This window comes from Bacteroidales bacterium (genome assembly GCA_022647615.1).
Classification (GTDB): Bacteria; Bacteroidota; Bacteroidia; order Bacteroidales; family UBA932; genus Egerieousia.
Genome location: JALCKZ010000001.1, coordinates 1,499,461 through 1,614,803, shown reverse-complemented (window position 1 = coordinate 1,614,803; position 115,343 = coordinate 1,499,461). Strand labels below are relative to the sequence as shown.

The following is a 115,343-nucleotide window of genomic DNA, read 5'->3' as shown; positions in this document are numbered from 1 at the left end:
ATCCAATTCCCAATAGACAGTGTGGGAGGACTTAAGAGCCAAAGCCATCTGCTTTCCGCGGCTGTTTAATTCAGACTCGGCGTTAACAATGCGCTTTTTTAAGAGCAATGAATAGAACGCAAAAAATAGAGCAGAAAAAATCAGTATGCAAATAATGACATAGACACCGGGAGGGATATTGATATCTCTGTCATTTTGCAACCATCTGTCAGTCAATGTTTCATAGCTGCCGTCAACATTCATTCTCTCCAACATGTCTCTTATCTTGTTCATCAGCGCAGTGTCACGTCCCACAAAACAATACCGCTGTGTAGGCAGATGCATGTCAGAAATTTTTATGTTTTTAATTTTCAAAGACTTCAAAAGATATCTGGCAACTTGCCCTTCACAAACAACAGCATCATATTTTCCCTTTGACAAATCTAATATAGCAGGGCCATAATCATTTACAGATATAACCTCCTTGCCAAAGCCCATAGCCATCAGCATCTCCTCCATGCTTGTTTCAGATTCTACAAGAATTTTCTTGCCGGCAAGTTGAGAAAGAGATGTTATCTTTTTACTTCCTTTTCTATACAACACACAATGTGTCAGACTATTATGGATTGGCCCATATGCATATTTCTGACTTTTCTTTGCAGTCCAGTTCATACCAATGATAACAGAATTAGAATGCTCATCATAGTATTTAAGAACTTTTGGCCAATCCATTGATATAATACGGAATCTGCTGATTCCTAACCTCTTCATCAGAGTCCTTGTAAGGTCAATATTAAAACCTACGGACTTACCATTATTGTCCACAAACTCATAAGGAGGGTAGTACAAATCAGCAAGAAAAATTATTGAATCAGATTGGGAAATTAGCTGAACATCTGTCTCCGGACTCTCCACATCAGACTCAGCAAATGCATTGAGAGAGCAACAAGAAAAAGAAATGATTAATAGAACAGCAATAAAAAGTGTTCGCTTCATGTTTAAAGTTCAGCCTATTAGATGCGAATTTACAAAAAAACATTCACAATTACACCTATGGCAGAGACATTCTAAAGCATTAATTCGCTTTTTTTGCAAAAATGAAAAGGTCCTGACTAAGATGGCAATAACCCGTTGGATTCTTATCCAGATAATCTTGATGATACTCCTCTGCGTTATAAAAGTTTTTAAGCGGCAGTACCTCAAGAGCAATTGGCTTAGTATAAAGTTTTGTCAAGGTCCCGACAGCTTCATCTATAATTTTTTTATCTTCTGCGTCTACATAATAAATACCTGTACGGTACTGAGTGCCAATATCATGTCCTTGCTTATTCAAACTTGTAGGATCTATTGCCTTAAAGAAAATATCAAGCAACTTGCTCAGCGGCAGCACGTTCTGGTCATATTCAACTTTAACAGTCTCAGCAAAACCGGTCTTATCCGTACACACTTCCTTATAAGACGGATTATCCGTATGCCCGTTTGCAAATCCAACCTCAGTATTCGCAACTCCGTTCACCATCTTAAGATAATGCTCTGTTCCCCAGAAACATCCGCCTGCCAAATATATTGTCTTTGTCATATAGTTTATTTTTGCAAAAGTAAAAAATTACGGCCATCTATAACCTGCTGACCATTAATAAATTCTGGATAGACCCTTCGCTAATGGAGAGTCTGTTTATTAGTTACTGATATACAGCATATTGCACAGAGAGATACCTAATGCACATTTCCATAAGTCCCGGCATCGTCATCGGAATTGTTTAATTTTCTGTTAATATTATATTTGGACCCCCTATGGAAATTCCATGAGAAAGTAAATCCAATGGTCCCTTCTTTGCTCTTCAAACGGGCATCAGTGTTGTGAATTATAGCACTCTGAGGTGTTGTTTTATTATAATAATTATCCTTGCCAAATGGAAAATAATAAGCAATACCAAAATCAAAATTTTTGTAAGTATAGTCTAGTGTAAAGTATGCAACTTTTTCTACACCAAGCACATATATATTTTCAAGATAATTACTCTTAAACTTTTGATAATAACTAAAAGTAAAAGATTTAAATGTGTAGTTTATAGATAAACACATTGGAAAATACCACTTATTGTATGCTTTAGCTGTTTGATTAGGTTTAAATGAATGGTAAATGCTTTTGATGGAATAAGTAATATTCAATGATTCTAGTGGATGCAGAGAGAAATCTCCTTCAACTCCAAATTCGTTGTCTAGCACCGCATTTTCAGGGCGCATAACAATGACTGGTTTGTTATTTATGCTGTCAATAAGGAAGTTGCTGAAAATACTTCGTTTAGCCTTGTTAACAAATACATTCATACCAAGATTAAAGTATGTGTTTTCATAATCCGCAATAAATGACAAATAATTCTCTTTGGCGCTTCTTAATTTTGTATTCCCCGTACTAACCATGTTGCTCATCAGATAAATTGTATTATTGGATATTTGTGAAGATGAGGGATTTATAGGTTTTGAGGCGTATTTTAACCTGATTTGAAGAGATTGACTTATTTTGCGGCCGATTAGGATTGTAGGGGAAAAGATATTTTGGCGTTCTTTGTTGCTGTCATTTTTGTTCCAAATGAAATTGTCATTAAGACTTATTCTGTAATTAAACCCGTATACTGCTCCTTTGATCTCAGCAAATAATGAATGGGTCTGATTGATATACTGCGTTTTATTATCATTTTTTATAGAGTTACTTACATTGTAGTCCATCCATGCCACATTTGCCTTATACCCAATTGAATAACTTAAATTAGCATTTCCATTATGCTCGCAAATTACCTCGCCAATAATTGATTTTTTTTCATTGTGCAAGTTCAGGCTATCATTAAAGACAGTCATGCTTGATTCCCCTGATATGATTTTTTGAATATTGTGGTAAAGGGTACCAACCAAGTTAGCGGACAAAACAGTTTTTCTGTTAATATTTTTTGAATAATAAATATCTGCTTTGGGAGACATGCTATATATATGGCTGTTTCTAAATCCGTTAAAACTTTCCATAGTACTACTTACAGATGTGCTAATATTTCTTTTATCATCATAGTTATCTGTAGCATAACTAAGATTAATTTTTACTTGAAAGACATGAGAATTTTTTATTGAATTTGTATAGCCGGCATATACCGCATTTTGCGTTCCCCAGTTTTTTTCCTCCTGAAAAAGAGTGTACATGTATTTGTCTGATTTTAAATCATAGCTATAACAATCTTGATATGAGTCTTGTATGCCGCTCAAGACTCTATTTAAGTGAAAATTGTATCCCAATGTAAACTGACTATGGCCATGGATATATGAGAAATACGGGGTAAACTCGGAGAAAAAGCCAGTTACATTTAAGTAAATATTGCCTGATATACCAGAATCTAAATTGCTGGTTGTTATGTTAATAACCCTTTTTGAATCTGTATATTTTGCTGGCGGAACATCGTAATAATCAGCCTTGATTATTTTTTGTGGAGGAATAATCAATAAGTCCTGATCACTCGCCTTAACGCCGTTAATCAGTATCAGTACATTCTTCCCATCTACCGATGAAAGCGTATTTGAAATTTTATTCACAATTAAAAAAGGGACATTTAGCATTAAATCTCTTGCCGTTTTTGATTTGCTTATTTGCGCTGGAGAGAACAAAATACTTAAATGGTCTATTTTTGAGTTATATCTATTTGCCTGTACAATAAGTGTTTTTAAAAGAATATTATCGTCTTCCAGAATTTTTGTCGTCAAATTCAGAGTATCTGAAGACCTATCTTTTACTTCTAAAGTTACGCTGGACGTTTTATAGCCAAGACTTGAATATTTCAATTCCCATTGTCCTATGGGAACGTTAAATGTAAATGCCCCCGTATTGTCTGATACTGTGTGTCCAATAATCTTAGTTGTATCAGTAAGTTTTGACAGATACACTACAACGTCTGTAATAGGCACATTGTTTTTATCTGCAACTATTTGCTTAACAATACGCTGAGCAAAGACTGACTGAGGTGCAATTGTAATCAACAACAAAAGGGAGTTAAATAACAACTTAAATATGCTATTATTCATCACCGTGTGTTTTTAATAACCTTGCAGAACTACGCCATTTGCTAATAATTTAAACTATATCCTTGGCTTTTGAATAATACGAATAACCAAGGAAATTGCATAAACTACAATACCGTAGATTACGGGGATAAGAGACACCTTAATGCCGCCGGCCATAACACCAGCGGGCGGCATTGCGGCAACTTGGATAGCCGCACATAACTGAAAGGCCCCTAACATACTGTACACAACGCCAACCAACATGGCCAAAATTCCAAACTCTTTTACCCAAGCCGGAGCCTTCCATGCAGAAAGGCAAATTGCTACGAATAAAATAGTTATTATTGACATTCCTACTGGTCCACCAGCATAAAATAATTGAAACATAGTTGTAATTTTAGGTTAATAATTAATTATTATACAAGTATTTATTCTTTTGGAAAGAAAGCATTTCATATTTTTCAAGTACAAAAATATGTGCAAATAGGAAAAATGATATTTTTAAAACCCGCTATCTATGTGTCAAATCCACCTATCTCTCCTTTTGGAGCCACGACAGCTGTTTATTTATAAATAAATTTGCCATTTTTGTAAGAGCGAACCTAAAGATAATGTCAATTCATCAGCACATAAAACAAAGTATTCCGCAACAAGTGAATGTAATAGTTATAAAATAATGTAACAAGCATAATATGAATAAATTACAATATCACATATTATATTGGGGAGTAGCTATGCTCTTGCTTAGTTTAATGTTGATAAGTGCCCACTACAAATTCTCCGAAGCTATCTTTATTTCTTGCTCAATGCTTCCGGGTGTACTTTTGGCACAATACCTTAAAAAAGATATTTCCTTTAAAAATAAAAAAGAGGGAATTAAAAATTCAATAATACTTACCATCACAGTCTTTATTGTAATATATCTAGGCATATTTTCCGCTCAATGGTATCTCCGCAATATGCAACAACCTGATGCGATTCTATTAAACCCTGTATTTATTTTATTGACTGCTGCGGCATTCATTATTCTTAATAATTATTTAGAAATAAAGATATTCCCTATATCATCACGGGAAACATACCAAAGTGATAAAACATTTGATTTTATTTCAGATAGAAAGAAAATAACGATAAAAATAAATGATATAACCTATATTGAATCAAATGATGATGAGGTTTGGGTACACACAATTGGAGATACATCATACAGAACTAAAATGAAAATTTCCAGGTGGAGTGAAGTTATGGATAAGCAATTTGAAAGGATACATCGCTCATATTTGGTTAACACCAATCATATAACAGAAAGAACGGCAACATACGTCATAGTAGATGGGAAAAAACTGGAAATTTCAAGGAAATATAGGCAGATGTAAATTACGGCCATCTATAACCTGCTGACCATTAATAAATTCCGGATAGACCCTTCGCTAATGAAGAGTCTGTTTATTAATTGCTTATATACAGCATATTGCAAAGCTAGGTAACTTTCAACCCGCGCCACGTGGCGCGGTGCCTCTCCGTGGCGAAGCCACGTAAAAGCAGGTGTCAACTCCACACAAAAGGCAGGCCTTAAAAGCCTGCCTTTTGTGTGGAGTTGACGGGAATCGAACCCGCGACCTCAGCGTTGCGAACGCTGCGCTCTAGCCAACTGAGCTACAACCCCTTAAGTACATCAAATACTCTTTAAACATCTTTTCTATCCAGCATTGTCCTATTGGAGACAATTGGTTTTGCCCAAAATCCAATGGAGGTCATGTAAAAAATGAATGCAAAGATAAGAAACATTCCTATCCTTAAACTTCCGGTCCAGTCAGATAAAAGCCCTACTAAAAGCGGACCTACGGCGCCGCCTACAATAGCAGAACAAAGAATTCCGGCAAATGAGCCATGATGTTCCGCTGCGGAATTAAGTGCTAATGAGAATATTATGGAATACATCATTGATATGCTGAATCCAATTGCGGGGAAGCAGAAAAGTGCTGTCTGTCGGGAGCCAAACAATGCAATAGCCAAAAGTGTAGCAGCTAAATAACCGCTGCAGCGCAAAAGTTTTTTGCTGTCAAACAGTTTTAATAATACAAGTCCAAGCACGCAGCCCACCAGCATAGAGCCCCAGAAATAGGCAACCGTATGTGCTCCAAGTACCTGAGGATTAACACCGTGATACTTCTCCAAAAATGTGCTCATATAGATAGAAGTTCCTTGCTCGGTACTTACGTAGCAAAAAATACCTAGCGCGAACAGCCATACATATCTCTTCCTAAACAGCTCAAAATAAGAGGATTTGCTTCCGCTTTTTTCATCTTCATTAAGCTCAATTTTGGGAAACTTGCACACAAGGACAGCGCAAAGCATTACAACCAATATTATTGCAAACAGGTAATACAGAGAGACCCACGGCAATTCCGGAGGTGCAATTGACATTGGATTTTTTACATAATACGTGTATACAAGCGGACTGATAAAAGATGCGCAGCTGAAAACCAGCTGGCCCAGTTCACCAACAAAGGCATAGTTTTCCTCTCCTCCAACGGTTCTTTGCAGCGGATTCAGAACTGTCTGAAGCATAGCCATTCCCAGCCCTATTATAAAACAAGAGCAAAGAAGAATAGGATAAGTATGCAAAAAAGCAAACAGCAAAGAACCAATGAACGGCATTAAAAAACCGACGAATAAAACACGCTTCTCCCCCCACTTTTCAATCATCAACCCTGCGGGTATTGACATAACTGCATAGGCTACAAAAAATGAGGTTGGAATGAAACCTGCAAGAGCAAGATTCTTAAGGGAAAAATTATTGATGATATCCGGAATAAGCGGCCCTAATATGTTGGTTATAAATGAAATAACAAACCAAAAGGACATTATAAGAGCCAGCTGCCAGACTCTCTTTGAAAAAATTTTTCCCATTAATCAAATTATTAATGCAGGAACTTGCCCGCATGAAATCATTTACACAATATTTATTTCTGCAAAAATTCTTTATCAAGCAAAGCCTTCTTTTTAGCAGCCTCTTCCGCTCTCTTTGCAGCGAGTCTCAAAATAAAATTTAATCTTTGGCTCAGTACCGGAAGGTCTTAAAGAGACCATGGTTCCATCCTTTGCAATATATTGAAGCACATTGGATTTAGCCAGCTTAACCTCAGGCGCGTAATTGTTTCCCTTATCAAAATCTTTATAAACAACTATAGGAGAACCTGCCAATTTCTTTGGAGGATTGCTTCTGAATTTCTCCATTATTCCGGCAATTTTTTTTGCTCCCTCTATACCTTTGAAAGTGTATTGGCGCAGCCAGTTATCATACTGTCCAAACTCCTTATAGATTAGTTGAAGCAATCCCCACATTGTCATCTTATTGTCTGCGCACCATGCAGCGCATTCACATATAATTGAGCAAGTTATAGGCGCATCCTTATCTCTTACAAACTCACCCAGGCTAAAGCCAAAACTCTCCTCTCCGCCGCAAACAAATATTCCCTTCCCCTCATTATGCTTTACAACCTCCGCAATGTTTTTGAAACCTGTAAGAACATTATAACACTTAACTCCAAATTTTTCCGCAATGTCTGAAATCAAATTTGTAGTCACGATAGTTTTTATTGTGTAAGGGAATTTTTTGCTTCTCTTTAGTTTTCCCGTCTCGCTCCAGCGTCTTAGTACATAATAAGTTAGAATGGCATTAGTCTGATTTCCGTTAAGCAGCACAATTTCTCCTTTGTCATTTCTTATTCCCATCCCTACTCTGTCCGCATCCGGATCAGAAGCCAAAACCAAATCTGCTTTTATCTTATTTGCAAGATCAACAGCCATCTTCATAGCTGAAGGATTCTCGGGATTTGGAGATTCTACCGTAGGAAAATTGCCATCATTAATTGCCTGAGCCTTAACGACATTAACATTTGCAAAGCCCATCTCCTTTAAAGCGCGCGGAATAATTTTGATGCCTGTTCCATGCAGAGGTGTGTACACAACTTTCATGTTCTTGTGATGCTTTACAGCAAGAGGAGAGAGATGAAGAGTGGACAAATCCTTTAAATAAGCTTTGTCAATTTCCGCACCAATCATTTTGATGCTTCCTTTACAACTCTTTTCGGCTGAGCATTTTGCAGAAGTTTTCTTACCTCCCCATTTAACCTGTGAAAGATTTTTTATTTTGTTCACTTCCTTTATAATGCCTGTATCATGAGGAGCAATTACCTGAGCGCCATCATCCCAATAGGCTTTGTAACCGTTGTACTCCTTTGGATTATGAGATGCGGTAACCATCACGCCACCCTGGCAATGCAGGTGACGAATAGTGTAGCTCAGCTCCGGAGTAGGACGCAAATCTCTGAACAGGAATACTTTAAAGCCGTTAGCGGCAAATATATCCGCTACAAGCCGTGAATATTCTTTACTGTGATTTCTGCAGTCAAATGAAATTGCAACTTTTATCTGCTTAAGCGGATTTTTTGAATCCGGTCCAAAGGCCTTAATCAAATAATTTGCAAAGCCTTGCGTTGCCATCCCCACGGTGTATTTATTCATTCTGTTTGTACCGGCACCCATAATTCCTCTAAGTCCGCCGGTCCCGAATTCCAAAGTTTTATAAAATGCATCTTCCAGAACCTTTGGGTCCCCGTCAATCATTTTTTTAACTTCCGCTTTTGTTGCGGCATCGTAACCCTCTCCGAGCCACTGCTTTGCCGTTGTCAAAATTTTGCTATCCATAATGTTATATTTATTTTTTATTCAAATAAAAAAAGATTAACCGCTTTGCTAAAAACATTTAAACAATTCAAACGGCTAATTGTTGATTTCTATATATTAATAGTCCTCAAATTTATGAATTTTTAGGTACATTTGCACACGTTCAGAAGCCATCAGTTAACCTTCATCCAAAACATTTTAACATGAGCGAGCAAATTAAACACGAGTGCGGTATTGTTCTTATCCGCCTACTTAAACCATTATCTTACTACAAGAAAAAATATGGGACATATTCGTACGGTCTTAATAAACTGTACCTTATGATGGAAAAACAGCACAACCGCGGCCAGGAAGGAGCCGGACTTGCATGCATTAAAATTAATGCCGAACCTGGCAATGAATACATATTCAGAGAGCGCGCGCTTGGCAATACTGCAATTGCGGAATGCTTTGATAATGTGCATAAAGCAATTGATGAGGCAAAGAAGAGCACATTGGAAACGGAAGATCTTCCATACCTTGGAGAAGTTTATATAGGTCACCTAAGATACAGTACCACAGGGAGAAGCGGTATGTCTTACGTTCATCCGTTTTTAAGAAGGAACAACTGGCGCACCCGCAATCTTTGTCTTGCCGGGAACTTCAACCTGACAAATGAAGAGGAATTATTTGACATGGTCATAGGACAAGGCCAGCATCCGCGCAGCGACGCAGATACATTTTTAATTCTGGAACAGATGGGCTGTCTGCTTGACGAGCATCATAATGATTTGTACAAAAAGTTTAAGGCTCAAGGTTTTAGAGGCGCGGAGCTAAATCAGAAAATTGAAGAAAGCATAGATATGGAGGGAGTAATTGCGGAGGCTTCTAAAACATGGGACGGAGGATTTTGCATTGTAGGCGCAACCGGCAGCGGAGAAAGTTTTGTATTCAAAGACAGATGGGGAATTAGACCTTGCTATTATTATAGTGATAATGAGGTTGTTGTAGCAGCATCAGAGCGTGCCGCCATACAAACCGCAATGGATGTAAAATTTGAAGATATCAAAGAACTTACTGCAGGTGAGGCAATTACTATTCATCGCGACGGGCGCATGAATATCAGCTGCATTGTAAAGCCCAGCAATCCAAAGCCTTGCTCATTTGAGAGAATTTATTTTTCCCGCGGTTCAGATGCTGAAATCTACAGGGAGAGAAAAATGCTTGGCAAACTTTTGGCTCCGCAAATTCTTTCAGCCTCTGCCGGCGGTTTTGACCATACTGTTTTCTCCTTTATTCCAAATACCGCAGAAGTTGCGTATTATGGTATGATTGAGGGACTTAATGACAAACTTAATGAAGCAAAATTCCTGGCCATAGAAGAGATTCAAAACAAATCTGTCGGGAGCAAAGAGAATAAAAATAAAGAACTTCTTAACAAAGAAAATGAGGCTATCAAAGAGATTCTTGCGCGCAAGGTAAGGACGGAAAAGCTTGCTATTAAGGATATTAAGATGAGAACCTTTATTGCGGAAGGAAGCACAAGAAATGATTTGGCCGCTCACGTTTATGATATAACTTACAATAGCATTATTCCTAAAAAGGATACAATTGCAGTAATAGATGACAGCATAGTAAGAGGCACAACGCTAAAGCAGAGTATTATAAAGATACTCAGCAGGTTAGATCCAAAGGAGATAATAATAATATCCTCTTCTCCGCAAATCAGATACCCTGATTGCTATGGAATTGACATGAGCAGAATGGGAGAATTTATCGCTTTTAATGCGGCGGTTTCATTAATCAAAGAGAGAGGAATGGAAAAATTGCTAAGTGAAGTTTACAGAAAATGCAAGGCGGCTGATAACAAACCGCTCTCAGAATTTATAAGTTCAAGTACTACTTCCAGCAAAGATTCATCTGCGGCAAAGCCTCATATTCAGAACTTTGTAAAGGAGATATATGCTCCATTCACAGAGGAGGAAATTTCTGCAAAGATTGCAGAGCTTGTTACTCCCGACGGTTTAAAATGCAATGTAAAAGTTGTGTATCAAAGCATTGAGAATTTGCATAAAGCATGTCCTAAAAATAGCGGCGATTGGTACTTCAGCGGAAACTATCCAACCCCCGGAGGTACAAGGACGGCAATACGTGCGTACATAAATTATTATGAAGGAAACCCCTATAAACGCGGTTATAGTAGATAATTTGCAAATTCAGTTAAAAATTGTTAGATTTGTTACAACAAAACAAAACAACTTTTACAATGAACATTTTTGTATCTAGCCTAAGTTTTAAAGCAAGAAGAGAAGACTTAGAGCAGTTATTCGCTCCCTACGGGGAAGTTTCTTCAGCTAGGATTATTATTAACAGGGACACTCACAGATCTAGAGGATATGGATTTGTTGAGATGCCGGATGATGCTGCAGCTGAAAAAGCAATTGCAGCTCTTAACGGTTCCGAACATATGGGAAGAACCATTAATGTTGCAGTAGCAACGTCCAAGGCTAATCACCCTCAGGAATCAGCTCCGCAAAACCCTGCAGGTGAGAACCCTCAGCAGTAGCAATACCGCGGAGAGCAAAGTTCTTTAATTAACCTAAAACAAAAAAAACGCATCGGAATCCGATGCGTTTTTTTTGTATGTTTTAATCTAAACTTTACTTGGAAGCTTCATCCAAGAACTTATTATATTTATCATATCCGGCCTTGTAAGTTTCATTCTTATCACGGAAACGGAAATAGATATTCTTTAGATATTCAGCGCAATATTTCTGAACTTCTTTATCCTTTGCAATAGAGAATGCTTTCTCAAAAGGAACGATAGCTTTCTCAAGGCACTGGTTAAGTTGCTCATTCAAAGCATTGTACTTAGCATCATCAGTCTCCATTGCAGCTTTCTCCTGCAACTCAAGACCCATTGAATAATAAGCATCACCCTCAGCAAATGGAGCGTAAACGTAAGTAGGATCTACCTGCAAAGCTTTCTGATAGCAAGCAATTGCCTGGTCATACTTTTTCAAAGTCTTATAAATATTCCCTTCTGTGTAAATCAAAGAGGCATTTGTAGGCTCATTTTTCTGTGCAGTATGAATGTACTCAAGAATCTTATTAGGATCATCCTTTGTGCTTAGGTAAGTGTTAATCAGCTCAATTAGAATGCTCTGGCTGGTAGGATATTTTGCAAAGCCCAATGCAAGAACTTCCTTTGCCTTTGCAGTATCTCTCTTCTGTTTGTAAGCGGAAGATAGGTATGCGTAAGCCTCGCCGTTTGAATCATAATTCATTTCCATGCACTTGTGCAGCAATGAAATAGCTCTGTCATCATCCTTAGACATAGAAGCTGTAACACCGGCATTGTACAATGCCATTGTATCAACCATTCCTACAGAAGGATCAGAAGTAGCCTCAAATGATTTCTCAAAACATACGGAAGCTGTCTTATTGTCTCCAACTCTGGAAGCGCTAATTGCTGATTGCCAATATCTTTGGCCAAGTGTCTTAAAGGCGGCGGTCAAATCGCTCTTGGAAGCCTTAAGCTCCTCCCCTTTCTTAAATGCATTATATGCGCAACTTAGTGCGTCTTCATCAGTCAGCGTAGGCTGCTTGATAACCCATGCGGCAAGTTTGCCGGATGCATCATAATAAAGGTCTTTGTCAGCGTAACTGTCAACGGTATAAACCTGTCCGTTAACTTCTTTCTTTTGTGAACCTGTTACGGTTTGGTCTTTTAGCAAAAGTTTAACCTGCATCTGAGGTGCATCAATCCAAAGTCCGTTGATTGGAGCATCATAGCATGCAGCGTATGCATTTCCCAATTTCATCCAGGTGTCAGCCCTATCAGCTTTTTTAGGATTTTGAGAAGTTTCCTTAGCTTTTGCAAGTCCTTTTAAAGCAGACTCGGCTTCTTTTGACTGTGCGTTAACTTGCGCAACGCAAAGCAGCACAAGAGCCAATGAGATAAATAACTTTTTCATTATAAATAAATTAAAATTTGTAATTCTATAAATCTTTTAAAAATTCAGGTTTCAAAAATTTAGGCAAATCTACTACTTTTTATTAATAATACTCCCGACAGACTAATTTTCCTCCCCTTCTGCGCCATTTCCACTCTCTCCGTCCTTGGCACTCTGTTCCGCCTCTTCATCAGCAGGAGCTTTTTCATCACTTTTTGGAACAATGCAAACTGCTGCAATACTGTCCTTTGCCCTAATATTAATAAGTTTAACTCCCTGAGTAGCACGTCCGGCAACTCTAATGTCAGATGCCGCAACTCTGATGGTAATGCCTGATTTATTAATAATCATCAGGTCATTTTCATCACTTACCACCTTAAGAGCAATAAGTTTGCCAGTCTTTTCAGTAATGTTAATTGTCTTTACGCCTTTGCCTCCTCTGTGGGTAATTCTGTAGTCATCCAAATCACTTCTCTTGCCATATCCGTTCTCGCTGACAACCAGAATTGTCTCATTATTATTCTTAACAGATTCGGGGTCAACAGCAATAAGCCCAATGACCTCATTACCTTCCTCTATATTAATGCCTCTTACTCCGGTGCCGGTTCTTCCAATAGCTCTCACTCCGCTCTCCTCAAATCTTACGCACTTGCCCTCTTTTGCCGCAACCATAATTTGGCTGCTGCCGTTAGTAAGAATTGCATCCAGAAGTTCATCTCCCTCCCTGATATTCACCGCATTAACTCCTGTAGTTCTTGGGTGTGAATACTCCTCCAGCATTGTCTTCTTTACAACACCGTTCTTTGTTCCAAGAACAACGTAATTATTCTTAATGTAATCAGCATCTTCCAATGTCTTCACATTAATGTATGCGCGAACGCTATCTCCATTCTCTATGCTAAGTACATTCTGAATAGCTCTTCCCTTATTGGTCTTGTTTCCTTCAGGAATGTTGTAAACCTTTAGCCAGAAGCATCTTCCGTTCTTTGTGAAGAACAGCATCGTACTGTGCATATTGGCAACATAGATGTGCTCAATGAAATCCTCATCCCTGGTAGAACTTCCTTTTGAGCCTATGCCGCCTCTGTTCTGAAGCTTGTAGTCTGCAAGCGGCGTTCTCTTAATATAGCCAAGATGAGATATCGTAATTACCACATCCTCATCGGCATAGAAGTCTTCCGGATTAAATTCGCCCTCCATCGGGACTATATCTGTACGTCTTGCATCTCCAAAACGTTTCTTCAAATCCAGCAGTTCATCTTTAATTATGCCCATCTGCAAATTGATGTCTGCAAGGATATCTTTTAATCTCTTGATAGTAGCTTCCAGCTCTTTTCTCTCATCCTCCAGCTTACCTCTCTCCAGTCCGGTCAGCTGTCTCAATCTCATCTCAACAATTGCAGATGCCTGGATATCTGATAATTTGAACTTCTCTATCAATCTGGCCTTAGCTTCATCAACTGTCTTAGATGAACGGATAATATTTATAACTTCATCAATATTATCCAGCGCAATTAGCAAACCAACAACAATATGGTCTCTATCCTCGGCCTTCTTAAGTTCAAATTTTGAGCGCCTTACAACAACATCATGTCTGTGGCGGACAAAGTATTTAATAAGCTGCTTTAAATTCAGAAGTCTTGGACGCCCGTCTGCAAGAGCAACATTATTAACAGGGAAACTGCTCTGCAACTCGGTCATTTTGAACAAGTTGTTCAAAACAACGCTGGACATGGCGCCAACTTTCAGCTTCACGACAAGCCTCATTCCAGTCTTGCGGTCGCTCTCATCATTGACATAAACTATATCATCTATCTTCTTCTCCTCCACAAGATTAGCAATCTGCTGAAGAAGTTCCGCCTTATTGACCAGGTAAGGAATCTCTTTTATCACGATAGTTTCTCTTCCGCTCTTCTCATTGATTTCCACCTCTGTCTTGCCGCGTAGAATAACTCTTCCTCTGCCGGTCTCATAAGCCTCCTTAATTCCTTGAAGGCCAAGGATTGTACCTCCTGTCGGGAAATCCGGTCCTTTAATATATTGCATCAGCTCATCTGTGGTGATATCATTGTTATCTATGTATGCAATGATACCGTCGCAAACTTCATTAAGATTGTGAGGCGGCATATTGGTTGCCATTCCAACAGCAATTCCGCTTGCTCCGTTAAGCAGCAAAAGCGGCGCCTTTGCAGGCAATACCAGCGGCTCCTGAAACTCGCCGTCAAAATTTGGAATAAAATCTACGGTGTTCTTATCCAGGTCTTTAAGAATTTCTTCTCCCATTGGAGTAAGCTTGGCCTCCGTATAACGCTGAGCCGCAGGAGGATCTCCTCCGACGGAACCAAAGTTTCCTTGTCCGAAGACAAGCATATATCTCATGCTCCAGCTCTGAGCTAATCTTACCATTGCATCATAAACGCTGGCATCTCCATGAGGATGGTATTTACCTAGTACATCTCCGACAATACGTGCAGATTTCTTAGTCTGACCGCCGGCAGTAATGCCAAGTTCGCCCATATCAAATAAGATTCTGCGGTGAACCGGCTTAAGACCGTCTCTAACATCGGGTAGCGCTCTGGCAACAATAACGGACATAGAGTAATCTATGTACGCCGTTTTCATCTGATCCTCAATGTTAATTTTCTGAATTTTCCCCTGCTCCCGGCTATCCAGATTCTCGTTCTCCTGGTTCTCCCCTTCTCCCTGGGCTCCAGTGTTTTTCTGATCCTTGTTCTCGTCCATTCTTTTACTATTTTTTATAGGCCTCCTTGGGCCCGTTTTAGAAGTTTCAAAATTACTCATTTTTTTGCAAAAAAAGAAGCTCCGGAAGGGCCAAATTCGGGACAAGTTATCAACATTTAAACCGTAGTCCGCTCTTTATTCTTAACTTAGCGGAAATTTACATATACCCATGCATATAGAGATACCTGACAATCTAAACGCCATCATTGCTTATGCAAAAGAGGAAGCAATGCGTTTGGGCAGTTATGTACTTACTACTGACCACCTTATACTTGGCATGATACGCCACGGGGACAACAGCGCTTTAAGAAGATTATCTGAGCTTGGAGTCAAAATTCCAGAACTAAAAGAGACCATAGAAAATGTAATAAGAAGGGATCAGCCTATTCCTCCCGACAGCGATGCCAACATAGCTCTCTCCGCAGCAAGCAGCAATGCTCTTAAAGTTATGTTTTTAGAGGCAAGAAGCTTGCATGCGCCGGAACCTGATGCACTGCATCTTTTGCTTGCCATCATGCGCGGACAAGAGAGTGCGGCAATAGACTATCTTCAGACTAAAGGAATTGACTACGATATTGTAAAATCCAAATACTTAGGTCCTTCCGACCAGCATCAAAACAACGGATTTTTTGATGCCATACCCGGTGATAATTTTGACGCAAAGAGCTTTATTGACAATGTGGCGAACAGCGCGGCTGATGCAGTGGGAAATTTATTTAATATGCTTAACAAACAAGAAGGAAATGATCCTGATAATGAGGATAATATGAATAACGGACAGGGAGAAAACGGAGGCGGGAAAAAACCTGTCGGGAATAAAAATGGTTCATCCGGAACCCCTGTGCTTGACAGCTTTGGCTACAATTTGACAAAAGCTGCGGCAGAGGGAAAGCTTGACCCTGTCGTAGGGCGTGAAAAAGAGATTGAGAGAGTTGCCCAAATTCTGGGGAGGAGAAAGAAGAATAATCCTATCCTGATTGGCGAGCCCGGAGTTGGCAAAAGTGCTATTGCAGAGGGACTTGCATTAAGAATTGCAAATAAGGAGGTTTCTTTTTCTCTGCTGGATAAAAAGATTTTTTCACTTGATATAGGGAGCATTGTTGCCGGGACAAAATACCGCGGTCAATTTGAGGAGAGGATGAAGTCTATTCTTAATGAGATTAGAAAAACTGACAATATTATTCTCTTCATTGATGAAATGCACACGCTGGTTGGAGCGGGCGGCGCAGCAGGTTCACTTGATGCTGCCAATATGCTTAAGCCGGCCCTGGCAAGAGGTGAGATTCAATGCATTGGAGCAACTACGCTGGATGAGTTCAGAGAAGTCATAGAGAAAGACGGAGCGTTGGAAAGAAGATTTCAGAAGGTAATGATTGAACCGACGGATTTTAAGCAAACTCTTAATATTCTGGAGCATATAAAAGTACGCTATGAGGAGCACCACAACGTGGTGTATACTGAGGATGCTCTTAAAAGCTGTATATCTTTAAGTCAGAGATACATATCAGACAGATTCCTGCCTGATAAAGCCATTGATATATTGGATGAGGCTGGGAGCCGCGCCCATATTAAAAATCTAAAAGTGCCAAAGAATGTGGCAGATATGGAAGATGCTATATCCGTAATAGAGAAGGAAAAGACGGAAGCAGTTACGGCACAGGACTTTAAGAAGGCCGCACTATATCGCGACATGCTTAAGGAGAAGGCAGATGATTTGAAAAAAGCAAAGGAAAAATGGTGCGCAAAGCAAGATAAAAAGCCGGCTGTTGTGGATAAGGGTGATATAGAGGCTGTTTTGAGCATGACCACCAAGATTCCCATCCAGCGTCTTGCGCAGAGCGAGAGCATGCGTCTTGCAAGCATGAGCAAAGTTCTTAAAGAGAGCATTATTGGACAAGATGATGCTGTTGAGAAAGTTACACGTGCAATTCAAAGAAACAGAGCGGGACTTAAAGACCCAAATAAACCTATCGGGACCTTTATATTCTTAGGCCCTACCGGAGTTGGCAAGACTCAGCTGGCAAAAGTGCTGGCTCGCTACCTGTTTGATACAGAGGATGCTCTGATAAGAGTGGATATGAGCGAATTTATGGAGAAATTCTCCGTAAGCCGTTTAATTGGAGCGCCTCCGGGATATGTAGGATACAATGAGGGGGGAGAACTTTCTGAGAAAGTGCGCCGCAAACCGTACAGCGTTGTGCTGCTGGATGAAATAGAGAAAGCGCATCCCGATATTTTCAATTTGCTGTTGCAGGTTTTGGATGAAGGAAGGCTTACAGACAGTAACGGAAGAAGCATAGACTTTAAGAATACGATTCTCATAATGACCTCAAACATAGGGAGCAAGGAGCTTAAGGATTTTGGAGCGGGAGTTGGATATGCAACGGCCACCAAGAGAGATGTTGCCGGTAAAAACAGAGAGATTATTGATAAGGCTATAAAGAAAACTTTCTCGCCTGAATTTCTTAACAGGCTGGATGAGCAGATTCTTTTCAACCCTCTGACAAAGGCTGATTTAGAGAAGATTATAGATATAGAGCTTAAAGGAGTTTATGCACGCGTAGAGGAGATTGGGTATAAGCTTAAAATTTCTCCTGCTGCAAAGAAATTTGTGGCTGGCGCAGGATATGATCCTCAATATGGAGCGCGCCCTCTAAAGAGAGCTATTCAGAAATTGATAGAAGACCCTGTTTCAGAGGCCATTATCTCCATGCAAATAAAAATAGGCGGAACAATTGAGCTTGTGCTTGACAAGAACAATGTTGTTGTAAAAAAGTAATATCACTAGCAAGAGTTACTTAAAACACTCATAATAAACTGCGTGTAATTTTGTTATACGCAGTTTGTTTTATTTTGGTAATTACTTTATTACAAGAAATTTTGAAGAGGGTTCTCCGCAGATTTCGCACTCTTTTGGAGGTCTGGAAGTGTACACTCCGCCGCATGTCGGACATAAATAGTAAACAGATGCAAGTTTCTCCGGATGAGATATTTGCGCAAGAGCTTGCGCATAAAGTTTTGCATGAGTTTCTTCTGCGCTCCTTGCATATCTGAAACTGTTTACAGCTTTCTCCGCACTGCAAACCATTGCATCATATTTAAATTTTGGGTACATCTTGGATGACTCATATTTTTCAGCCGCAATAACTTCCTTTAGATTGGCTGCAGTCTTTTTAACAGTGTATTTCTGGACCTTTGGTTTGTACGCCGGAGCGCCCAAATCCGCAAGGGCCTTTCTATGGTTCTCCAAATGAATGCCTTCCGCGCGCGACGTTGCTCTAAACAAAGCTGCAATAGAAGAGAGTTTCTCCTTATCAGCCTGCTTAGCATAATCTGCATATTTAACGCTGGCTGTCAGCTCCCCATTCATTGCCTCATGCAAATCTGCAATACATTTCTGCTCCTCTTTTGTAAATTTTTTACTCTGCGCATTAGCAGCAGATGAAAAGCTAAAAACTAAAAGTACGGACAAGGCCGCTGATATTAAGACATTTCTGTTCATAGTAATTTTTTTTTTGCGACAAAAATACTATCGCGATACAAGGTGCAATTTATAACTTTTCTTTGTAGTTTTGTATAGTAAACCTAAACTTGACATAATTACACGATTTATTTTTATGACAGGCATTAAAAAAATTGCAGTGCTGGTGCTTTTGTGCTTAACTTCTTACCCTTTATCTTTTGCACAAACAAATGAGAAACAGCGGTTTGAGAAGTGGCCTCCCTATATGGCAAAGATGAGGGAGGAGTGCATTAAGCGCTCAACAGAATGCAACCTTTATGATGTCAATACGTACTTTGCAGCAGCCAGAAAGAGCAAGGTAAAAGACTGCATATCATGGGGATACTACTTTAAAATTTATTATTTTACCACACTTTCTCCGCAAATAGATTCTGCAGAACATGCACTTTCCATAATGGAGCGGGAGAAAATGAATGAAACTGATATTATTGGTGCTAAGTTCAACATAATAAGCTATTACCAATTTGTTGGCAATCCTGTCAAAGCAGTTGCGCTATGCCGCTCAATTTTAAACACCTCCAAAGATAAACCGGTTATAGTTGAGGCAAACTATAATATTCTATTGCTTTATTACTCTCTTGGAATGTACAAACAAGCTGCCGTCAAGGCTATTGAACTGTGCGATTTTTGCAAACAAATCACTAAAAAGGAGAGCTATCACTATAATCTTGCCAACATTTACTCATGCGCCGCAGAATATCTTGTATGCGACGGCAAGTTTAAAGAGGCGCTGCCCTATCTGAAAAAATGTGATTCCACTCTAGCTCATGACGGAATGTATTCGCCAGCTGTCGGGAATAATGATATGCGCTTTGCCACAATAACGTGGTGCAAATACTACTTGGGTATCAACGACTTAACAAATGCAAAACTGCAAATTGAAAAATTAAAGAGCTACAAATCTGCACCTCTTTTGGCATATTCTTATCAAATGGAAGCAGAGTACTATTTTAAACTTAAAGAATATTCCAAGGCAAATGAGGCCAGGAACAAAATGGCAAAAGCGTTTAATGACATAGGGCAGAGTTCTGAGGATGTGAGGAATACATTAATGGGCGCTAAAATATCCATGGGATTGGGAGACTATAAAACAGCGTGCGCCTTTTATGAAAAGAGTATTTCAAAAAATGACTCCCTGCAACGCCAGGCAGATGAATTTAAGACTAGCGAATATGCGGTAAAACTAAACCTAAATAAAGCTGAAATTGAAAAGAGCGAACTTGGAGCAAAGGCGGAACACTATAGATTTCAGATGCTTACGCTAATAACTATTTTTATCCTTATTGTATTTGCGGCTGCAATAATTTTTATTATTTACTTGCGAAGGATGAACAGGAAGCTGCATCAATCTAATGTTGAGCTGCAAAAAGCGTACAGGCATGTGGATAAATTAAACAGCATTAAGAATGATTTCATTCACAATATATCTCATGAAGTTAGAACTCCTCTTAACAGCATTGTCGGATTTTCTCAAATGATTGAGCCTAATAATGAGGAGCAAAAACAGTATGCGGACATTATAAAAGAGAACAGTTCACGTCTTCTTCACATAGTAGATAATATGCTGAATGTCTCAGATTTGGAGAGTTGCTCTATAGAAGAATCTCCGGTGAAGATTAATGATTGCTGCCTTTCAGCTATTAAAAATGCTTCCGGAAATATTTCAAAAAATGTAGAGATGATTTATAAGCCCAGAGACAGAGAATTGAGTATCAACAGCAACAATGAACGCATCACACAAGTTATTACACATTTGCTGGAGAATGCTGCAAAATTCACAAAGAGCGGCAATATTACATTAGGCTATGACACAGAGGCTTCCCGCCTGCACGTTTATGTCAAAGATACAGGACCCGGAATTCCGGCAGATAAAACCGAGTGGGTGTTTGAGCGCTTTACAAAGATTAACACTTTTGTATGGGGTAATGGTCTTGGGCTCTCAATTTGCAAAACAATTGTTGAGAAATTAGGTGGCAAAATATCTATAGATTCCTCATATAAAGAGGGTTGTAAAATTGATATATTTTTGCCCAAGTAGAAAATCAAAACCCAAAACATAACAGGAATAAAAAATTTTAATATGGAAATTAAAGAATACATAAACGCAAATAAAGAACGCTTTCTTAATGAGCTGTTCTCATTACTTAGAATACCATCCGTGAGCCCTGTAAAAGAGCATCATGAGGATATGTTAAAGTGTGCCCAAAGGTGGACGGAGCTTCTGCTTTCTTCCGGAGCGGACAAAGCGGAGATTATGCCAACTGCCGGAAATCCAATTGTTTACGCAGAGAAAAAATTAGATTCCTCACTGCCTACCGTTCTGGTTTACGCTCATTATGATGTCATGCCTGCGGAGCCGCTGGAGCTGTGGAAGACAAAACCGTTTGAGCCGGAGATTAAAGATGGCAGAATTTGGGGCAGAGGCGCTGATGATGATAAAGGCCAGTCAATGATGCAAGTAAAGGGATTTGAGATAGCTCTTAAAGAAGGATTGCTGCATTGCAATGTGAAATTTATTTTTGAAGGAGAAGAAGAAATTGGCTCTCCAAACCTGGAGCAATTTTGCAAAACGCATAAAGATTTGCTGAAAGCTGATATCATTCTTGTATCAGATACCACAATGGTTGGAGCAGACACTCCTTCTCTCACGACGGGTCTTAGAGGCCTGGCTTACTGGAATGTAGAGGTTACAGGGCCGAACAGAGATTTGCACTCGGGACATTTTGGAGGCGCTGTTGCAAACCCTATTAATGAACTTTGCAAACTAATGGCGGGGATGATTGATGCAAACGGGAGAATAACAATTCCGGGGTTTTATGATGATGTCCAGGACCTTTCAGCCGAGGAGAGAAAAATGATTGCGCAAATTCCATTTGATGAGAAAAAATATAAAGCCGCAATTGGAGTTGATGAACTGTCGGGAGAAAAAGGGTATTCTACATTAGAGCGCAACAGCTGCCGCCCATCTTTTGACATCTGCGGAATATGGGGAGGGTATACAGGCGAGGGCAGCAAAACTGTCTTGCCTTCAAAGGCTTACGCAAAAGTTTCCACACGCCTGGTTGCACATCAGAACCCGGAAAAAATTTCCAAAATGTTCGCAGATTATCTTACAAGCATAGCACCTAAAACCGTCAAGGTCAAAGTTACTCCTTCACATGGAGGCAACGGCTACTTGTGCCCTATTGATTTGCCCGCTTACAAAGTTGCGGAAAAAGCCATGGGCATTGCATTTGGAAAGAAGCCTCTTGCAGCTCGCCGCGGAGGGAGCATCCCTATCATCTCCACATTTGAGCAAGTGCTGGGTGCAAAAACAATTCTAATGGGCTTTGGATTAGAGCAAAATGCAATCCACTCACCTAATGAGAGTTGCATGCTTGATTTCTTCTTCAAGGGAATAGAGACCGTTGCGGAATTTTATCGCAACTACTAAAACCAGAAGACCCATTCTCCAATTAAGCATAGACTGAAATGAAAAAGTTTACACTGTTTTTAACAATCATTAGTTTGGCAAGCTTGCCATGCAAGGCGCAAACAAAAAAAGAAAAAACTTTTGTGGGCAGACAAATTGAATGGGCTAAGGACTACCTGGATAAAAGTTGTATTGAAGGATGCGACACAGCCTATGTAGGTCTTCCAAAGAATGGCTTTTTTGGAAGTTTATCAGCAAACTTTGCCGGAATCAATACTAAAGTGACTGGCAGGGGACTTCTTAATTTTGGAGATATGGACATTAAAATGAATTCACTCCTCCAAGGACAGGCTACGGTGAAACTTGGCTATCGCGGACTTTTGCTTAGTTATACAAAGGATTTACATAAAGCATACAACTCTGACATTTCATTCTCGTATTTTGATAGAGCATGGGGCGCTGAATTCAGAAATCATTCTACTAATGCCATGCACGGCACAGTAGAATTGCCAGTATTAGATGAGCCAATCAAGGTAGCAAAGGGTAACATAAATGTCAAAACAACTTTTTTGGATTTTTATGTAATACTTAATTCCCGCAAGTTCTCTTTTTCAGCGACTAAATCTCCTACTGTTATCCAGAAACACAGCGCAGGCTCATTATTAATTGTGGGCAGTTACATGCATTCAAAGCTCCAGAATGTATCACCCAGCTTTGTCGACAATCTTGATGATGTAACTGAAATTTACGTGGTTCAGGCTGCCGTAGGATTTGGCTACGGATATAATTATTCCATCAAAGGAGGAAAAATTCTGCTCCATTTATCTGCTATGCCAACAGTTATTATCCACAATAATAATTTAGTAGGATGGGATTATACAACTAAAGACGAGAATGGTGAAGAAGACACAATTCATATCCTGGAAAAAGTAAATTCAAAACATGACATTTCTTTTGCGAGTATTTTTAGATGTTCTGTTAATTATAATATCAACGACCGCTTTGTTGTACGTGCAGACGGCAAAGTAAATAATTTACGTTTCCATTCTAATTCCGGCTTAAAAATTACAACGGCAGACTGGTATTGCTCAGTGATGTTTGGTGTCAGATTTTAACGAATTCATCGGGTAAGAATCTATATTCGGGCAGCATAAAAATGGAAAAACTATGGAATAGGAATTATATCAAGGTGATGATAGCCAACTTCTCGCTATTCTTTGCTTTCTATATCTTAACTCCCCTATTGCCATTGTATATGAGCGAGCGCTTTGGGACATCAAAGAGCATGATAGGGATTGTACTGTCGGGATATACCGTAGCAGCACTTATAATACGTCCTTTTAGCGGATACGTCGTTGACAGTTTTTCTCGCAAAAAAGTGCTGATGATTTGCATGTCTGTCTTCTTTGTTTTTTTCTTTGGGTATTTGGCAGCCGGGACTCTTTTAATGTTCGCGATAGTTCGTACCCTGCACGGTGCTCCTTTTGGCGCTGTTACTGTTGCAAACAGCACAGTCGCCATTGATGTGCTGCCGGCAAGCAGGAGGAATGAGGGCATTGGTTATTACGGACTCAGCAATAACGTAGCCATGGCAATCGCCCCATCTATAGGCGTTTACATCTATAAGTTCACAAACAACTTCACGGTTTTGTTTTGGATTGCTCTGATTGTGGCGGGACTAGGAGTATTGGCAGATACTTCTGTCAAACTGCCTGTAAAAGAGATTGTTAAGAATAAATCCAAGCTGTCGCTGGACCGTTTCTTTCTCACAAAAGCCTGGATGTTAGCCATCAACATAGCATTCTTTGGTTTGTGCTGGGGTGTGCTAAGCAATTTTCTCGCTCTTTATAGCAAGGAGGAACTTGGAATAACAACGGGTACCGGCACTTATTTTATGCTCCTTTCAATTGGGCTTTTTGCATCAAGGTTGCAGGGCGCTAAAGCATTGAGGGAAGGCAGATTAACACAGAATGCCGCAATGGGCATGGTCATATCGCTGGTTGGCTACACGCTCTTTGTTGCGGCGCCAAATGAAATTGGCTATTATCTCTCTGCCATTTTGATTGGCCTGGGCAACGGACACATGTATCCTGCTTTCTTAAATATGTTTATCAGCATAGCCAATCATAATGAACGTGGCACTGCTAATTCCTCCATACTCATCTCTTGGGATAGCGGATTTGGCATAGGAGTATTGCTTGGAGGCATAATCTCCCAATATTTTGGTTTCATTGCAACGTTCTGGGTTGTAGCATTTTTCAATGCCATCGGTGTGCTAATGTTCTTCACATTGACCCGCCGGTTCTTTACCCGGCGGATGAGTTCTCATAGCCTATAAAAAACTCATATCGTTTATTTCCAGATATTTACAAGGCCGCGTTTGCCATTTTAACTGGTAACGTAGCATTGTATTCATTTAATTATCAAGCACATAACATTTTTATAGGCTATGAATCCGTAAAAATGGTAAAACAATCAGTAATTCATTTACTTTTTAGAATGAGGACCGGAATATCTTTGCATAAATAAAACGTGCAACGCACGTTAATATTTAATTATCATGAAAACAATTAAATTACTCACAGCGGCAATGAGCCTAATGCTTTTATTCTCATTAAGTTCTGCAGCCCAAACCACAAACAGCATGAAAGGAAGTTCTATACAACCTCAGCAACTGCAGCTTACGCAGGAATGGGACAAAACGTTCCCTCAGTCAAATAAAGTGAATCACCGCAAAGTTACATTTGTCAACCGCTACGGAATTACCTTGGCAGCAGACCTTTATGAGCCAAAGAGCTATAAAGGCAAACTTGCGGCTATTGCGGTAAGCGGACCTTTTGGTGCAGTTAAGGAACAGTGCAGCGGCCTGTACGCGCAAACAATGGCAGAAAGAGGATTTCTCACAATTGCCTTTGATCCCTCATTTACAGGAGAAAGCGGAGGCCAGCCAAGAAGAATTGCATCTCCTGATATCAACACGGAAGACTTTCAGGCAGCGGTAGATTTTCTCTCTGTTCAGCCCAATGTAAATCCCGACAGAATTGGAATTATTGGTATTTGCGGCTGGGGTGGAATGGCACTGAATGCCGCAGCAATTGATACAAGAATCAAAGCAACTGTAACTTCCACCATGTACAACATGAGCCGCATAGGAGCCAACGGATATTTTGACGCAAACAACAACCCTGATGCACGAAACAAAATGCGTGAACAGCTTAATGCTCAGCGCACTAAAGAATATGCGCAGGGATATTACGAGCAAGGCGGCGGAGTTATTGACCCTCTCCCTGCAGATGCTCCGCAATTTGTAAAAGATTATTATGATTACTATAAAACACCGCGCGGATATCACAAACGCTCAGGGAATTCCAATGACGGTTGGACAGTTACAGGTACTATGTCATTTATTAATCAGCCAATCCTGGCCTACACCAAAGAAATTCGCTCAGCCATTCTTATGATACACGGAGAGAAAGCTCACTCACGCTATATGAGTGAAGACGCCTATCGTGATATGACATCTTACACAAACTATCGTGATAACAAAGAATTGCTCATTATTCCAGGAGCCTCACATACAGACCTTTATGACGGCGGTGGAAAAAATTTGATTCCGTTTGACAAAATTGAGCAGTTCTTCAATAAGTATCTTTGCAAATCAAATAACAAATAATACTCTATTATATTTAAAATGAAAAAATTAGTAATATATTATTCCTATACTGGAAACACAAAATCAGTAGCAAAAAAGATAGCTGCAGCGCTTAAAGCAGACTTAGAAGAGCTGATAATGGCAGAGCCATATTCAAAAGATTATCAGAAAGTTGTAGAAGACACTCAAGATGAAGTTAAACGCGGTTATAAACCATTTTTAAAGTCAATGCAGCATCAAGTAAAAGATTATGATTGCATTATCATTGGCACGCCAACATTCTGGTATAAAATGGCGCCGGCAGTTCTGACTTTTCTATCAGAAAATAATTTTTCCGATAAAACAGTTATACCATTTATGACTGACGCAGGATGGGCCGGAACAGTTATAAAAGACATGACAAAGGTTGCACAGAAAAACGGCGCCGTTGTCAAAAATGCCAAGGAAATCAAATTCAATACAAATAATGACGGCATCACGACAGCTATGGAAACGCCTGAAAAAGAGCTTGAAATTTGGATTGAATCTTGTAAAAATCTGTAAAAGTGAATCTATAAGACAAGCGGCAGTTTGCCGCTTAGCTGTTTAAATAAGCCGCATATTTTGCGGCTTATTTTGAAATTTTAGCCGCAAATAGCTTGTTTTATAAATTTTTTTATCCAATAATGTAAAAACTCCGACGCATTATGTGGATGGCATTGTAGAAATGATGCTTGATGCCACAGTTAATTACCGCCACCCCCTATCTGAAAAAAGACTTTTCTCATGGCACGGAGCATTATTTCCTACAGGCAGAAGTGGACTTGCAGAAATCTATAAGAATTGCTTAGCAGTCTGTTAACAGGCTGCTCACCATACAGTTACAACATCTCCATTGTAATCTTTGCAAGTTAAATTTGTTTGAAATCAATAATGTTCGTAGTTTTGCGAACTACGAACAAAAATGTAAAATTTCTAAAATAAAAGAACGTATGAGTAAATTATGGTACCCAATGATTGACCAAAGCAAGTGCGTTGGTTGTTTGTCTTGTTATAATCTCTGCAGACACGGCGTGTTTGCAATTGAAAAAGATAGACCCAAAGTTATTTACAGAGATGGATGCGTGGAAGGTTGTCACGGTTGCGGTAATCTATGTCCCCACGGAGCTATTGTATATTCAGGCGATTTTAAAAAGGTTATCAAATGCTCTTGCAATGATGAATAATAAAAACATAAAATGAAAAAGTTGGCTTTTTTAGACAAATATTTGACGCTGTGGATATTCCTTGCCATGTTTGCAGGTGTGTGCATAGGATATGTGTATCCTGACATTGTAAATTTTTGGAAACGTTTCGAGGTTGGTTCTACAAATATTCCATTGGCTATCGGACTTATACTTATGATGTTCCCTCCTTTAGCGAAAGTGAAATATGAAGAACTGGGGCAAGTATTTGCAAATAAAAAAGTTCTACTCATATCTCTGATACTCAACTGGATAATTGGGCCAGTGCTTATGTTCACACTCTCTGCATTGTTTCTGTCATCTCATCCGGAGTACATGTATGGACTAATCATGATAGGCTTGGCACGTTGCATAGCTATGGTGCTTGTTTGGAATGATCTGGCTAAAGGCAACGGTGAATATGCGGCTGGACTTGTGGCTCTTAATAGTATTTTTCAGGTATTGTTTTATTCCGTTTATGCATATTTTTTCATTGCCATATTCCCAGATTGGCTCGGATTGCCGTCTACAGATGCCGTGAGAAACATCACAATGGGTATGATTGCTAAAAGTGTTTTTATATATCTAGGAATTCCTTTCGCTGTCGGATATTTTATCAGGAAACTCCTGCGCAGTATAAAAGGTAATGAATGGTATTATAAACGATTCGTTCCAAAAATCAGCCCTATAACACTAATTGCACTACTCTTCACTATTATCGTAATGTTTTCGTACAAAGGTGAATACATCATAAAACTCCCTATGGATGTAGTGCTTGTTGCAATTCCTTTGATGATATATTTCGCATTCATGTTTTTTACATCATTCTGGTTTACAAAGCGTATTGGTGTGTCATACGACAAGTCCGCATCAATTGCTTTTACCGCAACAGGTAATAATTTTGAGTTAGCCATTGCTGTATCTATAGCAGTCTTTGGTATTAGTTCAGGAGAGGCCTTTGCAGCAGTTATCGGTCCGTTGATAGAAGTACCTGTATTAATTTTACTGGTGAAATACGCTGTGAAAAATAGGAAATAACATCTCATATGTTCTTAAATACATTGCGCCAAAACTATAATTTTTTCAAATATTATTTGTATGTACAACTTTAATATTAACTTTGCGATAAAATATACATTATGGATTCAATCAGTCATTCATATCTAAATTGCTGTTTATATTTTACTGCAAATTCCCTATCCCGTAACATAACGGAAATGGCTAAAGAAGAGTTTGCCATAACTGGATTGGATCCATCCTACGCTCATCTGCTGTTACTACTATGTGACAAAACCGGATCATCTCAGAATGAACTCGCCAAAATGATGAATCTGAAGCCTTCAACTATCACTCGTTTTATAGACAAATTGCAGTCTAAAGGTCTCATCCAAAGAGTGCAAAAAGGCCGAAGCTCACTAATCTATCCTTCAGAAGAAGGCAAGAAAAAGTGCAAATTAATGAGGAAGGCTCTTAATAATTTATATAAAAGATACTGCAATTTACTAGGAAGTGATTTTGCGGTGAAGCTTACTTCCCTAATTAATGATGCTAATAATATAATGGAAAAATAATTTTTTTTGATTTAATATTTGTATGTACAACTATTATAATTATTATGAAAAAAGTAACAATAATATTTGCTCACCCATTTTTTGAGCAGTCAGTAGCTAACAGAGAAATACTGTCTTATCTGAAGAAAAAACATAAAGATTATGAGATAAGGAATCTCAACAAGATGTACCCAGATTTTCATATTAATGTAAAAAAAGAACAACAGGTTCTGTTGCATTCAGACATTATAGTCATGCAATTTCCTTTCTTCTGGTATAGTGTACCAGCTATTATGAAAGAATGGATGGACACAGTATTAGAACATGGATTCGCCTTTGGAACAAACGGAGACAAACTACATGGTAAACAATTCATACTGAGTTTTACAGTTGGCGGCACTCAATCTTCCTACAACCCCCTAGGTTATAATCATTTCCGTATTGAAGAGTTCCTACGTATGTTTGAACAAACAGCCTATTTAAGCGGTATGATTTATAATGGACCTATATACGATACCGGAATGCGTACTATCGGAGGTGGTGCTGACATAGACGAAGTAAAGCAGCGTGCTATCAATCAGGCTAAAAGGCTGATTAAATGTATTGATAAAATATAAATTAAATTAAATTTAAAGAAAGATAAGTATATGACAAAGAAAAAAGTTATTGTGGTAGGTTCCACAGGAATTATAGGGAAAAAAGTAGTACAGCTATTGAGCGGTAATTATCAGATAATTACAGTCAATCGCAGTAGTGGCAACTATTGCTTAGATATGCAAGATACGAATGCCGTAGAAAACATGTTTAAAGCTGTCGGCTCTTTTGATGCACTTATCGCCACAAGCGGTTATGGAAAGTGGGGAAGCATGGAAGATCATACAATTCAAGACTATCACGATGGGCTTAACAGCAAATTAATGGGACAAGTGAACCTAGTAACTATCGGTCGCAGATATGCCAATAAAGGAGCATGTTTTGTACTCACAAGTGGAATCTTAGCGCATACGCCGACAATTGGGGGCATTTCACTAAGTATGATCAACTCTGCCGTAGAAGCATTCGTTAAGGGAGCTGCTCTAGAAATGACTAATGCACGTGTAAACTGTGTCAGTCCTAGTTTCGCTAAAGAAACGATGGATTTGATGGGCATGGATTCTTCAACAGGCGTGCCAGCCATAGAATTTGCAAAATTGTATATAAAAGCAATAGAAGAAAAAGAAACCGGAATGATATACGAATTGTCAAAATAATGTAAATAAAATGGAAAAACTTTTCAAGATTGATAATAATCTTTGTATAGCTTGCGGAGCTTGCGCAAATGATTGCCTAGTGGGAATCATAGAAATGAATCCCAAACCTGTTATCCCTGCCGATAAAGAAGCGATGTGCATGGAATGCCAGCATTGTCTTGCGGTATGTCCTAAAGGGGCCTTATCTATTTTTGGCAAAGACCCATCTAAAAGCTTGCCCAATACAAATGATAAACCTTCCCCAGAGCAAATGACGAATCTTATTATGAATCGCCGCTCTATCCGCCGTTATATGAAAGAAGCAATAGATAAGGTGTTGATTAAAAAATTACTTAGCATTGCCTCTTATGCACCTACAGGTGAAAATGGTAACAGTGTACGTTTTACGGTAGTAGAAGATATGAAAACAATGGACAAATTACGGACAATAACATACAATGCAATTATAAAAGCAGGTGCGGAAGGAAAAGTACCAAAAAATCTCTCTTTCCTGTACGACAGCGCCAAACTATGGGAGAGTGATAAGGTGGACACTATATTCCGCGGTGCCCCTCATATCGTTATAGCCTCAGCCCCAAATGACTGTCCATCACCCAAAGAAGACACAATGATAGCACTAAGTTACTTTGAACTACTGGCTATATCCAATGGTATGGGTACCCTATGGGATGGCATGTTCAAACTCACATTGGAGTTTGTGGCTCCAGAACTACGAAAGACGATTGGCATTCCCGACAATTATATGGTAGGATATGCCATGATATTCGGCAAACCAGCTGTGAAATATTCTAGAGCCATACAGTCAGAAGGCATAGATATACAAAACATACAACTTTAATATCAAGCATGAAATATAAATCATGCAATACTAAACAATGGTGTACAGGTGGTTTATATCCTCAATGCAAGAATAACATTATGTAAATATTATAACAAGATGAACGAAAACAGTATTTTTAATAAAATCACGAATGAAGGTGGTGTACTAGCTATCATTCAGGTAAAAGTAAACAATCGTGAACGCTTTATGGAATACGTTCATGGACATATTCCCTCTGTATTAAAATACGGCGGAAAGATTGTTTATGAGGGCATCAATCAAAAGAATATCCTTGGTGAGCAAAAACTGGGCGATATGGTTGTCATCCAACTGTGGGAGAATGAAAAAGCATTCATGGATTGGTGGAACAGTGAGGACTACCGCCCATGGAAGGAGATGAGAGGCGAAGGTGCCGAAGTAACATTGAGCATTTCACAACAAAGGCCCTGATTATTTACTAAACCCGAGCAAAGCTTTTTTGCCTTGTTATCACTACTACAAACATTATACATGTAAGAATCTATACGCGAGCAGCGTAGCTGCGAAGCCGCGCCGGAGGCGCGTGCGAGAGCAAAAAAAAGAGGTTGATAAAATCAACCTCTTTTTTTTCGCGTGACCCGCTCGGGGCTCGAACCCGAGACCCCAACATTAAAAGTGTTGTGCTCTACCAACTGAGCTAGCGGATCTCTCACATTCACGCAAAGCGCAAACGTTTAGGGCTGCAAAAGTATAATTTTTAGTTTTCTTATGCAAATTTAATTTCCCGACAGATTCACTTACTTTTCACTATCTTTACAACTGCAAAGGCGGGACTCTTTTCCCGTACCTAGAGAGCACTTTTTGTGAGAGCGTTATGGAACATCCTTTAAAAATAAGTTTTAGAAGATTTTTAGATGGAAAGGGTGTCCCCTACGTAGAAAAAGGCGGCTCTTTTATTTTCCCCGATTACAATTTTGAAGTTGTACCTGTTTATATTACAGGTAAATCCAAAGCGGTACCTAGCGGCGAGTTTGAGGATGTACTCTATCTTTATGAAGACAGATGGAGATACAAAAGAGAATTTTTTGAGCAGAGAATACTGTCGAGATTAGGAAAATTCACCAGCATTTTTGCAAGGAAATGCAGGGTGCTGTCGGGCAAAGAATGTGGAGAAGAAATTAAAGATTTTTTAAACAAGTATCACACATACGGTTATGTTAAAAGCGCATACAGATATGCGCTAAGTTATAACGGTGAGATTGTTGCCGTTGCAACTTTTTCTGAGCCAAGGCCAATGCTGCGCAGCGTAGAAAATCTTTTCTCTTATCTTTCTGAGGAAGATAAGGTTTCTACGGATATTGTTCAGTTTCAATCTTATGAATGGCTTAGATATGCGTCAATGCCGGATGTGAGAGTTGAGGGGGGGATGGGCAAGTTGCTGAATGCATTTATAGATGAGGCGATTACGCATAATCTTCTCAGCAAAAATATGAGCGGGCTTTATCATCTTGATTCCCATCCCTCTGATAGTGACATGAACGGATGTTGTATTGAACCTGGCAAAGGATTGTCACATAAGCCAATAGAGGTGATGACTTATGCGGATACAGAGTGGTCAAACGGTAATGTTTACAAGAAACTTGGATTTACGGAAGTGGAAGGCAGGGCCCCTATTCAATTCTTTATTGATAAAAAGACATTTGAGAGATTGTCTGAGCACCAGATGCTTAAGATGTATGAAGAGGGACGGGTGATTAACGATAATTATTACAAGATTCTAAATAAGGGAAGCAAGAAGTTCCTTTTGCAAATACAATAAGCCAGCGCACATGCCCCCCTTTAATTCCGCCACAAAGCGGCGGAATTATTTGTGGTTAACGCGGCTTCGCCGCGAGGATACACGCGCTAAAGCGCGGCCTGCGGCTAATAGATTGTTTTGTTTGATTATTTATTGCGATGATAATTAATGACTGATTATGAAGAAGATATCTAGAAGGAACATGTTAAAACTTGCAGCGGGTAGCGCTGCATTAACAGCACTAGGATTAACAACTGATGCATTTGGTAAAGAGAATAAAAGATATTCTTCATCAGGTGGTAAGAAGAAGGCGCTGGTGATTGGGGCGCACCCCGATGATCCGGAAACAGGGGCAGGCGGCACAATGATATTGCTTAAACAGGCTGGATATGAAGTAGTTTCTGTATATCTGACTCACGGGGAGAGAGGCATTGGGGGAAAAAGCAATGAGGAGGCGGCACGTATAAGAACTCAGGAATGCATTGAGGCATGCAAAGTTATGGAGGCGCGTCCCGCATTTTTGACTCAAATAGATGCAGGGAGTGAAATTACACCCGCACGCTATAAAGAGATGTATGATTTGATAAAAGCTGAAGCTCCCGATATAGTCTTCACTCACTGGCCAATAGACAGTCACAGAGACCACAGAATTTGCTCTCTGCTGGTTCTGGATGCCTTCCGCCAGCTTGGCTACAAGTTCCCTCTATATTATTTTGAAGTTGAGAGCGGATTCCAGACAATGAACTTTAGACCAACAAATTACGTGGACATAACATCTGTCGCCGAGCAAAAGCATAAAGCCTGCTGGTGCCATGTGAGCCAAGATATGGAGTCCATTTACAAAGAGTCTCATGCTATGATGGAGCAGTTCAGAGGTGCTGAATCTCACGTCAAACTAGCAGAGGCGTTTGTTGCACACGATTATAACCGCAATATTATCTTTTAACAAAGCTGCAGATTTCTGTCAGCAATTCTGAGTTAATCGGGAGAGAAGGATCTCCGTATACCGCAACCTGCTGCTGCATATCCATGCTGTCACAATGTTTGAACACATGATTCATCCCCTTGATAATTAACATTTTAGCAGAAGGATTAGCTGCCTGCAGAACTTTTGCATCCTCAGTAGTTACCTGAATATCAGCATCTCCCTGCAAAATAAGGATTGGAACTGTTAACGTCTTGATAACACTTCTTGGATCATATTTGTACCAGGAAATCATATATGGCTGAACAGATTCACGATACAAAGAGTTTAAATATGATGGGACGTCTTTTACTATTTTGCCAACCTTTAAAGAATCATCTATACGCGCAACTTCTTGCTGTACGGCATCAGGCTGAGAAGCTAATTGGCTCTCTATCATATCATAAGCAGGATACCCTGCTCCGGCAATAGAGATAAAACCCTTTACTCCGGACACTTTAGCACAAGCAATCATTCCTATCAGCGAGCCCTCGCTGTGTCCCGCAACGGAAACACTTGAAAAGCGCTTATCCTTTTTTAGAAACTCCACCCATCCCGCAGCATCATTGACATAATCTTCAAACTTCAAATCGCTCTCACTCTTAGCAGCTTTTGCACTGCTTGCAATGCCACGTTTATCAAACCTTAAAGATGCTATGCCATTTGATGCAAGGCCCTCCGCCAGATACTTGAGTGAATTATTTTTCCCTTGAATCATAGGAGTATTGCCGTCCATATCAGTTGGGCCGGAACCGGCAATTATCAGAACCACAGGACATTTAGCATTAATATCCGGAACCGTCAACTTACCGTATATGCTGCCGGTTGCGGTCTCCAAAGTTACAGGTTCCTCTTTTGCGGCCGTTTTATTTGCCGCTCCGTTTCCATTATTTGCACTTTGTGCAAAAGAAGCTATTGTAATCAAACAAGTTACAGCTGTTAAAAAAAACTTTTTCATAATCGGTCAAAATTTTAAAGAATGCGTCAAAAATGCTCATCAAAAATGTTTACACCCCGTTAGACGCATAAAACGTTTGTTAACTACAAATTAAAACAAATAAATTTATAATTCTCGCAGGGCGTTAATGGTCTCCTTGACTTTTTCTTCTGAAGTCACATAGTACTCTCCTAATCCCGACTGTTTTTTTATTTTTGCAGAGAAATGATACTCAGCAATTTGGGTCTGCCTGTATATTTTTGCAATATTATTTTCATTCACTCCGCAGCCGGCCATTATTTTAATCCCGACAGATTCATTTCTCTCATGCGCCGCGGCTTTCCGAGATGAAGCAATGCTCTGCAAGTCAGCAAGAAGCGGAATACCAATCTCAGCAGTTTGCTGATGCCCGGAAGTCAGCAATCTGTCTATCTTTAAATCAATTAATTGTTCAAGAGCCTTATGCGGATTTCCGCACACATCAAACGCTCTGTGAAAAGTAATTGGTACATTTTTGCTCTCGCGAGCAACAGAAATAAGATACTTAACAGCCTCAATATCAATATCACCGTCGTGAGTCAAACACCCAAAAACGACACCGTCAGCTCCAAGAGAAACAGCCATTCTTATCTCTTCCGCCATTTTATCAATCTCATTTTTAGAATAGCAGAAATTTCCGCTGCGGGGACGGATAAGGACGTGCAGCTTAATATTCAATATTTTACGCGCCTCTTTGATAGTTGCATAGGATGGAGTGAGGCCGTCAACCTCCAGCGCAGAGCAGAGCTCAACCCTATCCGCTCCTCCGTTTTGTGCTGCAACACAGCTCTCTACAGAGTTTGCACAAACTTCAAAACAGATTTTCCTCTCCATTCATCTGGTTCTTTAAGTCCAAGTAAATCAATAATAGTTGGAGCAGTATCATACCTCATTACTGGAAAACTCATCTTAACGTTTTGGGGAAGCCTGCCGCCAACAATAATCAGCGGGGTCTGCATCTCCTTCATACTCTTGCCGCCATGTCCCTTATCAACTCCGCCGTGGTCAGAGGAAAATAATACGGCCGTTTTACTCATGTCAAAATTACTCTCAATAACCGCCATCAATTTTCCAACGTAAGCATCAATTGTATCGCAAGATTCATTGTATTCTTTTGAGCACCAGCCATATTTGTGACCCACCTCATCCGGATTTGAAAAATAAACAAATAACAGATTAGGCTTTTTTGCTGAAATATAACTTGCTGCGTCTTTCAGCACTTGATAGTCATCTCCCTCTTTGCACTGGTCATTATAATTTACAGCATCATTTTCATAGACATATTTAATCCCTTCCCATGAAAAAATTACACCCGTTTCCGCAGAGGGCATTTGCTCTCTGACAACTGCAAATACAGAGGGAAACATTCCCCACTTATCAGTGTAAACCGGCTTTACTTCAGGCACTTGGCTATTCCACTCCGTATAGCCGTGCATCTCGCTTCCGGCTCCCGACAGCATTGTTTTCCAATTAATGGCGCTGGAAGAAGGCAGTACGCTTCTGGATTCAAATGTCCATAATCCTCTGGCCATCAGCGCCTCAATGTTTTTATAGCGGCCGGGATTAGATGTAATAACCTCGGGGGTAAAGCCATCTGCACCAATGAGAATCACATTTGTGAAGCGGGGAACTCTCTTTGCATTTACCTGCAAGCTGCACAACACCAAGCAAGTAACTATCGGGATAAAAATAAATTTAATTCTTCTCATAACGTGTTTTTAAATCTGTTGGATGAGTAAAAATAAACTTACACCCGTCCCTGTACAAGTCATCCAATTCTATTTTTCCTCCTAAATTAGAGGCAATTATCTTACACATAACTAGCCCCAGTCCAAGGCCTTGCGCAAATGAATCACCTTTTTCAAACTCATCAAATATTTTATTTCTTTTACTCTCCTCTATCCCTTTGCCTGTATCAGTAATAGAAAATACCACGGACTTTGAATTGCCGCTCAATTCATAAGCCAATGTAATTGAACCGGTTTCAGTATTTTTAGCGGCGTTATCAAGCAAGTTGTATAACATCTGGCCAAGAAATTCCTCATTGGTGTTAAGAATATAATCCTCCGGAACTCCCTTAAACACAAGCTCTACGCCCGGCTTAAGTTTTCCTTCTTTCCTTAATTTATCCAAGGATGCGTTACATACATTGGTAACATCACAGGAGGAAATTTTTTTGGAATCAATATTTCCGACAGAGGTCTCATACTGGGAAATCTTTAAAATTTTATCCATCAGCTCCAGCAACGCATTGCTATTCTTGGATATAAGCTTTGAAAACTCCTTGACATCATACTTTTTATATGAATCATCCTCTGCAATCAAATTAGAAAAACCTACAATTGCATTAAGAGGCGTCCTTACCTCATGACTCACGCTATGCAAAAAAGAGGTCTTTAATTTATCCGCCTCATTGGATTTTTTTAGCGCAAATTTTAGCAACTCATCCTCATTAGCAAGCCTCTCATTATTCTTTTTGAGCGCAACACCAAGCCTGCGATTTCTGTTAAGAAATAATCCAAGAACCAATGACAGAATTAGGAAAAAAGCAACTGCAACAATTAGCTCTTGATTCTGCATCTTCTTGATGCGCAGCTCTTTATCCTTTAGCCGCAGCTCTATAAGTTTTGTATCCTGGAAATGTTGCAATCCTGCAACCTGCTTATTGAAGTATGAACTTCTGGATTTAAAAAACAAGTCAACACATACCTTATACTCATCAACAGCCTCCTTCAATTTGCCCATCTTCTGATAAAGGCCGGCTCTGAAATTTCTATACTCAACAGTAGATCCTCCGTCAGCCTCAATAACTTTATTTATGTAACTAAGCGCCTCAGGATAATTTTTGACTGCATCATTGTATTTTGCAGATTCATAATCAAATAGAAAGTCCACATAAACATCTGAATGCTTGATTGAAGCCGCCCTGTCCAGGCATTTCCGCATCTTCAACAAGTCTCCGGACCTATAATAGTAATTTGCAAAATAAACAGAAGCAAGCCTGTGATTTCTATCTATCGGGAACCCTGGTTGCTTTCCATACTTGCCGCCCTCAACATCTACCTGAATAGCTTCAAATGAGGAAATTAGAGAATATGCCTCCTTTAAGTGATTAAGCTCCAGCTGTACCTCAATCAAAGTTGTTGTAAGCTGCGCAATGTGCCTGAAATCTTTTGGAGCAATTTTTACAAGAATTTTATATGCAGACCCAAGATGTACAAGAGACTGATTATTAAGCTTCATCAGCTGATAAATATCCCCCATCAGCTCCTCCCCGATTTCTCTTCCCCCCTCGCTTCTATTTTCAATGGCCAAATCCAGAAGATGTTGCGCGTTGGATATAGCTTCATTATAATTCTCATTCCACAGATATCTCTTACATACATAGGCCTTTATAGAGAAATAATTATCAGAGTAATATTTTAATTTTTTTGCAATAACATCTTCCTGTCCGGAGCACCATAACAGCTGCGGCAATAAATTAGAATTGTGGTAATACACTGCCAGCCCAAGCAAAGTCTTCTCTGCAAGACGCAAAGAATCCATGGACAAACTCTCACTGTAACACCTCTTTAGCCAATACTCTTCTCTTGGAACATTCCAATACAATTCAGTCAGACTGTCTAAAATTACCAGACGTCCGCTGCCTTTGGTCTTATTTAACTTTGCAACAAGGACTTTTTCACCATTTGAAATATCCACAGGCGTAACATCAGAACCTTGCGCAGAGGCTGCCTCCATTGGCACAGCCGGCATTTCAAAAAGGAACAGCGGCAGTGCAATTAATATGATCAATAATTTTTTCATATTCCCGACAGTTTTTGTATTAAATAACTATTTGATTATTAATATTTTTTCAAAGCTTTCATTTTGCAACCTGTCAAGAGCGGTAATTCTTATTTTTTCAACAGGCCGTGATGTTTTGCCGTCCGCAGCCGTATTTGAATTACCTCCATCTTGTTCAATTTCATAAAACAAATTTTGGGTAATTACAGAGGGATAAATATCATCATTCAGGTAGACGCAGAAATATACAGCTCTCTGCATTTCATCTGCAGTATGATGAGCCTTCCAGCTTATTTTAAGTTTTCCGCCGCTTCTGCTTGCAGAGACTTTTTCAATTGGCGCAGGAGCCAGAGTATCAATATGTTTATACGGCGGCATCAATGCAATATGAGCCTGATATTTTCTTAAAGAATCAGTAAAACCATTGGGATTATCAGGGATAGTATAGCCAGGCCACCAAACATTCCCATGTACATTTGGATTTGCCCTTACAAGTTCCATCTTCCTAGGCAACTGATTTTCAAATTCTCCGGAGACTTTGCGACTTTTTACTTTAACAGTCTGGGCAATGTCCTCCCCTATGTACAAATTCTCTCCATAATTATTTTGGCTCCACCAATTAATAAGAGTTTCAAAATCTGCCTTAGGGTGACCAATATCCCAATAAAGCTGCGGAACATTATAATCAATCCAATTGTTTTTAACCCAGAGCTTTATATCGGCATAGAGGTCATCATAATTTTGTACGCCGGCCTGAGTTTGAGAACCGGTTGGATCATTTGCAATATTGCGCCATACTCCAAACGGACTGATTCCAAATTTAACCCAAGGCTTTATCGCTTTAATTACGCTGTCCAAATCTTTAACAAGCAGAGTAACATTATTGCGCCTCCAGTCATTCCGCTGCTCAGCTGTAAAGCCGTCTTTCTCAGCATATTTTGCAAAAGACAAGCTGTCGGGAAAAGGAAGTTCATTCCCCGCTTTATCATAATCTTTATATGGATAAAAATAATCATCAAAGTGAACAGCGTCTATGTCATAGCGTTTTACGACATCAGAAATCACCTTGATTATCCACTCCCTGGCCTCAGGCTCGCCCGGGTCAAAGACAAGCAATCTGCCGTACTTAACAAACAAATACGGCTTCTTGTAATATAAGTGAGTCTTTGCTAATGTCTTAATCTGCTGCTCATTAGAAGCAACACGGTAAGGATTGAACCACGCATGCAATTCCATTCCCCTCTTGTGACACTCCTTGACCATAAACTCCAGCGGGTCCCAAGCCGGTTTGGGCGCAACACCTTGCTGACCCGTAATATAACGGCTCCATGGCTCCAGCTTGCTTTTATAAAAAGCATCTGCCTGCGGCCTTACCTGAAAGATTACTGCGTTGATATTTACGGACTTAAGAGAGTCAAGCAATGAAATAAAATGCTGCTTCATCTGTGCTGTTGTCATGTTTTTATACTCTCCGTTACCAACAGTATGAATCCAGGCACCCCTAAATTCTCTCCCGGGTTCGGTTATCGCATCATGGTAATTATGGACGGCATGTAAATTCAAAGAATCGGTAACATTCTGAGAGCTAACCGGCTGTGACATTACCATGCCGCACAATGCTGCCGCAAGAAATATTAATCTATTGTAAGACTTAATTAGTTTCATATGTAGATGTGAATTTACTAAAATAAATGACCATTAATAAATTCTGCCTTATTTTTGCGCACTCTTTTTTTGCTGCTCAAGCGGATGTTCAAAGACAAACCTGGCCCCTCCCGCATAAGACGTATCAACATATATTTTTCCGCCAAGCAAATTTGCTATCTGCCTGCAAATATTTAAGCCCAATCCGGTACCCTGCTTAAACTTATCCAGTTTCTCAAACCGGTCAAATATTCTCTCCGCATCTTTCACGGGAACGCCGCATCCGGTATCAGTTACAGAAAAATAAATATTTTGATTATCAGTAACATAAGCAAGTTTTATACTGCCGTGCTCCGTACATTTGCAAGCATTTGTAAGAAGATTAATCAAACTTGCGCTACCCTTTGAGGATCTGTCTCAAAAGTCACATTCTTCACATTAGAATCAAAAGATAGCACAACATCATTTCTAGTTCTGCTCATTACAGATGCTGCAGCCTGCCTGCAAATTTCCAGCGCACTTGCATTAACTCTCTTTATCTCATACGTGCCGCTCTCCAATTTTGACAAATCCAGAATGTCATTTATTAAAGTTGCAAGGAGCGTTCCGTTTTGGTGGACCAGCTTGGTAAATTCCTCTTTCTCAGAATTTTTAAGATCAGATTCAGGATCATTCATCAAATCAGTAAAACCTATGATTGCATTTAAAGGCGTTCTAATTTCATGACTCATATTCTGAATAAACAAAGACTTCATCTTATTTGCTTTCTCAGCCTCTTTCTTTGCCTTTTCAGCAATAATGCGCTCCCTGTCCGCATCATCACGCGCCCTCTTTGCATTATCCACCTCTTTTTTCAATATCCTTGCAGTTCTCTGTCGCTGAAGAGCATAAGCAACTGTTACTCCAGACAGTATCATAAATATTATAACAAGAACTATCGCCAAATTTCTCTGAGAATTTGCATGCTGCTTAAGATTAATTCCAATCAAATGCTGACGGCTTGCCTCTGCTTTTTGTTTTGCCGCCTCAAATTGCTGGTTCTTTAAAGCAAGAGTTTTATTGTTCAATTCCAATTTAGTATTGTAGAGCGCCAGCGCATTTCCATCCTTCTCCGCAGCAAGGAGCTTGTCCTTTATACGCAGCTGATCCAATGCGAGTTGCGAATTTTTAAGTGCCAGAACATTTTTCTCATTTTCTACACGTTCCTTATCATAGAGCGCAGTATATTTGGCAAGTTCATCCTTCTGCGCGGCACTCAAATCAAGTCCCTCTTCCTTGCTAAAACTTTTATAATTTTCAAAGGCATTCTTATAGTCACCCATCTTTTCATATATGCTTGATTTAAAAAGATACTTATGAAAATTATTGACTGAATCACAATAAGCAATGGATTTATTATAGTCCTTTAAATTAAAATAATAATCACTGTAAAACCTGAATTTGTTTATGCGGCTCACGCTGGAAAGAGCATATTTTTTCTCCCAATCATTAAGCATCCGCATATATTGCATCGCCTCTTTCATATCTCCGCATCTTTGATATATTCTGGCAAGTTGCAGATATTGAGGACCTTTTGATTGCTCGCTGGCAGTAACGCCCAAAGAGAGCAGATAATACTTTTTGGCTGAATCCAAATTATTTTTTGCAAGATATATGTTTCCTATATCCGAGTAGACATAATTAACATCTTGAGATTTTCCATTCGCCTTATAATAAGCCACAGCATTGTTCATCTCCTTAAGTCCCTGTTCCTTATTACCCTGGCTCAAATAAAGATTTCCAAGTTCAACATAAGCATTTCCAATGCCGTAAGAATCATTAAGGCGCAGCGCCTCTTTTTGATATTTCTTAAGTTCCTCCAGCGCATTACTATACTGACTATTATTCAAATAGCGCACTATGATTCTGTTCCACAAAGAAAAAATATATTGCTTGTATGGAGTGCTGACGGCAAACTTTTCCAGCCGGTCTTTGGATTTAATAAGATTAGGGACATCATTAATATTAAAATAATACTCGCCCTTCAGATGCAAGGCAAGGCATTGCGCCTTTACATCTTTCTTATTTTTTGCCATGTTGAAGAGAGTATCCGACATGTTAAGTACTACGTTATTGCGTGTGTATTTTAAGCACTTGCAGTAATAACGATACAGTTCATCATTTATTTTAAAAGGGTTAGTTTGACTAAAGACGGATAGAGCAGAAGAGGATAAAAGCACAGCTGCAAGGATAAAAATTCTCACAGTTTTTTTCAACAAATTAATTGTGCATTTATTCAATAAACACATAATCTTTTCTAGCTCGCCTGATGTATAGGTTGCTCAAATATAAAACGCGCACCACCTGTATATGAGGTATCTACATAAATTTTACCTTTTAGCAAAGTGGCAATCTGGCGGCAAATATTTAGTCCCAATCCGGTACCCTGCTTAAACTTATCCAGTTTCTCAAACCGGTCAAATATTTTCTCCGCATCTTCCACCGGGACACCGCATCCGGTGTCTGTCACAGAAAATGATATGTTATCGCCTATCTTTTTGTATGAAAGCATTATGCTTCCGCTTTCAGTGCACTTGCAGGCATTGGTCAGGAGATTTGTTAAAACCTGCAAACTCTCTGAGGATCTGAATTAAAGATGATATCATAGCCTCCGGAATCAAAAAACAATTTTACTCCCTTCTTCACTCTGCTTTGAACAGAAGCAACAGCATTCTTGCACAAAGTTGATGCACTCAAAGATGTCAGATGAATATCGTACGTCCCGCTCTCCAGCTTAGAAAGGTCCAAGATGTCATTGATGAGGGTTGTAAGCAAATTGCCGTTATCATGGATAAGCGCTCTAAACTGCTCTTTATCAGCATTGTCAAGTTCGGAAGAAGGGTCATTCATCAAGTCTGTAAAACCAATTATTGCATTTAAAGGAGTTCTGATTTCATGACTCATATTCTGAATAAACAGAGACTTCATCTTGTTTGCATTCTCCGCCTCCTTCTGAGATTTTTCTGCCGCCTCTCTTGCTCTGTCCGCCTCCTCTCTGGCTCTTCTTTACATTGTCGACTTCTTCATGTAATTTCCTTGCAGTTCTCTGTCTCTGAAGAGCATAGGCTATTGCTACTCCAGACAGTATCATAAATATTATAATCAGGACTATTGCCAAGTTCCTTTGAGAACTTGCATGCTGCTTCAAATTAATTCCAATCAAACGCTGACGGCTTGCCTCCGCTTTTTGTTTTGCCGCCTCAATCTGCTGGTTCTTTAAAGCAAGAGTTTTATTGCTCAATTCCAATTTTGTATTGGAAAGAGCCAGAACATTCCCGGCTTTCTCGGCAGCAAGCAGTCTGTCTTTTGTACGTAACTGGTCCAGAGCAAGTTGAGAATTCTTCAATGCCAGCACATTCTTCTCATTTTCTACTCTCTCCTTATCATACAGCGCAGTATATTGTGCAAGATTATTTCTAGATGTTATATCCAAGTACTGTTTCTCAATAGCATCATATTTGAGAAAATACTTATAGGCATTTTTATAGTCTCCCATCTTCTCATACAAATCTGATTTAAAAATATATGAATTGTTTTCCGGCAAAGAGTCTGCATACTTCATAGCCTTCTGATAATCACCCATTCTCATATAGTACTCCGTGTAGAGTTTGCACTTTGTCATAAAATGCACTTGAGACATTTTATACTTTTTTGCCCACTCTTCAGTCAGCTGCATATAATGTTTTGCTTTTTGCAAATCTCCGGTGGAGATATAATTTCTAGCAAGAGATAGATAAAACGGTCCTTTCGGAGCCTCAGAAGGAGAGGTTTCAACTGCCAGAGAATAATACTTTATAGACTCATCGTACTTATTGGTACTCAGATAGATATTGCCTAAGGCAGCATATATGTTGTAGAGTTCTTTCTTAAGGTTGACTGAATTATAGTAATCTTCCGCTTTCTTAAGCTCGTCTATGGCCGTATCAAAATCTCCGATAATGAGATAAAGATCGCTCAATTTTTTATATGAATTGCCTATGCCGTACGCATTATCCAATTGCAATGCCTCTTTCTGATAAAGCCTCACCTCCTCCATTGCTTTTGAAATATTATTAACGGTCAAATAGTAGTTTATGACTTTATTCCAAATAGAAAAAACGTACTGAGTATAAGGAGTCTTGCGCGCAAAGTTTCCAACTCTATCTTTTTCTATGAGCAAATTCTTAATATCATTTATATAATAAAAATGCTCGCCTCTTGCATTCAAAGCAAGGCACTGCGCCTTGACATCTCCCTTTGCCTTGGCCATATTGAACATAGTATCAGACATTTTTAGAACCACAGGAGAATTAATATTTCTCATGCACTTATCATAATACTTGTAAAGCTCGTCATCTATTTTATATGGATTGTTTTGAGAGAAAGCAGATTGAGATGATAAAGACAGCAGCACACCTGCAATGACAAATATCTTTGCAAGACCTACCATAAAGGTGAAAGAGTATTTACTAAAAAAATGCATAACCCGTTAGCTCGCCTGATGTATAGGTTGCTCAAATATAAAACGCGCACCACCTGTATATGAGGTATCTACATAAATTTTACCTTTTAGCAAAGTGGCAATCTGGCGGCAAATATTTAGTCCCAATCCGGTACCCTGCTTAAACTTATCCAGTTTCTCAAACCGGTCAAATATTTTCTCCGCATCTTCCGCCGGGACACCGCATCCGGTATCTGTCACAGAGAATGATATGTTATCGTCAATCTTTTTGTAGGAAAGTGTAATGCTCCCATTATCAGTACACTTGCAGGCATTTGTAAGAAGATTTGTTAATACCTGCAAAACTCTCTGCGGATCAGAGTCAAAAGCGATATTGCCCGCAGCAGGATCAAAGATTAATTTCACATTTTTCTTAACCCTGCTCTGAACAGAAGCAACAGCATTTTTGCACACATTGAGCGCACTTAGAGATTCTATATGTATATCGTACGTTCCGCTCTCCAGCTTGGAAAGGTCCAAGATGTCATTGATGAGGGTTGTAAGCAAGTTGCCGTTATCGTGGATTAATCTTCTAAACTGCTCTTTATCAGCACTGTCAAGTTGAGAAGAAGAATCGTTCATCAAGTCTGTAAAACCAATTATTGCATTTAAAGGAGTCCTTATTTCATGGCTCATATTCTGAATAAACAGAGACTTCATCTTGTTTGCATCCTCCGCCTCTTTCTGAGATTTTTCTGCCGCTTCTCTTGCTCTGTCCGCCTCCTCTCTGGCTCTCTTCACCTTATCAACTTCTCCTTTCAGCTTAACAGCAGCCCTCTGTCGCTGAGAAGCATATGCAAATGCAGCTCCCGACAGCATAATAAAAAACAGAATCAAAATTGCTGAAAAACGTCTGATATTGCGGGCATGCTGGCGGGCATTTGCACTAATAGCTCTCTGCCTGCTTGCATCGGCTTTTTGCTTTTCAACCTCAGCCTTTTGTGTTTTCAATGCAAGGTTTTTATTTTTTAATTCAAGCTTTGTATTAGAGAGCGCAAGAAGGTTTCCCGCCTTCTCTGCCGCAAGCAGCATATCCTTGGTTTTCAGCTGTTCCAGAGCAAGCTGAGAATTCTTTAGCGCAAGAGCATTTTTCTCATTTTCCACCCTCTCCTTATCATACATCGCCGTGTATTCAGACAAGCTTCTTCTGGAGTTTTCATTAATCTTGTTTTTCTCCTGCTCTGCATATCTGCAATAAAGAAGATAGGCGTTTTTATAATCTCCCATCTTCTCATATATCTCTGTCTTATACTTGTATGCATTCAATTCCGGAATTGAATCTGTGTATTGAAGCGCCTTGTTTAGCTCTCCGTCTTTGATATAGTATTCACAATATAACTTGAACTTAACGGAATTATTTAGAACAGTCATTTTGTGGTGTTTCTCCCACTCTTGAGCCAATTTCATATAACGTTCTGTTTCAATCAAGTTGTTCTGCTGGAGATTTGCCCTTGCAAGCGCAAGATAATAAGGGCCCTTTGTGCTTTCAACCGGAGTAATGGACAAAGCCTCATTATAATATTTTATTGATAGCTCGGGTTTGCCGCTTAGGAGATACACGTTACCCATGGAAGCATATATGTTATCCAGCTCTACGGACAAATTATGAGCCTTAAAATATTCGGCGCCCTTTTGCAGCTCCTCCAGCGCTAAATCATAGTTATCCAGCGCTATATAAGTATCACTTATCTTTTTATATGAATTGCCTATGCCGTATCTGTCGTTAAGCCGCAACGCCTCTTTTTGATATGCGCGCATTTCATCCATGGCCTTAGACATTGAACCAGATGACAAATAGTAGTTTATCACGCGATTCCAAATAGAAAACACATACTGCGTATAAGGAGTCTTCCTTGCAAAATTCCCTATTTTTTCCTTCTCTTTCAGCAAGTTGTCAATATCCCAGACATAATAATAATGCTCCCCCTTTAAGTTAAGCGCAAGACACTGAGCTTTAACATCCTTCTTTTTCTTTGACATATTGAACAGAGTATCTGCCATTTGCAGCACCCTGTCTGACTTTATATTGTCAAAGCATTTGGAATAATAGGCATAAAGTCCATCGTCAATTTTGAATGGATTGGTCTGGCAAAAAAGATTTGTTAATGGTATAAAAACAAAAAAAGAGGCAAGAACAAATATTCTCGCAAAATGCCTTCTTTGAGGTACGAAACAAACTCTCGATAGATGAATGTTAACCAACACTTTGTTTTATGCCGCTAATTTACAAAAAATAATTGTTAACTCTCATTATTAAGAGGTTGCTCAAATACAAATCTCGCCCCCCCGGTGTATGAAGTATCCAAATAAATGTCGCCGTGCAGCAACTTTGTTATCTGTTTGCAAATGTTTAATCCAAGCCCCGTTCCCTGCTTAAACTTATCCAGTTTTTCAAATCTGTCAAATATTTTTTCTGCATCCGCCGCAGGGATGCCGCATCCGGTATCTGATACAGAAAAATATATTTTATTTTCATCAGCATGATAGGCAAGCTCTATGCTCCCTTTTTCCGTGCACTTGCAAGCATTTGTAAGTAAATTAATTAGGATTTGAAGAACTCTTTTTGGATCTGTCTTAAATAGGATATCACTGTCGGGAGCTTTAAAAAACATTTTAACCCCAGGCGCTACACGTCCCATAACAGAGTCAGTCGCATGTTTGCAAATTTCTGAAGCGCTGGCGGTTGCATATTTAATTTCATACGTGCCGCTCTCAAGTTTGGACAAATCAAGTACATCATTAATTAGCGTAACCAGCAAATTGCCGTTATCATGTACAAGCTTGGTAAAGTTCTCTTTTTCTGGTTGCTGCAAGTTAGATGAAGGATCATTCAACAAATCTGTAAAACCAATTATAGCGTTTAAAGGCGTTCTGATTTCATGGCTCATATTCTGAATGAAACGCGACTTCATTTCATTTGCACGCTCAGCCTCAGCCTGAGCTCTCTTGCCCTTCTTAACCTCCTCTAGCAAGCGTTTTGCTGCTGCATGCCTTTGAGCAGCATACAGAAGAGCGGAACCAAGTAATATTATGAATACCAGCACCATCATAATAATAATTGTCCTCATATTGCGCGCCTTCTGCTGAGCATTTACAGCCAAAAGGTGTTGCCTGTTTGCCTCCATCTTCTGCTTCTCCACCTGGGATTTCTGGGTAAGCAAAGTAAGATGGTTATTCCTTAACTCAAGATTGGCGTTAGAAAGCGCAAGCGCATTGCCGGCCTTCTCCGATGCAAGAAGCTTATCTTTTATTTCCAGCTTTTCCAAAGCAAGCCTGGAATTATTCAAAGCCAACTTATTCTTCTCATTTTCAAATCTTTCATTATCATAATATGCTGTAAACTGCGCAAGGTTTGACTTAAGATTATCATTGAATGTTTCCCTCTCTGCTTTGCTGAATTTTAAATAGGAATCATACGCGTTTTTATAATCTCCCATCTTTGCGTAAATGTTGGATAAATACTTATCCTTTCCAATACCTTCCAAAGAATCGCAATAAACAAATGCCTTATCATACTCTTTCAAAGAGACGTAGTAATCTATAAGAAATTCATACTTGCTAAAGCGGCTTGCCGGATTCAAAGCATAAGAACGCTCCCAATTTTTAAGAAGGGAAAAATATCGTTCACTCTCTTTTAGATCTTTGTTAAGCAGAGCTATTCTTGCAAGTTGCAGATAATTAGTACCTTTTGCAATTTCAGTAGGAGAATTTTGCAACCCCAGCTTAAAGTATTTGGCAGATAAATCATACTTCCCCCAATACAAATATGTATGTCCTACAGAATTATACAAAGTGTATAATTCATTTTTCTTGCCGTTTGCAGCCTCGTAATCAATAGCTTTATTTAGTTCTTTTACAGACTGTTCATAATCTCCCTGCAAAAAATAGACATCACTTAAGTGCTTATATGCAAGCCCTATTGCATAAGGCTCGTTAAGAGCAAGTGCCTCCTTTTGGAATTTCTTAATTTCATCCAAGGCCGTAGCAACATCCCCTCTCATTAAATACATGGCAATCACTCTGTTCCATACGCCGAATACATATTGCTTATAAGGAGTTTTGACTGCAAAATTTATAATTTTGGTTCTCTCGGCAAGCAAACTTCTTAGGTCATTTTGGAAATAGTAGTACTCCCCTTTTAGATTAGCAGCCAGACACTGAGCTTTAACATCCCCCTTTTTCTTTGACATTCTAAAGAGAGTATCTGACATCGACAAAACTTTGGGGGACTTTACATTTCTGACGCACAAATCATAATACTTGTACAAGCCGTCATCAATCTTATACGGATTATTCTGACACAAAGCTGATTCCAAGGGCAATAAAACCATCGCCGCGCAAACAGCAAATGTAAAAAAGGAGATTTTTTTCACAGCCTAAATTTTAAGTATTCAAATTTAGGAAAAATTTCCTTAAAAATGCTCCTATTTTACTATCAATTATCCTTTAGATTAGATAGTTAAATGAAAAAACTAATGAGTTATAATGCTTGCAAGACCTCCTTCAGAAGTTTCTTTATACAAGTTTGGCAAATCATGCCCGGTCTTCTTCATAGCCTCAATAACAGTGTCAAAACTTGCTCTGTGATTTCCGTCTGACATTAAAGCGTAGACATTTGCATCTATTGCACGTGTTGCAGCAAAAGCGTTGCGCTCTATGCAAGGTATTTGTACTAAGCCCATTACAGGATCACAAGTAAGTCCAAGAAAATGTTCCATTCCCATTGACGCACCATATTCTATCTGCATTGGCGTTCCTCCAAAAAGCTGAACAGCGCCACCGGCCGCCATGCTGCAGGCAGAACCAATCTCTCCCTGGCATCCAACCTCCGCCCCTGATATAGAGGCATTTGTCTTAATAAGATTTCCAATAAGACCAGCTGTCGCGAGTCCCCTCAATATTTTTTTATCAGAAAAATTATAACTCTCCTTATCAAGATAAAAAACTGCAGGTACTACTCCGCAAGAACCGCAAGTTGGGGCAGTTACTATTGTTCCGCCTGCCGCGTTTTCCTCCGCTACTGCAAGAGCATAAGCAAATGTAATCGCACGCCTTTGCATTGAGCCCTGATAGCCTTTTGATTTTATGTAAAAAGAAGAAGCCTTCCTTGCAAACTTTAGCGGTCCTGGCAAAACTCCCTCATTATCAATTCCTTCTTTAATAGAAGCCTGCATCTTTTTCCATACATGGGCAAGATAATCCCAGATATCTTTATCCTCATGCAATTGCACGTACTCCCAGAAAGTCACCCCATTAGCCATGCACCACTTTAAAATATCCTTCATCTTGCTGTGAGGATAAATTGAATTTTCATCTGTCCGCTTGCCGGTATCGCTGATATCTCCGCCGCCAATGCTGAAGGTTGTGTAACTCTTTAACAGTTTGCCGTTTGCATCAAATGCCTGGAAAAACATTCCGTTTGGATGCTGCGGCAAAAAAACCTCCGGCTGCCAAATAATATTGCACTCACCAAGTATTTCCTTGATAGCCAGGTCCGTCAAGTGTCCCTTCCCTGTTGCGGCAAGACTGCCGTAAAGAGTAACAGAATAAGATGACACATTTAAGTTCTCGACGGATTTTTTAAAAACCTGCGCCGCTTTGCGAGGTCCCATTGTGTGGCTGCTGGAGGGGCCTTTGCCAATTTTGAAAATTTCTTTGATGCTTTCCATAAAACGCTAATCCTTAAAACGCTCACAAGCAAATGTAAAAAAAAATAAAACAACACATACTCCACATTATTGCACCAAATTCCTAATACCTAACTTATAACTATTTACAGTGATAATCGCCGATTTTTTATATATTTGAAATATGAAATTCATTGAGAGATTAACGGGATTTGACGCGCAGAAAAATGTAATGCGCACAGAGGTTATAGCAGGTATAACAACCTTTTTAACAATGAGTTACATTCTTGCTGTAAACCCTGCAATTCTGGGGCAGGCAGGAATGGACAAAGGCGCCGTATTTACAGCAACCGCAATAACAAGCGCTGTGGCGACCATACTTATGGCAATAGTGGCCAAACTGCCTTTTGGGCTGGCGCCAAGTATGTCTATCAATGCGTTTTTCACCTTCACTCTTGTGATGGGAATGGGTTATTCATGGCAGATGGCGCTGACTTGCGTACTAATAGAAGGCGTTCTGTTTCTGTTGATTACAGCGTGTAATGTTCAGAAATATTTGCTGATGGCAATTCCCGTCAGCCAAAGACACGCAATCTCCGCGGGAATTGGAATTTTCATTGCGTTCATAGGACTTAAAAATGCGGGACTGGTTGTCTCCAGCCAAACTACTCTTGTCCAGCTTGGCAAAATTACTCCGGCAACTCTTCTGGCTTTTGCAACAATTATTCTTGCGGGAGTGCTGCTGCACAGAAAAGTTATAGGCGGATTATTCATAAGTATTATAGTGTTCACACTTATTGGTATTCCTCTGCATATCACAGAGATACCAAAGGGATTCAGCTTTGTCTCAATACCTCATTCAATGGCACCTACATTCTGGAAATTTGATTTTAGCCAGCTTATGGATGTCAATGTGATAATGGTAATTGTCACGCTGCTGTTCCTGAATGTGTTTGATACAATGAGCATGATTGTAGGACTTGCAGGGAAAGCAGGAGTAACAAAGGAAAACGGTGATATACCGCGTTTTAAAGGTGCGCTAATGAGCAATGCATTTTCAGTTGCACTTGGTTCAATCCTTGGAACCACCTCTGTATCTACATTTTCTGAGAGCGCAACCGGCATTGCGGAGGGAGGCAGAACGGGCGTTACAAGCCTTGTGGCAGGCGTAATGTTCTTGATTGCGTTGTTCTTAGCTCCAATCTTTATGATGATACCGATAGCAGCAACCACGGGACCGCTTGTCATTGTGGGAGTTCTGATGATGGATGAAATCACAAAGATAGATTTGGAAGATATGTCAGAGGCGCTGCCTGCATTCCTGACGGTTGTAATGATTTCCCTAACATCCTCAATAGCAGACGGTATGATAATAGGACTAATCAGCTACGTCCTGGTAAAAATGCTGGCCGGCAAATTCAAAGATTTAAACGTTGCCATGTACATACTTGCCGGACTGTTCATCCTCAAGTACATTTTCAGCTAGAGGATTCACGGTGCGTGCATCATGCATCACGTATCTTGTTTCCTTATTCGCGATTCTTGCTTCCTGATTCACAATTCACGCACTAGCGGAGCGGCTGCAGTACAGGTTTTTACGCATTGTACTGCTACTCCCGCCTGCAGCCGCGCAGCCGCGCCATAGGCGCGTGCATCCTCGTGGCGGCAGCCACGTAAACCACTAATTACCAGCGCGCTTTGTGCGCTGGTAACTATATGGAAGACACACCACAGAATGCTTATATTTGGGTTTTTATTAACATTCTGATATACAGAATATTATGCAATAATGAAATTCACATTTTAATTTTTCTGAAGGGGTTAAACATCACATTACCAGATGATTAACAAAAACCCAAATATACGCTCTGAGAGGCGCTTTTCATAATAGCATCCACACCTCACAAGAACATCCACACTTTACAAGAACATCCACCCCTCACAGAATGCGTAAAAAGGCAAAAAGTTAACATATTGATAATTAACTGTTTATGAGGCTGTCAATTTTTGCTGGGATAAAAATACTGTAACTTACTGATAGTCAGGTGGGATAATTTTTGCCTTTTAATATTGCAACAACAAATTGAGACATATTTGGTGACCAGCAACTAATTGAATGCTGCCGAATATTTTAAAAGTTGATTCTGAATCTGGTAATACCATCTGGATACGTGCGCAAAGAGAAATCAAAGTGGTGGCGCGTAAGTATTTCACTGATTGTCATTAGGCCGATGCCTTGTCCGTTTGGCTTTGTGGAATAAAAAGGAGTAAAGAGTTTCTGCTCTATATCTTTGCTTATACCGGCTCCGTTATCGCTTATTTCCAGCAACTTAAGTGAGGCATCTGTCTTTATCGCGACAGTCCCTGCATCAGCCGCACTTGCGCCACCGCCAGCACTCCCCTCCTTTATGCTCTCAACGGAATTCTTCACCACGTTTGTCAGAACCTGCTCAAACATAGGGATATCCAGCATAACGTTGAATTTATTTCTGTCGATATTAAAAGAAAGTTTTACTCCACGGCTGCCGCACATATTCTCCAGCAACAGTCTTTCATTCTCTATAACTTTATTCAAATCAGCAGGTTGCAAGATAGGCTGCGGAATTTTCACAACATCCGCAAACCTAGTTATAAAATTGCTCATTGACATGCAGCGGTCAGTACAAGCCTGAAGCGCATCGGCAACACCATTTTGCACCGCAGCTCCATGCGCATCAGAGCCATCTGACAATGAGCTTTTTACCGTATCCAGAGTTGAAGTTACGCCGGCAACTGTATTGTTAACCTCATGGGAAATCACTCTAATTACCTTACCGTAAGCCGCTTTCTCCGCCTCAAGCACTTCCTTTGTAAGACTCTCTATCAAATAAAACGGATGCTTAAAGCCGTGATCATAAAAAGAGAGCTTAGAGCATTTGTAAACTTTAGTGCTGCCAAACCTAAATATATCGGTCTCATCTATAGGCATTTGCCAAAGCATTTTTGCAAGAGGAAATTCAAGCTCGCCAAGAGTTCTACCATTAATATTATAATTGGCGGAAATAATTTTTGTCCCGACAGGTTGTGCATCAGTAACTTGGTGTTGTTGTGCAGAAACCGGCATAATAAATTCAGCGGCAGATTTATTATACTGAGTAATATGGCCGTCAAAATCTGTGATAATCACCCCCATAGGTGAAGCATCCACAAGAAGGTCCAGAAACTTATTTTGTTCTCTTACGTTAAGACGCTCATTCTTCAGCTGGTCCATCATGGTGTTAAAAATGTTGACCATGTTGTCCGCCTCAGGCTGTCCAACTTTTCTTAGCCTGCTGGCAAAATCCTGAGCCTTAAGCAAATCCATACCATTAGAGATAATTCTATACGGACGGATTGCCCGGCGGAAGAAAAAAATCAGATACAAGAGAATTACAAGAAGCGCCGCCTCAATGATATACATATCCTTGTGAGCAGTAGCCGGCAACAAAAAGAAAACAGCCACGCACACACCGCAAAGCATCAATGCAAGCACCCAAAATAATCCTCTAAGTTTCATTTTAAATTATAAAAACTCATTCACTTATCTTTTTCATTTGAAATTCCGTACTTCTCCAAACGTCTGTACAGCGCAGCACGGCTGATACCCAATGATTTGGCGGCACGCGCCATATTGCCGTCAAACTTTTTCAAAGCCTCAATTACAGTAGCTTTCTCCATCTCATCCAGCGTGAGGTTGTGACTGCCGCGCCCCGCTCCGGCACTCGCCCCCGCCACTGAGGCAGCCGGCTCATACTGGCTCCTAAAATCCTCCGCAGTCAAAGTATCACCTCCGCGCACAAGCAGCGTACGCTCAACCAGATTCTTCAACTCACGGATATTCCCAGGATAAGGCAAAGAAGACAAATAATCCATTGCGCTCTTATCAGCCTGAACAGCAGTAAGTTTATTCTCTTCACACTGTTTGTCAATAAAGTATTTTACAAGCAGAGGAATATCTTCCCTCCTATCCCGCAACGCAGGCATCTCTATAGTTATCAGATTAATTCTATAATATAAATCTTCTCGGAAAGTTCCCTCCTTCACCATTTTCTTAAGGTCCGCATTTGTAGCGCTGACCGCTCTTACATCCACTCTGTGCGGCTTGCTATCTCCCAATGGCTCAAACGTTTGCTCCTGCAGCACGCGCAGAAGTTTCACCTGGCAAGATAGGTCAAGCTCACCTATTTCATCCAAAAAAATTGTTCCGGTATCTGCAGTTTGAAATCTCCCGGCGCGGTCTGCAATTGCATCTGTAAAAGCTCCTTTCTTGTGTCCGAACATCTCGCTTTCAAACAGCGATTGAGAAATTCCGCCAAGATTCACCTCCACAAAAGGTCTCTCCGCCCTCCGGCTATTCTCATGTATTGCACGGGCAATCAGCTCCTTGCCTGTTCCGCTCTCTCCCGTAATCAGGACGGAAGCATTGGTCGGTGCAATGCGCTCAACAGTAGCAAGCACATTTTGCAGCGCCTTGCTCTTTCCTATTATTCCTGTGCGCAATAATTTTTTATTCCCGACAGTTCCATTTTTATTAGCGCCATCACCACCTTTGGCATCATAATCACTTGAGCCATAAGGTGCAGCAGAATCTGTCGTGAGCTGCAAAGCAGTCTCAATCCTCTGCATTAAAACGGTATTGTTCCACGGCTTTGTGATAAAATCAAAGGCGCCGGCCTGCATTCCGCGCACGGCAAGCTGAATGCTGCCCCACGCAGTCATCAGAATCACAGGCACTTTAGGACAGAATACCTTAACCTGCTTTAACAGCGTAAGTCCCTCTTCTACATCCACTTGCGCAGAGTAGCTCATATCCATCAGCACAAGCTGCGGAGTTCTGGTTCTCACAACTTCAATCGCCTCCTCAGGCATAGCGGCGCAAACAACCTCATAATTATTGCGTTCCAGCATTAAAGAAAGAGAACTGCGAATTGCTCTATCATCATCAACTACCAGTATCATATTCTTGTCCACATGCAAATGTATTCATTTAAAACCACAATGTTAAACCGCATAAAAATTGTTCATAAATAGCACTCTTTTTTGGAAGCGGCACTCACATTTATTTATCAATAATCCTCTCAAAATCAGCATCAATACTTTTGTTATCCGCAAAATCCCAAAGAGACAAATCTCTTACCTGATAATAGTAATACCAATAGTAAAACAATTTGTTCACATGCTCTCTGCGCGCCTCATCCTTAGCTGTTTGCGAGTCATTCAAATCCAGGGTGCTGATTTTCCCAACCATAAAGGTCTCAACGTTAGTTTGATACCTCTTGCGAGTGATGCTGTCCGCCTGCTCTGAAATTTTTAGCTGCCGCAACTGATTGTTAAATTGCTCAACCAGAATAAAAATATTCTGATTAAAATTCATTGTCTCTTGTTTTAGCTTGCTCTCCGTTATCTCTCTATTGCTCTCAGCCACTTTAACTTGCCCGCGCCGCTTTCCCCAGTCCAGCAACGGAATTGTAATACCCACCTGAACAACCTGATTAGGCTTCAAGTTTTCATAAGAGGAATTAATGCTCTTATTTGTTCCTGTATAACCCACCTGAGCATAAAGATTAATTTTACGCAAGTCTCCTTTAGCCTGAGCCACAGCATAATCTGCCTCCAGCTGACGCCTTGCAACATTGTGCGAAAATGAATTATTCTCCTGTGCCTTTGCAAGAACATCATCATAATTAAGTGTAATTTCAGGGACATTCCCCGGAATCTGAGGATCCAAATCTACGCTGGCATCCAATCCAAGATAAGAACGCAGCTTAAACATGTTGCTTTTAAAAACACTCTCATAGTCTGTCAATGAGGACTTTGCATTAAGCACGTTAAGCTGGAGCTGGAGCACATCATTCTGGCTGATTTTACCCATCTCTCTTTTTGCCTTGGCAACTTCATAAAGTTTCTCCGCATTTGCAAGATTCTGTCGGGATATAGAAACATTCTCTTTAGCCAAAAGGAGATTAAAAAAATACTGGATAGTGGTCATTGTAACCTCCTCTGTAGCAGACAGAAATGCCGCCTTTTCCTCAGCGTATTTTTCCGGCTTAATCTTGCGCTTCCACTTCATGTCATTAACTCCAAAGATTGGCTGATTAAGAGTTACGGCAAACGGAACACTCATAAATTGTTTGTTCTTATCTCCGGAATACTCTTTAAGATAGTCCAAAGATGTTTGCAAAGAGAGCGTGCCTCCTGTGGTCCAAATATTCTGATTTACAGAGACTCTGCCATACATCTCCATATAGTTGCTGCGGACAAATTTGTAAGTTCCGTCATCCGCCTGATATGCGTTATAGCTCTTAGTGTAGCTGGGAGCCGTTGCAGTAAAGTTAACTTCCGGAAGAAGGTCGGCCCGGAAAGTTCTATACTCCCAGTAGGCAGTCTTCAGTTCATTAAGAGCAACGGCCGCATCTACGCTCTGAGTCCTGGCCAGCAGCACTGCATCATCTAGAGAAATACTTTTAGATGGCTGCTGGGCGTAAGACACAGCGCAAAAACAACACGCTAAAAAAACACCAACTAACTTATTTGAATTACTACAAAACATTCAATATCAAATTATTATATGAACCAATTATTTATTACCTGCAAATCGGCGTTATAAAATTCCGGTCTTTTTAATCTTCATGCAATGCGGCGGCAGGCTGAATTTTCATTGCCTTCCTTGCCGGCATCCAAATACCAAGTATAATCACGATAGCCATCAATATATAAGTTACTAAAACGCAACTAATTAGTCTTGAGGCACTTAAATAGACTCCGTTCAGAGCGGGAACTATCGGGATATAAGCAAGATTTACATCAATTATGATTGCGGGAATTGTAGCAAAAGTCAGCAGCAGAATCCCCTCTTTTATTTGTCTGGAGAAAATACTTCTATTGTCTGCGCCAATTGCTTTTAGCAGTGCAATTTCACTTGAACGTTGCTGCGTACGGAACCAGAATGTTCCAAGCAAGCCAAGGAATATGTTGATTAGCAGGAATAAAAGGGCAGCCGTATATATTCTCTCCTGGTTAATGTCATCCAGCACAAAATTGCTTCTTACATCCTTAAAACTCTGGATATTTGATATAGACAGATTGCCAATTTTATAATATTTGTCTGCATCTTTCCAAAGTTTGTTGATAATGTCATGGTCCTCATCCGGTTTTACCCTAATTGTAAGAGAGGGATATTCCAGATATCCCGCACGATGACCTGTCTCGGCAATATTATCTGCTTTAATGCAGCATCCGTTCTCTCTGCTATCTTCAAATTCAGTACGCTTTGCATTAACAATTGTCCCTGCAACAATCATACTGTCACCACCAAACAAAATTCTCTTGCCTACCAAAGCCGATGCCTTTATGATTCCCTTTTTAAGCGTATCTTTTAAAACCACATTATCACTTAACAGACAATGCTTTCCATCTGCAATCATGGCAAAGAGCTGTTCAGGTGTTTCTCCATGTGTCCCTTTGTATTTGAAGACCTTAAAAAAATCCTGCTGATAGACACGTCTTACCGCCACCCCCATTTCAGTCAAAAATCTTCCATATTCTACCATTGACCCCATATAACTTCCAGAATATGGGGATGACTCACTACCTGAAAGCCCAACGTACTCAACATCAGGGCGTTTACCCAACCTTGACGCAAGTTCCAGAAAATCTTTATATATCAAAGTATCAGACGGTACATACCCAACTGAGCCGACAGGAAGAGTTCTCATATTAATTTGGTAGCAATGAGATATGTCATAACCTTTTGGCTGTATTTTCACGACAGTCTCAACATAAAGAAAATCCACTGCAAACCAAAGAATTACGCTCACCAGTAGCAGCTCCGCAAAAAGCCAAAGATTAGAGCGCCACTCATTTTTTATCTGATGAAATAATTTTGTATTCATTTTATCACCCTCCTTTTAACGGTTATTGCCTCCTATGGCATTGACTATATTTATCTTAGAGGCACGCCATGCAGGGACCAATGTGCTGATAAGATTTAAAATAAAACAGAAAAGCAGTGCTATCAGGAATGTAGAAAAATGTACAATATCAAATACTTTCACTGTTCCGGAAAACATATTAAAAGTAGTTGAAACCAGCATATCCATTCCAAAATATACAAACACCACGCTAAGCAACCAGCCGATAATTCCCGCTACAATTGTTATTGCCAAATTCTCATTTACAATCTGTATTAGCATCTCACCTCTTGTTGAACCAAACGCCCGCCTTATTCCGATCTCCGCCATTCTGCGGCGCAAACGGCTATGCGTCATGCTGCTTAAGTTAATTGCCGGAACAAGTAATAATATAATTATGATAATCAGCTGTTTGCGGTGAATTGCCTTAAAATCAATAGGTGCATTCGTATTCTTTGCATATATCTCCTGCGACTGCTTGAACGGACGTCCGAACAATTCAATCTGATAGCCAGTGTGAACCAGAGACTTATTAAATACCGCAAGACGTGCATCAGCTTCCTTGTGAATAGCAGCAAAGTCCTTGCTGCTGTGCGCAAGAATTCCAATGGTAAAAGGGCCCTCAAGAAGGCTTGCAGCTCCATATTCATTATCTAATTCCGCTTGCTTAGCAGTATAAGGTGACCAAACATTTGCATATGCTTGATTTGCAAGGGCAGAGGAATTTTTAACAACCCCAACAACAGTGTATGGAAAGTTATTAATAATTATTTCCTTCCCAACCGCATTGGTTCCGCCGTAATATTTTTTCGCCAGCCACTCCTCTATCACAACAACCTTTTGCTGAGAGGCCAACATTGCAGAGTCATAAGGTTTTCCCTGTATAAACTTAAAATTAAAAACCCTCCAAAAATTCACATCTGTACTTTTTGTTTTACATTTTACAGACGGCATATTTCCAACCGTGACCTGAACATCATCATTCCAATGGGTATACATTGTAAGACATTCAGGGGTTTTCAGCGGTTTGTACAGTTCATTAATTGCGTATGCGCTTAATCCGCTCATGGTCCAAGAGCCTTTATATTCTCCGGAGATTCCTTTAAGAATCATAGATGAATTATACATCATTCTTCCCCTGTTGCTTTCCGGAGGAAACGGCGCGGTTTTAACCTGCTGAATAGCAACAACAACCATTATCAAGAATATGGAGAGCGCAGTACCTATCATACTTACCGCACTGACCATGGGGTCTTGCTTAAGGTGTGCAAAAATTTGTTTTATATTGCTCATAATCAATTTCCTTTAATAACCTGTCGGGATTCAAAAATTTTAATCCCTTTAAATTTTACTGGATTTGTCTTCCGTCAAAGAACCTTAAAGTGCGGGAGGTTTGCTTTGCCTGTTCCTCATTGTGAGTTACCATCACAATTGTACGTCCCTCTTCTTTATTAAGTTTATGAAGTATCTCCATAATCTCTCCGCCCATCTTGGAATCCAAGTTTCCGGTTGGCTCATCAGCAAGGATAATTTCCGGATTGCAGACAATGGCGCGCGCAATTGCAACTCTCTGACACTGACCGCCGGAGAGTTCAGAGGGGAAGTGGCGCATACGGTGTGAAAGCTCAACCTTCTCCAGAACTTCTCTTACTCTCCGCTTTCTCTCCGCAGCAGGTACTCTCCTGTAAATCAGAGGAATCTCAACATTATCTATAACATTCAGAGAATTAACAAGATGGAAGCTCTGGAAAATAAATCCAATCATCTTATTTCTGAAAACTGCAAGCTCGCGGTCCTTCATCCCGTCAGTATTAATGCCGTTAAGCATTACCGTTCCGCTAGTTGGCTTATCCAGCAACCCAATCATATTCAGAAGGGTAGACTTGCCGCAACCGGAAGGTCCCATCACACTCAGAAACTCCCCCTTCTCAACATCCATATTGACATTCTCAAGAGCCAGCGTTTCTATCTCTTTTGTACGGTACACTTTGTTGATACCGTTTAATGTTATCATGCTCATAATGTTATGTATTTAATTATTTCAATTTCAAATGATTTGTATTTTTATAATCGCTCATATCGTTCACCACAACCTTCTCTCCCTCTTTTAATCCCGACAGTACTTCCACATATTCATAGCTACCGTCGCCGAGCCGTACCTTCTTCTTTACCAGGCGGTTGCCATCCACAACAAACATGTCATACATGCCAGGCTTAGAGTAATATGAACCGTTAGCCACTCTCATAGTTCTCTGTTTTTCAACACCCAGCACAAACACGTCAACCTTAAGTCCGGAACGTAAAACTTTATCATTGTCATTGTCCAGAGCAACCGTAAATTCAATGCTGCCGTTCTGAGACAACGGCGCTACATCGCTGATAGTTCCCTCCAGCTTTTTGCCGCCGCCCTGCACAATAACTCTGCTGCCCACTGTTGTATTGCCCGCATATATATCTGCTATAGAACAATTTACCTTGTAATGACTAAGGTCTGCGACTGCCGCTATTTTTGTAGACTGTCCTACCTGCGCGCCAATCTGATCATTTATATAAGTTAGCACGGCTTTGCGTGGAGCGCGTATCCGCGCATCGCTCAGCGTTTTGCGGATATCTCCCAAATTGCGCTGCAAAATATTCAGTTCCAGCTGTTTGCTCTGCAAATCAGCAGACTTAACTTTTAGAGAATTTGAATACTCCTCTCTAAGTTGCTCAAGTTCAAGCTTCCCCGTATGGTAATTCATCTCCACTTCACGCACCTTATCTGTCGTACCGGAACCTAAACTATCAAGATACCTCTCATTTTTTAGCTCAACGCTAAGACTGTTAAGTTTCATCTCTGACACTTTAATTTTCATCCTCAAGTCATTCAGCTGAGTCTGATTGTTAAGACGCATCTGTGAAACCTCGCACTTTTTCATGGCAACCTCATCTTCAGCCTTCTTTACATCCGTCTCAGCCATTGCCAAGTCCAGCTTTAACAGAGGAGTACCTGCATCTACCTTATCTCCGTTTTTATGATAAACCTCTAATATTCTGGAATTTATTGGAGAATTTATAATCTCTTCAAAGGCTGGCGCAACGGCTCCAGAACCGGGATAAGTCAGAGCTATGCTCCCTTTGTCAACCGTAGAAAACTGCAAATCAGTGCTCTTTACTTTTCCGTGCAAAGAGCTTATAACCAGCACTATTAGCAAAATCACAACAGCGGCCGGCACCGCAAACTTCAAAATTTTCTTATTGCGTTCCTTGTTCCTTACGTCCTGTGGTATTTCTCTGTCCATATTAATAATCGTTTAAACACACTTGTCTCCAACGGCATGCTTTGGCAAGATATATGCCTATAGGTTAAATATCTGAAAGTCAGAGATAAAAGCAAATAAAAAAGTGTCCGAAAACGGACACTTTTTTAAAACCGAACAGTTATTGCATGCTCGCTCACTGCTCGCATGCAGAGCAAGGCATGTTAATATTCATCATACTGCAACTTTGCGTCATGATTCTTTGAACCTGTTCCAAATCTATACGCAATTCCAAAATATAATATCCTGGAAGAGCGTCTTCTCTCAATTCTTTGCTGTATTGACGGCGTGTTAATTTCCGTTATATTTTTATAACTGTCAAACAAATCAGTTGCAGTTGCAGTCAATGATATATTCCATTTTGGAATATCATATTTAATTCCTGCATTGGTTATGAAACTTTGTTTACGCTTGCCCTGCGGAGTTATATTAGAAGAATTGTAGCGCGTATTCAATTGAAACATAAGATTTTTTGTAAGGTTTGCATTGCCGTTAAAAGAGACATACCAGGCAAATGCGCTCTTTTTATTTGAGTATCCCAAGTCTGAAGCGTCTATCTTATTGTAGAAAAGATTTGAATTAACATTAAAGGTAAAGAATTTGCCCAAAGAGGAATTGAGTATAAACTCCGCGCCGGCCGCACTGCTGGAGGACATGTTTTGTTTTGTAGTCTTCATTACGCCGTCCCCCATGGCAACCGTAATATCTGTAATTTTATGATAAGTATATCTGTAATAAGGAGTTAAGATAACAGTTGTATTATTGTACTTGTACTGCCATCCAAGTTCTATCGAGTGAATTTTTTCAGGTCTCAAATACGGATTTCCTGCAATCACATTGTAAGGGTCCTGATATTCCGGGAACGGATTTAAATCATCACCTTCAGGACGGTTCACTCTTAGAGAGTAGTTAAGTTGAAGTTCATTTCTGTCATCAAGCTTATATGAGGTATGAAGAGTTGGATAAAAATAGAAGTAATTATCCTTTACAGTCTGATCTAAAGTAATCAGTTTTGATTTAATATTAGATTGTTCACCTCTGACTCCCGCCATAAAACCGAATTTATCAAACGACTGTTCATAAGTCACATACAAAGAGTTAACAGCTTCATTAAAAATAAAATCATTGCTCTTATTCAAATTCTTAATCCACGAACCTCCAATAGAATCCTCTGCAAAATAACGCATATCGCTCTTGTCTAATTCTGCCTCATAACCTGCAACTAGCTCACCGTTGTTTTTCATTTTTGCATCATAAATCGCCCGTATCAAATTCTCCTGAGTTTTCTGTCTTATTCTGGTATTATCCTTTGCGACGTATGCCGTTGGGAGCGTGTAAGTATTTGTATATAAATTCCTTTCAAGTTCATTTTCAAATGAGCCGGTATAGTCCAGGGTAAGCGTTTTATCTTTTGAAAAAGTATGAGTGTAACCTGCTGTCCCTTCTCCTGAATTTTGTTTTTCATCGTCGTGCCTGAATCTGTCAAAATCCTTGGATGTTACAGAACCGCTGCTTTGAATTAAATGGTTATGCTCTCTTCTTGGGAAAGACATCAATGTAACATTGTATCCCGCTTCAAATCTATCTTTTGGAGTTAGGTCTGCCTGTAATGCAATGCCAAAAATATGGGAAGATGAAGGAGCCATGCTAACTGTATTCTGGATTACATTAATTTTATTTCCCAAAGAATCTGTCAGAGTTCTCTCATTTTTAACATATCTGTCGCGACGGTCATGTCTATAATTGTAGCTGCCTGTTATACTGAATTTTGGCAGCGTATAGCTTATTGACGCGCCTGCATTATACCTTCCATGATTTCCATAGTTAGCAATGACATTACCTGTAAGCCCTACTGTCTTGTGCTTCTTGGTAACAAGATTAATGATTCCGGATGTTCCATCCGGCTTATAGCGTGCGGAAGGGTTTGTAATAACTTCTATTCTGTCAATTGAATTTGCGGGAAGTTGCTGTAAAACAGTACCTCTGTTAGTTCCTTTCATTAGCACGGAAGGTTTGCCGTCAATAAGCACCAGAACATTTTCATTACCTCTCAATGATATGTTGCCCTCAACGTCAACCTGTACGGACGGTATATTCTGCATAAGATCACTAACAGAACCTGAACTGCTAATTATATCAGAACCAATATTAAATATCTTCTTATCAATAGTTTGCGTATATGTGGAACGTTTCCCTTCAACAAATACAGTGTTTAAAGTTTCAGCCGAATCGTCCATTATGAAATTGCCCAAATCCACATTTCTGCCAGAGTTGTCAATTATAATATTTTGCGAGCGCACATCCTTGTAGCCGACATAACTGCATAAAATATAATATGTTCCGCGTGCAATATTTTTAAACTGGAAGTGACCCGTGGAATCTGTAAGCAGACCTGTTAAAGGTTTGGAAGTCTTGCTATTATACAATGCCACGGATACATACTCAATAGCTTTTCCATTTGTCTTTCCGACAATTTTTCCCGTAATCTTGCCTTGAGCGTTTTGCGCAAAAATTGCGACACTAAGGCAAATAAAAAATAGTAATACAGATAATTTTTTAAACATGACTTTTGCTCATAAATAATTTATGATGCAAAAGTATTTTGGGTTTTTGTAGAGATTTTGAAGATTACAGTAAATACATGCTTATTTTCTGAATAAGAATACTTTATATCCCAATCATGATAATCACATATTGCCTTGACTATAGAGAGTCCAAGACCTGTCCCGCGCTGGGACTCCGCGTTATGATTAAAACGGTGAAAAAGATTTGCACTGTCCAGCGCTCCGCCCCTGGCTTCATTAGAGACAACGATTAAACTTTTAGAGATAAAAATATCAATATTTCCGTTAGAAGAGGTATTGCGTATTGCATTAATTACAAGGTTGTTAAGCAGGCTATCCAAAAGGATTCTGTTAGCTTTAATTTGGCATCCTTCAGACTCATCCTTGAAATTAATTTTGATTTTATCTCTCAATTCATTGTAAGTTCTCAAATGCTCTTTTACAAATCCCGACAGTTCAAATTCCTCCCCTTCTGAGAATTGCGAGTTATCTATTTTAGTCAGCATGAGCATATTCTTATTTATTCTGCTCATCCTTGTTGCAACTCCGTACATTTCAGTTACAAGCTGCAGCTGCTCTTTGTTCAAATTCTCTTGCATGAGCAAGTCCATTTTACTCTTGATAATTGCCAAAGGGGTCTGCAATTCATGAGATGCATTTTCCGTAAACTGCTTTTGTGTATCATATACAGCTTTATCCTTGGATATCAACTTTTTAACAGCCGCGTTCAATCTCTCAAATTCATTTATTTTGCTGCTCTGAAAATCTGGGATATTGCTTTGACAGAGATTGAATTGCTCCATTTTTTTAAGCGTATCATTAAATGGATTCCACAATTTTTTTGTAATGAACCTTAATGTTATAAACATAGAGACGCTAAGCAACACAATGATAACTGCATATTGAATCATAACACCGGCCATTATATCCTCCTCCAAATCAGTGTCCGGAACACCGTTGCCGCTTCTGGCGCTGTTAATAACATCCATAAGCTCCTCCGCATAATAGGACTTTGTCAAAAAATAAAAAACGGGAGTTGCCAGCAACAGTACAATTAGCGTAAATAGCATAAACTGCTGTAATGTGCTATAAGACAAGCTTTTGTTCTTAACAAAATTTTCCATTCTAATTTTCCTCCCATTTATAGCCGCTGCCGTAAAGAGTCTTAATATAATCTCCGGCGCCCGCTGCGGTTAATTTTGCCTTCAAATTTTTTATATGCGCATAGACAAAATTATAGTTGTCCATCATGTCAGCCATATCTCCGCTAATATGTTCTGCCATAGAGCTTTTAGAGATTACCCTATTTTTGTTTTCAATTAAAAAAATAAGAAGTTCAAACTCAGTTTTAGTAAGTTCAATTTTAACATTGTTAACAGAGGCCTCTTTGCTCAACAAATCTATCGTGATATTACCCGCCTTTGTTATATTGTCATTAGAAAAGTTTTTTCTCCGTATCAGAGCAAATATTCTCATGCTCAATTCCGGCAGGCTGAAAGGCTTTGCCAAATAATCGTCAGCTCCTATTTTAAGGCCGGCAACTTTATCATTTACAGAGTCTTTTGCAGATATTATTATTACGCCTGTCTGGGGAAAATTCTTCTTTATATGACTAAGGACATCCAGACCGCTGCCGCCAGGCAACATTAAATCCAGCAAGATGCAGTCATATTCATAAATCTCCGTTTTTTCTACGGCTTCATCAAAAGTAAATGCCTGTTCGCACAAATAATTCTTTCCCAGGTACTTTAAAATGCTGTCAGAGAGCTTTTTTTCATCCTCTATAATGAGTAATTTCATCTTTAAGAATTTATATTCTTTTTTTAAACCTATTTATGCACAATCATAGTGCTAGATTTTGAAGATTTTCTGAATTTCACTGAAATACGCCCGATTATTTCTTTCCCGGAACAGCGTATTTTACTCTGGAAATGCTTAGCGCTGCTGCAAAAATGGCAAAACCTACTGCAATGTATTGGCAAGTTTTTATTGACAATGTCTGGTCAGGAATAACTTTGAAGAGCAACGCAACTAGCGCTGCGCCAAAGCATTGCCCCATCAGACGCGCAACTCCAATCATTCCGCTTGCAGCGCCTCCCCTCTCAGGAGGAGCAGTAGAAACTATAGTGGTGTTATTAGGTGTCTGGAACAAACCAAAACCAATACCGCAGGCAACAAGATTAACAGTAATTCTCAAAGATGAAGAATCAGGAGTCAGAAATGTCATGGCAAACAGAGAGCCGGCAAATATTGTCATCCCGATAAATCCCAAAATGCCGGGATGTATTTTTTCCAGCAAAAATCCGGCAATTGGAGCAGTAATTAAAACAGCTACAGGCCAAGGAGTTATAAGCAAACCGGTCATTGCGGGAGATTTGCCCGCAACATATTGAAGAAAGAAAGGAAAAGAGACCAGCACCAACATCTGCGCAGCAAAAGAACAATTGCTTGTAAAAACGCTGCGTGCAAAAATGGGAACTCTCATTAAATCAACAGGAAAAATAGGATTCTTCATCTTGCACTCTCTGCGGTAGTAAATGACTGCAACAAAAGGCAATGCGGCAAGCTGAATTAGTACAAAAACAGTTTTTTCTCCGTGGGCATATCCCATTAGAGAATAAATCAAAAGGAAGAAAAGAAGTGCGTTAAGCACGGCGCCCCAAATATCAAACTCTGCCTTTATTCTCTTTTCATTGCGCGGTAAAAACCTGTATCCCAGGAACAAAGCAAGAATGCCAAACGGGATGTTCACAGCATAAAGCCAATGCCATGACGTTACCGCAAGTATTGCCCCGGCAACAGACGGACCTGAAACGGCAGCAACGGAAACCACCATCGCATTGATTCCTATTCCTCTGCCCAACAGCCTCTTAGGATAAATTTCACGCAACATTCCTATGTTAACTCCAACAATTCCGGCAGATGCAATTCCCTGGAAAGCGCTGCAAATCACCAGCATAGTAAAGGAATTGGAGATGGCGCACATAAAAGAGGCAAGGACGAACAGCGCTATTCCCGATAAATATATCTTTCTGAATCCTTTTAAGTCTGCAAGAAAAGAGACTGACAGCAAACACATTACCGTCATCAGCTGATAGCCGTTCACTATCCAGATAGATGCGGAAGATGAAACTTTAAACTGAGTAGCCAAAACAGGGAGGGCGATATTTACAATGCTTCCCTCTATGCATGACATGAAAATAGTCAGCGCAGAAGAGAGCACAGCCCATACTCTCCCCGGCATAGGAACTCCATCCTCAAGTATCTCTCTATTAACAGATTGTCCAATCATTGATTACTGCCAGCAACTTATAAATCAACATTTATGAGATAATTTTTTTAATCCGTATTCCTGCAGCTCTCCAGAAATCATTGGCAAATAAAAGCGCAGGATATTTTTTTAATGCCTCACAGACAAATTTAAAATATTTCTCAGGAGCATTCTTTGCGTATGCACGGAGCATCTTGCCATAATAAAATTTTTCAGATGCCGCGGTAAGATTTTTTTTCTCGCTTTCCGTATAATCCTGCCTGGCTATGAAACTGTTTCTCACATCCATGGAGCCTCTTTGGAATCTCTCAATCTTTTCTATATCTGCAGACCTGCTCCAGCTCTCAGTCAAATCCCTGTAGGCAAAAGTTACCTTCTTCTCCTTTGCAATCTTCCCGTACTTAAGCAGTTCCAGCCACACAGGCAAATCTTGAGTAACAAAATTTTTAGTATCGCCTACCGCCATCGGGAAAAAAGATAGATTCTCCGTTCTGAAACATGCTGCCCCTGCAACGCAAGGATTATTAGAGGTCAGCAAAGACTTTAAAGTTATTCCGGAGTCCTCAAATTCAGGAGAATAATGAGTCTCGTAAGCGGCCGTAAGTCTTGCTCCGGAATGCTTATATGGTGTTTGCTTTGCCAATGTAACCGCCTGAGAATAACCAATATCAGCACCAATATAAATATTATCCGAATACACCATCTGATACTCAGGATTCTTCTCCAAAAAATTCACCTGATCCTGCAGCTTGTATACATCAGTAATGATATCATCAGAATCTAAGAAAGAGACATATTTAACCCCAAGACTTAGAGCCTGACTTAAGCACCAATAACTGTTAGGAACCAATCCCATGTTTTTGGAAGGGCTGCAGTCAACTATAAAAGGTACAAATCCCTTACCCTTAGTTCCTTGCACAGAGCTGGTCAGCGGAAATTTTTTCTTATAGCGCTTAATAATTTCTCTGCTGTTATCCTTTCCGCAATCCTCGCTCACAATAAGCACAAAAGGAAAATTGGTCCTCTGAGAAAGAGCGGACTCAAGACAATCTTCCAAATATTGTCCCGTATTATAAACTGTCGTGATTATTGCGGCTAAAGGTTCCATTACAATCTACTCTTTTACCTCAGGGCCTTCATTATTCAATTTAGCTGATTTCCAAATCTGTATAAGGTTCTTAACTTCATCATATTCTTTACGCGGGAACATAGCATAAATGCCTGCCATTATAAGGAGTCCTATAAAGCTCCCGATAGCAACCGCCCCGATATTTGTAAATGTCAAGCTGTGCCATCCAAATTTAACTCTGAACAAGTAAACACATCCCGCAGTTATAAGTCCAATAAGAGCGGCAACTAGCAAAGAAATTAGAAATGAAGGAAGTATATCCTTTGTTTGTCTCCACACGGAATAATTAAGGCATTTACCTGAAAAATAAGCATTTACAAAAAATACAATTATAGAGACCGCAACCATGCCCCACAATAAAATCTTCAATCCAAATTCCTTATTGTAAATATTGCAGCATATTATGCCAATCGCAATTGATATGGCCAGCAAAATTTTCTTGTTTATTTCCAGTGCCAGGTACAATTTCATTTTCCCCTTGATTTGCAGGATATTCTGATTAAGCGCATGAATCGGATAGAACGCTCCGGCAAGACAAATAATCTGGAGAATATATGACGCAGGCAGCCACTTCATGCCAATGAGACCAACTATAAGAGGCTGAGAAACAGCAGATAGCCAAAAGGCAATAAAGAAGGATATCAGCATCGTCACCTTAATGGTGCTCCTGAACGCATTGCGCATTCTCTCATCAGAATCTTGCGTCTTGGAGAGTACCGGGAAACTTACTCTTTGAACAACCATCGTTAAATTATTGGACGTAACATTGCTAAACTGGTCCGCTCTGGTATATTGTCCCAGCTGGCTGACAGAGAATGATTTACCAATAACAGGATAGTAAATGTTTTTAAAGATTGTATCAAGCAAACCGGTAATCATCACATTGGAACCATAAGAAAAAAGTTCTTTGAAGCTTTCTTTTGAGAATTTCCAATTCGGTTTCCATGTGCCTAACAACCAAAGCATTATAGAATTAGCAACCTGCTTTGAAACCTGCTGTCCGACAAGACTCCAGACTCCGCACCCGGTAAGGGCCATCCATATTCCTACTATGCCGCTGAAAAGTGAGGAGGTTACAGTGCACGCCGTAAGTCTTTTGAAGTCAACATTTTTAACAATTAGCGCACGCTGAATAATTGAGACTGCATTAACTATCAGGACAAAACTCAGTACTCTTAAAAGCAAAGTCAGCTGCGGCTCATTGAAGAAATCGGAAACAAAAGGAGCGCCTGCAAAAAGAATCACAAAACAGACAATGCTTATCCCGAAGTTTGTTAGAAATGTGGTATTCAAATCCTCCGCTGTAGGTTTTGGCTTGCGTATAATTGCCGCAGAAAAACCATTATCAATCAATGAGATAGAGATGGCAATAAAAATTGTCAAATCCCCTATCAGACCATATTGCTCCGGAGAAAGAATTCTGGCAAGAATGATACCTACAACAAACGTTATACCCATAGATGAGATATTCTCTATGAACCCCCACCTTGCACCTGCAACAGCCGTTTGTTTAAGATTATCACTCATTTAAGCTGCCAATTAATTTTAGTACAACAACCCTTAATAATATCTGTCGAGATAATTATTACTTCATAGACTCTGCTGCCTTATTGAAAGTTGCAAGACCGCTCGTTGTAAGAGGGTGATTTAGAAGGCCTAGTATGGCTTTCAAAGGACATGTGGCAACATCTGCACCTGCTTGTACAACTTGAATAATGTGGCGCGTATGTCTTATAGATGCAGCAAGCACTTGTGTCTTATATCCATAAGTACGGTACATCTTTACAATGTCAGCTACTAGTCCAACGCCATCTTCACTGATGTCATCCAATCTTCCGATGAAAGGACTAACAAAAGTAGCACCCGCCTTTGCAGCCAGAAGTGCCTGACCTAGAGAGAATACCAGCGTACAATTTGTTGCATATCCAAGGCCGGAAAAATATTTTACTGCCTTTATTCCATCCTCTGTGCATGGAAGTTTGATTGTGATTTTCTCAGGACAAAGTTTATGTAAAAGCATCCCCTCTTTAACCATCCCGTCAAAGTCATTTGCAAAAACTTCCGCGCTTACCGGACCGTCAACTATCTTGCAAATTTCCTTATAGTGATTATAGATTTGCTCTTGTCCTTTCACTCCCTCTTTTGCCATAAGGCTTGGGTTAGTAGTTACTCCGTCAAGAATTCCAAGTGACTGTACCTTAGCTATATCCTGAAGGTTTGCAGTATCAATAAAAAATTTCATTTGCTTATATTTTTGTAAATATTATTTCAAAAGTTTATTCAACTATAGGGCTACTTCCGGTTCCCGTACATCATCTTGTAGTACTTCATGTAGGCGCCGCTAGTGCAATTATCCACCCAGTCCCTATGTGTCATATACCATTTGACAGTCTTCTGAATTCCCTCAGGGAAAGCAGTTTCCGGCTTCCACCCCAGCTCTTTTCTCAATTTTGAAGAATCAATTGCATAACGCAAATCATGTCCTGCCCTGTCGGCGACATGAGTTATTAGCTTTAATGAAGCCCCCGGCTTGCGTCCTAGCTCCTTATCTACTATCTTGATAACCAGCTTAATCAGGTCTATGTTTTTCCACTCGTTGAACCCGCCGATATTATATGTCTCACCGACAGTTCCTTTATGGAAAATCAAATCTATTGCTTTTGCATGGTCCTCTACATACAACCAATCTCTCACATTCTTTCCAGCTCCATAGACAGGAAGAGGTTTGTTATGCTCTATATTGTTGATAAACAGAGGTATCAGCTTTTCAGGAAATTGATAAGGCCCGTAGTTGTTGCTGCAGTTTGTGATAACTTCCGGCAGTCCGAAAGTATCATGGAACGCTCTTACAAAGTGGTCTGATGATGCCTTTGATGCGGAGTAAGGACTGTGAGGATCATACTTTGTTTTCTCCGTAAACAAAGTCTTGTCAAACTTCAAAGCACCGTAAACCTCATCGGTAGAGATGTGATAGAATCTGTGCAACTTGCTCATTTCCTCCTTATTGGCAAGCGTGCAGCCCCAATACTCCTTTGCCGCCTGAAGCAATGTCAATGTTCCAAGCACATTTGTCTTTGCAAAAATGAACGGGTCTTTGATGCTTCTGTCAACATGGCTTTCAGCAGCCAGATGAATAATTCCGTCAACCTTATATTTCTTAAGAGTCTCCTGCACAAATTTAAAATCGCAGATGTCCCCCTTTACAAAAGTGTAATTATTCTTGTTCTCTATATCCTTCAGATTTTCAAGGTTTCCCGCGTAAGTCAGCTTATCAAAATTAATGATGTGAACTTTTGGATATTTCTTCACAAACAATCTCACTACGCTAGAGCCAATGAATCCTGCTCCTCCGGTTATCATTATTGTTTTCATAATGCTATTTATTTTTCGATAATAGATTCTTTATGCAAACCTTCAGAGAATCACGCCAGTACGGCACCTCAACTCCAAAAGTATTTTTAATTTTTGTCTTGTCCAGAACAGAGAAAGGAGGTCTCTTAACTTTGCTTGGAAATTCATGAGAGTGGCAAGGATTCACTTTGCATTTTCTCTTCCCCATCTCTCCAATAGCTACTGCAAAATCATACCATGAACATACCCCTTCATTTGTATAATTATATATCCCTGAGTATTTTACGGCATCGTCTTTAGAGAGCTTCATCGCAATATTATAGATTGCTTTTGCCAGGTCTGCAGCATAAGTTGGCGTACCAGTCTGGTCAAAGACAACTTTTATCTCTTTATGCGTTGCCTGCAAATCCAGCATGGTCTTTACAAAGTTATGTCCGTATTCTGAATACAGCCATGCGGTTCTGATAATAAGATAATTGCCGGCATCCTTCTTTGATTTGTCTCCAAGAACTTTTTTAATATTTTTCTCCCCGTCCAGTTTGGTTACGCCGTACACTCCCGTTGGATTTTCTTTTGCATCCTCCTTATAAGGCAACACACTTCGTCCGCCCCCAAAAACGTAATCGGTAGAAACATGTATTAAAAAAGCACCCGCTTTCTTGCAAGCAACAGCAAGATTTTCAGGTGCTTTGCCATTTAGCAGTTCAGCAGTTTTATAATCATCTTCCGCCCTGTCAACATTGGTATAAGCCGCACAATTAATCAGAATATCTATTCTGTTATCCTTTACAAACTTTGTAACCGCAGCAAGATTTGTAATGTCAAGTTCTGCCACATCGGTAAAGAAAAAGCGTGCGTCTTTTGGATTGGCCAACATTGCAAGGGATGTACCAAGCTGCCCGTTTGCGCCCGTTACCAAAATATTTTTAAGACCGTTTTTGCTGCTCATTTTCAATTAATTAAAAGACAATTCCTTTTGACTTTGCATACTCCTTAAGAGACTGTCGCGATACATCTTTTGCACTCAAGATGACATCCTCCGGCTTAATTCTCCAGTCAATATTTATATCGGGGTCATTCCACTGAATGCCTCCCTCTGATTCATGATTGAACAAACTGCTGCACTTGTACTGAAACATAGCCTCTTGCTCAAAACAGAGAAACCGTGTGCAAATCCCTCTGGCATATAGAATTGCAGCTGGTTCTCAGCGGACAATTCCACTGAAACATATTTGCCGAAAGTCTTTGAACCGGGCCTCAAGTCCACGGCCACATCCAAAACAGCACCAATCACAACTCTTACAAGTTTTGCCTGCGCATGCGGAGCATTCTGAAAATGAAGGCCTCGCACAACTCCATAGCAGCTCTTGCTCTGATTGTCCTGCACAAAATCAGGAGCGCCCGGAATCAAACTGTTAAATCTCTCTTTATTGTAACTCTCAAAAAAATAGCCTCTTGAATCACCATAAATATCAGGTTTTAAGATATATACACCTTCTATTTCAGTCTCTTTTATTTCCATAATCCCGACAGATTTTCTTATTTCTCATTTAGTTCTATCTCAAGAGCATTGCCATTGGCAAGGTCCATAAGATATTTACCATAATCATTTTTAATCATTGGCTTTGCAATTTTCTTCAGCTCTTCTGCTGATATCCAGCCGTTTGAAAAAGCTATTCCCTCCAGACAGGCAATCTTTAAGCCCTGTCTCTGCTCCAGCACCTGAACAAAATTAGTAGCCTGGCTAAGAGAGTCATGCGTGCCTGTATCCAGCCATGCAAAACCGCGCCCCAGCAGTCTTACTTTTAGCGAGCCTCTATCCAGATATGCCTGATTTACAGATGTAATCTCAAGTTCTCCGCGGGCAGAAGGTTTAACATGCTCCGCAATATCCACAACGCTGTTAGGGTAGAAATACAATCCTACAACGGCATAATTAGATTTTGGATTCTTAGGTTTCTCCTCTATGCTCAGAACATTTCCGTTCTTATCAAATTCTGCAACTCCGTATCTCTCAGGGTCATTCACATAATAGCCAAAAACGGTAGCCTTGCCTTTTGCAGTTTGTTCAACTGCTCCTGACAACATCTTTGTGAAGTTGCTGCCGTAAAAAATATTATCCCCAAGCACAAGACAAACAGAGTCTTTGCCTATGAATTTCTTTCCAATTATGAACGCCTGGGCCAGTCCGTCAGGAGACGGCTGAACTTCATAAGAGAAGTTAACTCCGTAATCCTCACCGCTTCCCAGCAATCTCTTAAAGCCAGGCATATCATCCGGCGTGGAGATTATTAAAATATCCCTGATTCCTGCCAGCATAAGCACGGAAATGGGATAATAAACCATAGGCTTGTCGTAAATAGGAAGCAGCTGCTTGCTGACTCCCTTTGTAATAGGATAAAGGCGCGTGCCTGAACCGCCCGCTAAAACTATTCCTTTCATATTGATTTAATTGACTCCCAAAGTTAATGATTTTATTAGCCATGGGCAAATGCAGATTGCGGTGAGCCCTTCCCCTCTTTTTAGTACCGTAAAGAATATTTTCTTCCAAAAAAAATTTTTATCGCAAAATATTCGCTATATTTGGAGCACATTATAAAGAGATTCCATTATGAGATTAAATCGCATAAAAGATGTTTTAGAAGAAAAAGGCATATCGCAAATGTGGCTTTCAAAGAAACTTGGTAAGAGTTTTAGCACGGTCAATGCCTATGCTTGCAATAGGCTGCAACCCAGTCTTGACACTCTAGCAAAAATTGGTGAAATTCTTTCGGTTGATATGAAAGACTTGATTACGGATGAAGCGTGAACGAAAATAGACCATCAAATTAGAATAAATTGCAATATTTATGAGCAGTAGTTTTATAACAAACAAGGATAAGTTCCTATCAGATATTATCAATGGTATTCTCCCCAAAACCAATGCTGTAGATATATTGGTAGGTTATTTCTATTATTCTGGATATGTGCAATTATCAGACAATCTAAAGAATAAGAATATCCGAATCCTTGTAGGACTTGATGTAGATTTACAGATTACCAAGCATATTCGAGAGGTAGAGAACTTCAAGCAAGTCTTTACCTTCGCGAAGTAATATAAAGGAAGAATATTACAAGCAGTTCGTTAAGATATTCAATGATACAGACTTTTTAGATACTGCAGAAAACTGGAGCAATTCAAAATGTTTTATGGAAAGATTGTTGATGGATCATTGGAAATTAGAAAAACGCTTGAACCTTGTCATTCAAAAATGTATCTATTTGCTTATAATGATATGATGAATGAAGAAGGTGAATTGCCAGGAGTAGTCATTACAGGCTCAAGCAATCTTTCCTATCAAGGACTTACTGGCCGATTAGAACTAAATGCTCGTTTTAATGGTAAAGCAGATTATGAAGAGGGTGCATAATATATTTGAAGAACTTTGGGATAGTTCTGTTGTTGTTGTTGACAAGAAGCAATATTGATGAATGGAATAATAAAGTAATGGACTCACATTTGGTATGATAAAATTTATTCTCCATACTTGATGTATATCCGTGTACTTCGAGAATATTTTGCTATTCCTACAAAGGAGAACCTGCTCACTCCTTATGATATTACAGATGGGAAATATTCTAATCTCAAATATCAGACAGATGCCGTACAAATGGCTCTTAATGCTTTAGATAATCATAATGGTGCTATTGTGGCTGATGTAGTTGGATTGGGAAAAGTATTATTGCATCTACAATAGCTCGTAATTTGAAATTGCGAACTATTGTTATTTGTCCTCCTCACACTTGTGTAAGCAATGGGAAGGTTATAAAGATGAATTTGGTTTTACTGCTTCTGTATATAGCACTGGAAAATAGAAGATGCATTGTTCATTATGAAGAACTGTAAAAGATAATGAACAGTTTTTAATTATAATTGATGAAGCACATCGTTTTCGTAATGAATATACACAAGACTATGCATTACTGCACAATTTATGTTTGGCAAACAAAGTCCTGCTTCTGACTGCTACCCCATTCAATAATGAACCTGCTGATATTTATTCATTAATCAAGTTGTTCCAAATACCATCTCGTTCCACTTTAAAACAGTAGAGAATCTTGGCGCTGCATTTAAAAATTTGATAAATAGTTATAGAGATTTGAGTGAAGCAAAAAAAGGAAAGGCATCTGACGAAGAAGTATAAAGCAGAAGTAAAAAATATATCAAAGGATATCCGTTCCATTATCAGTCCATTGGTTGTGCGTCGTTCACGATTGGATTTACAGGATATAGATGAATATGCAGATGATTTGGTTCAACAAAATATTCAATTGTCATTCCCAATGACCCTAAGAACTTACTTACGATCTCAGCAATCTGAAAGATTTGTATCTAAATACACTTTGGATCGTATCAGCAAATCAAAGGTCAGCAAGGACTGATGTCTATAGATTTAAGGCAGCTCGCTATTCTCCAGTACTTTATGTTCACGAAGAAATGAAAGAAAAATTAGCTAAAGAATTGGAAGATAAGACTGGGGTTAAATTTAATCTGTTGATTGGACGACAAGGCTAATGTGGCTAGCTTTCATGCGTCATTTGTTAGTAGCTCGTTTTGAGAGTTCTGTTGCATGCATTTCAATCATCTTTGGGTATATGATTCAATCTTCCGAACACATTCTGAAATGGGTAGAAAAACGTCATAAGATACCAGTGTACAAGAAAGGTAATCTCCCCGATGTAAGTGACTTTCTATGATACTTCTGATGATGATTGGGAGGAAATTCAAGAAGCTTTTGACAAATATGAAGCCAAAGGGGTTCTTTGAGATAGACATGAAGTATATCAATGAATGATTTTGTCGAATGATGTTAAGTCCTGATATAAAATTGCTGAAGAATTTGCGTGAGCAATGGTTTGGAGCAGATAATACAATTCAAGTTTGATCCAAAACTTGACTCCTTCATCGATATTGTAAGAGAAAAGATGAAGAACAGATCCCTGCAACGCAAACTTATTGTTTTTTCAGAATATGCCGATACAGTCAACTATTTGGGAACAGCGCTCTTCTAAAAGCAGGCTTGCCAGTCATGAAATACACATCTGCTGATGCAACTCCTGCTAATAAAGACCTAGCATTAGAGCCAACTTTGATGCAGGCTTAAAACCGTCTATGCAGCAGAATGATCTATCATATTTTGGTTGCTACTGATGCAATTTCAGAAGGTTACAACCTACATCGTGCCGGAGCTATCTTTAATTACGATATACCTTATAATCCCACTCGTGTTATCCAGCGAATTGGGCGTATCAATCGTATCAATAAAAAAGTTTTCGATGAATCTATATATACAACTATTTCCCAACTGATGTAGGTGAAGCTGAAACTCGTACAAAAGAAATCTCTACATTAAAGATGGCTATGATTCATGCTATTATGGGAGAAGATACTAAAGCTTTGACCAAAGAGGAAGAGGTGCAGGCATACTTTAAGGAACGCTATCGAAAAGAATTTGCCACAAGCGAAGAGGCATCTTGGGATACACCTTATCGAAAAACACTTAATGAAATAAAAGGAACTGAAGCCTATGAAAAAGCATTAGAAATGCCTCATCGTGCTCGTACTGCTCGAAATATAGAAAAGCCATCGCAAGGTGTTTTGATGTTTGGAAAGAAGGGAATGATTTTGTCTTCAAAATAGGAAGTAAATCTTTGCTCCTGTGATGATTTCCAGCAGAAGAAGCATTATCCCTATTTGCTCTGAACCTCAGAAGAAGTACCCGTAGATTTGAGTAAGATTTTGATGATACCTATCAAAAAGTGAAAGCTGCACTTATTCAGTAGCGATGTGAAAGACCGTAATGAGAAAGATATTCTGAATGCAGTGAGCAAAATCAAAGTATTTACAAAAGAATAAATTACTACCAAAAGATTATCTTCTTGATTTGATGGCTGTCGTAAGGCGGATGCTTTGTCTGGCTATGAAATTCGGTTCATCAATCAGTTGGCATTGAAGGATGTTACTACACTTACCAAAAAAAATAACAGCGGAATATTTGGCTCGTATTATTATCACTCAAAACAAGGTTGATGATAGCGAAGAGACGTTGATTTTAAGTGAAGAACTACAAAAGTAAAAGTAAATATGGAATTCAATAAAGCATACAATCGTCAGGAATTCATGCAATTCCTTCAAAATAGTTTCTTGCCAGAAGACTTTCAAGACCCACAACAGAAGCTGTCACTTTCAGTACTCAGATGAAATATTCATGTGAGGCTATGAAACTTGGCACATCAGAAACACTTGATTTGGTAGTTTATGAGATCAAGCATACTTCACAACATGATGCCCGTGTAGCATTGTCAAAAGAAGCTTTCCGTATGTTGGCGGATGAAATGGAAGACCGTGCATTGGTCGTTTTTGTTCCAAAGGATAATTGTGACAACTATCGATTCTCGTTTATCGAGATATCGCTTGATATAGCACGAAGAAACTAATCGAATAAGCACGTAATTATAGCAACCCTCGCGTTACAGTTACTTGTTCGGTAAAGGCATAGCTTACTATACACCTAATAAGTATTTGAATATGAAGAGGGCGTGTGGTCAATGATGAAGATTTGCACAGCCGCTTTTCTGTTGAAGTACTTACTAAGGAATTCTATAATGAACTGAGTGACTGGTATGCATGGGCTATTCAGATTATTCGATTCCCAAATGATATCAATGACGATACGGATGATGCAAAATACAATAATGAGAGTGCTATTCGCTTAATCACTCGTCTTATCTTCGTTTGGTTCTTAAAGCAACGACACCTGATTCCTGATCAGAATTCTTCAATGAGAAATTCATTGCTCAATAATTTTAATAGAGGGGTTTAATCCTCATGCAAAAGTAAGACCTTTTTCAGCAAATCAAAGAAAGTAAGTACTATCAAAGCTATTCTTCAAAATCTGTTCTTCGCTATGCTCAACAGTCCTATCACTGCTGAAGGTAGCAATAAACTTTCTGAACGACATTTTCGTAATGGTAGAGGCGACTTTGATAACAATAAATTAATGCGCTATGAAGATTATTTTAGTAACCCACAATTGTTTGTCGATTTAGCCAATAAACTGTGCCATTCTTGAATGGTGGTCTGTTTGATTGTTTGGACGATAAGGACAACAGGAATGTATTATGATGGATTTCAGTGATACGTGAATCTATACGTAAGGCTTATTGTTCCCGATTATCTTTTCTTTGGAGAAGAAGTAGGTAAGAATATTGACCTTTCTGAATGGTATGGTAATAAGAATAAAAAGAAGGTATCGGCACGAGGTATTATTGACATATCTAAAACGTTATAACTTTACCGTAGAAGAGAATACCCCATTTGATCAGGAGGTATCGCTTGATCCCGAACTTGTTGGGTAAAGTATTTGAAAACTTATTAGCTTCATTTAATCCAGAAACACAAACCACTGCTCGAAAACAAACAGGCTCTTTCTATACTCCGCGTGAAATTGTGCAATACATGGTAGATGAAAGCTTAATTGCTCATTTAAAACGAACTGTTGGTGAAGAACTGGAACCACAGTTCCGTCAACTACTCCAATACTCAGATGATGCCTGTTGATTTTCCAATGAACAACGCAATGCTATCATGCAGTCGCTATACAACTGTAAGATACTTGACCCAGCTTGTGGTTCTGGTGCATTTCCCTATGGGTATGCTCCAACAGATGGTACATATCCTTGGGCGTATTGACCCGAATAATGTACAGTGGAAAGAGATGATGATGAATCAAGCCATCAACGAAACAACTGAAGCGTTCAAAAGTGCAACAAAAGAAGAACGACAAGAACAAATAGCAGATATAGAGCGCAGTTTTGACGAAGGAGTTAATCGCCCGGACTATGCCCGCAAACTCTATCTGATAGAGAATTGCATCTATGGTGTAGATATTCAGCCTATTGCTATTCAGATAAGTAAACTTCGTTTCTTTATTTCATTAGTTGTTGACCAAAACACAAATTCCGACCCTATAGATAACTTTGGTATTCGCCCTCTGCCAAACCTTGAAGCAAAGTTTGTAGCGGCCAATACGCTTATTGGGCTTAATAAAAAAAATGCAGATTTATTTGATTCTGAGGATATCAAAGCAAAGGAAAATGAATTAAAAATTGTTAAACACAAAATTTTTGCATCTAAATATAAAACTAAACGGAAATATCGTCAGGTAGTATTTAACATGCGTTTGGAAATAGCAGGTATGCTAAAAAAATGCGGTGCTGTGGGCAATGTCGAAGCACAGCAATTGGCTAGTTGGGATATGTTTGACCAAAATGCCTCGTCTCCATTCTTCGACCCTGAATGGATGTTTGATATAAAAAACGGTTTTGATATTGTGATTGGCAATCCCCCGTACGGAGCAAAATTACCAGAGACTCAAAAGAACTACCTGAAAGAGAAATATGCTAATCTTGTTGAGCGTATAAGAAATTCTTATTTGTATTTTATGGGAAAAGCGAATGAACTAAGTCCCGACGGAATAATAAGTTATATCGTTCCCAATGAGTTTCTTTTCCAAATATACATGTCTAGAGCTCGACAATTTTTCCTCTCAAAAACTCATATTTTACAAGTAATCAATATTGGTGAATCTGCATTTGATGCAGTAGTTCCTACCTGTATATTTATTCTTAATCATGAAATCTCTCATGATTATATAAAGCTAGCAGATTTAAGAAGTTTAGATATAATTAATTCGGATTTCTGTTTTGATAGCATTTCTTTCATACAAATGTCAAATCATGCTATTATTAAAAATCCACTGCACACGTTCTCGTTCGACTATAATAAGAATACACTTCTTAATAAATTATTGGATTTAGGGGGAAGACTAGAAGATTATTGCTTAAATATTTTTAATGGCATTAGTACTTCCTGTAACGATGTATATTTAATTGAACCAAATCAGTTAGAACAATTTAATTTCGAAAGAAAGGTTGTAAGACCAACCCTTAAGGGTGAGCACATACAGAAATTCTATATTCCTAATGAAGCCCCCCTATATATTTTATACATTGATTCAAAATTCGTTTTTTCAGATTCACCTAATGTCTCTAAATACTTGGAATTACATAAAAATACGTTGATAGCTAAAAGCGTAGAAAAACGTAATGGAAATAGGAATTGGTACGAATTATTTAGAGCAAGGAAAGAAAAGGAATTAGCTTGTATACCAAAAATTATTATTAGACAAACTAGTGATTGTATAATCGCAGCCATAGATACAAAAGGATATTATAGTATAGATTCAACAAATATTTTAATTATAAATCCTGTCTATTATCCTTCTATTAATTATTTATTAGCCATTTTAAACTCAAAGCTGGCTGATTTTTACTACAAAGAAGTATCGCAAGAGAATGGACGAGTTTTAGCCCAAGTTAAACCAATAAGAATTAAAAATATTCCTATGCCTAATATTGATAATCAATCAATACGACCAATAATGAAAATCGTCGACAGAATTATTGAAGCGAAGAGCATAAATCCAACTATTGATACAACTGTGGATGAACAAAAAATAGATCGTCTTGTCTACAATCTTTATGGGCTTACTTACGATGAAGTAAAGATTGTTGATCCCTATACTCCAATAACGAAGGATGAATATTTAAAAAATATAGAATAATGCTAGGAAAAGAAATAATTATTCGACGATTGGCAATAATAAAGTATCTATATCGCTTAGGCGTACAGCAGTCTGAACAAGTAGATGTGGTAGCGGGCTTTTCAATACTCTCTTTCCACGATTGCGCGGAAATGTTTTTGCTTCTTGTTTCAGAGAATAAAGGTATAAAGGCTCCTAGCTCTTTTATGGAATACTGGGATAAATTTCCGGAGTTAACTTTAAAAGAGTCTATGAAAGCTCTAAAAGAAAGACGAGTTAGCATAAAACACAAAGGACAATTCCCTTCAAAGTCAGATATAGAAATTAGTCGAATTACAATGACTAATTTTATGGAAGAAAATACACTTATCCAATTTGGGATTGAATTTAAGGATATCTCTGTATCTCAACTTATTTCATATAAACATGTTAAGTCATATATAGATAAAGCAGAATCTTCTTACAATAAAAATGATTTCTATGAAAGTATAGTAAATAGTAAGATTGCATTTATGGAATTATTATCATCGTATGAAGATAATAAAATAAAGCCATATAGCCTTAATAGTTCCTTGAACATTGGAGAGCAAATTGACGATGAATATAAAAAATTAGTAGGCTCTGATAGCAAATGTGGTGCAAAATGGTTCGAAAAAGTCACTAATACAATCAATTCTATTCGAGATATATTAAAAATCACTGCTTTAGGTATTGACTATAAGAGATATACGTATTTTGAGATCATAACCCCGATTGTTAATACATGGTGGGAAAACGGTAAAAGGAAATACGAACAATTGTCAAAGGATTTTTATGAAAATAATCATGAAATAAAGGGCTCTGATTGCAGGTTTTGTATCGATTTCGTTATTGACAATGCATTGAAATTGCAAGAATTCGATTATAATTTAAATTTTGTATTTAAACATAGTTAAATATGGATTTATCAATCATTGAACAATTGTGCTTTAGCACAGTGCGTATTGAAACATCAGATAACGTAGGTAACAAATTCTCTGGAACAGGTTTTTTCTTCAATCTAAAAATTGATGATAATAAACAAGTTCCACTAGTAATAACAAATAAGCATGTTGTTTCTGGCATGTCAAAAAGTTGTTTTATACTGACGGAGTGTAATCAGTTAGAGGAACCAGATTATAAAAAACATTTTTCTATTGTTATGGAAAATAATTTTGAAAGCAATTGGATTATGCACCCTGATTCCAAAATAGATCTATGTGCCATGCCTATAAATCCTATTATTGAAGAATCTTATCATAAATGTAATAAAAGATTTTTCTATAGGTTTTTTGATAATTCGTTAATTCCTTCAAATCAGCAATTAAATGAAATAGATATAGCGGAAGATATTTTAATGATTGGATATCCTAATGGATTATGGGATAGTGTCAACAATATGCCTATAGTGCGACGCGGTTCTATGGCCACTAATATAACTCTAGATCATAATGGAAAACGAGAATTTGTTATTGATGCAGCTTGCTTTCCTGGTTCCAGTGGTTCACCCGTAATTCTCTTCAATAAAGGTGGATATACAGATAAAAAGGGCAATTTAAATTGGGGAAAGGGACGGCTATTTTTACTTGGAATTTTATATGCTGGACCACAGCTAACAGTTACTGGCGAAATACAAGTAGTTACAGTTCCAAACATCCAACAAAAAGCTTTGTCAGTTTCTCATATTCCTAACAACTTAGGGTATATAATTAAATCTGATGCTATATTAGATTTCATTCCCCTTTTAAAGAAATTATTGAATATCTCATAAATATTGAGTACCCCAAACAAATAATACGGAACCACCTGGAAAGAATAAATACCTAGAAACTAAGACTTTAAATAAAAGATTAATAAACTGCGAAGAAAGTTTTCAAAAGATAAATTCAACCTATGGTAAATGAAAAACACAATAAAGCATAAAAATAAAATGAGAAAAGAAATACAATTCTTACTGTACAATATGCCAGATGAGCAGGGCAAGGTAGAAGTAGTGATTAAAGATGAAACGATATGGTGTACACAAAAAGCGATGGCTCAATTGTTTGGTATTGGTATCTCGGCAATTAGTAAACATCTGAACCATATATTTGAGGAAAGAGAATTAACTAAAGATGTGGTTGTTTCCAAAATGGAAATAACCACTCAGCATGGTGCAATGGATGGCAAAACACAGACTCATGATGTGGATTTTTACAATCTGGATGCCATCATTGCCGTAGGGTATCGTGTATCCTCACTTAAAGCAACACGCTTCCGTCAATGGGCAACAAAGATACTGAATGAATTTATCAGAAAGGGATTCGTTCTAGATGATAAACGCCTAAAACAAGGTAAAACAACCTTTGGCAAAGATTACTTTAGTGAATTGCTAGAAAGGGTACGCTCTATCCGTGCAAGTGAAAGACGGATTTGGCAACAAATAACGGATATCTACGCTGAATGTTCTTTTGATTATGATAAAAATTCGCCTACAACAAAGGAGTTTTTTCAGATGGTTCAAAATAGATTTCACTATGCCATAACTGGACAGACTGCACCAGAAATAGTGTATACGCATGCTGATCATAACAAGGAACACATGGGATTAACCACGTGGGAGAATGCCCCAGATGGACGTATTTTAAAGTCAGACAGCAAGATAGCAAAGAATTATCTTTCAGAGCAACAAATACGCAAACTGGAACGTGCTGTAACAGGTTATTTTGATTATATAGAAGACTTAATAGAAAACGAGAATGCATTTGACATGAAACAGTTTGCTGCGAGCGTTAATGAGTTCTTATCATTCAGAAAATATCAACTGCTACCTGACAAGGGGCATATATCCAGGACCCAAGCTGATGCAAAGGCTGAAAGTGAATATGACGCATTCAACAAAACTCAAAAAATAGATTCAGATTTTGATAAGGAAATGCGTGGACTTTTAGACAGTTGCCAGCGCACAAAGCGCGCTGGCAATTAGTGGTTTACGCGGCTACCGCCGCGGAGATGCATGCTCCCTTCGGTCGCGGGCCTTCGGCCTTATTATCATTACTCGAAAATCTTACTTGTAAAAATCTATTTGATGAGCAGCGAAGCTGCGAGTCCGCGCCGGAGGCGCGTGAATTTCAGCCCGAAGGGCTGTTAAAAAAGAGCAAAGCTCCCACAAAAAAAAGAGGACATCGCTGTCCTCTTTTTTTTGTGGGAGCAATAGGAGTCGAACCTATGACCCTCTGCTTGTAAGGCAGATGCTCTAAACCAACTGAGCTATGCTCCCGAATCACGGCCACTACGGCCTAATTGGGCTGCAAATGTATAACTTTTTTGTGATTGTGCAAAATTATTATTTAAAATTTTCCAGCGCTTCAGCTACCACATAAGAACTGCCTCCTATGAATATGAAATCCTCTTTTGCAGCAATTTGTTTTGCCTTTGCAATTCCGTCTTTTATACTGCCGGCACACTCCCCTTTAAATCCCATTTTGAGCATCTTTTCTTTTAGCTCAACGTCTGGCAAAGCTCTTGGACTGTTGGCATTTACAAAAATATAAAATGCATTCTGCGGAAGATAATCTTTTTCTGCTTCCAGGTCCTTGTCTCTCATAATGCCAAACAACATAATCAATTTTCCACCGCACAATTTTGCAAATCTTTGTTCTGCAGTTCTGCTGATTTGCTTGCCTAACATCCTAAAGGCGTGCTCATTATGTCCTATATCGCAGATGATTAAAGGATTCTCTCCCAATTGTTCCCAACGCCCTCTCAGTCCGGTAAGCTTTGCGGCATTCTCAATTCCGTAAATTACTTTTGCAAGAAGCGCATCATCAATTTCCAGCCTCTTTTCATCAGCCAATTGCTTAAGAATCAAGGACAAAGCAACTGCCACCGTTTTGATGTTTTTGTTTTGGCAATCGCCTTTTAGGTCTAAAGTTTCTGTTGCGGAAAGAATACAAGATGAAAATATATTTACGCTGCCGTGCGCTTGCACGTCAGCGTTATTTCCCGCCACAAAGCGGCGGGAAATTTTGTGGTTTGACGCGCTGCGCGCGGAGAGGCACGCTTCCTCCGGTCGCGGGCCTTCGGCCTTATTATCATTACTCCAAGAGATATATTTTGATGCTTTTTCGGCAAGGAAAATGGGAGAATTATTGTCAGCAGCGACCTGCATAAAGACCTCTTTTACACCGCTGTCGGGAGTACCTGTTTCTCCTATTACCACAGGGATATTCCGCTTGATGATGCCGGCCTTTTCCCCGGCTATTTCCTTGAGAGTATTGCCCAAGTACTGGCAATGGTCTAATCCAATGCTGGTTATAATTGAGAGCATTGGGGTTATGATGTTGGTAGAATCCAGGCGTCCGCCTAATCCGCACTCAATCACTGCAATATCCACATTGCATTTTGCAAAGTAATCAAACGCCATTGCAGTAGTGATTTCAAAAAAAGAGGCTTTTTTCTCTTCAAAGAACGGAGAGAATCTTTTTAGAAAATCATATACGAATTCTTTTGGGACCATCTCACCGTTTACTTTTATACGCTCGCGGAAATCTACAAGATGCGGAGATGTGTACAAACCAATTTTTAATGAGCCTCCGGCGGCCGGAGATACAGCGGCCGAGGAAGGAAGCTGCATAAGTGCGGATGCAATCATGTGGCTTACAGAGCCTTTGCCATTTGTACCGGCAACATGGACAGAGCGGAATTTCCTGCTTGGAAAACCAAGCTCTTTGTCAATCTCAAACATATTATCCAGGCCAGGCTTATATGCCACGCCTCCAACTGTTTGAAAACTAGGGAATTTTGTAAATATTTTTTCTACCTCTTTTTGGTATTCGGACTCTGTCATTTTTTATTTAAACTAAACTATATCATCAAACTATTTGGTATCCGGAAAGCGCACCATCTGCGGCACGGTTTCAAAGTTAGAAAAAAGAATTATTTTGAGTAAATTCGCACGTGTAAAAGCGCAAAAGATTTGCGCCGCCAAAATATCAAAAATCAAATCAGTAATGATTCTATTCTTTAAATCTAATGAGGGCCCGGTGCTGGCCTTGGAAACAAGCAAACAACTTTCTAATGAACACATTGCAGCGCTATGCTGGCTGTTTGGCAATGCTAAATTAATCAAGGGAGACAACGTCAAAGGATACTTTATCGGACCAAGACGTGAGATGATAACTCCTTGGAGCACAACGGCTGTGGAGATTACGCAAAACATGAATATCTCCGGCATTAAAAGAATAGAGGAGTATTTCCCTTCCAAAAGCTCTAAGCCTGAATATGATAAGATGCTTCAGAGATTTTACGGCGGACTGGACCAGAATATATTTACCGTGGACAAGAAGCCGGAGCCTATTGTGTATATCTCTAACTTAGAGGAATATAACATTAAAGAGGGACTCGCTCTTAATCCGGACGAAATCAAATATCTTAACGGGATAGCAAAGAAAATTGGGAGAAAGCTCACCGACAGCGAGGTCTTTGGTTTCTCTCAAGTTAACAGCGAGCACTGCCGTCATAAAATTTTCAACGGCACTTTCATCATAGATGGTAAAGAGATGGAAAGTTCTCTGTTTAAGCTTATTAAGAAAACTTCTAAAGAGAATCAGAATCTTATAGTAAGTGCATATAAAGACAACTGCGCTTTTCTGGAAGGACCTAAAATTAAAATGTTTCATCCTGCCGACCAGACAAAGCCTGACTTCTTTACGCTAAAAGAGAAAGAGACTGTAATTAGCTTAAAGGCTGAAACTCACAATTTTCCAACAACGGTTGAACCGTTCAACGGAGCTGCAACAGGAACCGGCGGAGAGATCAGAGACAGAATGGGAGGCGGAAAAGGAAGCTTCCCAATTGCAGGTACTGCTGTTTATATGACAAGCTACCCGCGCTTTGATTCAAAAACTGTCGGGAATAATAAAGACAGAAAATGGGAAAAGACGGCACCGCGCAAATGGTTGTATCAAAGCCCGCAAGAGATTCTTACTAAGGCATCTAACGGCGCCAGCGATTTTGGAAATAAATTTGGACAGTGCATTATCTGCGGAAGTCTTCTGACTTTTGAGCATACAGGAAAACAAAAAGGAGTTGAGGCAAACAATCCGCAATTTGGTTACGATAAGGTGATTATGCAGGCGGGCGGAATTGGATATGCAAAGAAATCTGATGCTGCAAAAGAGACACCTGTGAAAGGAGATAAAATTGTACTGCTTGGAGGTGACAACTATAGAATCGGCATGGGCGGCGGAGCTGTAAGTTCCGTCAATACAGGCAAGTACGGCAACGACATAGAACTTAATGCAATTCAGCGCGCAAACCCCGAGATGCAAAAAAGAGATTACAATGCAATCCGCGCATTATCAGAAAAAGAGAACAACCCTATTGTGTCCGTTCATGACCACGGGGCCGGCGGACATCTTAATTGTTTCTCTGAACTTGTGGAAGATGAAGGAGGTAAGATTGATACGAGCAAGCTCCCGATAGGAGACCCTACTTTGAGCCTGAAAGAAATCATTGGCAATGAGAGCCAGGAGAGAATGGGACTTGCAATGCATGAGAAGGATGTTGCTGAGTTGAAGCAAATTGCAGAGAGAGAGCGTGCTCCGTTTTATCAAGTTGGAGAGGTAACCGGAGATCACAGATTCACCCTTAAAGATGAGAAGAGCGGAGAGACTGCAATTGATTTGGAAATGGGAGATATGTTTGGAAGCGCACCTAAAACTTTCATGCATGATGAAACGTCTGAATATAAGTTCAATCCTTTAAAATACAGCGCCGGCAAGTTTGAAGAGTATTTAACGCAAGTACTTCAGCTGGAGAGCGTTGCATGTAAGGATTGGTTGACAAATAAAGTTGACCGCTCTGTCACCGGACTTGTTGCTTGCCAGCAATGCACCGGAGAAATTCAGCTGCCGCTTAATGATTTGGGCGTAACTGCAATTGGCTATGACAACAAAGAGGGCATTGCGACTTCATTGGGTCACGCCCCTATTGTTGGACTTATTGATTCCGCAGCAGGCTCCAGAATGTCTGTTGCAGAGGCCATTACGAATGTTGTTTGGACTCCGTTGAAAAACGGTCTGAAGGGAGTATCCCTGAGCGCCAACTGGATGTGGCCAAGCAGAAACAGAGGAGAGGATGCAAGACTTTATAAAGCTGTAAAAGCTGTCAGCGACTTTGCATGTGCGCTTGGAATTAATATCCCGACAGGAAAAGATTCTATGAGCATGACTCAGAATTATCCTGACGGAAAAAAGATTATAGCTCCGGGGACTTTGATTATCTCCACGGTAGCTCCCGCAAAAGATGTCAACAACATTATACATCCTAATTTACAGAAAGTTGCAGCAAGCACAATAGTTTATATTCCATTCTCAAAATGCGGATTTAAACTTGGAGGTTCCGCATTTGCGCAGACTCTTGGAGCTGTTGGAAATGAAGCGCCGGATGTTGAGTCCCCTGCATACTTTGCAGATTGCTTTAATACCGTACAGAAACTTATTGAGAAAAATCTGGTTCTTGCCGGTCATGATATTTCAGCCGGCGGTCTAATCACTTCTTTGCTGGAGATGTGTTTTGCAAACAAAGAAGGCGGCATAAAACTAACTGATATTCAGCTGCCTTTAATCAATTTCATGTTTTCAGAGAGACCTGGCGTATTGCTGCAGGTTGCAAACAAAAACCTTAAGGAAGTTGAAAAAATCTGCGCCGCAGCAAACGGAGAATCAAAAGAATCTGTCGGGATATACAAGATAGGCAGCTACATAAAAGAGAGGAAAATTTCCGTTCTTGGAAAAATCAATTTGAATATTGATAAACTTAGGGACGTCTGGTATAAGACCTCTTACCTGCTGGACAGAAGACAAAGCGGAGCAGCTTGTGCATTAAAACGTTACAAGAATTACAAAAAAGAGCCGCTTAAGTTCAAGTTCCCTAAGAACTTTGACGGAAGCCTTGCAAAGTATCTTGCAAAAGAGCCGGGGAGCAAAGCGCCGGTTGCCGCAATCATCAGAGAGAAAGGAAGTAACGGAGACAGGGAGATGGCATGGTGCCTGTATCTTGCAGGGTTCAGAGTTAAGGATGTGCACATGACCGATTTAATTTCCGGCCGCGAAACTCTTAAAGATGTGCAGTTTATAGTTTTTGTTGGAGGATTTTCAAATGCCGATACGCTTGGTTCCGCAAAGGGCTGGGCAGGCGCATTCTTATATAATGAGAAAGCAAATAAAGCATTGAATGACTTCTATTCCCGCAAGGATACAATAAGTCTTGGCGTTTGCAACGGTTGTCAGCTCATGGCTGAGCTTGGACTTATAACACCTTCTCACAGAGAATTTTCTCCAAAGATGACACATAATCTGTCAGGTAAATTTGAGAGCAAATTTGTTGGGGTGGAAATTCCACAATCTTCGTCAATTTTACTTAAATCTCTGAAGGGCAGCAAGCTTGGCATTTGGGTTGCTCATGGAGATGGCAGGTTCACCTTCCCTAATGCAAAGCTGGATGGAATGCAGGTTGCCATTAAGTTTAATTATGATGAATATCCTGGCAATCCAAACGGCTCTCCAAAAAGAATTGCGGGAGTTTGCAGCGCAGACGGAAGGCACCTTGCAATGATGCCGCACCCGGAAAGATGCATAAGACCTTGGAACTGGGCATGGTATCCGGAGTCACTTAAGAAACAAGAAGTTACGCCATGGCATGAGCTGTTTGTAAACGGCCGCAAATGGTGTGAAAAACATAAAAAATGAGCAAGAATAATTACAAAGGATTCAGGAAACCGGCCAATCCGGATTCCGGCCTGCAGAAAGTGATAAATAATCACGGAAAACTTCCAAAAATTTTTGTGCTTGATACTAATGTAATCTTGCATGATTTCCATTCCATCTATAAATTTCAGGAGAATGATTTGGTTGTCCCTCTGGCAGTTATAGAAGAGTTGGATAAGTTTAAAAAAGGCGACGGGACTATCAATTACAACGCCCGCGAGTTTGTCCGCAAGATAGATGAGCTGAGCGATCAGAACCAAAACAGCGGAAGCGGTTATCCTCTTGGCCCGGGGCTTGGTACTATAACGCTGTCTGTAAATCACCCATTTCCAAAGGAATATGAAGGATGCTTTGAGAACGATATTCAGGACCACAGAATTTTGTCAACAGCAATCTGGTATAAAAATCAGTATCCCGACAGGACCGTCTGCCTTGTAACCAAGGATGTTAACCTTAGAATGAAGGCCAAGGCTCTTGGGATGTTCACACAGGATTATCTGACAGACCATATTAAGGAAGAGCGCTTCACACAAGATTATGAGAGAGTTACAGTCTTAAAAGATGTGCCCGCGGCAATTGTGGATAAGTTGAACACAAATCCGAATGGAGTTACGCCTGCTGAACTTAAACAGGATAATCCCGTATTCAATCAGCTATATAAAATTATAACCGGCGGCATTCAGGGAAGAGATGACCAGCAAAACGGAGAGGACAGAAATCCTATCAGGAAAAATATAGTTCTTGCCCGTTACAGTCCTGATACAATGACTATTGTAAAGGTAAACTCTTTGAGCGAATATGGTATTGCTCCTAGGAATGAAGAGCAGGTATTTGCAATGGATGCAGTTATGAATCCGTCAGTTGAACTTGTATCATTGACCGGAACAGCTGGAACAGGAAAAACTCTTATTGCAATAGCTGGCGCCCTTGCACAAGCAGACAGATATGATCAAATACTTGTTGCCAGACCTGTAATAACACTTAGAAATGAGGAACTTGGATTTATCCCAGGCAGCGTGCAGGATAAGCTTGCGCCGTTCATGCAGCCGCTTTATGATAACCTTGCAGTAATAAAGAAGAACTTTGGAATTTCATCAAAGGAAAATGTAAAAATAGAGGACATGCTTAGAAACAACAAGCTGGAAATTTCTCCGCTTGCTTATATCAGAGGCCGCTCCCTGTCAAAAGTTTTCTTTATTGTTGATGAGGCGCAAAACCTTACCCCTCACGAGGTTAAGACAATTATAACCAGAGCGGGAGAAGGAACAAAGATAGTCTTCACGGGAGATGTTCAGCAGATTGACCAGCCATATTTGGATAAACTTTCCAACGGTCTTACTCACATCAGCGATAAGCTTTACGGAGAAAAATTATTTGAGCACGTTAACCTTGTCATGGGTGAACGCAGCCAGCTTTCTGAACTTGCGGGAAAAAAGCTGTAGGAGTAATATCTCTGAGTAATAAAAAGCCGAAGGCCTGGCACGAAGTGCCAGTGCAGTTCCGCGGCGGTAGCCGCGTGAATCCCAAGTTGCCTTGCCGCTTTGTGGCAAGGCAAATAAAAAAACAGCCGTGAAAAATCACGGCTGTTTTTTTTGTGCTTCGGCCTTGTGGGCAGATACTTCTACTTATAAGACTTTATAGCAGCCTGCGCAGCAGCCAACCTTGCAATTGGAACGCGGAACGGAGAACAAGATACATAGTTGACTCCCAAGTTGTTAAAGAACTCAACACTTGCAGGATCACCACCGTGCTCACCGCAAACTCCGCACTTAATAGAAGGATTTGTCAAATGTCCTCCCTTTATTCCCATCTCTACTAGCTTGCCGACAGAAGCCTGGTCCAAAGTCTGGAACGGATCAGCATCAATAATCTTCTTGGATAAATAATCTCCCATAAATGAACCTATATCATCTCTGGAGAAACCAAATGTCATCTGAGTTAAATCGTTAGTACCAAATGAGAAGAACTGAGCGCTTCTGGCCATCTTGTCAGCCATAATAGCAGCACGCGGAATCTCTATCATGGTACCAAACATATACTTAACATCAACACCCGTTTTTTGTTTAACTTCCTTATGAACTCTATCGCATATTTCCTTCTGATTATCAAGCTCATTAGGAGAAATAGTAACAGGAATCATAAGTTCAGGAACAGGTTTGTGACCTTCATTCATCAGCTCAACCGTCGCATTAAAAATAGCTCTGAATTGCATCTCTGAAACTTCCGGATATGTGATACCAAGTCTGACGCCTCTGTGTCCCATCATAGGGTTAACCTCATGCAGAGCCTCTCCTCTCTTCTCAATATCATTCATGGAAATATCCAAATCTTTAGCAAGCTGTTTGCGCTTCTCATCTGATTGCGGAACAAACTCATGCAAAGGAGGATCCAGCAATCTGAACGTAACAGGTTTGCCGTCCATAACTTCCATAGTAGCTTTAACAGAAGCCTTTACATAAGGTTCAAGTTCTGCAAGAGCCTTTCTTCTCTCAGCTGTAGTATTTGACAGAATCATCTTTCTCAATTTAGCAAGAGGCTCTTCTGAATTCTTTCCGTAAAACATATGTTCAATACGGAAAAGACCAATTCCCTCCGCACCAAACTTAAGAGCGACAAGAGCATCAGCAGGATTATCCGCATTTGTTCTTACACCCATAACTCTGTATTTATCAACCATCTGCATATACTTTCTGAATCTCTCGTTTTCAGAAGCATTTACAGTTTTAATAGCCTTATCGTAAACAAGTCCGCGGCTACCGTTTAAGCTGAAGATATCACCTTCACTATAAGCTGCGTCGCCGATAGTCATTGTCTTTGTAAGCATATTAATCTTAAGCGCATCACATCCTACGATGCAGCACTTGCCCCAGCCTCTCGCTACAAGGGCGGCATGAGAAGTCATTCCGCCTCTGGCAGTCAAAAGTCCGTCTGCAGCACGCATACCTTCAACATCTTCCGGGTTAGTCTCCTCTCTTACAAGGATAACTTTCTGGTGACGTTTTGCAGCCTCAACCGCAGCCTCAGGCGTAAATACGATTGAACCTACAGAACCGCCGGGTCCTGCAGGAAGTCCCTGTGCAATAGGCTTTTCTCTCTTCTCGTCTGCTGAATCAAGAACCGGATGCAAAAGCTCATCAAGCTGCTTTGGAGCAACCCTCATAACTGCAGTCTTCTCATCTATAAGACCTTCATTAAGCATATCCATTGCCATATTCAAAGCGGCAAGACCTGTTCTCTTTCCAATTCTGCACTGCAACATCCAAAGTTTTCCATTCTCTATGGTGAACTCCAAATCTTGCATATCATGGAAGTGGTGCTCCAAATTGCTCTGGATGCCAACTAATTGCTCATATACTTCAGGCATTGCCTGCTCCAATGAAGGCATATTCTTATTATGCTCATTCTTTGTTGCTTCATTCAATGGGTTTGGTGTTCTGATACCTGCAACAACATCCTCTCCCTGTGCATTAACCAACCACTCGCCGTAAAATTTATTCTCACCTGTAGCAGGGTTTCTGGAGAATGCAACTCCGGTTGCAGATGTATTGCCCATGTTTCCAAAAACCATAGACATCACGCTAACTGCAGTACCCCAATCATCAGGGATGCCCTCTATTCTTCTGTATGACACAGCTCTGCGGCCGTTCCATGATTTAAATACGGCTCCAATTCCACCCCATAGCTGCTCCATAGGATCATCAGGGAATGGTTTTCCAAGTTCCTGCTTAACCCTAATCTTGAAGTCTGTACAAAGTTCTTTCAAATCTTCCTCTGTTAAGTCAGTATCCAACTTATAACCCTTCTCCCTCTTAACCTTTGCAAGCATTCTGTCCAGCTGAACTCTGATTCCGTTACCATCCTCAGGTTCAATACCTTCTGCCTTCTCCATTACAACATCTGAATACATCATAATAAGACGGCGATATGCGTCATAAACAAATCTTGGATTTTTAGTTTGAGCAATCAGTCCCGGGATTGTTGCTGTACAAAGTCCGATATTAAGAACTGTCTCCATCATTCCTGGCATAGAGCTTCTGGCACCTGAACGGCAAGAAACAAGCAATGGATTCTTAGGGTCACCAAATTTTCTCCCCATTATTCCCTCTGTTGCAGCAAGAGCCGCATCTACCTCTTCTTTAAGACCTTCCGGGTATTTGCAATTAAGTTTATAATATTCATTGCAGCAATCAGTTGTAATAGTGAAACCTGCAGGAACAGGCATATCAAGCAAACACATTTCTGCCAGGTTTGCTCCTTTGCCTCCAAGTTCATTTCTCATTTTGCCGTTTCCCTCTGCGGAAGTTCCGCCAAAACGATATACTCTCTTTGTATCAGACATAGTTTTTAGATGATTTATTATTCTTTGTTTATTTCAATGCGCGCAAAAATAAAAAAAAAATGCCAAAAAACTATAAAAAATAGAGGAAAATTAACTCAAACCTCTACAAATTAAGAATTTATAAAAGTAACAATATTGTTTCAAATTTAACACTATCAGAGAGTTAAATTTCAACATCGTAAATTTTACTCGTCAAAAAAATCCGGAAACGGAAATAAATAATAATGAGGAATAAAAATGTATCAATTGGCCTCCGCTAAAAGTTGCAGCAGATTACATTTGCCACAACGGCAATAATGCCGGAGATTTAATACTGAATGTAAGATGGAAAAAATTGTGAAATTTTTTAAAGAGAACAGAAAGGGCATAATCTGGTTTCTTGTTATTCTCCTAATTGCCTGGCTGGCAGCAGAATTAATACAAAATTGGGAAATTGCGCAAGAGGGATTTAATGAGGGATACAACAGGTAGCAAACTGTCGGGAGTCTGCAAACGAACTTGCAATTAGTTGAAGAGCAACTCTTTATACTCTTTAAGGCACCGTTCAATGGAATAAAGTTCTGCAGCTCCCATTATTTGCTCCTCTGACTCTTTCATGTCAAGCTGCTCATCTACCTTTCTATCCTCTTCAGATTCAGTTTGTTCCTCTAGCTTATATTTCAAAAAATGAGAAATAGCATTTGCAAAAGACTCAGGATTATTATCAGCTAACCTGGCAAGTTCTCCATTGCCGGTTATCTCCCTGAACACAGGAATATTGCTGCATATAACATCTACTCCCGCTATAATAGCCTCAACCACAGATATTCCAAATGTATCCTGATTTGATGCGTAAACATAGCAAGAGACTGTTTTAAGCAAAGATGGAACATCCAAATCCGGATGCATAAAGAAAATGTCTCCGCCTAAATTGTTATCACGACAGAAATTAAGGCAGTCTGCCATTTCATCTCTATCGGGATATAAGTCATTAACTTCCTGCTCTTTAACTCTGCGATAATCTTTTTCAAATGTTGAGCGGCCTACAAAAAGAAATGCAAACGGAAGCTCCCCTCTTTTTTTCTTGAGCAAATCAATTGCCTTGCATACAAGCATTTGGTCACGCTGCGCATAAGATGAAAATCCGCCTACCATTGCAAAAATCATTTTTCCGCGCGGTATTGAGGAATCCGGGTCTCCGGGATAGTGCATGACGTAGCTGTTCAAATCCTCATAACTTATTGGTTTTGCGTTTAATATACGAGGCACATAAACGCCGTTGTGGATAACGGTAGACTTCATCAGCACTCCGCCTTTGCTGTCCCCATACTCCGGATACTGGTGATACTCTCTAAGATAGAACTCTTTGGCAGCATTGCTCTCAAAACAAATTTTACAGCGCTTAAGGAAAAATCTGTCCAGCACCCTTATTGTTTTTTCAGAGATAGAACTATCTATGGCTCCAAGGAAAAATTCAGATAAGTAGTTTAAATTCAAAGTCATGCCGTGAATTGTCAGGACAACGGTTGCATGCTTGCGATTCTTTCTGCTGTGAAAAAATCCTTTTATGTTGTAAGGAATAACTGCAAGCCGTGCGCGATATGCATCTATATTGCTGTGACAGTGAACAATTTGGATATCATTGGCTCTAATAATCTCCCTAAGTTTTTTAACATAGGAAATCATCCAGCTTATACTCCATTTATCTAATTTGAATATCCCGACAGTTGCACCATTAGAAAAATCATTTAGCCTTGCCTGAGTAGAAGGCAGATTATAAACAACATAGTAATTGAAATAATTTTTCTCACGGTTTCCGCGGATCATGTCAAGCACCAGATTCTGCGGGCCGCCAAAAGACAAATCCCTCAACATGTGAAGGACATTAATTGGAGCATTAGTATCAATCCTTCTTTTTCTTGACATAACTAATTTAAATCAAGTATTTTGTAGCCCCACTGGGAATCGAACCCAGATTTGAAGTTTAGGAAACTTCCGTTCTATCCATTGAACTATGGGACCAAAAGACACGCAGCCAGCTGCGCGCTATTTTAATATGCCCACCTGTAAAGCTCTGCTCCCCAGGTAAATCCGGCGCCAAATGCAGAGAACACCAGCAAATCTCCCTTATGGATTCTATCTCTAAAATCCCACAAAGCCAGCGGAATTGAAGTTGCGGCCGTATTGCCAAACTTCTCTATATCAATGAGAACCTTGTCCTTGGCAAGTCCCATTCTCTTTGCAGTTGCGTCTATAATTCTCAAATTGGCCTGATGAGGCACAAGATAAGCAATATCATCAGCTTTTAGATTATGCCTCTCCATAATCTCAGCAGAAACATCCGCCATACCTACGACAGCATGCCTGAATACCTGCTGACCCTCCTGATGGATATAGTGCATTCTCTTTCTAACTGTCTCTTCAGAAGCAGGATACAGAGAACCTCCTCCAGCCTGGAAAAGATACTTTCTTCCAACTCCGTCAACATGAAGTATGGAATCCAGCAATCCATAATTTTCATCTTCACAAGGCTCTACCAACATTGCAACAGCAGCGTCTCCAAAAAGCGGACAAGTGCTACGGTCCTTGTAGTCAGTAATTCCGCTCATTCTCTCTGCGCAGATATATAGAATCTTCTTATACTCTCCGCTCTCAATAAATTTGCGCACTGTCTCAAAAGTAAATAGAAATCCGCTGCATCCTGAATTTGTATCAAATCCCCACGCATGCTTAATTCCAACTTTATCAGCAATTACATTAGCCGTAGCCGGGAATTGCATGTCCGGCGTAACCGAATGACATACAACTAATTGTATATCATCGGGATTAGTATTTGTAGAAGCCAAAAGTTTCTTTGCAGCCTCAGCTCCCATGAATGAAGTTCCAAGTCCGTCCTTCTTTAATATTCTTCTCTCTTTTATTCCCACGCGGCTCATAATCCACTCATCTGAAGTGTCAACCATGTGAGTTAATTCCTCATTTGTAAGGACATAATCAGGAAGATAGGCCTCTATGCCTGTTATTACTGCTCTTAACTTACTCATCTTTAATAATTTTAGTACCCTTGGACAATTTATCCACAAGTCCGTTCTTGGCCGCTTTTTCCGCCTCCAAAATCATATTCTTTATAGCCAGAGGAGTGGAAGCTCCATGTCCTATTACAACAGCGGCAGAAATTCCAAGCACCGGAGTGCCGCCGTAAAATTCATAATTAAATCTATTCATGAAAGGATGACTAACTCCAAGTTTTGAAACAAGCGCGTACATTCCTTCCGCCTGCTTTAAAACAATGTTCCCCACAAAACCATCAGTCACAAGCACATCCGCGATTCCTCCGTTGAACAAGCTGTTAGCCTCCATGTTGCCGACAAAATTGAATTCAGAAGAATCCTTCATAATTTTATACGCCTCCTGCGTCTCCATATTTCCTTTCTCATCCTCTGAGCCTACGTTAAGCAAAGCTACTCTTGGAGCTTTAATGCCCATCATAGTTTTAGCATAAATAGAGCCAAGAATTCCAAACTGATACAACACATCTGCTTTTGTATCGGCATTAAATCCTACGTCCAGAATCAAAATATCGCTTCCGTCAGCAAGCGGCATTTTAGCAGAAATACATGGCCGGATAACTCCGGGCAAAAGGTTCAAAGTGTAGACTGAGCCGGTTAGCATTGCGCCGGTATTTCCGGCACTTGCAAAAGCATCCAATTCATTGTTCGCCAGCATTTTAAAACCAATATGCATGCTGGAGTTCGTCTTCTTTATGTATGCTTTTACCGGGTGCTCCCCCATTCCAATCTGCTCAGGAGCGTGCTTAATAATAAAATTGCCGGAGTCAAAGCCATAATGCTCGCAAACCCCGGTAATTTTCTCGCTGTCGCCAACAAGAACAATTTTAGCATCAGCGTCAATTTTAGAATAAGCGTCAATTGCTCCCAGAATAACGTTTTCCGGGGCAAAGTCTCCGCCCATTGCATCAACGCCAACCTTAATCATTGCACCTTACTTGGCATTCTCTTTAGAGATGATAAGGCGTCCCCTGTAGTAACCGCACTCAGGGCAAACGTGGTGATACATAACTGTAGCGCCGCAATTTGAACAAGTTGAAAGTGTTGGAACCTCTGCCTTATCATGAGTTCTTCTCTTGTCTCTTCTTTGCTTAGAAAGCTTATGTTTTGGATGTGCCATTTTAAAATATTTTTAAATAATTAATTATCAGTTATTTGCCGCCAATAATAATCATCGCGACAGTTTACTTCTTCTTCTTCCCCGCCTCTTTAAGCAGCTTGTCCAGCCCGCTGAAAGGAGCATAAGTCTCTTTATCCTCCGCTGCATCCTCCTTGCCTTTAAGCTCTTGCAGCTTTTTCAGCATTTTAGGATTGCACTTCCCCTCTTCATGAACTTTCTTAAGAGGAAGATTTACGCAGATATAATCATATATAAACTGCTTTAAATCAAGCTCTCCCTCTGACGGGTCAATAATCAGGAACTCATCAGTGCTCTCCGTTTTCTCCCCCAGCTTTGCCGCCTTAACGGCCACATCAGCTGTAAAATCCATCGGGATTTCAAGGTCATCCAAACATCTGTCGCACTCCGTAACCACGGTTCCGACAACGTTGCAACTCACGTTCATCCAGCCGCTTCCCTTATCCAATTCCACTTTAGCAACCAGACTGGCATCCTTAATTTGAGAATTATCAAACTCTCTAAAAAAATCACCTTTTACGGGAAATTCATAGTCATGCTTTCCCTGCGCAAGTCCGCTTATCTGAATCTTATAATCCATCGCCGAGCCTCTTAAATTCGTTGGGGGCGCAAATATACTTAAATAATCGGTAAAGGCAAAAACTAGTCTGAATTCTGCTGCTGGTGCCTCTTGCGCTCGTTCTCGTCCAGATAAATTTTCCTTATCCTCAAGTGCTTTGGCGTAACCTCTACAAGCTCATCATCCTGAATATACTCCAGCATCTCTTCCAGTGTGAACTGCATTGGAGGAGGAAGAACGGCCTTCTCATCAGAACCTGATGCTCTAACGTTTGTAAGCTTCTTCTTAATGCAGATATTGACATTCAAATCCATGGCTCTTGTGTACTCGCCCACAACCTCGCCTGCATACACTTCATCACCCGGATTGACAATCCATTTGCCTCTGTCCAGCAACTTCCACATAGAGTATGCAACTGCAGTTCCGGTCTCCAAAGCTACAAGGGAACCGTTAGTTCTCTTCTCAATCTCTCCTTTGTACGGCTCATAACCTTTATATCTGTGAGCAATGATTGCCTCACCGGAAGTAGCAGTAATCAAATTGCTTCTAAGTCCTATGATACCTCTTGCAGGAATATCAAAATCCAAGTGAACTCTGTCTCCTCTGTGGTCCATGTGCAGCAGCGCGCCTTTTCTTCTTGTAGTAATCTCGATAGCTTTTCCAACCATCTCCTCCGGCACATCAACTATCAGGTGCTCAATAGGTTCGCAGCGCACGCCATTTATGTTCTTATCAATAACTTTAGGCTGCCCTATCTGAAGTTCAAACCCCTCTCTTCTCATCGTCTCAATCAAAATTGACAAGTGAAGAACGCCTCTTCCATATACAATAAAGGAGTCTGAAGTTTTTCCCGGCTTAACCCTAAGAGCCAAATTCTTCTCCAGCTCTTTATCTAGTCTGTCCTTCAAGTGCCTGGACGTTACATATTTACCGTCGCGACCAAAAAAAGGAGAGTCATTAATGCAGAAGAGCATGCTCATAGTTGGCTCATCTACAGAGATTGGAGGCAACGCCTCAGGATTTTCAAAATCAGCAATTGTATCTCCGATTTCAAATCCCTCTATGCCGACAACAGCGCAAATATCACCGCTCTCTACCTCTGCCTGCTTTGTCTTCTCCATTCCTGTAAATACCATCAAGTCCTTGATTCTCTGCTTCTCCTGGCTGCCGTCTCTCTTGCACAAAGTGATGTCCTGGTTAGCTTTTAGTATGCCTCTTTTAACTCTGCCTATTGCAATTCTGCCAACGTAAGGCGAATACTCCAAAGAGGAAATCAGCATCTGAGGAGTTCCCTCATTGTCCTGTTCTGGAGCGGGAATTTCAGATATAATCAAGTCCAGCAAAGGGATAAGATTTGTGGTCGGCTTCTTCCAGTCCAAAGACATCCATCCTTGTTTTGCGCAACCATAAACTGTCTTAAAATCAAGCTGTTCCTCAGTTGCATTAAGAGCAAACATCAAATCAAAAACCTGCTCGTTAACCTCATCCGGCTTGCAATTCTGCTTGTCAATTTTATTAATTACAACAAGCGGTTTCTTGCCCATTTCCAATGCCTTCTGCAGCACAAATCTGGTCTGAGGCATACACCCTTCAAACGCATCCACAATAAGCAGCACACCGTCCGCCATGTTTAAAACTCTCTCAACCTCACCTCCAAAATCGGCATGCCCCGGAGTGTCTATAATGTTGATTTTGTATCCTTTATACGGAATGCTCACATTCTTTGAAAGAATGGTGATTCCCCTCTCGCGCTCAAGTTCATTATTATCAAGAATCAGCTGGCCGTTCTTCTCAGTCTCCCTTGTAACCTTTGCCTGCATAATCATCTTGTCCACCAGCGTAGTCTTGCCGTGGTCAACGTGAGCAATAATTGCTATATTTCTAATGTTTTGCATAATCGGCTGCAAAAGTAGAGAAATATTGTTTTTTTTAGCAGTATCTTTGAAGAAAATTTTTAAAATCTTAACAATGGACAAAATCATTATCCTTGATTTCGGTTCTCAGGTAACACAGGTGATAGGCAGAAGAGTCAGAGAATTAAACGTTTACTGTGAGATTCACCCTTTTAACAAGTTCCCTTTTTTAGCTCCCGACAGCTCATCTGCAGGAGAAAAAATAATTCCTTCAGATATAAAAGGAGTCATACTTTCCGGGAGTCCGTTTTCAGTAAGAGAAAAGAATGCGCCGCAAATAGATTTGTCAGATTTCTTTGGAAAAATTCCTGTGCTTGGAATCTGCTATGGCGCACAATATATTGCATATAATTGCGGCGGAAATGTTGAGGCTTCGCAGACAAGAGAGTACGGCAGAGCGGAATTAACAATCGCAAAAATTGCAAATTCAAGAGGAAAGTCTGGCAAAGGCAATAATTCAGGTGACAGCATATTTAATGGTATTCCTAAAAAGTCATTCGTATGGATGAGCCACGGAGATTCCATAACAAAGCTTCCAAAAGGAGCTGAGCTAATTGCCTCCACATCAACAGTTAAGAACGCCGCCTATAAGATGAATGTTCCTGCCGTTGAATGCAAATCTTCCCGCTCAAAGTCAAAGTGCAACACGCTTGCAGTATACGCATTCCAATTTCACCCGGAAGTTTTTCATTCTCAATATGGCGGCAAGATGCTGGAGAATTTTGTGATGGGAGTATGCGGGTGCAAAGGAGACTGGACAACAAAGTCTTTTATTAAATCAACTGTCGCTGAGCTAAAAAAGAAAATAGGAAATGACCAAGTTATCCTGGGCCTTAGCGGAGGCGTTGATTCTTCCGTTGCCGCTGTGCTCATTAACAAGGCCATAGGAAAAAATCTGCACTGTATTTTTGTGGATAACGGACTGCTGCGCAAGAATGAATACGAGGAAGTACTCAAGCAATATCGCGGGATGGGATTGAATGTGATTGGGGTGGATGCCAGTGAAAAATTCATGACCGCGCTAAAGGGTGTGACTGATCCGGAGAAAAAAAGGAAGGCCATAGGAGGAACTTTCATAGACGTGTTTGATTCTGAGGCACAGAAGATTAAGAACGCAAAATGGCTTGCGCAGGGAACAATCTATCCAGATGTGATTGAGTCAAGTTCCGTTAACGGTCCGTCCGCAAAAATTAAATCTCACCATAACGTTGGCGGTCTTCCGGAGAAGATGAATTTGAAGATTGTTGAACCGCTGCGCTCCCTGTTTAAAGATGAAGTGCGCAGGACCGGACGCGCCCTTGGAATAAAAAGAGAAGTTATATCCCGCCATCCGTTCCCGGGCCCGGGACTTGGCATCAGAGTATTGGGAGAAGTAACAAAAGAGAAACTGCAAATTCTTAAAGAAGCTGATGCTATTTATATTGGAGAGATGCGCAAATACATGACAACTCTGCCGCCTGCATCAAACGGTTTTGTTGCAGAAGAAATGGCAAAAGAAAAAGCTGTCGGGAAGAGAAAAGAAGATTGCAAAATATCCTTGTATGACGCTGTATGGCAGGCTGGTACGATTCTGCTGCCTGTGAAAAGCGTTGGAGTAATGGGAGATGAAAGGACTTACGAATATACAGTTGCATTACGTGCCGTTGTTTCAAATGACGGAATGACAGCGGATTGGGTGCATCTGCCCTATGATTTTCTTGCAAAAGTTTCAAATGAAATCATAAACAAGGTTAAAGGCGTTAACCGCGTCTGCTATGATATTTCATCAAAGCCGCCGGCAACTATTGAGTGGGAATAAAAATTATCTAGCTAAAAGCCTCAAATTCTTCATTTCTGAAGCAATAGATATACGTTTGCAACTTGCTATCTGGATGTGAGTTATAGAAATTCTTTATAGTGTCCGCAGCAATTTTGCAGGCCGCTTTCATAGGATAGCCGTACACTCCGGTACTTATGCAAGGAAACGCAATGCTTTTAAGTCCCTTATTCTCCGCTATTTCCAAAGAGGTTTTATAACATCCTGCAAGCAGCTGAGGTTCACCGCTTTTACCACCATGCCATACAGGACCTACTGTATGAATCACATATTTTGCCGCCAGATTATAGCCGCCTGTAATTTTGCTTTCTCCTGTCTTGCAGCCATTTAGAGTGCGGCACTCCTCCAGCAGATGAGGCCCGGCCGCTCTGTGAATTGCGCCATCAACTCCGCCGCCGCCTAATAATGAAGTATTTGCAGCATTAACTATTGCATCTCCGGCAAAATCTACAACGCTGCCTCTTACAACATAAAATTTGTCTTTTATGATTTCCAGTCTATCCATATCTCTAAACATTGTTTTAATCTTGTTTTAATCTAAAAAAGCGGACATTTTTTGATGCCCGCCTATTTAAAATTTCCTGTTATCTATAGAGATTATTTAGTCTCTCCCGGCTTTCCGCCAAATAAAGTGTACAGCCAATTTCTATGCAGATATAACGTAAAGTGGTCACCGTAAGCTTTGTACATTTCCATATAATCTGAATCTGTATTATCAACATACCAAAGAGTCTCTACTCCGTCTGACGTTACAATGTCAATAGCGCCGCTCCTTTCATCAACATCATAAGTAAAAGTCTGCTCCCATGTAATGGTATACTGATAACTATTATATGCAACACATTGGCGATAAATACCTGTGCCATTGTAGCCAAAAGATATCATATAGAAAGTCTCTCCGGGAGCTCCCATGTTCTCTTCCCATTTCCCCTGAATAAAATCATACAAATTATCATCAAAAGGGTCATCGTTTGGGTCACAAGAATTAAACGCAAAACAGCATACGGCAAGGACCGATGCAATCATAAATTTGTTTAAAAATCTCTTCATATAACTTTAATATTTTGTAAACCACATCATTTCGGCCGCAAAGGTATAATTTTAATTTTTATTATGCTTGACGGAATCTGCCCAAAATGACCATCAAAAGGATATTTTTTATAAATTTCCGCAAAATTTAAGTGGTCATGAAAACAAATAAGGGATTTAACAGACACAATTTATTTAAAACAATTTCCATCGCGATAGTTGCCATACTATTTGCAAATTCTTGCGGTACCGTGGCAGTAACCGGCAGAAAGCAGCTTATGCTTGTATCTGATGAAGATGTGCTAAGTTTAAGCAACAAGAGCTATAAAGAATATATGGATACTGCAAAAGTCTCTACAGATAAGAAAAATACAGAGATGGTTGTACGGGTTGGAACAAGATTGGCTAATGCCGTTGAAGAATACTTAAAAGCAAACGGACTGGAATCTGAATGCAAAAATTTTGCTTGGGAATTTCATCTTGTACAAGATAAAGAGGCAAATGCATTTTGCATGCCCGGCGGAAAAATTGTTGTAAATGAAGGATTGCTCCCTATTACGCAGACAGAAAGCGCTTTAGCAGTTGTATTGGGACACGAGATTGCGCATGCAGTTGCAAAACATTCCGCTGAAAGAATGAGCCATCAAATTTTAACAAATTACGGCGCATCTGCATTGGGAGTTATTTTATCCGGGCAATCTGCTGCTACACAAGCTGTTTCTCAGGCAGTATATGGCCTTGGCGCAAACTACGGAGTAATGATGCCTTTCTCCAGAAAAGATGAAAGCGAAGCTGACCACATGGGATTAATCTTTGCAGCAATGGCAGGATACGACCCACAAGTTGCAGTTCCTTTCTGGCAAAGAATGCAGGCCGCAGGGACAAAAGTTCCGGAATTCTTTAGCGACCACCCTTCAGATGCCAACCGTATTGCACAGATACAGAAAGAGCTGCCGGAGGCAATGAAATATTATAATGCTTATAAGGCAAGCGCCGGCAAAACAAAGCCGTCACAAGCAAAACCTGCAACGGCTAAGAAATCATCCAATAAGAAATAATATCTGTTTCTATATTAGCTCTCCAAAGTTTTGTACTGTATATCCATGATTGTTATATCATCGCTTTGTACAGCTTGCTTAACATGTCCTGCTATGCCATCCATTAAGACATTGATAATGTCTCTTACACCGCTCTGCCTGTTCTGTTCAACAAGTTCAAGAAGGCGTTTCTCACCAAATAATTCTTTGGTTTCGCTCTCCGCCTCCGTCACTCCATCTGTGTAAAGAACAAGCTTGTCTCCCGGACTAATTGTAAGCGAATCTGCCTTATAGTCAAACCCTCCCATCAAGCCGACGGGAAGATTTTTCTTTAGGTTCAAATAATGCACACCCTCTTTATTTGACAGAATCATCGGATTATGACCGGCATTGCAAACTTTGAGATTACCGCTGTTTAAATCCAGGACACCTATTATCATAGTCACAAACATGTTGGAAGGATTGTTCTCGCACAAAGGAGAGTTCATTGCTTTAATAATATTGGAAGGCTCCGTATCTATCTGTGTAAGAGTTCTGAACAAGCTGCTTGTAATTGCCATGATTAATGATGCGGGTACTCCCTTGCCGCTTACATCGCCTATTGCAAAATATAGCTTTTGCTCCCTGACAAAGAAATCATATAAATCTCCGCCAACCTCTTTTGCAGGTTTTAGTATTGCATACAAATCCACATCTCTCCTATCCGGGAACGGAGGGAAAATCTTTGGCAGCATGCCCATCTGTATATCATGAGCAATGCTAAGCTCTTTTTCCATTCTCTCCTTGTTGGCTGTAGTAACCTGAAGCTCATCTATATACGTCTGAAGAGAATGGCGCATGTGATCTATGGAATTGTGCAGGGTCATCAGCTCGTCTTCCGTGTTAACTACGGGGAGTATGGTATTGAAGTTTCCATCAGCTATCTCTCCGGCAGACTTGGAGAAGCCGGCTATAGGTTTTGTCATCCATGCTATAACCTTGTATGTCAGCACGTTGACCAGCAGCAAGCCGATTATGAATAGGATGATAATCCTGTTCGTGATATTTCTTAAATCTCCAAGTATGTAACTATCAGGAGTTACGGTGCATATTGACCAGCTGACATTAGGAATGTTTGTATAAAAAGCGTAAAACGATTTCTTGTTTTGTTTAAACTTTACCATTCCGGATTTCCCTTCAATCATGTCATGGCCGGCCTTCTCAAAATCTTTGCTGCCAGATTGAAATGCAGTGATGAATACCGTTTCATTCATGATTTTGCTGTGGTCCACATTGCTAAGGTAATAGCCGTGGCGGCTAAGCATGAATGAATAACTGTCGGGACCCAGAGGCTTCATTGACTCTACAAACTGAGTAAGGCTATCCAGCGATACATCTGCAGTCATCACGCCTATAGCCTTGCCGACATTATCTCTTACAATGTGTGCGCAAGTGGTCATCATGATATTGCCGCCTCCCTCATCATAATATGGTTCAGACCAGTAATCCTTGTTCAGCCTGATTGGGATAAGAAACCAGTCCATTCCAAAATAATCATAACTCTCATCTTTGAGGATTGTTGTTGAAATTTTTCCGTTTTCCTTAATCGAATATGGGAAATACCATTTGCCCTGTCCTTTGATATAGTCAGGAATAAAGGCTATTCCGCCTCCTATTATGATTGGATTGGATTTTAGAACATTCTGCTCAATACTAATAAGTCCGCTTTGAAGTGTATTAAAGTCCTTATAATCAGACATTTTTATTTTCCACATATTATTAGCAAGAGCAACATCCACCTGGCTCATTTTTCCCGCCACCTGCAACGCCGCCGATTGAAGCAGCGGTTCTGCTCTCTTAATGGTGCTGTCCAGCAAAGCGTCTTCCGTATAATTATAATAGACAACCATAATTGCAGTAAAAACTACAATTACAGTTACTGATACAAAAGTGCTCAGCCGCTGCGCAAAAGAGTGAAATCTAAATAATGCCAACTTTAGTCTATTATAGTGAATATCAAAGTAAAACCGGTCATCTCAAATACCTCTTTAATTTCCGGTCTCATAGCTTTTAGAGTAAGCTTGGTATTATTCTTTGTACATGCCTTCTGGAGACTCATGAAAAGACGCAGGCCGGAGCTGCTGATATATGCCAGGTCTTTGCAATCCACGCAAATATCTGTATTCTGGACTTCTAATAACGGGCGTAATTCATTTTCAACATCCGGGGCACAAGCAGTATCAAGACGTCCATCTAATGCTACTAGGTATTTTCCCGCATCTTCTGTAATTGTTGTTTTCATGCTTATATGTTTTTATATTTTTTTCTTAAGTGTTAATTGATTCTCTCCGTTAATACGCTGATATGAAACTTCATTCATGATTTTCTTTACCAACATAATTCCAAGCCCTCCAATAGGACGGTCTTCAACTGAGGCGGTGATATCTGGATTTTTTGCATCCTTGGTGGGATCAAAAGGCACGCCCGTATCAGTCAAAAGGAACATAAGTTCATTATTTTCTAACTCAGCAAACAAGTGTATCTTATTTTTCTCAGGAGCAGGATATGCGTACATTATAACATTCGCAATAGCCTCCTCCAAGGCTAAGTTGATACTTGTAACCACAGCAGGAGACAGACTGAGCTCTTCTCCTATTTGCTCGGTAAAGCTCTCTATCTTAGAGACTTCACTTACATCATTGCTTAGTACCAGTTCTTTTTTATCCATAATATAATTATGACTTATATTGTATATCCATTATTGTAATATCATCGCTTTGTACTGCTTGCTTAACATGTCCGGCTATGCTGTCCATCAGAAGGCCAATAATCTCTCTAACATCCTTCTGTTTAGTATTTTCAACAAGTTCAAGAAGGCGCTTCTCACCAAATAATTCTTTGGTTTCGCTCTCCGCCTCCGTTACTCCGTCCGTGTAAAGAACAAGCTTGTCTCCCGGATCAATTGTAAGCGAATCTGCCTTATAGTCAAACTCTCCCATCAATCCCAAAGGAAGATTCTTTTTCAAGTTAAGATAATGAACTCCCTCTTTATTTGATAGTATCATCGGATTATGTCCGGCATTGCATAAACGCATCTCTCCATTATTCAGATTCAAAACGCCAATAATCATTGTGATGAACATATTGGAAGGATTGTTCTCACACAGAGGAGCATTCATTGCCTTGATAATGTTTGCAGGCTCCGTATCTATCTGTGTAAGAGTTCTGAACAAGCTGCTTGCAATTGCCATGATTAATGATGCGGGCACTCCCTTGCCGCTTACATCGCCTATTGCAAAATAAAGCTTATGCTCTCTAATGAAGAAATCATACAAATCTCCGCCAACCTCTTTTGCAGGTTTTAGTATTGCATACAAATCCACATCTTTTCTATCCGGGAACGGAGGGAAAATCTTTGGAAGCATGCCCATCTGTATCCCGTGTGCAATGGTAAGTTCTCTCTCCATCCTCTCCTTGTTGGCTGTAGTAACCTGAAGCTCATCTATATACGTCTGAAGAGAATGACGCATGTGGTCTATGGAATTGTGCAGGGTCATTAGCTCGTCTTCCGTTTTAACTACGGGAAGTATGGTGTTGAAGTTTCCATCCGCAATTTCTCCGGCAGACCTTGAAAAGCCGGCTATAGGTTTTGTCATCCATGCTATAACCTTGTATGTCAGCACGTTGACCAGCAACAAGCCGATTATGAATAGGATGATAATCCTGTTTGTGATATTTCTTAAATCTCCAAGTATGTAACTATCAGGAGTTACGGTGCATATTGACCAGCCAATGCCGGGAACAGTTGTGTAAAAAGCGTAAAATGATTTTTTCTGAAGCTTGAATTTCACCATTCCGGTCTTACCCTCAATCATCTCATGACCAGCATCTTCCAGCTCCTTGCTTTTTTCCTGGAATGCGGTGATGAAAACTGTCTCATTCATGATTTTGCTGTGGTCCACATTGCTAAGGTAATAGCCGTGGCGGCTAAGCATGAATGAATAGCTGTCGGGACCCAAAGGCTTCATTGACTCCACAAACTGAGTAAGGCTATCCAGTGACACATCTGCTCCAAAAATTCCAACGGGTTTGCCTGCATCATCTCTGATTAAATGGACACACGTTGTCATCATTGTATTTCCGGCGCCCTCATCATAATATGGTTCAGACCAGTAGTCCTTGTTCAACCTGATTGGGATAAGAAACCAGTCCATTCCAAAATAATCATAATCAGCATTATTCATGATGCTGACAGTTATTTTGTCACCATCCATGGAAGAGTAAGGGAAGTACCATCTCCCTTTCTCCTTAATGTAGTTTGGAATGAAACCAATTCCGCTTCCGATTATTATTGAATTTGACCTCAAAATATTTTCCTCCACGCCCAGCAAACCAGCCTCCAATGATTTGGAATCCTTATAGTTAGAGAGTTTTATCTTCCACATGTTATTAGCAAGGGCAACATCTACCTGGTTCATTTTTCCCGCCACCTGCAATGCAGCAGTATTAAGCAAAGGCTCCGCCCTTTTTATTGTGCTGTCCAGCAAAGCTTCTTTGGTATAATTGAAATAGACTACCATAATTGCAGTAAAAACTACAATTACAGTTACTGATACAAAAGTGCTCAGCCGCTGCGCAAAAGAGTGAAATCTGATGAGCGGGAATCTCATATTCCTTAGTTTTTAAGGGGGGTCTTTACAAAGTCAATATAATAAATATCTTTCCCGATTCCTCCAAATGATGCAACAATATTTAACGAGCGTGTAAACTCCTGTTTGCTAAGGACAAAACTCTGTTTGGAGCCATTTGCTTCCTGAAGTCTCAACACCTCATCCAATACCAAATTCTGATGGTATTCATTAGTAGCAATTTTGTGCTTGCGCACCTCTTTCATAACGCAACTTACAGCATATTTTCTGTGACTATATGCATACTCCCAACCTTTAACGGATGCCTCCACAAAGTCATTCACAAGCTTTTGATTTTTATTATAAAAATCTTCAGTAACATATATGCCATCTTGAGGCACGTCCCATCCGGCTTTTTCCAGCCAAAGAATTTGCTCCGGCTTAGCATTATATCCGCACTCCTTCAGCTGCAGCAATTCATTAAAGCTGCAAAGCAGGCAAAAGTCTAAAGCCCCTGATAAAAAGGCATTTATACCACCGCTTACGATAACCTGCCGGGTAGTATTGCCTGTTTTTGAGTTAATTGCCGTCATCATAATTGGAGCCAGTCCGTTCCATGTACCAAGATCCGCATTCCTCAGCGCAGTCAAATCCTTTGCAGGTTTGCTACATACGATGCAATAACTATTACGGTGGCACGTCTCCAAAACATTCACAATCTTAACACCTTTGGACCTGAGAATAAGAGCTTGTGAAAGATTCATTATTGCCATATCTGCTTTATGATTAAACAGAAAGACAGAACGGTCAGCTCTGTCTATCATGCTTTTTGACGTAATAAACTCAATCTCAATACCTTTCGCCTTGTAATACCCCAGCTGATCGGCCACATAATAACCGGCAAATTGAGCTTGCGGAGTCCATGGAGGCAATAAAATCAGTTTTCGCGCAGAAAGCGCCACATTATTAATTAATAATGCTACGGCAAGCAAACCAATAGTTCTCAACAGATAATTTTTCATAACTCTTTGTGGAAAAAGCACTTTTTAGGTTCCTACAAATATAATAAAAATATTTTCACGAATCTAAAAACATGTGCTTCAATAAGCACCTTAGCTAGAACTCGTAGATGGTCCTATTGTCACCGACAGACATAGAAAAACGAGAACCTTTTTGAGAAGAGACAATCATAGATGACAAATATTGCCGCAATGAATCGGGCATTGCATTTACATCTGTTGCATTGCTGTAAATTCCATTGGAGCGTATGTACATGAGCAACTTGCGCTTAAACATTAAAGTACACTCAACGTAATATTTTTTGTCCTTTTTGGTCTTATCTATATTGAGCATATAAGTCTCTTCCAGCATAAGTAAAATCTTTAGAATTTTCTTCTCTTCAATGCCACGCTTAATAAGCTCTTTTTCAACCATATCCATCAGCATTTTCACATTCTTTTTTGTGCCGACCACATCAAATGATGCTTCATTATTGAGAACCTTCTTGCTTAACATCCAAGGAAAAACAAAATTTCTCTTCTTTGCCATTTTATTCAAAGGGAACATACTTGCAATAAAACCTATGAACACAGATATGCTTATGGCAATCCATGCGCCCATGCTTCCATAATTTAATCTGGAACAAAAAATAAAAGTAAGCGGAAGCGTAAAAACAAAAAGCATCATAACTGATATAAGAGAGGAGAATAAAACATAGCCGGCATTCAGCAAATAATTTGCAAGCAGCAGACCCCATACAAGGAAAAGACCGGACCATGCATAAATTCTTATCGCTCTGACAGATGCGGCGCACAAGGCGGGATCCGTAACTCCAAACATCAATGGAATTTCTTTTGAGAAAATGTAAATCAAAGCAATGAAGAGCACCATAATAACTCCCGATATAACCGTAGCTATTCTTGCTGTCTTAAGTATCCCCGCAAAATTTGTCTCTCCCCTGTAAATGGAGACCATTGGCTGTATGGTCTGGGAAAAGCCCCCATACGCGGCAAGAAAAAATGACTGAATATTCACAACTATCGTGAATACAATAATAGTATTGGAATTAAAGTTCCTTAACAAAAACCAGTTAAAAAAAGAATACAGCAGCACTATGCTGAAATTGAAAATCAAAGCCTCTGTAAATCCGGCCTTTATGACGTTCAGCGTATCTTTAAGATTTATGCGTAAGATGAATTTCAGAGGATTGTTTTTCTCAGTAAACTGCATCAATAATACGGCGGAGGCAATGGCAAGACTAAAGACTGTTCCAAGGCTAAGGCCCATCATTCCAATATATTTCCCAAGTACAAGAGACAGCACAATGTTGGAGACGGCCAAAACTATGGCGGATATTGTACACCATTTCTTTCCCCCCTCGCCTATTACCGCAGCAAAAATTACAGGATAAAATATAAGCAGCGGCTGAAACAACAACCCTGTAAAATAGCCGCTTACATAATTGTATACTTCCGGGGTTGTTTTGAACATCAATAATATATTAGACTTAAAAATCAAAGACAGCACGGTAATCAGCACGCCGGCGGCAACGGAGATTATAAGACCTTGTCCGTAAATCATATTGGCGCGGTAACGGTTCTCTTTGCCAATAGCCAAAGAGGCAAAGAAAGCTGTTCCGGGGATGATAAGCATGCTTACAAAAGTGATGAAGGCGATATATGGCTGGCAAAGTGTAATTCCTGCTAATGCTCTGTCTCCAAACAAATTACCCGCAATTACATTATCTGACAATTGCAAAACATACTCTACCATCGCAAATAATAAAGCGGGCAAAAGAAGGTGAACAAAATCATCATACACTAGAGAACCTCTAAGAGCCTCGGCTCTATGCATGTAGCGTGAAATATCATTCTTATCCATACTTGAACTCAAAAGATTAAGTTTAGGTTTTTAAAATTCATATATAGTTCTGTTGTCCCCGACAGAGAGTGAAAAGCGAGAACCCTTCTGAGATGAGACAATCATGGAGGACAAATATTGCCGCAAAGAGTCAGGCATCGCATTAGTATCCGTCGCATCACTATACACACCATTTGAACGCACATACATCATAAGCTTATCCTTGAACATCAAAGTGCACTCTACATAATATTTTCTATCCTTCTTAGATTTATCCAGGTTAAGCATGTAAGTCTCCTCCAGCATAAGCAGTACCTTGAGAATTTTACTGCGTTTTACTCCTCTTCTAACAAGTTCATTTTCAACTTCATCCATCAGCACTTTAACATTTTTTACATTAGCCTGCACATCAAAAGAAGTTTGGTTGGAAAGCTCATCTTTATCCAGCAGCCAAGGGAAAACCTCCCTCTTCTTTTTTGCATGCCAATACATAAAATATAAACCGGCCAGCACTCCGATTGTCGTTGAAACACTCATTACCGCCCAAACACCACTAAGAATTTTATGTGCTCCAAATATAAATGAAAAAGGTACATTAAATAAAAAGAACATTGAGCACATGATAACAACTGCAACCGCAAAATGCTCTGTCTTATCAAGATATCCGCTTAGCGTCATACCCCATACAAAGAACAGAGCGCAAGGAGCATATATCCTTATAGCTTGTGCAGCTGCACCTCGCAATTCTAAATCCTTCACGCCAAAAGCCAAAGGAATATAATTTGAGAATAATAATATCACAATTATAGGAAAGAGCGTTATCAATGTGGAAACTATTGCGGAAACGTTCATAGTTTTTTCTATTCCTACAAGATTATCTTCTCCTCTGTAAATAGTTATCATAGGCTGAATTGCCTGAATCAGACCTTCATATACAGCCGTCAGCAGTTCCATTATGTTCACGATTATTGTGAAAATTACAATCGCATTTGCATCAAAATATTTTAGAAGAATAAAGTTAAAAAAGAGCAAGAAAATGGAAACAAACAGATAGAAAAGGAACGCATCCCTGAAACCTTCTTTTAACACTCCGGCGACATCTTTCAAATTGAAATAAAATACAAATTTCAGAGGATTATTTTTCTCCCAAAACTGGAACAGGAGCACTATTGAAGCAAGAGCAATGCTAATCATAGTGCTTATGCTAAGTCCCTTAATTCCAAGATAATGACAAAGCAGCAGAGACAAAATAATTTTTGATGCCAACATTATAATTCCGGAAAAGGTACACCATTTTTTACCTCCGTCATTTATTACCGCAGTAAACAGGACAGGGTAAAACATGAAAAGAGGATATATCAGCAAATAGTTGAAATACTGTTCCGTATTATAGAATATATTGTCCGGAACATTAAAAACATTAAAAAGGCTGTGCTTAAAAATCAGAGATCCGGCAAAAAACACAAGCCCGGAAAAAACCGCCATAATAATTCCCTGGCCAAAAAACTGGTTTGCTCTCTCGCGCTCCTCTTTTCCAACCGATAAAGAAGAAAGCACCGCAGTGCCCGGAACAATCAACATATTTACAAACGCAATGAAGGAGAGATATGGCTTGCATAGTGTTATAGAAGTCAACGCGCTATTGCCAAGCATGTTACCGGCAATGATATTGTCAACCAATCCCCATACAAACTGAACTCCGGCATATAGAAAAGAGGGAATAAGGAGGTGCAAAAAATCATCTCCGGCAAGCGTACTTTTATATGAAAAAATTCCTCTCCTTTTCATAGTTAAAATTCATATATAGTTCTATTGTTACCAACAGACAATGAAAAACGAGATCCTTTTTGAGAAGATACAATCATTGTAGAAAGATACTCCCTCAAAGATTGCGGCATGATATCAGAATTGGTCACATCACTATACGCACCGTTTGAACGGACAAACATATATATTATTTTATCTCTGAACATTAGGGAACATTCAACATAAAACGTTCCTTCTGCTTTCTTTCCGCTTTTTCTTTTCTCTTTATCCAAGTTAAGCATATATGTCTCCTCCAGCATAAGCAGGATTCTAAGTACCTTCTGTTGTTCAACCCTCCTTTTAACAAGTTCTTGCTCAACGCTGTTCATCAGAGGCTTTAAATTACTCTCCGTTGCTATCACATCAAATGATGCTTGATTGGCAAGCTATTTCTTGTCAATCAGCCACGGAAATACGCAATTATACTTTTTAGCCCTAACTCTGACCAATAATAAAATGATAAACAAACCAACTACAACGGAGATACTCATAGCAGCCCACACGCCGTTAACGTTACCTGAAGTTCCAAATATAAAAACAAAAGGCAACATAAGGATTACAAAAAGAGTATTGAGAATGGAATAAACAAAGTGTTCCATAAAAAGCATGTACGTACAAAAACAAAGGCCTCCTATTAAAAATAGAGCCGACAACATAAAGATTCTAATAGCCTCCACAGCAGCTGTTTGCAATGACGGATCATTAACCCCAAAAATGGACGGGACACACCTTGCTCCAATAAAAATAATCACAACAGCAGGCACAAGAAAGAGAGAAGAAATGTAAGAAGCTATAGACATGGTTTTAGCGATTTCTCCAAAATTTCCTTCACCTCTGAATATTTCAATTATCGGCTGGACAGCCTCATTAATACCGTCCGAAACAGAAACACACAGCTGCAAAAGACTCATAACCATAGTGAAAATTATTATTGCATTCCCATCGTAATTTTCCAGCAAAAACCAGTTAAAAAACATATAGATACCTGAGACACAAAGAGAAAAGAAGGACTCGCTAAAGCCAAATTTCATCACGTTCAATGACTCTTTCAGATTAAAAAAGAAAACAAACTTCAGCTTGTTGTTCTTCTCAAAAAAGTTGAACATCAAAAATAGAATTCCAACGGAAAGCCCAATGTATGTGCC

The 115,343-nt window shown here is 39.8% G+C and carries 94 protein-coding genes, 4 tRNA genes and 1 pseudogene (2 of these 99 only partly in view); 36 read left to right on the top strand and 63 right to left on the bottom strand.

The window, feature by feature from the left end; translation table 11 throughout:
- The 4 genes from LKM37_07050 to LKM37_07035 all read right to left on the bottom strand — a co-directional run.
- On the bottom strand, positions 1–975 hold the 5' end (the start) of the coding sequence (locus LKM37_07050) for a transporter substrate-binding domain-containing protein (GenBank protein MCI1720747.1). It extends 1,389 nt beyond the left edge of the window; the window shows 975 of its 2,364 coding nt (coding positions 1–975); it begins with the start codon at positions 973–975; the stop codon falls past the left edge of the window.
- Between the two features lie 79 nt (positions 976–1,054).
- On the bottom strand, positions 1,055–1,558 hold the full coding sequence (msrA, locus tag LKM37_07045) for a peptide-methionine (S)-S-oxide reductase MsrA (protein ID MCI1720746.1): 504 nt from the start codon (positions 1,556–1,558) through the stop codon (positions 1,055–1,057).
- Positions 1,559–1,695: 137 nt separating this feature from the next.
- A complete protein-coding gene (locus LKM37_07040) occupies positions 1,696–4,044 on the bottom strand; it encodes a carboxypeptidase regulatory-like domain-containing protein (GenBank protein ID MCI1720745.1) in 2,349 nt (782 codons plus the stop codon).
- Between the two features lie 54 nt (positions 4,045–4,098).
- Positions 4,099–4,410 (bottom strand): hypothetical protein, encoded by a 312-nt coding sequence (locus LKM37_07035; GenBank protein ID MCI1720744.1) that lies wholly within the window; start codon positions 4,408–4,410, stop codon positions 4,099–4,101.
- A gap of 305 nt (positions 4,411–4,715) precedes the next feature.
- On the opposite strand from LKM37_07035, the gene LKM37_07030 reads away from it, so the two are divergent.
- On the top strand, positions 4,716–5,399 hold the full coding sequence (locus LKM37_07030) for a LytTR family transcriptional regulator DNA-binding domain-containing protein (protein ID MCI1720743.1): 684 nt from the start codon (positions 4,716–4,718) through the stop codon (positions 5,397–5,399).
- 216 nt (positions 5,400–5,615) lie between these two features.
- Here the strand turns inward: LKM37_07030 and LKM37_07025 are convergent.
- The 3 genes from LKM37_07025 to LKM37_07015 form a co-directional block, all read right to left on the bottom strand.
- A tRNA-Ala gene (locus LKM37_07025) sits at positions 5,616–5,689 on the bottom strand.
- A 20-nt stretch (positions 5,690–5,709) separates the two neighbouring features.
- Positions 5,710–6,936 (bottom strand): sugar MFS transporter, encoded by a 1,227-nt coding sequence (locus tag LKM37_07020; GenBank protein ID MCI1720742.1) that lies wholly within the window; start codon positions 6,934–6,936, stop codon positions 5,710–5,712.
- Between the two features lie 93 nt (positions 6,937–7,029).
- Positions 7,030–8,736, bottom strand: a complete 1,707-nt coding sequence (locus tag LKM37_07015) for a phospho-sugar mutase (GenBank protein MCI1720741.1) — start codon at positions 8,734–8,736, stop codon at positions 7,030–7,032.
- A gap of 182 nt (positions 8,737–8,918) precedes the next feature.
- On the opposite strand from LKM37_07015, the gene LKM37_07010 reads away from it, so the two are divergent.
- Entirely contained in the window at positions 8,919–10,901 is a 1,983-nt protein-coding gene (locus LKM37_07010; GenBank protein MCI1720740.1) for an amidophosphoribosyltransferase, read from the top strand.
- A 29-nt stretch (positions 10,902–10,930) separates the two neighbouring features.
- Positions 10,931–11,260, top strand: a complete 330-nt coding sequence (locus tag LKM37_07005; protein MCI1720739.1) for an RNA-binding protein — start codon at positions 10,931–10,933, stop codon at positions 11,258–11,260.
- A gap of 94 nt (positions 11,261–11,354) precedes the next feature.
- On the opposite strand, the gene LKM37_07000 is transcribed toward LKM37_07005, so the two are convergent.
- Together LKM37_07000 and gyrA are read right to left on the bottom strand one after the other, a co-directional pair.
- Positions 11,355–12,671 (bottom strand): tetratricopeptide repeat protein, encoded by a 1,317-nt coding sequence (locus LKM37_07000; GenBank protein ID MCI1720738.1) that lies wholly within the window; start codon positions 12,669–12,671, stop codon positions 11,355–11,357.
- 102 nt (positions 12,672–12,773) lie between these two features.
- Positions 12,774–15,272, bottom strand: coding sequence for a DNA gyrase subunit A (gene gyrA, locus LKM37_06995; protein ID MCI1720737.1), 2,499 nt, complete (start codon positions 15,270–15,272; stop codon positions 12,774–12,776).
- A gap of 289 nt (positions 15,273–15,561) precedes the next feature.
- Between gyrA and LKM37_06990 the strand changes: the two genes are divergently transcribed.
- Positions 15,562–18,171 (top strand): ATP-dependent Clp protease ATP-binding subunit, encoded by a 2,610-nt coding sequence (locus LKM37_06990; GenBank protein ID MCI1720736.1) that lies wholly within the window; start codon positions 15,562–15,564, stop codon positions 18,169–18,171.
- 81 nt (positions 18,172–18,252) lie between these two features.
- Here the strand turns inward: LKM37_06990 and LKM37_06985 are convergent, their stop codons facing one another.
- Positions 18,253–18,894, bottom strand: a complete 642-nt coding sequence (locus tag LKM37_06985; GenBank protein MCI1720735.1) for a rubrerythrin family protein — start codon at positions 18,892–18,894, stop codon at positions 18,253–18,255.
- Between the two features lie 115 nt (positions 18,895–19,009).
- On the opposite strand from LKM37_06985, the gene LKM37_06980 reads away from it, so the two are divergent.
- From LKM37_06980 to LKM37_06920, 13 genes are all read left to right on the top strand, one after another.
- Positions 19,010–20,953 (top strand): ATP-binding protein, encoded by a 1,944-nt coding sequence (locus LKM37_06980; GenBank protein MCI1720734.1) that lies wholly within the window; start codon positions 19,010–19,012, stop codon positions 20,951–20,953.
- Positions 20,954–20,995: 42 nt separating this feature from the next.
- Positions 20,996–22,348, top strand: coding sequence for a dipeptidase (locus tag LKM37_06975; protein MCI1720733.1), 1,353 nt, complete (start codon positions 20,996–20,998; stop codon positions 22,346–22,348).
- 38 nt (positions 22,349–22,386) lie between these two features.
- Positions 22,387–23,442, top strand: coding sequence for a DUF4421 domain-containing protein (locus tag LKM37_06970; protein MCI1720732.1), 1,056 nt, complete (start codon positions 22,387–22,389; stop codon positions 23,440–23,442).
- A gap of 41 nt (positions 23,443–23,483) precedes the next feature.
- Entirely contained in the window at positions 23,484–24,665 is a 1,182-nt protein-coding gene (locus tag LKM37_06965) for an MFS transporter (protein ID MCI1720731.1), read from the top strand.
- A gap of 306 nt (positions 24,666–24,971) precedes the next feature.
- On the top strand, positions 24,972–26,000 hold the full coding sequence (locus tag LKM37_06960; protein ID MCI1720730.1) for an alpha/beta hydrolase: 1,029 nt from the start codon (positions 24,972–24,974) through the stop codon (positions 25,998–26,000).
- A gap of 18 nt (positions 26,001–26,018) precedes the next feature.
- Entirely contained in the window at positions 26,019–26,522 is a 504-nt protein-coding gene (locus tag LKM37_06955) for an NAD(P)H-dependent oxidoreductase (GenBank protein MCI1720729.1), read from the top strand.
- Positions 26,523–26,950: 428 nt separating this feature from the next.
- Entirely contained in the window at positions 26,951–27,184 is a 234-nt protein-coding gene (locus tag LKM37_06950; GenBank protein MCI1720728.1) for a 4Fe-4S binding protein, read from the top strand.
- 12 nt (positions 27,185–27,196) lie between these two features.
- Positions 27,197–28,219, top strand: coding sequence for an ACR3 family arsenite efflux transporter (gene arsB, locus LKM37_06945; GenBank protein MCI1720727.1), 1,023 nt, complete (start codon positions 27,197–27,199; stop codon positions 28,217–28,219).
- A 179-nt stretch (positions 28,220–28,398) separates the two neighbouring features.
- The gene (locus LKM37_06940) at positions 28,399–28,752 is read left to right on the top strand and encodes a MarR family transcriptional regulator (protein MCI1720726.1); all 354 of its coding nucleotides are present in this window, start codon (positions 28,399–28,401) and stop codon (positions 28,750–28,752) included.
- Between the two features lie 44 nt (positions 28,753–28,796).
- A complete protein-coding gene (locus tag LKM37_06935) occupies positions 28,797–29,348 on the top strand; it encodes an NAD(P)H-dependent oxidoreductase (protein MCI1720725.1) in 552 nt (183 codons plus the stop codon).
- 30 nt (positions 29,349–29,378) lie between these two features.
- Positions 29,379–29,981 carry a short chain dehydrogenase gene (locus LKM37_06930; GenBank protein MCI1720724.1) on the top strand — a complete coding sequence of 201 codons (603 nt, stop codon included), beginning with the start codon at positions 29,379–29,381 and terminating at the stop codon, positions 29,979–29,981.
- A gap of 10 nt (positions 29,982–29,991) precedes the next feature.
- On the top strand, positions 29,992–30,819 hold the full coding sequence (locus tag LKM37_06925; protein MCI1720723.1) for a nitroreductase family protein: 828 nt from the start codon (positions 29,992–29,994) through the stop codon (positions 30,817–30,819).
- A gap of 99 nt (positions 30,820–30,918) precedes the next feature.
- Positions 30,919–31,251, top strand: a complete 333-nt coding sequence (locus LKM37_06920) for a DUF1330 domain-containing protein (GenBank protein MCI1720722.1) — start codon at positions 30,919–30,921, stop codon at positions 31,249–31,251.
- A 163-nt stretch (positions 31,252–31,414) separates the two neighbouring features.
- On the opposite strand, the gene LKM37_06915 is transcribed toward LKM37_06920, so the two are convergent.
- Positions 31,415–31,487: transfer RNA gene (locus LKM37_06915), tRNA-Lys, on the bottom strand.
- Positions 31,488–31,654: 167 nt separating this feature from the next.
- Between LKM37_06915 and LKM37_06910 the strand changes: the two genes are divergently transcribed.
- Together LKM37_06910 and LKM37_06905 are read left to right on the top strand one after the other, a co-directional pair.
- Entirely contained in the window at positions 31,655–32,599 is a 945-nt protein-coding gene (locus tag LKM37_06910) for a hypothetical protein (protein MCI1720721.1), read from the top strand.
- Between the two features lie 157 nt (positions 32,600–32,756).
- The gene (locus LKM37_06905) at positions 32,757–33,524 is read left to right on the top strand and encodes a PIG-L family deacetylase (protein ID MCI1720720.1); all 768 of its coding nucleotides are present in this window, start codon (positions 32,757–32,759) and stop codon (positions 33,522–33,524) included.
- On the opposite strand, the gene LKM37_06900 is transcribed toward LKM37_06905, so the two are convergent.
- From LKM37_06900 to LKM37_06840, 13 genes are all read right to left on the bottom strand, one after another.
- Positions 33,514–34,500 carry an alpha/beta hydrolase gene (locus tag LKM37_06900; GenBank protein ID MCI1720719.1) on the bottom strand — a complete coding sequence of 329 codons (987 nt, stop codon included), beginning with the start codon at positions 34,498–34,500 and terminating at the stop codon, positions 33,514–33,516. The two genes, LKM37_06905 and LKM37_06900, sit on opposite strands and share 11 nt — an antisense overlap.
- 105 nt (positions 34,501–34,605) lie before the next feature.
- Positions 34,606–35,352 carry a copper homeostasis protein CutC gene (locus LKM37_06895; protein MCI1720718.1) on the bottom strand — a complete coding sequence of 249 codons (747 nt, stop codon included), beginning with the start codon at positions 35,350–35,352 and terminating at the stop codon, positions 34,606–34,608.
- Positions 35,310–36,227: an alkaline phosphatase gene (locus LKM37_06890; GenBank protein MCI1720717.1), complete on the bottom strand. Its 918-nt coding sequence runs from the start codon at positions 36,225–36,227 to the stop codon at positions 35,310–35,312. Before LKM37_06890 ends, LKM37_06895 begins: the two co-directional genes overlap by 43 nt.
- Positions 36,214–38,325, bottom strand: a complete 2,112-nt coding sequence (locus LKM37_06885; GenBank protein ID MCI1720716.1) for a tetratricopeptide repeat-containing sensor histidine kinase — start codon at positions 38,323–38,325, stop codon at positions 36,214–36,216. Before LKM37_06885 ends, LKM37_06890 begins: the two co-directional genes overlap by 14 nt.
- 27 nt (positions 38,326–38,352) lie before the next feature.
- Positions 38,353–39,969, bottom strand: a complete 1,617-nt coding sequence (locus LKM37_06880; GenBank protein ID MCI1720715.1) for a family 10 glycosylhydrolase — start codon at positions 39,967–39,969, stop codon at positions 38,353–38,355.
- Positions 39,970–40,017: 48 nt separating this feature from the next.
- The gene (locus LKM37_06875) at positions 40,018–40,338 is read right to left on the bottom strand and encodes a HAMP domain-containing histidine kinase (GenBank protein MCI1720714.1); all 321 of its coding nucleotides are present in this window, start codon (positions 40,336–40,338) and stop codon (positions 40,018–40,020) included.
- Positions 40,335–42,023, bottom strand: coding sequence for a hypothetical protein (locus tag LKM37_06870; protein ID MCI1720713.1), 1,689 nt, complete (start codon positions 42,021–42,023; stop codon positions 40,335–40,337). Before LKM37_06870 ends, LKM37_06875 begins: the two co-directional genes overlap by 4 nt.
- 221 nt (positions 42,024–42,244) lie before the next feature.
- Positions 42,245–42,499, bottom strand: a complete 255-nt coding sequence (locus LKM37_06865; protein MCI1720712.1) for a HAMP domain-containing histidine kinase — start codon at positions 42,497–42,499, stop codon at positions 42,245–42,247.
- Positions 42,500–42,546: 47 nt separating this feature from the next.
- Positions 42,547–42,915 carry a hypothetical protein gene (locus tag LKM37_06860; GenBank protein ID MCI1720711.1) on the bottom strand — a complete coding sequence of 123 codons (369 nt, stop codon included), beginning with the start codon at positions 42,913–42,915 and terminating at the stop codon, positions 42,547–42,549.
- Complete coding sequence (locus tag LKM37_06855; protein MCI1720710.1) at positions 42,881–44,416, bottom strand: hypothetical protein; 1,536 nt, start codon at positions 44,414–44,416, stop codon at positions 42,881–42,883. The genes LKM37_06860 and LKM37_06855 overlap by 35 nt, the downstream gene beginning before the upstream one ends.
- A gap of 39 nt (positions 44,417–44,455) precedes the next feature.
- Positions 44,456–46,447 carry an ATP-binding protein gene (locus LKM37_06850; GenBank protein MCI1720709.1) on the bottom strand — a complete coding sequence of 664 codons (1,992 nt, stop codon included), beginning with the start codon at positions 46,445–46,447 and terminating at the stop codon, positions 44,456–44,458.
- A gap of 260 nt (positions 46,448–46,707) precedes the next feature.
- Positions 46,708–48,840, bottom strand: a complete 2,133-nt coding sequence (locus tag LKM37_06845) for an ATP-binding protein (GenBank protein MCI1720708.1) — start codon at positions 48,838–48,840, stop codon at positions 46,708–46,710.
- A 99-nt stretch (positions 48,841–48,939) separates the two neighbouring features.
- Complete coding sequence (locus LKM37_06840) at positions 48,940–50,136, bottom strand: L-serine ammonia-lyase (GenBank protein ID MCI1720707.1); 1,197 nt, start codon at positions 50,134–50,136, stop codon at positions 48,940–48,942.
- A 142-nt stretch (positions 50,137–50,278) separates the two neighbouring features.
- On the opposite strand from LKM37_06840, the gene LKM37_06835 reads away from it, so the two are divergent.
- Positions 50,279–51,580: an NCS2 family permease gene (locus tag LKM37_06835; GenBank protein MCI1720706.1), complete on the top strand. Its 1,302-nt coding sequence runs from the start codon at positions 50,279–50,281 to the stop codon at positions 51,578–51,580.
- 645 nt (positions 51,581–52,225) lie between these two features.
- On the opposite strand, the gene LKM37_06830 is transcribed toward LKM37_06835, so the two are convergent.
- The 18 genes and pseudogenes from LKM37_06830 to rfbA all read right to left on the bottom strand — a co-directional run bounded on the left by LKM37_06830 (position 52,226) and on the right by rfbA (position 74,078).
- Positions 52,226–53,629 carry an ATP-binding protein gene (locus LKM37_06830; GenBank protein ID MCI1720705.1) on the bottom strand — a complete coding sequence of 468 codons (1,404 nt, stop codon included), beginning with the start codon at positions 53,627–53,629 and terminating at the stop codon, positions 52,226–52,228.
- A gap of 20 nt (positions 53,630–53,649) precedes the next feature.
- Positions 53,650–55,071 carry a sigma-54 dependent transcriptional regulator gene (locus LKM37_06825; GenBank protein ID MCI1720704.1) on the bottom strand — a complete coding sequence of 474 codons (1,422 nt, stop codon included), beginning with the start codon at positions 55,069–55,071 and terminating at the stop codon, positions 53,650–53,652.
- Positions 55,072–55,171: 100 nt separating this feature from the next.
- Positions 55,172–56,662, bottom strand: coding sequence for a TolC family protein (locus tag LKM37_06820; protein MCI1720703.1), 1,491 nt, complete (start codon positions 56,660–56,662; stop codon positions 55,172–55,174).
- Positions 56,663–56,732: 70 nt separating this feature from the next.
- On the bottom strand, positions 56,733–58,004 hold the full coding sequence (locus LKM37_06815; GenBank protein ID MCI1720702.1) for an ABC transporter permease: 1,272 nt from the start codon (positions 58,002–58,004) through the stop codon (positions 56,733–56,735).
- A 15-nt stretch (positions 58,005–58,019) separates the two neighbouring features.
- Entirely contained in the window at positions 58,020–59,315 is a 1,296-nt protein-coding gene (locus LKM37_06810) for an ABC transporter permease (GenBank protein ID MCI1720701.1), read from the bottom strand.
- A gap of 55 nt (positions 59,316–59,370) precedes the next feature.
- Entirely contained in the window at positions 59,371–60,036 is a 666-nt protein-coding gene (locus LKM37_06805; protein MCI1720700.1) for an ABC transporter ATP-binding protein, read from the bottom strand.
- Positions 60,037–60,058: 22 nt separating this feature from the next.
- Positions 60,059–61,303, bottom strand: coding sequence for an HlyD family efflux transporter periplasmic adaptor subunit (locus LKM37_06800; protein MCI1720699.1), 1,245 nt, complete (start codon positions 61,301–61,303; stop codon positions 60,059–60,061).
- 182 nt (positions 61,304–61,485) lie between these two features.
- Positions 61,486–63,885: a TonB-dependent receptor gene (locus LKM37_06795; GenBank protein ID MCI1720698.1), complete on the bottom strand. Its 2,400-nt coding sequence runs from the start codon at positions 63,883–63,885 to the stop codon at positions 61,486–61,488.
- 20 nt (positions 63,886–63,905) lie between these two features.
- Positions 63,906–65,009, bottom strand: a complete 1,104-nt coding sequence (locus LKM37_06790; GenBank protein MCI1720697.1) for a HAMP domain-containing histidine kinase — start codon at positions 65,007–65,009, stop codon at positions 63,906–63,908.
- 1 nt (position 65,010) lies between these two features.
- On the bottom strand, positions 65,011–65,685 hold the full coding sequence (locus tag LKM37_06785) for a response regulator transcription factor (GenBank protein MCI1720696.1): 675 nt from the start codon (positions 65,683–65,685) through the stop codon (positions 65,011–65,013).
- A gap of 94 nt (positions 65,686–65,779) precedes the next feature.
- Positions 65,780–67,177: an MFS transporter gene (locus tag LKM37_06780; GenBank protein MCI1720695.1), complete on the bottom strand. Its 1,398-nt coding sequence runs from the start codon at positions 67,175–67,177 to the stop codon at positions 65,780–65,782.
- 31 nt (positions 67,178–67,208) lie between these two features.
- Complete coding sequence (locus LKM37_06775) at positions 67,209–68,264, bottom strand: glycosyltransferase family 2 protein (GenBank protein MCI1720694.1); 1,056 nt, start codon at positions 68,262–68,264, stop codon at positions 67,209–67,211.
- Positions 68,265–68,270: 6 nt separating this feature from the next.
- The gene (locus tag LKM37_06770; protein ID MCI1720693.1) at positions 68,271–69,812 is read right to left on the bottom strand and encodes a lipopolysaccharide biosynthesis protein; all 1,542 of its coding nucleotides are present in this window, start codon (positions 69,810–69,812) and stop codon (positions 68,271–68,273) included.
- A 58-nt stretch (positions 69,813–69,870) separates the two neighbouring features.
- Positions 69,871–70,527 carry a fructose-6-phosphate aldolase gene (gene fsa / locus LKM37_06765; GenBank protein MCI1720692.1) on the bottom strand — a complete coding sequence of 219 codons (657 nt, stop codon included), beginning with the start codon at positions 70,525–70,527 and terminating at the stop codon, positions 69,871–69,873.
- A 50-nt stretch (positions 70,528–70,577) separates the two neighbouring features.
- Positions 70,578–71,657 (bottom strand): dTDP-glucose 4,6-dehydratase, encoded by a 1,080-nt coding sequence (rfbB, locus tag LKM37_06760; GenBank protein ID MCI1720691.1) that lies wholly within the window; start codon positions 71,655–71,657, stop codon positions 70,578–70,580.
- Between the two features lie 4 nt (positions 71,658–71,661).
- Positions 71,662–72,585, bottom strand: coding sequence for a dTDP-4-dehydrorhamnose reductase (rfbD, locus tag LKM37_06755; protein MCI1720690.1), 924 nt, complete (start codon positions 72,583–72,585; stop codon positions 71,662–71,664).
- Between the two features lie 10 nt (positions 72,586–72,595).
- Positions 72,596–73,158, bottom strand: a pseudogene (rfbC, locus tag LKM37_06750) (dTDP-4-dehydrorhamnose 3,5-epimerase).
- Positions 73,159–73,175: 17 nt separating this feature from the next.
- Positions 73,176–74,078: a glucose-1-phosphate thymidylyltransferase RfbA gene (gene rfbA, locus LKM37_06745; protein ID MCI1720689.1), complete on the bottom strand. Its 903-nt coding sequence runs from the start codon at positions 74,076–74,078 to the stop codon at positions 73,176–73,178.
- A 169-nt stretch (positions 74,079–74,247) separates the two neighbouring features.
- On the opposite strand from rfbA, the gene LKM37_06740 reads away from it, so the two are divergent.
- The 12 genes from LKM37_06740 (at position 74,248) to LKM37_06685 (ending at position 84,263) form a co-directional block, all read left to right on the top strand.
- Entirely contained in the window at positions 74,248–74,445 is a 198-nt protein-coding gene (locus tag LKM37_06740; protein MCI1720688.1) for a helix-turn-helix transcriptional regulator, read from the top strand.
- 373 nt (positions 74,446–74,818) lie between these two features.
- On the top strand, positions 74,819–75,046 hold the full coding sequence (locus LKM37_06735) for a phospholipase D-like domain-containing protein (GenBank protein ID MCI1720687.1): 228 nt from the start codon (positions 74,819–74,821) through the stop codon (positions 75,044–75,046).
- Between the two features lie 117 nt (positions 75,047–75,163).
- Positions 75,164–75,373 carry a hypothetical protein gene (locus tag LKM37_06730; protein ID MCI1720686.1) on the top strand — a complete coding sequence of 70 codons (210 nt, stop codon included), beginning with the start codon at positions 75,164–75,166 and terminating at the stop codon, positions 75,371–75,373.
- A 175-nt stretch (positions 75,374–75,548) separates the two neighbouring features.
- On the top strand, positions 75,549–75,728 hold the full coding sequence (locus tag LKM37_06725) for an SNF2-related protein (GenBank protein ID MCI1720685.1): 180 nt from the start codon (positions 75,549–75,551) through the stop codon (positions 75,726–75,728).
- A gap of 1,070 nt (positions 75,729–76,798) precedes the next feature.
- On the top strand, positions 76,799–76,990 hold the full coding sequence (locus LKM37_06720; protein ID MCI1720684.1) for a hypothetical protein: 192 nt from the start codon (positions 76,799–76,801) through the stop codon (positions 76,988–76,990).
- A gap of 41 nt (positions 76,991–77,031) precedes the next feature.
- Positions 77,032–77,316, top strand: coding sequence for a hypothetical protein (locus LKM37_06715; GenBank protein ID MCI1720683.1), 285 nt, complete (start codon positions 77,032–77,034; stop codon positions 77,314–77,316).
- Between the two features lie 578 nt (positions 77,317–77,894).
- Positions 77,895–78,113 (top strand): hypothetical protein, encoded by a 219-nt coding sequence (locus LKM37_06710; GenBank protein MCI1720682.1) that lies wholly within the window; start codon positions 77,895–77,897, stop codon positions 78,111–78,113.
- 913 nt (positions 78,114–79,026) lie between these two features.
- Positions 79,027–79,236 carry an N-6 DNA methylase gene (locus LKM37_06705; protein MCI1720681.1) on the top strand — a complete coding sequence of 70 codons (210 nt, stop codon included), beginning with the start codon at positions 79,027–79,029 and terminating at the stop codon, positions 79,234–79,236.
- On the top strand, positions 79,178–81,301 hold the full coding sequence (locus LKM37_06700) for an Eco57I restriction-modification methylase domain-containing protein (protein ID MCI1720680.1): 2,124 nt from the start codon (positions 79,178–79,180) through the stop codon (positions 81,299–81,301). Before LKM37_06705 ends, LKM37_06700 begins: the two co-directional genes overlap by 59 nt.
- A complete protein-coding gene (locus LKM37_06695; GenBank protein MCI1720679.1) occupies positions 81,301–82,215 on the top strand; it encodes a hypothetical protein in 915 nt (304 codons plus the stop codon). Before LKM37_06700 ends, LKM37_06695 begins: the two co-directional genes overlap by 1 nt.
- Positions 82,216–82,217: 2 nt before the next feature.
- Positions 82,218–83,069: a serine protease gene (locus LKM37_06690; GenBank protein ID MCI1720678.1), complete on the top strand. Its 852-nt coding sequence runs from the start codon at positions 82,218–82,220 to the stop codon at positions 83,067–83,069.
- A gap of 159 nt (positions 83,070–83,228) precedes the next feature.
- Entirely contained in the window at positions 83,229–84,263 is a 1,035-nt protein-coding gene (locus LKM37_06685) for a virulence RhuM family protein (GenBank protein MCI1720677.1), read from the top strand.
- 219 nt (positions 84,264–84,482) lie between these two features.
- Here the strand turns inward: LKM37_06685 and LKM37_06680 are convergent.
- Positions 84,483–84,557: transfer RNA gene (locus LKM37_06680), tRNA-Val, on the bottom strand.
- A 66-nt stretch (positions 84,558–84,623) separates the two neighbouring features.
- Positions 84,624–86,126, bottom strand: coding sequence for a Mur ligase family protein (locus LKM37_06675; protein MCI1720676.1), 1,503 nt, complete (start codon positions 86,124–86,126; stop codon positions 84,624–84,626).
- Between the two features lie 127 nt (positions 86,127–86,253).
- On the opposite strand from LKM37_06675, the gene purL reads away from it, so the two are divergent.
- Positions 86,254–90,030 carry a phosphoribosylformylglycinamidine synthase gene (gene purL, locus LKM37_06670; protein ID MCI1720675.1) on the top strand — a complete coding sequence of 1,259 codons (3,777 nt, stop codon included), beginning with the start codon at positions 86,254–86,256 and terminating at the stop codon, positions 90,028–90,030.
- On the top strand, positions 90,027–91,490 hold the full coding sequence (locus LKM37_06665) for a PhoH family protein (GenBank protein ID MCI1720674.1): 1,464 nt from the start codon (positions 90,027–90,029) through the stop codon (positions 91,488–91,490). The genes purL and LKM37_06665 overlap by 4 nt, the downstream gene beginning before the upstream one ends.
- A gap of 179 nt (positions 91,491–91,669) precedes the next feature.
- Here LKM37_06665 and ppdK read toward each other — a convergent pair whose 3' ends face one another.
- The 8 genes from ppdK to typA all read right to left on the bottom strand — a co-directional run bounded on the left by ppdK (position 91,670) and on the right by typA (position 101,026).
- Positions 91,670–94,387 carry a pyruvate, phosphate dikinase gene (gene ppdK / locus LKM37_06660; protein ID MCI1720673.1) on the bottom strand — a complete coding sequence of 906 codons (2,718 nt, stop codon included), beginning with the start codon at positions 94,385–94,387 and terminating at the stop codon, positions 91,670–91,672.
- A gap of 504 nt (positions 94,388–94,891) precedes the next feature.
- Positions 94,892–96,292 (bottom strand): glycosyltransferase family 4 protein, encoded by a 1,401-nt coding sequence (locus tag LKM37_06655; GenBank protein ID MCI1720672.1) that lies wholly within the window; start codon positions 96,290–96,292, stop codon positions 94,892–94,894.
- Between the two features lie 24 nt (positions 96,293–96,316).
- Positions 96,317–96,388: transfer RNA gene (locus tag LKM37_06650), tRNA-Arg, on the bottom strand.
- Positions 96,389–96,417: 29 nt separating this feature from the next.
- Positions 96,418–97,410 (bottom strand): ketoacyl-ACP synthase III, encoded by a 993-nt coding sequence (locus LKM37_06645; GenBank protein ID MCI1720671.1) that lies wholly within the window; start codon positions 97,408–97,410, stop codon positions 96,418–96,420.
- The gene (locus LKM37_06640) at positions 97,403–98,362 is read right to left on the bottom strand and encodes a phosphate acyltransferase (GenBank protein ID MCI1720670.1); all 960 of its coding nucleotides are present in this window, start codon (positions 98,360–98,362) and stop codon (positions 97,403–97,405) included. Before LKM37_06640 ends, LKM37_06645 begins: the two co-directional genes overlap by 8 nt.
- 6 nt (positions 98,363–98,368) lie before the next feature.
- Positions 98,369–98,554, bottom strand: a complete 186-nt coding sequence (rpmF, locus tag LKM37_06635; protein MCI1720669.1) for a 50S ribosomal protein L32 — start codon at positions 98,552–98,554, stop codon at positions 98,369–98,371.
- 64 nt (positions 98,555–98,618) lie between these two features.
- Positions 98,619–99,152, bottom strand: a complete 534-nt coding sequence (locus LKM37_06630; protein ID MCI1720668.1) for a DUF177 domain-containing protein — start codon at positions 99,150–99,152, stop codon at positions 98,619–98,621.
- A gap of 62 nt (positions 99,153–99,214) precedes the next feature.
- The gene (gene typA, locus LKM37_06625) at positions 99,215–101,026 is read right to left on the bottom strand and encodes a translational GTPase TypA (GenBank protein ID MCI1720667.1); all 1,812 of its coding nucleotides are present in this window, start codon (positions 101,024–101,026) and stop codon (positions 99,215–99,217) included.
- Between the two features lie 73 nt (positions 101,027–101,099).
- On the opposite strand from typA, the gene guaA reads away from it, so the two are divergent.
- Positions 101,100–102,842: a glutamine-hydrolyzing GMP synthase gene (gene guaA, locus LKM37_06620; protein MCI1720666.1), complete on the top strand. Its 1,743-nt coding sequence runs from the start codon at positions 101,100–101,102 to the stop codon at positions 102,840–102,842.
- 7 nt (positions 102,843–102,849) lie between these two features.
- On the opposite strand, the gene LKM37_06615 is transcribed toward guaA, so the two are convergent.
- Together LKM37_06615 and LKM37_06610 are read right to left on the bottom strand one after the other, a co-directional pair.
- Entirely contained in the window at positions 102,850–103,365 is a 516-nt protein-coding gene (locus tag LKM37_06615) for an O-acetyl-ADP-ribose deacetylase (protein ID MCI1720665.1), read from the bottom strand.
- A 92-nt stretch (positions 103,366–103,457) separates the two neighbouring features.
- Positions 103,458–103,910, bottom strand: a complete 453-nt coding sequence (locus LKM37_06610) for a hypothetical protein (protein MCI1720664.1) — start codon at positions 103,908–103,910, stop codon at positions 103,458–103,460.
- A gap of 137 nt (positions 103,911–104,047) precedes the next feature.
- Here LKM37_06610 and LKM37_06605 point away from each other — a divergent pair, with 137 nt between their 5' ends.
- Entirely contained in the window at positions 104,048–104,947 is a 900-nt protein-coding gene (locus tag LKM37_06605; GenBank protein ID MCI1720663.1) for a M48 family metallopeptidase, read from the top strand.
- Between the two features lie 14 nt (positions 104,948–104,961).
- Here LKM37_06605 and LKM37_06600 read toward each other — a convergent pair whose 3' ends face one another.
- The 9 genes from LKM37_06600 to LKM37_06560 form a co-directional block, all read right to left on the bottom strand.
- Positions 104,962–106,899, bottom strand: coding sequence for a SpoIIE family protein phosphatase (locus tag LKM37_06600; protein MCI1720662.1), 1,938 nt, complete (start codon positions 106,897–106,899; stop codon positions 104,962–104,964).
- A gap of 2 nt (positions 106,900–106,901) precedes the next feature.
- A complete protein-coding gene (locus tag LKM37_06595; protein MCI1720661.1) occupies positions 106,902–107,207 on the bottom strand; it encodes an STAS domain-containing protein in 306 nt (101 codons plus the stop codon).
- Positions 107,208–107,219: 12 nt separating this feature from the next.
- The gene (locus tag LKM37_06590; protein ID MCI1720660.1) at positions 107,220–107,633 is read right to left on the bottom strand and encodes an ATP-binding protein; all 414 of its coding nucleotides are present in this window, start codon (positions 107,631–107,633) and stop codon (positions 107,220–107,222) included.
- A 7-nt stretch (positions 107,634–107,640) separates the two neighbouring features.
- The gene (locus tag LKM37_06585) at positions 107,641–109,575 is read right to left on the bottom strand and encodes a SpoIIE family protein phosphatase (protein ID MCI1720659.1); all 1,935 of its coding nucleotides are present in this window, start codon (positions 109,573–109,575) and stop codon (positions 107,641–107,643) included.
- A 5-nt stretch (positions 109,576–109,580) separates the two neighbouring features.
- Positions 109,581–110,555 carry an ABC transporter substrate-binding protein gene (locus LKM37_06580; protein MCI1720658.1) on the bottom strand — a complete coding sequence of 325 codons (975 nt, stop codon included), beginning with the start codon at positions 110,553–110,555 and terminating at the stop codon, positions 109,581–109,583.
- A 94-nt stretch (positions 110,556–110,649) separates the two neighbouring features.
- Positions 110,650–112,413, bottom strand: a complete 1,764-nt coding sequence (locus tag LKM37_06575) for an MATE family efflux transporter (GenBank protein ID MCI1720657.1) — start codon at positions 112,411–112,413, stop codon at positions 110,650–110,652.
- Positions 112,414–112,443: 30 nt separating this feature from the next.
- Positions 112,444–114,180, bottom strand: a complete 1,737-nt coding sequence (locus LKM37_06570) for an MATE family efflux transporter (GenBank protein MCI1720656.1) — start codon at positions 114,178–114,180, stop codon at positions 112,444–112,446.
- Between the two features lie 2 nt (positions 114,181–114,182).
- Positions 114,183–114,560 carry a hypothetical protein gene (locus LKM37_06565; GenBank protein ID MCI1720655.1) on the bottom strand — a complete coding sequence of 126 codons (378 nt, stop codon included), beginning with the start codon at positions 114,558–114,560 and terminating at the stop codon, positions 114,183–114,185.
- 24 nt (positions 114,561–114,584) lie between these two features.
- Positions 114,585–115,343, bottom strand: partial view of an MATE family efflux transporter gene (locus LKM37_06560; protein ID MCI1720654.1) — the 3' portion only. 600 nt of this gene lie beyond the right edge of the window; only the last 759 of its 1,359 coding nucleotides appear in the window; the start codon falls outside the window, past its right edge; its stop codon occupies positions 114,585–114,587.

Excerpts from the sequence above, each read along its gene's own strand:
- msrA (MCI1720746.1), bottom strand. The coding sequence starts at position 1,558 with ATGACAAAGACAATATATTTGGCAGGCGGATGTTTCTGGGGAACAGAG.
- LKM37_07040 (MCI1720745.1), bottom strand. The coding sequence starts at position 4,044 with ATGAATAATAGCATATTTAAGTTGTTATTTAACTCCCTTTTGTTGTTG.
- LKM37_07035 (MCI1720744.1), bottom strand. The coding sequence starts at position 4,410 with ATGTTTCAATTATTTTATGCTGGTGGACCAGTAGGAATGTCAATAATA.
- LKM37_07030 (MCI1720743.1), top strand. The coding sequence starts at position 4,716 with ATGAATAAATTACAATATCACATATTATATTGGGGAGTAGCTATGCTC.
- LKM37_07020 (MCI1720742.1), bottom strand. The coding sequence starts at position 6,936 with ATGGGAAAAATTTTTTCAAAGAGAGTCTGGCAGCTGGCTCTTATAATG.
- LKM37_07015 (MCI1720741.1), bottom strand. The coding sequence starts at position 8,736 with ATGGATAGCAAAATTTTGACAACGGCAAAGCAGTGGCTCGGAGAGGGT.
- LKM37_07010 (MCI1720740.1), top strand. The coding sequence starts at position 8,919 with ATGAGCGAGCAAATTAAACACGAGTGCGGTATTGTTCTTATCCGCCTA.
- LKM37_07000 (MCI1720738.1), bottom strand. The coding sequence starts at position 12,671 with ATGAAAAAGTTATTTATCTCATTGGCTCTTGTGCTGCTTTGCGTTGCG.
- gyrA (MCI1720737.1), bottom strand. The coding sequence starts at position 15,272 with ATGAAAACGGCGTACATAGATTACTCTATGTCCGTTATTGTTGCCAGA.
- LKM37_06990 (MCI1720736.1), top strand. The coding sequence starts at position 15,562 with ATGCATATAGAGATACCTGACAATCTAAACGCCATCATTGCTTATGCA.
- LKM37_06985 (MCI1720735.1), bottom strand. The coding sequence starts at position 18,894 with ATGAACAGAAATGTCTTAATATCAGCGGCCTTGTCCGTACTTTTAGTT.
- LKM37_06980 (MCI1720734.1), top strand. The coding sequence starts at position 19,010 with ATGACAGGCATTAAAAAAATTGCAGTGCTGGTGCTTTTGTGCTTAACT.
- LKM37_06975 (MCI1720733.1), top strand. The coding sequence starts at position 20,996 with ATGGAAATTAAAGAATACATAAACGCAAATAAAGAACGCTTTCTTAAT.
- LKM37_06970 (MCI1720732.1), top strand. The coding sequence starts at position 22,387 with ATGAAAAAGTTTACACTGTTTTTAACAATCATTAGTTTGGCAAGCTTG.
- LKM37_06965 (MCI1720731.1), top strand. The coding sequence starts at position 23,484 with ATGGAAAAACTATGGAATAGGAATTATATCAAGGTGATGATAGCCAAC.
- LKM37_06960 (MCI1720730.1), top strand. The coding sequence starts at position 24,972 with ATGAAAGGAAGTTCTATACAACCTCAGCAACTGCAGCTTACGCAGGAA.
- LKM37_06955 (MCI1720729.1), top strand. The coding sequence starts at position 26,019 with ATGAAAAAATTAGTAATATATTATTCCTATACTGGAAACACAAAATCA.
- LKM37_06950 (MCI1720728.1), top strand. The coding sequence starts at position 26,951 with ATGAGTAAATTATGGTACCCAATGATTGACCAAAGCAAGTGCGTTGGT.
- arsB (MCI1720727.1), top strand. The coding sequence starts at position 27,197 with ATGAAAAAGTTGGCTTTTTTAGACAAATATTTGACGCTGTGGATATTC.
- LKM37_06940 (MCI1720726.1), top strand. The coding sequence starts at position 28,399 with ATGGCTAAAGAAGAGTTTGCCATAACTGGATTGGATCCATCCTACGCT.
- LKM37_06935 (MCI1720725.1), top strand. The coding sequence starts at position 28,797 with ATGAAAAAAGTAACAATAATATTTGCTCACCCATTTTTTGAGCAGTCA.
- LKM37_06930 (MCI1720724.1), top strand. The coding sequence starts at position 29,379 with ATGACAAAGAAAAAAGTTATTGTGGTAGGTTCCACAGGAATTATAGGG.
- LKM37_06925 (MCI1720723.1), top strand. The coding sequence starts at position 29,992 with ATGGAAAAACTTTTCAAGATTGATAATAATCTTTGTATAGCTTGCGGA.
- LKM37_06920 (MCI1720722.1), top strand. The coding sequence starts at position 30,919 with ATGAACGAAAACAGTATTTTTAATAAAATCACGAATGAAGGTGGTGTA.
- LKM37_06910 (MCI1720721.1), top strand. The coding sequence starts at position 31,655 with ATGGAACATCCTTTAAAAATAAGTTTTAGAAGATTTTTAGATGGAAAG.
- LKM37_06905 (MCI1720720.1), top strand. The coding sequence starts at position 32,757 with ATGAAGAAGATATCTAGAAGGAACATGTTAAAACTTGCAGCGGGTAGC.
- LKM37_06900 (MCI1720719.1), bottom strand. The coding sequence starts at position 34,500 with ATGAAAAAGTTTTTTTTAACAGCTGTAACTTGTTTGATTACAATAGCT.
- LKM37_06895 (MCI1720718.1), bottom strand. The coding sequence starts at position 35,352 with ATGGAGAGGAAAATCTGTTTTGAAGTTTGTGCAAACTCTGTAGAGAGC.
- LKM37_06890 (MCI1720717.1), bottom strand. The coding sequence starts at position 36,227 with ATGAGAAGAATTAAATTTATTTTTATCCCGATAGTTACTTGCTTGGTG.
- LKM37_06885 (MCI1720716.1), bottom strand. The coding sequence starts at position 38,325 with ATGAAAAAATTATTGATCATATTAATTGCACTGCCGCTGTTCCTTTTT.
- LKM37_06880 (MCI1720715.1), bottom strand. The coding sequence starts at position 39,969 with ATGAAACTAATTAAGTCTTACAATAGATTAATATTTCTTGCGGCAGCA.
- LKM37_06870 (MCI1720713.1), bottom strand. The coding sequence starts at position 42,023 with ATGGCAAAAAATAAGAAAGATGTAAAGGCGCAATGCCTTGCCTTGCAT.
- LKM37_06865 (MCI1720712.1), bottom strand. The coding sequence starts at position 42,499 with ATGCTTTCATACAAAAAGATAGGCGATAACATATCATTTTCTGTGACA.
- LKM37_06860 (MCI1720711.1), bottom strand. The coding sequence starts at position 42,915 with ATGAAGTCTCTGTTTATTCAGAATATGAGTCATGAAATCAGAACTCCT.
- LKM37_06855 (MCI1720710.1), bottom strand. The coding sequence starts at position 44,416 with ATGGTAGGTCTTGCAAAGATATTTGTCATTGCAGGTGTGCTGCTGTCT.
- LKM37_06850 (MCI1720709.1), bottom strand. The coding sequence starts at position 46,447 with ATGTCAAAGAAAAAGAAGGATGTTAAAGCTCAGTGTCTTGCGCTTAAC.
- LKM37_06840 (MCI1720707.1), bottom strand. The coding sequence starts at position 50,136 with ATGGAAAGCATCAAAGAAATTTTCAAAATTGGCAAAGGCCCCTCCAGC.
- LKM37_06835 (MCI1720706.1), top strand. The coding sequence starts at position 50,279 with ATGAAATTCATTGAGAGATTAACGGGATTTGACGCGCAGAAAAATGTA.
- LKM37_06830 (MCI1720705.1), bottom strand. The coding sequence starts at position 53,629 with ATGAAACTTAGAGGATTATTTTGGGTGCTTGCATTGATGCTTTGCGGT.
- LKM37_06825 (MCI1720704.1), bottom strand. The coding sequence starts at position 55,071 with ATGATACTGGTAGTTGATGATGATAGAGCAATTCGCAGTTCTCTTTCT.
- LKM37_06820 (MCI1720703.1), bottom strand. The coding sequence starts at position 56,662 with ATGTTTTGTAGTAATTCAAATAAGTTAGTTGGTGTTTTTTTAGCGTGT.
- LKM37_06815 (MCI1720702.1), bottom strand. The coding sequence starts at position 58,004 with ATGAATACAAAATTATTTCATCAGATAAAAAATGAGTGGCGCTCTAAT.
- LKM37_06810 (MCI1720701.1), bottom strand. The coding sequence starts at position 59,315 with ATGAGCAATATAAAACAAATTTTTGCACACCTTAAGCAAGACCCCATG.
- LKM37_06805 (MCI1720700.1), bottom strand. The coding sequence starts at position 60,036 with ATGATAACATTAAACGGTATCAACAAAGTGTACCGTACAAAAGAGATA.
- LKM37_06800 (MCI1720699.1), bottom strand. The coding sequence starts at position 61,303 with ATGGACAGAGAAATACCACAGGACGTAAGGAACAAGGAACGCAATAAG.
- LKM37_06795 (MCI1720698.1), bottom strand. The coding sequence starts at position 63,885 with ATGTTTAAAAAATTATCTGTATTACTATTTTTTATTTGCCTTAGTGTC.
- LKM37_06790 (MCI1720697.1), bottom strand. The coding sequence starts at position 65,009 with ATGGAAAATTTTGTTAAGAACAAAAGCTTGTCTTATAGCACATTACAG.
- LKM37_06785 (MCI1720696.1), bottom strand. The coding sequence starts at position 65,685 with ATGAAATTACTCATTATAGAGGATGAAAAAAAGCTCTCTGACAGCATT.
- LKM37_06780 (MCI1720695.1), bottom strand. The coding sequence starts at position 67,177 with ATGATTGGACAATCTGTTAATAGAGAGATACTTGAGGATGGAGTTCCT.
- LKM37_06775 (MCI1720694.1), bottom strand. The coding sequence starts at position 68,264 with ATGGAACCTTTAGCCGCAATAATCACGACAGTTTATAATACGGGACAA.
- LKM37_06770 (MCI1720693.1), bottom strand. The coding sequence starts at position 69,812 with ATGAGTGATAATCTTAAACAAACGGCTGTTGCAGGTGCAAGGTGGGGG.
- fsa (MCI1720692.1), bottom strand. The coding sequence starts at position 70,527 with ATGAAATTTTTTATTGATACTGCAAACCTTCAGGATATAGCTAAGGTA.
- rfbB (MCI1720691.1), bottom strand. The coding sequence starts at position 71,657 with ATGAAAACAATAATGATAACCGGAGGAGCAGGATTCATTGGCTCTAGC.
- rfbD (MCI1720690.1), bottom strand. The coding sequence starts at position 72,585 with ATGAGCAGCAAAAACGGTCTTAAAAATATTTTGGTAACGGGCGCAAAC.
- rfbA (MCI1720689.1), bottom strand. The coding sequence starts at position 74,078 with ATGAAAGGAATAGTTTTAGCGGGCGGTTCAGGCACGCGCCTTTATCCT.
- LKM37_06740 (MCI1720688.1), top strand. The coding sequence starts at position 74,248 with ATGAGATTAAATCGCATAAAAGATGTTTTAGAAGAAAAAGGCATATCG.
- LKM37_06735 (MCI1720687.1), top strand. The coding sequence starts at position 74,819 with ATGTTTTATGGAAAGATTGTTGATGGATCATTGGAAATTAGAAAAACG.
- LKM37_06720 (MCI1720684.1), top strand. The coding sequence starts at position 76,799 with ATGATCTATCATATTTTGGTTGCTACTGATGCAATTTCAGAAGGTTAC.
- LKM37_06715 (MCI1720683.1), top strand. The coding sequence starts at position 77,032 with ATGGCTATGATTCATGCTATTATGGGAGAAGATACTAAAGCTTTGACC.
- LKM37_06710 (MCI1720682.1), top strand. The coding sequence starts at position 77,895 with ATGAAACTTGGCACATCAGAAACACTTGATTTGGTAGTTTATGAGATC.
- LKM37_06695 (MCI1720679.1), top strand. The coding sequence starts at position 81,301 with ATGCTAGGAAAAGAAATAATTATTCGACGATTGGCAATAATAAAGTAT.
- LKM37_06690 (MCI1720678.1), top strand. The coding sequence starts at position 82,218 with ATGGATTTATCAATCATTGAACAATTGTGCTTTAGCACAGTGCGTATT.
- LKM37_06685 (MCI1720677.1), top strand. The coding sequence starts at position 83,229 with ATGAGAAAAGAAATACAATTCTTACTGTACAATATGCCAGATGAGCAG.
- LKM37_06675 (MCI1720676.1), bottom strand. The coding sequence starts at position 86,126 with ATGACAGAGTCCGAATACCAAAAAGAGGTAGAAAAAATATTTACAAAA.
- LKM37_06665 (MCI1720674.1), top strand. The coding sequence starts at position 90,027 with ATGAGCAAGAATAATTACAAAGGATTCAGGAAACCGGCCAATCCGGAT.
- ppdK (MCI1720673.1), bottom strand. The coding sequence starts at position 94,387 with ATGTCTGATACAAAGAGAGTATATCGTTTTGGCGGAACTTCCGCAGAG.
- LKM37_06655 (MCI1720672.1), bottom strand. The coding sequence starts at position 96,292 with ATGTCAAGAAAAAGAAGGATTGATACTAATGCTCCAATTAATGTCCTT.
- LKM37_06645 (MCI1720671.1), bottom strand. The coding sequence starts at position 97,410 with ATGAGTAAGTTAAGAGCAGTAATAACAGGCATAGAGGCCTATCTTCCT.
- LKM37_06640 (MCI1720670.1), bottom strand. The coding sequence starts at position 98,362 with ATGATTAAGGTTGGCGTTGATGCAATGGGCGGAGACTTTGCCCCGGAA.
- rpmF (MCI1720669.1), bottom strand. The coding sequence starts at position 98,554 with ATGGCACATCCAAAACATAAGCTTTCTAAGCAAAGAAGAGACAAGAGA.
- LKM37_06630 (MCI1720668.1), bottom strand. The coding sequence starts at position 99,152 with ATGGATTATAAGATTCAGATAAGCGGACTTGCGCAGGGAAAGCATGAC.
- typA (MCI1720667.1), bottom strand. The coding sequence starts at position 101,026 with ATGCAAAACATTAGAAATATAGCAATTATTGCTCACGTTGACCACGGC.
- guaA (MCI1720666.1), top strand. The coding sequence starts at position 101,100 with ATGGACAAAATCATTATCCTTGATTTCGGTTCTCAGGTAACACAGGTG.
- LKM37_06615 (MCI1720665.1), bottom strand. The coding sequence starts at position 103,365 with ATGGATAGACTGGAAATCATAAAAGACAAATTTTATGTTGTAAGAGGC.
- LKM37_06610 (MCI1720664.1), bottom strand. The coding sequence starts at position 103,910 with ATGAAGAGATTTTTAAACAAATTTATGATTGCATCGGTCCTTGCCGTA.
- LKM37_06605 (MCI1720663.1), top strand. The coding sequence starts at position 104,048 with ATGAAAACAAATAAGGGATTTAACAGACACAATTTATTTAAAACAATT.
- LKM37_06595 (MCI1720661.1), bottom strand. The coding sequence starts at position 107,207 with ATGAAAACAACAATTACAGAAGATGCGGGAAAATACCTAGTAGCATTA.
- LKM37_06590 (MCI1720660.1), bottom strand. The coding sequence starts at position 107,633 with ATGGATAAAAAAGAACTGGTACTAAGCAATGATGTAAGTGAAGTCTCT.
- LKM37_06585 (MCI1720659.1), bottom strand. The coding sequence starts at position 109,575 with ATGAGATTCCCGCTCATCAGATTTCACTCTTTTGCGCAGCGGCTGAGC.
- LKM37_06580 (MCI1720658.1), bottom strand. The coding sequence starts at position 110,555 with ATGAAAAATTATCTGTTGAGAACTATTGGTTTGCTTGCCGTAGCATTA.
- LKM37_06575 (MCI1720657.1), bottom strand. The coding sequence starts at position 112,413 with ATGGATAAGAATGATATTTCACGCTACATGCATAGAGCCGAGGCTCTT.
- LKM37_06570 (MCI1720656.1), bottom strand. The coding sequence starts at position 114,180 with ATGAAAAGGAGAGGAATTTTTTCATATAAAAGTACGCTTGCCGGAGAT.